The following is a 111,751-nucleotide window of genomic DNA, read 5'->3' on the forward strand; positions in this document are numbered from 1 at the left end:
CGGCCGCGCTCGGCACCGACGCCGCGCCGCCCGCCCGCCCCGGCACGGCGGGGCGCCGCGATCCGTTCACGCTCGGCGTCGCCTCCGGCGATCCGCAGCCGGGCGGAACGGTGCTGTGGACGCGGCTGGCCCCCGACCCGCTCGCCGAGGACGGGCGGGGCGGGATGCCGCGCCGCGACGTCGAGGTGGAGTGGCAGGTGGCCACCGACGAGCACTTCCGCGACGTGGTGAAGTCCGGCACGGCGACGGCCGGCCCCCGCTGGGCGCACTCGGTCCACGTCGAGGTGGAGGGCCTGCGGCCGCGGGCGGACTACTTCTACCGGTTCCGCAGCGGCCAGCACGTCAGCCCGGCGGGGCGGACCCGCACGGCGCCGGATCCGCGGGCGCGCGTGGACCGGTTCGCGTTCGCGTTCACCAGCTGCCAGAGCTACACCAACGGCCACTACACCGCGCAGGCGCACCTGGCCGAGGAGGACCTCGACCTGGTGGCGTTCCTCGGCGACTACATCTACGAAACGGGCGAGCCGGGAGAGATCGGCCGGCCGCACGTGCCGGCGGTGGAGGCGGAGTCGCTGGCCGAGTACCGGATCCGGCACGCCCAGTACAAGACCGACGAGCACCTGCAGGCAGCGCACGCCGCGCACCCCTGGGCAGCGGTGTTCGACGACCACGAACTGGACAACAACTGGGCGGACGGCAACCCCTATGAGGGCGAGGAGCCCGCCGAGGAGTTCCTGCGCCGGCGCACCAACGCGATGCAGGCGTACTACGAGCACATGCCGCTGCGCCGCTACCAGCGGCCGGTGGGGCCCGACCTTGCGCTCTACCGGCGGGTCTCCTTCGGCAACCTGGTCGACCTGCACCTACTGGACACGCGCCAGTACCGCAGCCCGCAGGTCAGCGACGAAGAGCGGGACGACCCGTCGCGCACCATCCTCGGCGCGGAGCAGAAGCGCTGGCTGCTGGACGGGCTGGCGTCCTCGCGGGCGCGCTGGAATGTCCTCGCCCAGCAGGTGTTCTTCTCCCAGCGCGACTTCACCGCGGGCGGCGCCGAGACGTTCAGCGACGACGCCTGGGACAACTACCTGGTGGAGCGGAACGAGGTGCGGGACCGGCTGGCCGCGGCGTCCAACCCGGTCGTGATCACCGGCGACGTGCACGCCAACTACGTCGTCGACGTCAAGGCCGACTTCACCGACCCGGAGTCGGACACGGTCGCCACCGAGCTGGTCGGGACGTCGTTCACCAGCGGCGGCGACGGCATGGAGCAGGCGCCGACGGATCCGGTGCAGCTGGCCGAGAACCCGCACATCGCGTTCATCAACCGGCGGCGGGGCTACGTCCGCAACGTGGTCACGCCGACCGAGTGGACCGCCGACTACCGCGTGCTCGACTATGTCAGCCGCCCGGGCTCGCCCATCCGCGACCGCGCCCGCTTCACTATCCGCGACGGCATCCCGGGCGCCCGCGAGGACACGCCCCCTGCGCCGTAGGACCGGCCGCTCCGCGGGGCGCATCCGCCCGCGGGGAGCGCCGCCGGGGACGGGGGCGGAGGTGTCTCGGCCCGACCCGCGGACCCGCCGGCGCCCGCACTCCCCGGCGCGCTCCCGCCCCCTGCCGGCCGGCGGCGCACCGGCCGGCCCCGATCCCCGTCCGCCCGGGCCGGAGAGCGGCGCGCCGCCGAGCGGTTCCGCCGGTACTGGGGGGCGCCGCGATCCGCGCGGCCGTCTCCCGCCAGAGCGCCTGCGGGAAGGGCAGGCCGGATCCGGACTCGGCTCCCCGCAGTCCGCACGGGTCGCGCGGGGCGGGTTCGAGGCCCCGCAAAGCCCTCCTGAGCTGGCCTTTCCGCCGCGGCGACCCGCTGCACGGAGCGTCCTGGGCGCTGGTACGTTCCGCTCAAGAGCGGGGCTGACAAGCGGGGGTGCGACATGCAGGTGATCATCATCGGCGGCGGGGTGGGCGGCCTGGCGGCGGCGCGCGGACTGCTGGCACGCGGCCACACCGTCGAGGTCTATGAGCGGAGCGCGGCCCTGCGCACCGGCGGGGCGGCGCTGGGCCTCTACGCAAACGGGCTCGCCGCACTCTCCGCCGTCGGCGTCTCGATCGCCGACCTGGGCCGGCGGATCGACATCCTGGAGATGGCCGACGGCGCAGGACGGTCGGCGATGCCGATCGACATGGCCGCGGTGACCGAGGTGCTCGGCCACGAGAACCGGACGGTGCCGCGCAGCGCCCTGCTGCGGCGGCTGGCCGAGGGCCTGCCGAGCGGAGTACTGCGTTTCGGCGCCGGCGCGGTGTCGGTTCAGGGCAGCTCCGGCAACGGCGCAGCACCGGTACGGGTGGAATTCGCCGACGGTTCGGCCGCCGAGGGCGACGCGGTGATCGGTGCCGACGGCATCGGTTCCGTCGTGCGGGACGCGCTGCCCGGGCTGCCGCCGGCCAAGCCGAGCGGCTGGGCGTCCTGGCAGGCGCTCACGCCGGTACCCGGAGCGTTCACCGAGGGCACGGTATGCCGGTTCGTGCAGGGGCGCGACGGCAACTGCGGCATCATGCCCGCCGGAGACGGCCTGCTGCAGTGGTGGTTCGACGCACCGTGGGATCCGGAGGGGCCGCTGCCCGCATCGCCGGCCGGGATGCTGCGCGCCCGCTACGCCCACTGGCAGGACCCGCAGGTCGCCGAACTTCTCGCGAACGCGCGCGACGAGGACCTGCACCCCTACCCGCACTACCGGCACGCTGTACCGCGGACGTGGGGCGAGGGCCCGGTCACGCTGCTGGGCGACGCGGCGCACGCCTTTCCACCGATGATGGCCCAAGGCGCCAACCAGGCGCTGGAGGACGCGGCAGCGCTGACCTGGTCGCTCGGGGGCCCCGACGGCCCCCGGGGCGGGACTGCGGCCGCCCTGCGCCGCTACGAGCGGGCCCGGCGCCCCCGGGCCGCGCGCGCCTCCCTCATCTCGGCGCGCCCCGTCAACGGGCCCGTGGTGCTCCCGCCGTCGCTGGCCGGCAGCATCACGCCCTGGGCCGGCCGCGCATTCGCGGCGTCCCTCGCCTCCGTCAGCACCGTCCTGGCGGTCGAGAAGCGCACCCGCGCCGCGGCGCGCTGACCCCCGGGGGGGGCGACCGCGGTGCCGCCGTGGCTTTCCTTGCCCGGGGCAACGAGAAGGCCCACCGGACGGCATCGCCGAGAACGGCCCCTGCGACACCGCGTCCACCAGCCTGCCCATGGTGGTACGGCTGGTGTCCGGAACGGGCGCCCGGACAGCGGGTGGCGGCCAGCGCGCGCCAGCTTCCGATTTGACGGAAGGATGCGGCGGCGCCTTGTTGTGTATGCCGGGATAGGAGCGCCCGAAGGCCCGGAGCGAGGCCCGACTCTCCACGCCCTCTTCCCAGCGCACGAGGGCCCTGTCTGCGGCACCGCCGATGACGGCCTGGCGGCGGCCCCGTCGGGTGTCGAGCCCAGCTAGCCGCCCCCTGGCGTGCGGACACTGGCCCGTCTCGCACGGTGGCGCGGGCGGCGAGCATTCGGGAGCGATGCCGCGTAGAAGTGCGGCTGCGGCACCGCGCCCTCACATCGGGCAAGGCACCGTGGCACCTCGTCCTCGCTGCCGGTTCTCTGCGGCGCGCACGGCGTGCCTCGGTCTGCGGCCGTCGCCTGAGGCGGAGTGTTCCGGCCGGCTGAGTCCTGGCGGCCTTTGCGTGTCCGTCCGGGGGGCGCTTGGCGGGGCGCGGTCCGGAAACGGCCGGGCTTCGAGAACACGTTCCACTCCCCCGTGCTAGGTTCCGGCCATGCGCGTGGACGAGTACCTGGAGTACGACGCCGTCGGCCTGGCCGAGCTGATCCGCAGCGGGGAGGTCGCGCCCGGTGCCGTGCTGGAGGCGGCGATCGCGCGGGCCGAGGAGGTCGATCCGGCGCTGAACACGATCGTGCGGCCGATGTACGGCGAGGCGCGCAAACGGGCGGCCGCTGCGCCGAGCGGGCCGTTGGCGGGCGTCCCGTTCCTGCTCAAAGACCTGTCCCAGGATTACGCCGGACTGCCGACGTCAGCCGGCTGCCGGGCGCTGCGGGACGTGCCGGCCCCGCGGCACGCCGAGGTGGTGCGCCGCTGGCTGGAGGCCGGCCTGGTGCCGTTCGGCAAGACCAACGTGCCCGAGTTCGGCGCCAAGGCGGTCACGGAGTCGCGCGAGTTCGGTCCGGCCCGCAACCCGTGGAACCGCGGCCATACGCCGGGCGGCTCCTCGGGCGGTTCGGCGGCCGCCGTGGCTGCCGGGATCGCGCCGGCCGCGGGCGGCAACGACGGCGGCGGGTCGATCCGGATCCCCGCGGCGTGCTGCGGGCTGTTCGGCCTCAAGCCGGGCCGCGGGCGGGTGCCGTTCGGGCCGACCTCGGGCGAGCCGATGCACGGCGCTTCGGTCAACGGAGCGCTGACGCGGACCGTGCGCGACAGCGCAGCGCTGCTCGACGCGGTCGCCGGACCCGAACCCACCTCGCCGTACCCGATCGCGCCGCCGGAGCGGCCCTACACCGAGGAAGTGGGGCGCCCGCCCGGACGGCTGCGGATCGGCTTCACCGACCGCTCGCCGCTGGGCACTCCGGTGCACCCGGAGGCGGTTGCGGCGGTGCGGTCGGCGGCGGCGCTGCTGGCCGAGCTCGGCCACGACGTCGCCGAAGACGAGCCGGCGATCGACGGCCGCGCGCTCACCGCCGACTTCGCGGCGCTGTGGTACGGCTCGATGGCCGGCCTGGTGGCCGGGGTCAAGGCCGACACCGGCTGCGGGGACGACGCCTTCGAGCCGGACACCCTGATGCTCGCGGCGATGGGCCGTGCGCAGTCGTCGGCCGACTACGTCCGCGGCAGTCAGCGGTGGAACGACCACATCCTGGCACTGGCGGACTTCCACTCCCGCTACGACCTGCTGCTGACGCCGTCCATCGCCGGACCGCCGGTGGCCGTCGGCAGGCTCGACCCGCCGCCGTGGCTGCGCAGCGCCGAGTCGGTCCTGGTCAAGCTGCACGCAGAACGGCTGGTCGCCGCGACCGGACTGGTGACGCGCGAGCTGATGACGAATCTGACGGCGACCCCGTTCACGCTGACGGCCAACCTCACCGGCACTCCGGCGATGTCGGTCCCGCTGCACTGGACCGCGGCCGGCCTGCCGCTCGGCGTCCAGTTCATCGCGCCGGCGGCCGGGGAGGGACTCCTCCTGCGCCTGGCCGCCCAGCTCGAAGAGGCCCGCCCCTGGGCGCACCGGCGCCCCGCCGACGTTCCGTTCCCCACCCCCGGACCCGCCGCCTGACCTGCCGTGGAAGCGCCCGCGCGCGTCCGGAGAAGGGCGGTCTCCTCCCCCCACGCGGAACGCCCTCGGGCCTGCGGCGCATCCGCTGAGCGGCGCCGCCCCAGGCCGCGGCGCAGACGTGCAGGATCGGGCCGGGCGCAGCCCTGGCCCTGAGCGGCCGCGGGCGGCAGGCCGGAGCGCGCCGGCACCGCGGCCGCGGAGCGCACCGCAGGCTGGCTCGCCGCCCGCCGGCGCCCCCTTCCATCGAGGGCGCGTTGCGCCAGGTGGGAGCGTGGGCAGCGGCGCCCGGCCCGGCTCGGGTGCGCCTCCCTCCGCCACGGAGCCCGCGCCCCTCCCGGAACGCCTCCGGCTCCCCGGGACCGCAGCGGCCAGGCAGCCCCGGCCGCCGGCGCACCCCGGCGGGCGGCGCGAACGGTCCCGGCCGCGCCGGTCAGCCTTGCGGCGGGTGGCGGAATTCGCCGACGGCGAAGGGGATGCCGCCGGGATCGCGGAGGACGCCGTGCTTCATCCAGCCCTCGTCGACGATCGGTTCGACGGTGGAGCCGCCGGCGACCTCGGCGCGCACCGCCACCGCGTCGGCGTCGGCCGCGGCGAAGCTCATCTCCCAGCGGGCCGGCCCCGCGCCCTGCTCGATCCAGGCGACGGCGTCTTCGAAGCGGGGCGGTACGCCGCCCGCCGCCTGGCGCGCCCGGATCTGCGGGTCGACGTGGCGCTCGAGGAAGTCGCCGTAGCCGGCCAGCAGCACCAGGCGCGTCGGCACGCCGCCGGGACCGGCCGGCTGCACCTCCCAGCCGAACACCGCCGCATAGAAGGCGGCGGCCGCATCGGTGTCGGGCGTGGTGAGCGAGCTGAAGCTCCAGGTGCCCGGCGCGTTCACCTCGTGCGCGCCGCCCATGCCCGCGGCCTGCCACAGCCCGAACACGGCGCCCTCCGGGTCGGCGCACAGGGCGGCCCGCGCAACGCCGGGCACGTCGGCGGGAGCGGCGAGGACGGTGCCCCCGTGCTCGCTGACCAGGTCCGCCGCCGCGTCGGCGCGGTCGACCCGGATATAGCTGGTCCAGCGGTCGGTGCCGTCGGACAGTCCGGGCAGGCCGATGCCGGCAACGTCACCGCCGCCGCTGGTCCGCCGGGCGATGCGCCCCGGAGCCCCGGCCGGACCGTCGGCCAGCTCCCAGCCGAACGCCTCGGCGTAGAACGCCCCGATCCCCTCGCCGGTCCGGTCCACCCAGCAGGGCACTCCAGCCGGATAGCGTGCCTGTTCGCGCATGGTCCTCCTCGGTCGCACGCCGGGCCGGCGCCCGGCGTGCGGCCATCATGGCTCCTCACCCGGACAGTGCGGGTCCGCATCGCCGCGCGCCGCCCGATGCCGGCGCCCGGTGCGCGTACGGAAGTCATCGGGCGCCGCTGCCGGCCGCCGCCGCGCGCCCCTCCGCGGCGGCCTGGGCGGCGAGCAGTGTGCCGGCGTGCGCAGCGGTCCACTCCGCCATTGCGCGCATGGGCCCGTCGAGCAGGGTCCGGCCGAGCGGCGTCACCGCGTACTCCACCCGCGGCGGCGACTCCCGGTACCGCCGGCGGCTGAGGAGGCCGTTGCCCTGCAGCCGGTGCAGCGCCTCGGTCAGCGGCTTGTCCTGCACACCGCCGACCGCGGCCTTGACCGCGCTGCGGCGCAGCGGCCCGCCGTCGAGGGCCGCGAGAACCAAGGGGTCCCAGACGTGTGCGAACAGGTCGAGGGCGGCGCGCAGGCGGCAGTCCACCACGCGGTCCTCGCAGTGCGGCGGACGCGGCACACCGCTCCGCCCTTCCGGCGCGGACCCGGCGCCCGACACAGCCATCGCCATAGCCCCATGCTGCCATGCCCGTTGCGCACCGCCCGGTGCGCAACGGGCCGTCTAGCGTCGCCGCGAACACCCCACAGCTAGGGAGTACGCATGAACGACACCACCACGCGGCCGGAGCCGTCCGACGGCGGGGACTCCGCGGCCGGCGGCGCATCCGGGCCGCTGCGGATCGGAATCCTCGGCACCGGCGCGCTCGCCCGAGGGCTGGGCAGCGCATGGATCCGCGCCGGCCACCGGATCGCTGTCGGCGGGCGGAGCCCGGAGCGGGCGCGGGTCCTCGCCACCGGTCTCGGACCGCAGGCCGAGGCGCTTCCCCCGCACGCCGCGGCATCGGGCCGCGACGCCGTCCTTCTCGCCGTGCCCTGGGACGGCGCCGAATCAATGCTCGGCCTGGCACGGGCTCACACGAGTCTGCGCGGCACACCGCTGATCGACCCGACCAACCCGGCCGACTACGGCAGCGGCGCCGTGCAGCTGCCGCCCGGCGAGTCGTCCGCGGAGCGGATCGCGGCCGCAGCGCCCGGGGCACACGTCATGAAGGCCTTCCAGTTCTTCCCGTCCGCGGTGTGGGAGGACGGCCCGCAGGTCAGGCCCGTGGTTGCCGCTGCAGGGGCCGGGGCGGCCCGGGCGATGGCCGAGCGGCTCATCCGCGACGCCGGCGGAACCCCCGCCGTCCTCGGCGGCCCCGCCCGCGCCCGCCAGCTGGAAGAGGCGGCCGGGTTCCTGATGGGCCTCGTCAGTGCGGGCCACGACCCCGCGGCTGCCTTCCCTGCGGTCAGCTGACTCCCCCTGAGAACATCAATACGGACCGCGCGGGCGCGCGTTCTGCCCGCAGTAGGCGGGTTCCCCGCGACCGGCCGGTCAGCTCCCGAGGAGAGCCGTTCCCAGCGGCGACCTCGGGTAGCGGACGGACCGGCCGGCGCGGTGGGCAGTGAGGAGGCCGGCGGCGCGCAGTGCGGTGAGGTCGGCGCGGGCACTGCGCGGATGGCCCTCCGCGACTCCGTCCACCCCGAGGAAGCCGAGCTGCCTCTCTCGCGCAGCGCGTGGACAGCGTTCTGCGCCGCAGCTGCTCGCGAAGCGCTCTGACGCAGCACCCCGGCAAAGGCTGCGAATGCGTCTCGCCCGATCAACCAGGGCGCGGACTTCTCGGGCGCCGTGGCCGAGGCCGTTCCGGCGCACTTTGCGGTCGCGGGAGCCGGGGTAGCCGGCGCCGCCGTCGTGCTGGCACTGGGCCGCCGCCGGTAGTCCAGCATCCGACGACAGCGCGCCGGCGCCGGGACTGAACCCGGCGCCGGCGCGTGGCGGTTCAACCGCTGTCGCCCGCTTAACGCGTGGCGACGAGCTCCTCGTCGGAGTCCGGCGTCTGCTCCGAGGCGGCCGGGGCCTCGGCGGCGGGGTCGGATTCGACGGAGCGGGCCGGGGTGACGATGCCCTGCTCGATCGCCATCTCGCGGATGACGCGGGGGGCGGTCCACAGGGTCGGCAGGAGGATCAGGCCGACCGGGACGGCGGCGACCACGATGAACGACTGCAGTGCGTCGACGCCGCCGTCGCCGACACCGAGCAGCGCCGCGCCGGCCAGGCCCATGCCGACGCACCAGAACAGCCGGACCCAGCCGGACGGCTCGCCGCCGTGCATGCTGGACGCGGAGATGGTGTAGGACATCGCGTCCATGGTGGAGGCGAAGAACACCAGCGACACGATCACCATGATCACGCCGAGCAGTGCGGTGAACGGCAGCGCCTGGATGATGGACATCGCCGCAGCCGGCAGGCCGTGCTCGGCGTAGGGGTCGGAGATGACCCCGGGCTGCTGGGTCTCCAGGTAGAGGCCGGTGCCGCCGAGCGCGCTGAACCAGAGGTTGGTGACCGCGGTCGGCAGCAGGGTGGCGCCGACGAAGATCTGGCGCACGGTCCGCCCGCGCGAAATGCGCGCGATGAAGATCGCCATCATCGGCGCGTATCCCAGGAACCAGCCGAAGAAGAACACCGTCCAGTAGCCGAGCCACTCGGCGTCGCCGCGGAAGAGCGTCATGGTGGCGAACTCGCGTGCGTACACCGCGGTCGCCTGCAGGTGGGCGTCGACGACGAAGGCGCCCGATCCGAGCGCCACGATCGCGGCGACCAGCACGACCGCGACCCACACGTTGATCCGGCTGAGCAGCTGGATTCCCCGCGAGATACCGCTGAGCAGGGAGATGGCGGCGACGACGGTGAGGCTGAGGATGATGACCGCCTGCACCCCGTAGCTGTCGGGCGTACCGAAGAGCGTGCTCGACATGTACGACACCTGCAGCCCGAGGAAGCCGAGCGGCCCCACGGTTCCGGCGACGGTGGCGGCGATGCACGCGATGTCGGTGACCGTGCCCAGCCAGTGCGTGCGGATGCGCTCGCCCATGACCGGATAGAGCAGGGTCCGCGGCCGCAGCGGCATGCCCTGCTGCACACCGCGCATCATGACGAGGGTGGCCAGCGAGCCGCCGATCGCCCACGCGGCGAGGCCCCAGTGTGTGAAGCTCTGCGCCAGCGCCGTCGCGACGCCGGCCATCGGGCCGTCGATCGAGTCGGCGTACTGCGGCGGCGCATCCGCGTAATGGGCGATCGGCTCAGCCGCGGCCCAGAACACGCCGCCGGCCGCGAGCAGGGTGGTCAGCACCATGGCGACCCAGCGGAAGACGCTGAACTCCGGCGTGTCCCTGCCGCCCATCCGGACCCTCCCGTAGCGGGAGAACGCCAGGACGGCGGCGACCACGACGGTCGCCAGCAGGAGGACTTGCCAGTAGGCGCCGAACCAGTCGGCGGAGAAGGCGAAGGCGGCGGATACGGCCGCACCGGTCGCACCCGGTGCGATGAGGGCTGCGGCGACGAAGGCGGCCAGCAGGCCGCCGCTGATGGTGATGACCCAGACGTCCGCCCGGCGGCCCGTGGGCAGGGGCGAAGACTGCTCGTCAGTGGGGATCGGAGGACACTCCTCGAAGTCCGTCCACGGCCGGAAATGGCACATCGGCTCGGTGGACGCCGCGGCAGATCGCGGGGATGATCAGAACAAGTCGCCCAGAATAGTCCTCCTTGCCCGGTGTACGCGTGTGGCGCGATTCACCCGCTGGCAATGTTCGCGCCCACGCGGGCTCCCTGGCGCGCCGTGCCGTATCCCACTCCGCTGCGGACGTTTGGGGCGAAACCGGTGCTCAGGCGTGGTATTCGGCGGCCCGGGGAGCGCCTCCGCACTGCCGCACCGGGCTCGTTCAGCGCGGCGGCGTCCGCGGACGCGCTTCTGCGAGGCGAGGCGGCCGGCTGCCGCGCGCCGCCGGTACTGCCGGCCGCGCGGATCCCGCCGGCGGAGAACCCGCGTCCGCACCTGCCACCGCCGGAGCCGGTCGCGCGGGGTGCCCCCGCCGGGCCCGCTGCCGGCGGGGGCAGCGCCGGCGGGGCCGGGGACCGGCAGCCGCATGCCGCTGGGCGGCGGCACCGTGCTGCCGCGCCGGCTCTCCGTCGGCCCGGGCGGCGCTCAGGCGAGCACCGCGGAGACGGACAGCGCCGCGAGCCCGGCCGCGGAGAGGACGGTGCGCACGGTGTTCCAGCGGACCCACCGGGCTTCGAAGGCCGCGCGGACGCGTGCCGGGTCGGCCGGGCGGGGACCCGCGGAGTCGAGTGCGTTGTTCAACGGGATGTTGGCACCTGCGGTGATGAGCACGACGGCCGCCGCGGCCGCGAACCCCGCCCACGCGGCGACCGCCCCGCCGCCGTCCGACAGGGCCGCGTGGACCAGGGCCAGGACCGGCGTACCGAGGAAGACCGCCAGGAACACCGGGTTGACGATGGCGGTGTTCATCCGGTGCATCGCCTCGGTGAACACGGCGTCGCCCGCCGCGGACAGTCCGGGCATGACGGCGATGCTGAAGGTGAAGAAGGCTCCGGCGAACAGTCCTGCAGCGGTGACCGCAGCGGCGGCGGCGATGGCCTCGATGGCGTCCATGGTGCTCTCTCACGTCTGCAGCCGCCGGCGGCGGCTCCCGGATTCCAGTCAACCGCGCCGCACCCCGTGCGCTCCATCTCCGAAACCCCGGCGGCCATACGCGCGCGTCTATGCTCCGTGCATGGACGATCTGGCGGGACTGCTCGACGGCCCGCGCGCCCGCGGCGCGTTCCTGCTGCGGACCCTGTTCGACCCGCCGTGGGGCATCCGGGTGGCGGACCGTGCTCCGCTCACCCTGATGGTGCTGGTGCGCGGCACCGCCTGGGTGTCCGGCACCGGCCGACCGGTGCAGATGCGGCCGGGCGACGCCGTGCTGGCGCGCGGACCGGCCCCCTATTCGGTCTCCGACTCCCCCGCGGTGCCGCCGCGCGTCCGCATCGGCCCCGGCCAGGAGTGCACGGCGCTGTCCGGCGCGCCGGTCGCCGACCGGATGGACCTCGGCGTGCGCACCTGGGGCGACGGGCCGGGCGCGGCCGACGAGATGGTCGTCGGCACCTACCTCGCCGACGGAGAGGTGAGCCGCCGCCTGCTGGACCTGCTGCCGCCACTGGCGCACGTCCCGGCCGGCGACTGGGACAGCGGGCTGCTGGACCTGCTGAGCCGCGAGGTCACCCGGCGCGAACCGGGCCAGGACGTGGTGCTGGACCGCATCCTCGACCTGATGCTCGTGTCCGCACTGCGCGGCCTGCTCTCCGCCGGAGCCGCGGCGGGCCCGTCCTGGTACCGGGCGCGCACCGACCCGCTCGTGGGGCAGGCGCTGCGCCTGCTGCACACCCGTCCGGAGCGGCCGTGGACGGTGGCGCTGCTGGCGTCGGAATGCGGCGCCTCCCGGGCGGCGCTCGCGGCGCGCTTCTCCGCGCTGGTGGGCCGGCCGCCGATCGCCTACCTCACCGACCTGCGGCTGGCGCTCGCCGCCGACCTGCTGCGCAGCACCGACGCCACGCTGGCCGCCATCGCCCGCCGGGTCGGCTACGCGTCTCCCTTCGCCTTCAGCGCGGCCTTCACCCGGGTGCACGGCGTCAGCCCGAGCGCCCACCGCGCGGGCCGCCCGGGCGCGTGAACGGCGCAGTGCGGCACCCGGCCGAACACCCGTCCGGCACCGGGCCTCGCCGCAGGGGCAGACCGTCTCCGCCGGCCCCACCGGCACAGCCGCTTCTGCGGCCACGCCGGGTACTGCGGACCCCGCCGGTGCGGCTCCTCAGGAGCCCCGGCGGCGGGTTCGCCCCGTGTCCCGGCCCCCTGGCCGACAGGGCAGGGCAACGTCTGCCCTGCCCGTCGCGCCGCCCCGGCCGCGTACCGCGCGGCCGCTGAAGCCGCCGTCCATCGCCGCCGGCCGACGCCCGCACGGGCACAGCACCGGTTCCGGGGCGGCGCCCTGGGCCGGCGCGAACCGCCCAGCGCTGCGCCGCGGGCCAGCACTCCGGCCGCCCGGGACAGCCCCCGAGGTCCGCCTCCGGCATCACCGGCGCGGCATGCTCGCAGCGCCCGCCGGCAGCGGCCCGGCCGAGTTCCCGGCTGCGCTCCCCGCCGGGGGGGGGGAGCCGCAGCCCCCCTGGACCCGGCGCCGGCAGGGGCTCCCCTCTCCGCCGCCGTACTGGACCGGGCCGCCGGTCCGCGGTTCCCGGATCGGCCGGCTTCGGTCCCCGTCCCCTGCTCCGCCGGGGCTTTCCGGCCGCTCGGCCGGCTTCACCGCCACGGCAGCCACCCGCCCGGCTGGGCCGGCGGCCGGTACCCGCCGGGCAGCGGGCCGGCGGCTTCCTCCCCGCCGCCGGGTCCGCCCCGATCGGGCCTTCCCCCGCGCAGCACTGCGGCCCCGGGCCGGGACGGTCGGCACGGGGCCGCAGCGTGCGCCCGGACGGGGCGCACGCGGGTGCGGTCAGAGGTCGCGCAGGACGGGCCCGGCCTCCTTCTCCAGGTCGGGCGCGAGCATCTCCGAGTAGGTGGCGGTGAGGTGGTGGGAGTCCCGGTAGACGAGGACATTGCCCACCACGGCCGGGCAGGTGTCGTCGGTGCAGATGCGGCCGTTGAGGTCGACCACCTCGGCGCCGTTGCCGGGCAGGTCGGCGGCGAGCTGCTGCGGGTCCTCGCCGTCCAGGGCATCGGCGCGCTCCTTGGCGCACTCCTGCGGATCCGCGGCGTTCATCTCGACGCATTCCGGCACCCGCGCCACCGACTGCGGCGTGTCGGCGATGGCGACGACGCGCGCGCCCGCCTCCTCGACGGCGGCCCACTGCTGGTCCATGCCGTCGGCGATGGCCTGCTTGCCCTCGTCGCCGTCGCCGAGCTCGGCGCTGGCCGCGGCGCTGCGGTTGCTGGTGAAGACCACGTCGGGCGCGTCGTCGCCGGTGAGCCGCTCGACGACGTCGGCGTTCCAGTCCTCGCACTCCGGATAGGCCGCTTCCTCGCCGGCGTTGCGGGTGACCGGCTCGGCGGTGAACGGGCAGGACGACTTGGTGTAGGTGGCCACCCGCCAGTTCTCCTCGGCGGCGACCTTGCGCACGGCCGGCACCCAGTGTGCGGCGTGCGAGTCGCCGACCACGGCGACGGTGACGTCGGCGTCGTCGGGCCCGTAGAAGCACGGGTCGGCCTCGCGGTCGCCGGGCATGGCCTGGCACTCGTCGTCGTAGACGCTGGGCAGGTCGTCCAGTGCGTCGATCGGCGAGGGGTAGACCGCGGCGCCGTCCGTGCCTTCGGGGGCTCCTGCGCCGGCCAGCGCCTCCGGGCCGACGTGCACCTGCGGGTCGAAGGCCACGTCGCGGTGGCGCTCGATCTTGGCCCAGCCGGCGGCGCTGACGCAGCCCACCAGCAGCGCGGCCGAGACCGCGAAGACCAGCGCCGAGCGGCCGGTCTTGAACAGGCCGTTGGTGCGCACCGGGTCTTCCACGAACACCTTGGTGGCCCAGGCCAGCAGGACCGAGCCGGCGGCGACGATCAGGCCGCCGGCGAGGCCGAGGCCGTCGGTGCCCAGCACGAAGGGCAGGAACACGATCAGCGGCCAGTGCCACAGGTAGATGGCGTAGGAGGTGTCGCCGATGAACCGGGCCGGCGCGACGCTGAGCAGCCGGTAGGTGGACCAGCGGCCCCGCGTCTCCCCGGCGGCGATCACCGCTGCGGCGCCCAGCACCGGCAGCGCGGCGGTGTAGCCGGGGAAGGCGACGGCGTCGTCGTAGGTGATGGCGGCCGCGGCGATGGCGAGCAGTCCGGCCCAGCCCAGCGGCCCGCGGACCTGCTCCGGCAGCGTCCGGTGGGCCAGCACCATGGCCAGCACCCCGCCGACCGCCAGCTCCCACATGCGGGTCTGCGGCAGGAAGTAGGCCGGCGCGGGGTCGGTGATGGTGAGCCACACCGAGCAGAGCAGCGAGGCGGCGATCACGGCCCCGCCCGCCGCCAGCAGCACCCGGGCGCGGCGCCAGCGGGCCGGCAGCGCGGTCCAGCCGACGAACAGCAGCGGCCACAGCAGGTAGAACTGCTCCTCCACGGCGAGCGACCAGAAGTGCTGCACCGGGCTCTCCGCGGCACCCGCGGCGAGGTAGTCGACCGAATCGGCGGCCAGCAGGAGGTTCTGCACGTAGGCCGCTGAGGCCACCAGCTGCTTGGCGGTGTCGAGGAGCTGGGCCGAGGGCAGCAGCACCATGGAGAGGGCGCCGGTGGCGGCCAGCACCACGGTGGCTGCGGGCAGGATCCTGCGGACACGGCGGATATAGAAGCCGGAGATGGATACGCGGCCGCTGGTGCGTGCCTCCCGCAGCAGCAGGGTCGTGATCAGGAACCCGGAGATCACGAAGAAGACGTCCACCCCGACGTAGCCGCCGGGGAGCAGGTCCTTGTCGATGTGGTACACGACGACCATGGCCACTGCCAGCGCACGCAGCCCCTGGACCTCGGGGAAGAAGCGGCGGGGCGGTGCTGGCCGGGAGGCCGTCGGTGCCGGCGCGGGACGGGATCGGGTCGCCACAGGTGTCCTTGCCTGAGTCTCGGGGCTCGGGTGCGCCGCATCGGGGACCGGGCGGGGCGCCGCCCGGCGGGGCGGTGGCCCGATGCGCCGTTCCTGAGAATTCTCTCAGGAACGGGGATTCTCTCAGGAAAACACGACCGTGGGTAGCCGAATCGTCGCGGCACAGCACACGTAGGACGAAAGTTCTCCGGGGGTCCGCCCAGAAGTCGCGCACGGGCAACACGCCGACAGGGGCCGGGACTGCCCGCCGGCCCCCGGACCCGGCGGCCCACCTGGGACTTTCCGCGCCGCGGGCCGCGCGGAACCGGGAACGCCCGCCACCGAAGCCATCGCACCAGTGAGATTCAGATCACTTTTTCGGCGCCGGCGCGGGGAAACGCCGGTCCCAGCCGCCACCGGCCCCCGCCCCGGCCTCTCGCCCCGCCGCCCTTCCGGAACGGGGGCCCGGGGTGTACCGGGAGCAGGGCTGCCGCGCAGGCCCGCGCTCCGCACGGCTCGGCGCGGCCCCGGAAGGCGGCGCCGCGCCCGGGCGGACGCCGCTGCAGTCGGCGGCGGCATCCTCGGCACTTCGGCGCTCTTCCCTCTGTCGCGCCGAGCCGCAGCGTCCCGCTGCTGGGGGCCCGCGCAGCGTCGACCGGGCTCCTCCGGTATGCCGGCCGCCGGAGTGCGCGCCCAGTCCTCCGACCGGCTCGACAGCGCCCCGGGCGCCCGCGGCCGGCGCGCCCACGCCGCGTTCGCCGAGCAGGCCGGCGCCGGCGCGGGCTTCGACCCGCTCGGCTCCCTCTTCCCGCTGTCCCGCCCGGACGACGCCGCCTTCGAGCGCGCGGTGGCACTTCAGAACACGGTGGGCGTGCGATCGCGCAGGCCGGCCCGGCCGTGTGCGCGGCCGGAGCGCGACCGCCCGCGATCGGCCGGATGGCCGGCGTGGAGCTGCCGGTCTCCCCCGTGCACCGCCCGATCGCCTTCACCCGGCCGCTGGACCCGCGCCCGCCGCGGCTACCGTCCACCCCCGGCTCCGCCTGCAGCGCCCACGGGCACAACAGCGACGGCCTGCTGTCCGGCATGCCCGTCGGCCGCGGACCGGCGGGGCTGTACGAGACCACTCCGGACTGCGCCGCGCTCAGCGGCGCCGACGGCGCACCCCCGCCGGCTTCTGCTAGGCGACCGGCTCCTCCGGACACGGCTTCCTGCAGGCGACGGCCGCGGGCGGGAGATCATCCGCGACCCGGCGCCGCTGAGCGCCGAGCGGTTCACCGCCGGCGCGGGGCGCCCCGAGGCCGCGTCGTCTGAGGCGGCGGCCCCGGCGCGGGGCGCCGCTCCCGGGGCCTCCTCCTCGCGGCTCAGTGCGCCCAGGACTCGCGCCGCCAGGCGGCGTCCCAGAACCACAGCTCATAGGTGGTAGCCGTGGTGAAGGCCTCGTGCATGCGGTCCACGGTGGCCGGGTCCGAGCGCTCGGCGATGCCGTCGACGATCCCGCGCAGCTCCCGCGTGGAGGCGGCGAACTCCTCGTCGGCGTAGGTGGCGATCCAGGTGCCGAAGGGGTGGCCGCCGAGGTCGCCGGCCTTCTGCAGCAGCCGGGCGCCGACGTCGGTGTAGACCCAGAAGCAGGGCAGGACCCCGGCGGCGAGTTCGCCGTAGCCCTGGGTGTGGGCCAGGCCGAGCAGGTAGGAGACGTAGGCGGTGCAGGTCGGCGACTGCCGCTCGCCGGCGGCGGGCCCCGCGCCGCCGCCGTCGCCGACGACGCCGGCGTGCAGTGTGCTCTCGACAGCGATGGCGTTGTGGGCGGCCTTGGCGAAGAACGCCAGCTCCTCGGCGCGGTCGGCGCGGGCCGCGGCCGAGGCCAGCGCACGCGCATAGCCGCGCAGGTAGAGGGCGTCCTGGGCCATGTAGTAGGTGAACCGGTCGGGGCTCAGCGTGCCGTCGGCGAGCCCGGTGACGAACGGCAGGGCGTCGATCGCGCCCCGGACGTCGGCGGTGGCCTCCCAGGCCCGTGCGCAGAAACCACTCATGGTGGCGTCCCTTCGCTAGTGCGAACTAGTGCAGGTTCCACGGGTGTCGTCTCAGCCCCAGCCCTGCCGGGGCACCCCGCGCCATGCGGCGACCCTACAAGCGCCCCTTTCGCGGCGGGTAGGGCGCCCCCGGCCCCGCGGTGCCCGGCCCCGTACACGCGAACGCCGCGCTCCGTGCCCTGGGGGCGTCCGGAGCGCGGCGGGCCGCGCGTCACTTACCGCTGTAGGCGCGCTGGTTGGCGGCGGCGTACGCCTGGTCGGTCCAGGATTCCAGCGCCACCTCCTCCTGGCGGTCGCGCACGCACTTGGCCAGCGTGAAGGTCGAGGTGATGACGAACAGGACGCCCATCGCGATGAACGCGCGCATCCAGTGGTCGATGGGCAGGAAGGCGATTCCGGCGAGGAGGCCGGCGCTGGAGACGCCGAAGGCGATCATCGCCTGGAGGTAGAAGGCGGCCGTGACCTTGGTGGTGAAGGGAGAAGAACTCATAACGCCATAGTGGGCGGCGGTGCAGCGCCGGGCATGAGTACCGCTACTCAGTGCGGCGGGTATGGCCGCTTTGCGCCGCCGGGGTACCGCCCGGCGGGGTGCCGGGAGCGGGTGCCACGCGGTCCGGCCGGAACGGCTCCAGGTCCAGCCCGGTGTCCTCGCCCAGCGCCAGCCGCGCCGCGACGGCGCCCTGGTGGGGGCCGAAGGTGAGGCCGTTGGCGCCCAGCCCGGTCGCGACCGTGACGCCGTCCAGCGTGCGGGGCGCCCCGAGCAGCTGGACGCCGTCGCGGCTGGCCGGGCGGAAGCCGATGCGGGTCGCGCTGAGCTCCGCGTCGGTGAGGGCGGGCGCGGTCTCGACGGCGTCGGCGAGGACCTGGAGGATGCCGCCGACGGTGGCCCGGTGGTCGAACCCGGCCCACGGCTCGCGGGTGGCGCTGAGTACCACCCGGTCGGGCGGCGCGCCGAGAAGGTAGCGGCCGGTGCCGCTGAACCGGACCACCGGCCACTCGCCGGTGCGCTCCCGCGGCAGCCGGGCGTGCACGATCTGGCCGCGCATCGGATAGACGGGCAGGTCGATCCCGAACGGGCGGAGGAGCGCAGCCGACCAGGCACCGGCGGCCACGATGACGGCGTCGGCGGGCAGCTCGGCGCCGCCTGCGCGCACGCCGGTGGCGCGGTGGCCGGAGGCGGTGATCTCGGCGTCGCCGGCCACCGTGCGCAGCCCGCGCTCTTCAGCGGCCGCGATCAGCGCATCGCGCACCTGGCGGCCGCTGATGCGGGCCATTCCGGGGACCGCCACCCCGGACAGCGACGGATCGAGCACCGGGATGTGTTCGGCGGGCTCGCCCTCCGCCAGCCGGCGGACCGCCCCGATCCCCTCGTAGCCGGGCTCCGCGCTCAGCGCGCGGAGCAGCTCCAGGTCACGGTCGGCTGCCGCCGGGTCGCCGGCCACCGCCATGCCGCCCACCGCGCGGTAGCCGGTGGGTTGGCCGTCGCTGTCGAGGTCGGCCATGAGCCGCGGGTAGTCCGCGGCGGCCTGCAGCGCGAATGCCGTATCCGCGGGAGAGGCTCCGGGCATCGGCCACGGGAAGACCACTCCCGCCCCCGCGTCGGTGGCCCGGCCGCGCCGGGCGGAGTCGACGAGCGTGGTCGGCACGCCTGCGCGGCACAGGTGGTAGGCGGCGCTGGCGCCGACGATGCCGCCGCCGATGACAATCACCTTCATGCAGCCAGCTTGCCAAACCCTGCCCGGCGCCGGGCCGCGGCATCGCCGAGCACAGGACCCGCAGCGGATTGCCCAGCGCTCCGCGGCGGGGCCGCCGGACGGCCCCGCCGCAGGTCAGGATTGAGGTAGGCCGGGAAGCGGCGGGAACGCGAAAGGCGCGGGCTCGGCTCCCTTCTCGACGAGCCACGCCTGCCCGCTCTCCGCCGTTCCGGCGAGCCGCTCGACGGCGGCAGCGATCTCGTCGGCCTCCATGATCGTGGCGCCCAGCCCCATCTCCTCCAGCATCGGCCGGATCCCGGCGATCATCGGGGTGTCGACGAAGCCCGGGCAGACGGCGTTGATGACCGGCGGCGCTTCGATGGTCAGCGCGAGCGAGCGGACGTAGCCCACGGCGGCGTGCTTGGTGGCGGTGTAGATCTCGCCCGAAGGCGTGGCGTAGAGGCCGGCGCCGCTGGCGGTCACGACGATCGAGGAGCCTGCGCGGCCGCGCAGGTGCGGCAGGGCCGCGTGCACGCCGTAGACGATGTGGTGCAGGTTGACGGCGACCGCGGTGCGGTACTCGTCCAGGTCGAAGGGGACGCCGGTGGCGGCGGCGAGGCCTTCGCTGGGCCCGCCGACCCCCGCATTGAGGTGGAGGACGTCGAGGCCGCCGTGGTCGGCAGCGGCCCGCTCGACCGCGGCGGCGACCTGATCGGCGTCGGTGACGTCGGTGCGCTGGAAGACCGCGCCGGTCTCGGCTGCCACGTCCGCGCCGCGCTCGGCGTCGGTATCGGCGATCAGCACCCGCGCCCCTGCCGCGGCCGCGCGGCGGACGGTGGCCGCTCCGATCCCGTTCGCGCCGCCGGTGACCAGGACGCTCTTTCCGGTGAAGGCACTCATCTCTGCTGCTCTCTTTCTGCTGCGGGTCTCGGTCGGTACTTCTCGGTGAATCCCGGGGCGGCCCGAGCAGGAGGAGGCCCCGGAGGGCGTCCGCCGGCGGACGCCCCGGGTCAGAAGACGCGCCGCGCCCCGGGGAGGGAGCGGAGCCCCGCGGCGGCGCCCCAGGACACGGGGAGCGCCAGAGCGGTCAGCACGGCGAATTTGGCCAGGGCTGCAGCATCCCACCCGGCGAGGGCGTAGCCCAGGGCCGAGAGGACCGGGGCGTGCAGGAAGTAGACGGCGAAGGCGTGGTCGGAGACCCACCGCGCCGCCGCGCCCTGAGTGGGCCAGTACTGCTGGAACAGCCGCAGCAGGACCAGCACGACACCGACGGAGAACGTGCTGTCGAAGGCGCCGACGGCTGCGGCGGCGAGCGCGCTCTCCTGGTAGGCCTCGCCCAGCGGAAGGAACGCGACCGCCGCGAACGCGATCAGGCCCAGCCCGGTCCACAGGCCGGCGCGGGGCACGCTGTGGAACCAGCCGCGCCGGTAGCCCACCGCGCCGGCCGCGAAGAACAGCACGTACTGCGGCAGGTAGGCCGGGGTGGGCAGGCCGACGACCGGCCAGTAGGAGCCCACCGGGACCAGCAACCGCCAGGAGATGGTGAGGACGATGAGCACGGCGGTGAAGCCGAGGACCCGGCCCGCGCCGGGGAACCGCCCGCCCTGCTCCGCCGCTGGCGCGGCCGGCGCAGCGGCCCGGCGCGGCCGCAGGCGGCGGATGAGCAGGTAGGCGAGGCTGAAGACCAAGAGGGTCTCCACGAACCACATCGGCCCGGGGTCCCACGTGACCAGGTAGTACAGCCAGTACGGCAGAGCGCTGAGCGGGCCGTCCAGCGCACCGGGGAGCTGCAGCAGCGGGCGGACGAGCAGCAGGAACAGCAGCAGGGGCACGCCCAGGCGCAGCAGGCGGCCGCGGAGGAAGGCCCGCCCGCCCTTGCGGTCGGCCGACCCGGGCACGAAGAACCCGGAGATCAGGAAGAAGAACCCCATGAAGAAGGTCTGGTTGAGCATCACCACGAGGTCGAGGATGCCGCCGGTGGGGTCCTGGGCCGGCTCGGTGTAGTACCAGAGCGGGATGTTGCCGTAGGTGAGCGCCGCGTGGTGCACGACGACCAGGACGGTCAGCAGGATCCGCAGGTTGTCGAAGGCGCCGAGCCGGCGCGGGCCCGCGGGCGCCTCCGCGGTCGGCGCCGCCTCCGCGGCGGCCGCGTCCGGCGTACCGGCGGGCGGGGGCCCTCCGGCGGGGCCGGCCTGCGCTCCGGGCGGGCGGGGGGTTGAAGGGCGCGTCATCGGATTGCCGCCTCCACAGGTTGTCCAAGTGGCTGAAAATCTGGCCGAGTGGCCAAATAATGGCACGCGCGGCGGACCGCGCCATCCGGAATGTCCACCTGCGGACATGGGGGATCCCCCTGGCCCGCCCCCGAGGCAGCGCCCGGAGCCTGCCGGGCGCGGCGCACGCACGCACTCCGCGGAGAGGGCGCCGCCCCGCTTCCTACCGGGCGCGGACGGCGTGGTCCATGAGGTCGGCGAGGTCGCGGGCGTGGGCGTCGAGGTCGTGGCCGGGGTGGGCGATCCAGTATCCGAACATCGTGTCGATCGATGCCTGGAGGCTCACCGCGGCGACCCTGCGGTCGAACGCCCGCATCTCGCCCCTCTCCTGCCCGTCGGCGAAGATCTGCTCGATCCCCTGGTAGATGGGCTCCAGGCCGTCGATGCCGAAGCGCAGGCTCCCGTCGGGGTTGCGGGCCCCGTGGAAGGCGCTGGTGACCGCCCGCAGCTCGGTCTCGTGGTCCCGCATGTAGGCGGCCAGCCCGGTGATGTAGCTCCGCAGGCCGGCCCGCGCGCCGGGCGCCTCCAGCAGCAGCGGCGCGACCGCTTCACCGGCCGCTCCGTAGACCCGCTGGACCATCTGGTCCATCAGCTCGTCCTTGCCGGCGAAGTGGTAGGAGATGACGCCCTTGCTGATCCCGGCCTGGCGGGCGATACGGGCGAGCGAGGCGTTGCCGTAGCCGACGTCGGCGATCGTGGCGATCGCCGCCCCGATGATCTGCTCCCGGCGGGCCTCTTCAATGAACGTGCGCCGCCGCTCACCGCCGCCGTCCCTCTCCTGCTCCGTCTGCATGCGCCGAATCTAATGCAGCGGGGTGCGCACCGGCGTCCGCGGGACCGGATCCGCCACCGCGTGCCGCGCGGCCCCGAGGCCGCGGTGGTGTGCGCCGACCGGCGCGGGCCGCTGCCTCAGCCCTGGTCCGCCGCCTGCCGGAGCACGTCGGAGAAGGAGCGGGGCGGCCGGCCGAGCACCGCCTGGACTCCGCCGGCGAGGTGGGCGTTGCGGCCGTCCAGCACCTCGGTGAAGAGCGCGGTCAGCCCCTCCGCTTCGGCGGCGGGCATCCCTGCGGCGAGCAGGCCGTCCCGGAATTCCCGCGGCGCCGCGGCCCGGTAGTCCACCGTCCGCCCCGTAGTCCGGGAGACGATGCCCACGGCCTCAGCGAAGGTCAGCAGGTGCGGCCCGGTGACCTCGTGGACCGCACCGGCGTGGTCGCCGCGCGGACCGGTCAGTGCCGCGACAGCGACGTCGGCGAGGTCGTCGGCGTCGATGAACGGCTCTGCGGCGCCGCCGGCGGGGAGTTCCAGAACCCCGGACCGGATCGGCTCGGCCAGGAGGCCCTCCGTGAAGTTCTGGGCGAAGAAGCTCGACCGCACCACCGCGCCGACGGGCGGCCCGGCCGCGAAGAAGGCCTCCTCTGCGCGGAGCGCGCCGGCCTCTCCCCGCCCGGACAGCAGGACGAGGCGCTCAACGCCTGCTTCGACGGCCCGGCGGGTGAAGGCCGCGACGGCCGCGTCCGCTCCTGGGAACGCGAGGTCGGGGGCGTAGGCGAGGTAGGCGGCACGGACTCCGTCGAGCACCGGCGGCCACGTGCGGGGGTCTCCCCACTCGAACGGCGGGGTACCGGCGCGGGAGCCGATCCGTACTCCGCGGCCGAGCGCGCTCAGCCGCGCAGCGACGCGGCGGCCGGTCGTCCCGGTTCCGCCGAGGACGAGTGCGGTCGCCTGCTGCGCAGTGCCGGGGTGGCCAGGGGCGATGTCTGCGTTCGATGTCATGGTGCCAACCCAACCGCCCCTGGGCCGCAGCGCCCATGGCCCAGACGCCGGGGAGCATACGCGGGGCTCCAGGCGCGACCCGGATCCACCGGCCGTTGGGCGCCCGCCGCCGTGCGCGCCGCCGCGGCTCCTGGCGGAACGGGCGGTCCGCTACCATCGGCGCATGGTGCGGACACCTCTCACCGAAGGGCAGCGGGACCGCGGCCGCGCGCTGGGGCAGGTCCTGCGGGCGGCGCGTGCGCCGCGCACGGCGGCCGACATCGCCGCCGAGGCCGGCGTCTCCATCGACACGCTCCGCAAGATCGAGCGCGGCGCCATCCCCAACCCGGCGTTCTTCACGGTCGCCGCGATCGCCGGCGCCGTCGGCCTCGACCTGGCCGACCTCGCCGCCCGCGTCGGCGGCGCCGCCTCCGGCGCCTCCCCGGAGAGCGCGTCGCGCGCCTCCTGACTCAGTAGAGCCGCTCGGCGTAGGCGGGCCCGTAGTACTCCTCGAGCTCGCTCAGCGGCACCTCGGGGGATTCCAGCTCTTTGGCGATCCGCGCCCGCGGCGGTGTGCGCATCTCCTCGGGGCCGGGCCACATGCCGGGCTGCCACAGCTGAGACCGCAGGAGCGCTTTGGCGCAGTGGTGGAAGACGGTGTCGATCTCCACCACCACCGCGAGCTTCGGCCGCTTCCCCTTGACCGCGAGGCCGTCGAAGTACGGCGCGTCGGAGACGATCCGCGCCCGCCCGTTTATGCGCAGCGTGTCGCCGCGGCCGGGAATCATGAAGAGCAGGCCGACGTGCGGGTTGCCGAGGATGTTGCGCAGCCCGTCCACCCGCCGGTTTCCGGGCCGGTCGGGCAGCACGATCGTCGTGTCGTCGATGACGTGCACGAGCTGCCCGGCGGGATCGCCCTTCGGCGACACGTCGCAGCTGCCGTCCGCCCCGGAGGTCGCCACCAGGCAGAACGGCGACTCCGCCAGCCACGCCCGGTCCACTTCGGCGAGCACCGCCCGCTCCTTCGCCACAGCCCGGCCCGCCGGCTCCCCCACCAGCTCGCGGAGCTCCGCCTCACCGGCCACCACCCGCTCGACGGGCTCCAACGGCTTCTCCACCGACGACGCATCCACAGCACTTCTCCAGGTCTGTCGTTGCCGCCCGCGGCGGGGGCCAAGGCGTGCACAGTGTAGGTCGGCGGCCGCCGGAGGGTCGAGAGCGTCCCTCGGACTACTCCCCGAGCCCCGCGCGGGCAATGAGGAGATCGACCGACTCCGCCACCGTGGACCCGGCGCCGATGATGTGCTCGCAGCCACCGGGAAGGATGTCGCGGGGCCGAAACCAGCCCCGCATCTCCTCAGCGCCGAACTCGGCCGCCTTGGCGCGGGTGGAGTGCCGGCTCAGTGTCTCCTCCCAGGGGATGTCGAGGTAAGCGAAGCAGGTGGTGCCGCGATGGTCGGCGGCGAGCACGGACAGCATCGGGCCATACAGGTCCGCTCTGAGGATCCCTTCGACCACGGTGTGCCGGCCGGCGTCGAGGGTGTACCGGGCGATGGCGTCGATCAGCCCGGGCGCGGCGCCTCCCCGGCGCTCCTTCTCCCCGAGAATCCCCCTGCGGACCGCATCGTGGCCGACGATGGCCAGGCCCCGCCCGTACCGCGCGCGCAGCCCGGCCGCAAGGGTGCTCTTGCCCGAGCCGGAATTGCCCCGCAGCACGATGAGGCGGGTCTCCGGCGTTCCGGTTGCGGGCATGGCGCCACGGTAGCGGGCGGCGCCGGTTCCCTCCGGGAACGGACGAGGGGGTGCGGGCGGCGTCGTCCGGATCCCCGGCGGGACGGGGCGGGCAACACTCCGGCGAGGGCCGTTCTCTGCCGGGTGGGGTGCGGCTAGCGTGCTGAGCATGGAGCGGAGCGAAGTGCTGGCGGCGCTGGACGGGGAGATCGGGGCCCTGGTCACGGGCCTGGGCGAACTGACCGAGGACGAGGCGGTGCGGCCGACGCGCTGCGCGCCGTGGGATGTGGCGGCGCTGACCGTGCACACCGGCGCGTCGATCGGGCATCTCGGGCCGATGCTGGACGGGGTGGCGCCGGTGCGGGCCGAGGTGTCGGCGCTGGGATACTACACGCCGGAGGTGCGCTTCGCCGAGCACGTCGACCGGGATCGGGTGGACAGCGCGCTGCGGGGCGCGGCGCAGCGCTCGGATCCGGGCGAGCCCGTGCGCATGCTCGAGGCGGCCTGGCTGGAGCTCCTCCCCCGGGCCGCGGAGGCGCCGCCGGGGCGGACCGTGCTCACGCGGCACCGCGACGCCATGCTGCTCGACGACTACCTGCTCACCCGCGTCGTCGAGGTCGTCCTGCACGGCCTGGACCTCGCCGACGCGCTGGACCGCGGTCCGTGGACGACCGGTGCCGCGCTGGCCGCGGTCGGAGCGCTCGTGTTCGGCGGGCCGTTCCCGGCAGGCGCTGAAGCGCCGCTGCCGCTGGAGGCGGTGCGCGCCGCCACCGGGCGCACGCTGCCCGGCGGCCCCGGTCCCGAAGCGCTCGCCGGCGCACGCGTGAACCGCATAGCTCTGAGCTGATCCCGCCGCGGCATGCGCGGATCGGTGTTTCCGCTCCGGGCGGGCCGAGACGGGGTACCGTCCGGACTGCCCCGGTCCGGCGCGCCGTGCCGCCGGGAGCGAACAGCACCGCGTCCGGAGTGAAGGAGACCCATGCACGACGCCGTCGCCGAGATCGTCGAGCACCACCGGTTCATCGAGGCGTGGCTGCAGGGATCCGCCGATCCGGGCGGACTGGAGGGCTTCCTGGAACGGCACACCCCCGACTTCACCCTGTGCGGCCCCGGCGGGGACACGGCCGACCGGGCCGGGCTCGCCGCCGGGTTCGGCGCCGGGCACGGGGCGGCACCGTCGGTGTCGGTGGAGGTGCGCGAGGCCCGGGTGGTCGCCGAGGACGCCGGTCTGGTGGTCGCGGTCTACGAGGAGCACCAGGCGTCTCCCGGCGCATCCACGGCCCGCCGCAGCACCGCGGTCTTCACTCGCGAAGCCAGTGCCCGCAACGGGCTGCGCTGGAAGCACCTGCACGAGAGCTGGATCGCCGCGGGCTGACGGCGACCAGCGCCGGCCCTCGACGTGCCGGTGCCCGGGGCCGCGCACGGCCCCGGGCACCGGGATCGGGACGGATCAGGTCTTGGGCGCCTGGTCGCTGGACTCCTTCTCCGGAACCTCCGTGGCGCGGTCCGCGCCCGGCGCATCCGCCGGGCTGCTGCGGCGCACCGCGCGCAGCGCGAACGGCAGCAGCAGGGCAAGGCCGATGAAGGCCCAGAGCACCACCGTGAGCGGGCTGGAGACCAGCACCGCCACGTCGCCCTGGGACAGCGCCAGGGCCCGGCGCAGCTGCTGCTCCAGCAGCGGGCCGAGGATCAGCCCGACGACGGCCGGCGCGACCGGGATCCCCGCGGTGCGCATGAGCAGCGCGAGGAGGCCGAGCGCGTACAGCACGATCAGGTCGGCCGCGGTGCCGCCGGAGGCGAAGGTGCCCAGGGTCGCGAAGACCATGACCGCCGCGTAGATGGCGTAGGCCGGGATGGTGAGCAGCCGGGCCCAGAGCCGCACCAGCGGCAGGTTGAGCACCAGCAGCATGGCGTTGCCGATGTAGAGGCTGGCGATCAGTGTCCACAGCAGCGGGCCGGACTCGCTGAACAGCTGCGGGCCGGGCTGCAGGCCGTAGGACTGGAACGCGGTGAGGATGACCGCCGCCGTCGCCGAGGTGGGCAGGCCGATCGTCAGCAGCGGCACCAGCACGCCTGCGGCCGCGGCGTTGTTGGCCGCCTCCGGGCCGGCGACCCCCTCGATCGCGCCCTTGCCGAACTGCTCGGGGTGCTTGGACAGCCGCTTCTCGGCGCTGTAGCTGAGGAAGGTCGGCACTTCGGCGCCGCCGGCCGGCAGGCTGCCGATCGGGAAGCCGATCCCGGCGCCGCGCAGCCACGCCGGCCAGGAGCGGCGCCAGTCGGACCGGGAGAGCACCGCGCGGCTGCGGACCGGCTCGATGGTCTCTCCGCCGGCGCCCCGCAGGACCCGGCTGAAGGTCTCACCGAGCGCGAAGAGCGCCACCACGACGATGACCACGTCGATGCCGTCGAGCAGCGAGGGCACGCCGAAGGCGAGCCGGGCCTCGCCGCTCTGCGGGTCGATGCCGACCAGGCCGATGCCGACGCCGATCAGCAGGCTGGCCAGTCCCTTCAGCAGGCTCGCGCCGAGCAGCGCGCTCACGGTGACGAAGGCCAGCGCCATCAGGGCGACGTACTCGGGCGGGCCGAAGCCCACGGCGAAGTCGGCGACGACGGGCGCCAGGAAGGTGAGCCCGATGGTGCCGACCGTGCCGGCGATGAAGCTGCCGATCGCGGCCGTGGCGAGCGCCGCGGCGGCGCGGCCGGCCCGCGCCATCCTGTTGCCCTCCAGCGCGGTCACCATGGAGGCGCTTTCACCGGGGGTGTTGAGGAGGATGGAGGTGGTGGAGCCGCCGTACATGCCGCCGTAGTAGATGCCGGCGAACATGATGAGCGCCGCGGCGGGGTCGAGGCGGAAGGTGAGCGGCAGCAGCAGGGCCACGGTGAGCGCCGGGCCGATGCCGGGCAGCACGCCGACGGCGGTGCCGATGGTGACGCCGATCAGCGCCCAGAGCAGGTTGGCCGGCGAAACGGCGTCGCCGAAGCCCTGCATCAGTGATGCGAGGTCGCCCATGTCAGAACCCCCAGGGCCCGCCGGGCAGGCTGAGCCCGATGGCGGTGTCGAAGAGCAGGTAGAGCAGGCCGGCCAGGGTCCAGCCGTAGGCGGCGGTGCGCACCGGGTGCGGCGCGCCCATCAGCAGCGCCGACGCGGTGAACAGCAGCGCGGCGGACAGCGTGAAGCCGGCGTGCGGCAGGGCCAGGGCGAAGGCGACGAGGGCGCCGACCAGCCCGGCCAGGCGCACCGGGCCGCCCGGCACCGCGGCCGGCGCGGGCCCGGCGGTCCGCAGCCGCAGCAGCGCGGTGCCGATCAGCCCGCCGCCGACCGCGATCATCAGCACGGCGACCAGGACCGGGAAGGACGCCGCGCCGAGCAGCCCGCCGCCGTTTCCGAGCCGGGCTGCGTCGGCGAGGGCGAGCACCGCGAACAGCACCATGAGCACGCCGATTCCGGCGGTGGCCTGCAGGCCGCGCCGGGTTTCGGCGACCTCCTCCTCCGTCGCGGGTGCGGCGGCCGCCGGCGGTGCGGACCCTCCGGCCTCCCCGAGGGGTGCAGCGCCGCCCGCTCTGCCGGCGCTTTCCGAGGCCGCATCGGCGGGAGCGGCTTCCGCTGCATCCGCTGCGCCGGCCCCGGCGGGGTCCGCGGGCGCGCCCTCGGCCGGAGGGGTGCGCCGGCCGCGCGCGTCGCCGGCACTCATGCCAGTCCGATCTGGGCGAGGACCTCGGCGGTGCGCTCCTGCTCCGCGGCGAGGAACTCCTCGTAGTCCTCGCCGGCGAGGAAGGCGTCGCCCCAGCCCCGCCGGGCGAGCGCGTCCTGCCAGCCCGGCGACTGCGCCATGGCCATGATCAGCTCCTCCAGCCGATGCTCTTCAGCGGCGGTAATCCCGGCCGGCGCGTGCACCGACCGCCAGTTGGCGAGTTCGACGTCGACGCCGTCCTCCATCAGGGTGGGCACGTCGGGCAGCGCCTCCAGGCGCTCGGTGCTCGACACCGCGATCGGGCGCACCCGGCCCGCCTCGATCTGCGGCAGGATCTCCGAGACGCCGGAGACGGCCGCGGTGGCGCGGCCGGAGAGCACGGTGGTGAGCGCCTCGCCGCCGCCGGAGTGGGCGATGTAGTTGATCTCGGCGGGGTCGGCGCCGACCTCGTCGGCGACCAGGCCGGCCAGGATCTGCTCGACGCCGCCGGCCGATCCGCCGGCGATCGAGACGGCGCCGACGTCGTCCTGGATGAGTTCGACCAGGCCGGCGGTGTCCTCGACCGGGGAGTCGGCGGGGACGACGATGATCTCGTAGTCGGTGGTGATGCGCGCCAGGGGCGTGGTGTCGTCGACCCTGACCTCCGATCCGCTGGTTTCCACGGCGCCGACCATGATCAGGCCGGTCACCATGAGCTCGGTGGGCTCGGCGGGCAGCCGCGCGTACTGGTTGAGGCCGATCGTGCCGCCGGCGCCGCCGACGTTGTACACCTCGACCCGCCCGACCTGGTCGCGCAGCGCGGACTGCATCTCGCGGGCGGTCTGGTCCCAGCCGCCGCCGGGCTCGGCCGGAGCGAGCAGCCGGAACTGCTCGCCCTCGGCGAAGCCGTGGCCGGTCTCGCGCTCGTCGCCGGTGACCGCCGCGGCCCCGAGGGCCGCGGTGACCGCGCCGGCGGCGATGAGCGGCCCGGCGCGCGGCGCTAACGCCCGCCAGGGCCCGCGGGGGGCGGACGGGCCAGTCGTGTCCTGCTGTGCCATCGGACGTCTCCACTTCCACCGCTGTGCCGGAGGAATCCCGAATGCTCCCGCAGGGAAGCCGTGCGGAAGCTTTGTGCTTTACTGTTCGCGTCTGTATACATTGAAATACCGATGTGTTCAATACCACAGGGAGATACGTTGATGGCCACCGAGCGCGATCGCACACCGTCCGCTTCCGGCCCCGCACCCTCCGCAGCGGCGGAATCGGTCGACGTAGTGGTGGTGGGCGGCGGCAACGCCGGCTTCTGCGCCGCGCACGCTGCCGCGGCCCGCGGTCGGCGGGTCCTGCTCATCGAGAAGGGCCGCGAGGCGGAGTCGGGCGGAAACAGCTTCTACACCGCGGGCGCCTTCCGCATCGCGCACGGCGGCCTGGCCGACCTCGCCGACCTGGTCGAGGCGGACGAGCGGCACGCCGAGACCGACCTGGCCGCCTACACCGGCGAGGACTTCCACGCCGACATGAAGCGGGTCACCGGCGGCCGCAACGACACCGTGCTCACCGCGGCGCTGGCCGACGACGGCGCGGCGGTGCTGCGCTGGCTGCGCGGCCTGGGCCTGCGCTTCCGGCTCATGTACGAGCGCCAGGCCTACCGCGACACCGGCGGCCGGCACGTCTTCTTCGGCGGCCTGGCCGTGGGCAGTACCGGCGGCGGCAAGGGCCTGATGGAGCAGCACGCCGCCGCGGCGCGCGCGGGCGGCGTGGCGGTCCGCTACGGCGTGGGCGCCACCGGCCTGGTCCTCGAGGACGGCCGGGTGGCCGGCGTGCGCTGGAGCGGCGCCGACGGCGGCTCCGGCGAGATCCGCGCCGAGTCGGTGGTGCTGGCGGCCGGCGGCTTCGAGGCGAACGCGCAGATGCGCCGCGAGCACCTGGGCGAGGGCTGGGAGCGCGCCTCGGTGCGCGGCACCCCGCTGAACACCGGCGACATGCTCCGCGCGGCGCTGGAGGCGGGTGCCGCGGCCGGCGGCGACTGGTCGACCTGCCACAGCGTCGCCTGGGACGTGGCCGGCCCGCCCGGCGGCGGCGACCGCGCCCGCACCAACACCCTGACCCGGCAGAGCTACCCGCTGGGAATCGTGGTCAACGCCGAGGGCCGCCGGTTCGTCGACGAGGGCGCCGACTTCCGCAACTACACCTACGCCAAGTACGGCGCCGAGATCTTGCGCCAGCCGGGCGGGCGCGCCTTCCAGGTGTTCGACACCGACCTGCGCCCGATGCTGCGCACCGAGGAGTACGACCCGGAGGGCACCAGTGTCGTCACCGCCCGCACCCTGGAAGGGCTGGCCCGGGAGATGGGGGTGCCCGAGGAGGCGTTCGCGGCCGAGGTCCGCGGATTCAACGCGGCGATCGACCGGTCGGTGCCGTTCCGCCCGTCGGTGAAGGACGGCCGCGCGGCCCCGGTGGAACCGCCGAAGAGCAACTGGGCGCACCCGATCGAGCGTGCGCCGTTCTACGCCTTCCCGGTCACCTGCGGCATCACGTTCACCTTCGGTGGGCTGCGCGCCGACGACCAGGGGCGCGCTCTGGACACCCGGGGCGAGCCCGTGCCGGGCCTGCTCGTCTGCGGTGAGATGCTGGGAGGACTCTTCAGCGGCAACTACCCGGGCGGTTCCGGGCTCACCTCGGGTGCCGTCTTCGGGCGGCGCGCGGGGACCCTGGCCTGAACAGGACCGCTCGGCAGCAGGGCTGGGCGGCGGCGCCCGCACGGACACGACGATCACGAGGGACGGCGGCAGGACGGTTGAACGCGACCAGCATCTACGAGCAGCTGCGGGCCGACATCCTCACCGGCGCCGTCCCCCTGGGCGCGGCATTGCGCGAGGTGGCCGTGGCCGAGCGGTTCGGCGTCTCGCGCACCCCGGTGCGCGAGGCGCTGCGCCGCCTCCAGCACGACCGCCTTCTGGAGAGCGGCGCGCGCGGGCTGCACGTGCGCACGCCAGGGCCCGAGGAGGTCATGCAGATCTACGAGGCCCGCATCCTGCTGGAGGCGGAGGCCGCACGCCAGGCGGCGCGCGCCCGCGGCCTGGCCGACCTGGCCCGCCTTGAGGGGCTGCTGGCCCGGGACCGGGCGCTGGAGGACCCGGACGACGCGACGCGCGCCTCCACCAACCTGGAGTTCCACGAGGCGGTCTGGCAGGCGGCGCACAACCCGGTCCACGCCGACCTGCTGCGCCGGCTGCCGATCCACCTGGTCTCGACGCCGCACTCCACGCTGTCGGTACAGGGCCGCTGGGCGGAGGCGCTCGAGGAACACGGACGCCTGGTCGCCGCCATCGCCGAGCACGACACCGACGCGGCGGCCGCCATCGCGCGCGACCACATGCGCACCGCCCGCGACATCCGCGTCCGCATCCTCCGCGACCAGGCATCCAGCCGGGCCCCGTAGCGCGGACCGAGCACGGGCCGAGCGCCCGCCGGCGCATCCGCCCGCGCCCCGAGGCGGCGGGCAGCCGGGCACGGGCCGGCAGCAGCGGCAGCACGCCTCCCGGTGGAGCGCTCCTCCGAGCGCACCGCACCGGCTGCGCTCGGGGGCAGCGGCCCCGGCTCCGCCCTGCACCGGCAAGACCCTGCCCCCGCCCGCGGAGCAGCGGAACGCGGCGCTGGCCGGCGCCGATCCCGACCGCACGCCCTTCAACTCCCGCGCGCGAGCACGTCCTGCCCGATGGCCGCCCCTGGGGCCGTCGCGCCCATCCGCGCCGGCGATCCGCACCGTGCACCGGGCTCCGCACTGGCGGCCCGCGCCGCCCGGGACGCTCTTCTGAACGCGCCTTTGCACCGTGCGCGGGGCAGGGATCCGGCCGGCGCCGGGAGGAGACACCCGAGACCGGCCCGCGGCCCGCGGCGCCGGCCCGGAGGCCGCCCGGACGTGCGCTCCGTATCCCCGCGGCGCAGGGCAGGTCCCTCGACCCCGGCCGGGCCGGGAGGGCCGCCGCTGCGGGCTCGCTGCCGGACCCGATGCGCTCCGGCCGGACCGCGGTCAGGCGGCGAGGTCCTTGGTGAGCTCGATGAACTCCAGGTCGTCGCGGCGGGGCAGGCCGAAGCGCTCGTCGCCGTAGGGGAAGGGCTCGGTCCGGCCGGTGCGGGCGTAGCCGCGCCGCTCGTACCAGGCGATGAGCTCGGCGCGCTGGCGGATGACGAGCATCCGCATCCGGCGCGCGCCCCAGGTGCCGGCGGCGTAGCGCTCGGCTTCGGCCAGTAGGATGCCGCCGAGTCCGCGGCCCTGCGCCGCGGGGCCGACTGAGAACATGCCGAAGTAGGCGTCCCCGCTGCCGTCCGCGCTGTCTGCGTCGCCCTTCACCTCGCAGCACGCGGTGATCCCGCCGCCGTCTCCGTCGACCGCCAGCACGGCGGTCCGCGGCTGGGCGAGCAGCTCCCGGACGCCTGCGGCGTCGATGCGCTGGCCGCCGAGGAGGTCGGCCTCAGTGGTCCAGCCCTGCTTGGAGCCCTCGCCCCGGTAGGCGGAGTTGATCAGCGCGACGAGGGCCGCGGCGTCGCCCTCGTGCGCCGTGCGCACTGCTGGCGGCGCGTGCCCGAGCCCCGCAGCGCCTCCGCTCTCCGGCCCGGGTGCTGCTGCAATCTGCGGTCCACCGTCCATCTGCGCCCTCTCTCTCCGTGCGCCGGAAAGGGTATCCGAGCCGCTCGGACACGTGTGGACGCGTCCTAGGCACCCGTTTCCGGTACCGCTCCCGGCACGCCGAGTTCCGCGTCCAGGAAGCCGCCCACGAGGTCGTTGACCTCCGCGGGCCGGTCGAGCGGGGAGAGGTGGCCGGCCGCGTCGATCCGGGCGAAGCGTCCGCGCGGGGCGAGGGCGGCGGCGCGGCGGACCGCGGCGCCGGAGACGGCGATGTCGTGCTCTCCGTGCAGCCACAGCGAGGGTACGGCCAGGCCGGGGAGGCGCGGCCCGAAGTCGAGGGCCATGGCGCGCGGCCCGTAGGAGTGGATCTGCCAGTCGTCGAGCGCGCGCTCGCCGGCGTCGAGGCGGCGCCGCGCCTCCTGCAAGGTCAGCTCCATGAAGCGCTCGAACCCCGGGGTGCGCGCCCCCGCGGTGAGGTGGAAGCGCATCGACCAGCGCAGGGCGGCCGGGTGGAACAGCCAGCGGTTCCACCGGCGCAGGTGGCGCTCCGACTGGAGGAACCGCCAGGTGGTGTGCTGCAGCGCGCGGCGGCTCTCGACCCCGCCCGGGGCCAGTGCAACCAGCGCGGCCACGCGCTCGGGGCTGCGCAGGGCATAGCCCACCGAGACGCCCCCGCCCATGGACAGCCCGACCAGGGCGACCCGCTCGATGCCGGCGTGCTTCAGGAGGTCGTCGACCATCCGCTCCATCGCCGGCTGGTCGAGGACGCCCTCCCACGGCCGGGATCCGCCGTGCCGGGGCATGTCGACGGCCAGCACGCGGCGCGTCCGCGCCAGGTGCCAGAAGAGCGAGTGCCAGATGAGCGGGGCGGTGTCGAGCATGGCGCCGTGCAGCAGCAGGACCGGCGGCCCGGTGCCTTCGGGTCCGGCCTGGTAGAGGCGGAGCGGGCCGCCGGAGGCGGGGACGGTGGTCGGCTCGGGAAAGGGGGTGGCGGCGGCCGTCATGGCGTCTCGCTTTCGTCGGTGCGGGCGTTCTGGCGCAGGTCCGGTTCCCGTCGCGGTGGATGCCGCCGCCGGCAGGCCGGCGGCGCTCCGCGATCTCGACTGCCGCCGTGCGGCCACCGCTCTCCGCGGGCGGATCCTCCTTAGTGACCATACTAATCATATTGGTCACTACGGCTTTCGGGTTCCGCCCGGCGCTCCGCACGCGAGCGCAGCAGTACTGCCGCAGCCACCGACGCGACCAGGAGGAACAGCACCGTGTTGTGGCCGTACTTGGCCACCGGCGCGACATCGCCGAGCGGTTCGGCGAGGAAGCCGATGACCGCGCGGGAGAGCAGGACGCCGCAGGCAGCCGCACCGGCGTGCAGCTCCGTCCAGCCGCCGGCCCTCCCCCACCAGGCCAGGGCGGCCCACGCAGCGGCGAGCACGGCGGCGCCGAACGCGGTCCCCGGCCAGGTCGCGGCCTGGAGGTCGAAGGCGAGTCCGGCCGCGGCCAGCACCGCGAGGACGGCCACCGGGCGCGGCGCCGGGCCGTTCCGGCGCGGAGCGCGGCGGCGGCCGGCGGTCGCGGCGAGGGCTGCCAGGGCGGCGACGGCGGCCAGTGCTCCGGTGATCTGCGCCGGCGCGGCGCGGGCGGTCTCGGCGGCGAGGGTGGAGGAGAGGATCGCCGCTGCGGCGGCGGTCCACAGCGGAAGGAGGACCAGCCACGCCCAGCCGGGGAGCCACGGCCGGCTGCGCAGCTCCCGCCGCGCCGCAGCTTCCACGGCCGCGATCGGCGCGCCGATGCTCCACACGGCGTGCCCCGCGACGAACACCAGTGCGGTGTGGCCGCTGAGCCCGAGCGCGGCGAGGGAGGTCGGCCTGACCATCGCCGGCCAGTAGTCGATATCGCGGTAGGCCGGGTTGAACAGCGACTGGTCGATGACGCCGGCCTGCAGGATGCCGAAGGCGAGGCCGAGTGCGAGGATGCCGGGCCAGCCCATCCCGAACCGGCGGGCCGCCTCCCGGATGAGCAGCGCCGGGACGCCGTAGAGCGGGACGAAGAACACCAGCGCCGCCAGCAGGGCGAGCGGCGCACCGGTGCTGTCGTCGTAGGCGCTGAGGAGCTCGGCGGAGACCGGTGCGAGGAGCAGCAGCCCGGCGGCCGGCAGGAGCGCGGCGCCGCGGGTTCCGGGGCGTGCCCGGGCAGGTGTGGAGTCCATAATCCGACGCTAGGAACGCGCAACCCGCCCGGACATCCGCCATCGGTCGCCGACGGTGCGCCCTCGGTCGCCCGCTCGGGTGAGCGGACCGGACTTTCGACGCGGGGCGGCCAGCGGAGGGGATGATGCCGCCCCGGTCACCCCGCCCGCCTGCCGACACGGGCGCCCCTTTCGGCGAAGGGCGGCGTAGCGGCACGGGCGCTTTGGCGGACGGCGTTTGCCGCGAGCGGTGTCGGAGGTGCACCCGCCGCACGGCCGACGAAGCAGTCAGGCAGGTTTCCCTGTGGAGGGGAGGAGAGCGCCGCGAGGAGCATGCCAGGGCGAGAAGCAGCAGGACAGCGGTCCGCCTACCGCGCCCCAGGGCGCGGCGCCGGGGCTCCGGGGTGCGCGGGGCGGCGGTGGAACCGCGAGTCCGGCCCGCCCCATTCCTGCCCGCTCGGCCGGACGCCCGCCCGGTCGGCCCCGACTGCGGCACGCCGGCGGAGGACGGGCACCAGCCGCTCAGGACGCAGAGACCGCCCGTCCCGCGCGCCAGACCGAGCGCACTCGCCGCAGGGCTGCCGGGTCGGCGAGCGGGTCGCCGTCGACGACGAGCAGGTCGGCGGCCCGGCCGGCCGCCAGCACGCCGGTGTCGGCGCGGCCCAGCACCTGCGCGGCGGTCACCGTGGCTGCCTGGAGCGCCGCACGCGCACCCAGTCCCGCCCGCGCGAGGGCCTCGACCTCGGCGACCAGGCCGGAGCCGAACCGCAGCCCCGGGACAGCAGCGTCGCTGCCGGCCACGATGGGCACGCCGGCGTCAGCGGCCTCGATGAGGCGCTGATGCATCTGCTCGCGCCACTGCCCGAGGCCGCCGCGGGCCGCGGCGGGCTTCGACCGCCTAAAGGGCACATGGTCGCTGACTTTTATCGATTGTCGTCAGAAGGGGTATTGACGGTCGGCCGAACTGGCCGTACTTTCGTGCCGTGGATCACACCGGCGGCGCCTACGGGCGGCGCCGGCCCCCCGCTCCGCACCCCCTGGGAGGATCCGGTGAACTCACCGGGCGACGTGCTCGACCTCATCAGCCGGGGCGACGCCGGCACACGGGCCGAGCTCGCCCGGCAGACCGGCATGGCCCGGTCGACCGTGGCCCAGCGCGTGGACACCCTCATTGCGCACGGCCTCGTCGAGGAGCGCGCGTCCGGCGCCTCGACCGGTGGCCGCCCGCCGCGGGTCCTGCGCCTCAACACCGACCGCAACTGCGTCGTCGGCGTCGACCTCGGCGCCACCCACTGCCGGGTCGCACTGCTGGACATCGGCGGCGCGCTGCTGGCCGACGTCGAGGACCCGGTGCAGATCACCGACGGGCCGGAGGCCGTGCTCGACCACGTCGAGGCGCGGATGCTCGGGCTGCTGGAACGCACCGGGCGCCCGGTGGAGCACCTCAGAGCGATCGGCATCGGGGTGCCCGGGCCGGTCGAATTCGCCACCGGCCGACCGGTGAACCCGCCGATCATGCCCGGCTGGCACGAGTACCCGGTCCCGCAGCGCTTCGCCGAGCGGTACGGCGTCGCGGTGCTCGTGGACAACGACGTCAACGCGCTGGCGCTGGGCGAGAGCCGGGACGGCCACGGCGCCCGGGACCTGCTGTTCGTCAAGGTCGGCACCGGCATCGGCTGCGGCATCATCGCGGGCGGCCGGCTGCACCGCGGTGCGCAGGGCTGCGCCGGCGACATCGGGCACATCCGGGTACCCGGCGCCGACGACGTGCCGTGCCGCTGCGGCAACACCGGCTGCCTGGAGGCGGTCGCGGGCGGTGCAGCGCTGGCCGCCCGGCTCACCGCCGCCGGCACCCCGGCCGCTGACGGCCGCGCCGTCGTCGCGCGGGTGGCCGACGGCGATCCCGCCGCCGTGCGGCTCGTGCGCGGCGCCGGCCGCGACATCGGCGACGTCCTCGCCGGCCTCGTCAACTTCTTCAACCCGGAGGCCATCGTCGTCGGCGGCGTACTCGCCACCGCGCACGAGCCGCTGCTCGCAGGCGTCCGGGAAGCCGTCTACCAGCGCTCACTTCCGCTGGCCACGCACCGCCTGGCGGTGCTGCCCAGCGCAGCGGGCGAGCAGGGCGGCGCCGTGGGCGCCGGCCGCCTCGCCATCGACCACGTCCTCGCCCCCGAGCAGATCGACCGCGCCCTGGCCGCGCGGGCACCGGCCGGCGCCCGCTGACCTGCGCCGGCAGCCCCGCCGCAGCAGCCTGCGGCGCCGAGTAGCACCGAGCCCCGAGTCCGTCCTCCCCCGATCCCCCGTCCTCGCGCTCCTACTCCGATCCCCCCGACCCCGCGGCGGCCCCTGCAGCCGCCGGCCCCCGCTGTCCCGTCCGGCCCGGCTCCCTCCCCGAGGCGCGCCCCGCCCCCCGCTCCGCCGTCCTTCTTCCGTCTTCCCAGGAGGCCCCCATGGGTCCGACCCCCCACTGGCGCAGCACCTTCGGCGCCCGTCCCCTCGCCGCTGCGGCGGCCGCCGGCCTCGTCTTCGCCGCGACCGCGTGCAGCACGCCCGAGTCGGGCGGCGGAGAGGGCGGCGCCGACGGCCCGTTCACGATCGGCGTGAGCAACGGCTTCATCGGCAGCGAGTGGCGCGAGCAGATGCTCTCCGTGCTGGAGGAGGCGTTCGGCGAGTACGAGGCCGAGGGCATCGTCGACGAGCTCGTCGTGGAGAGCGCCGACGTCGACGTCAACGGGCAGATCCAGCAGATCCGCAACCTCATCCGCTCCGACGTCGACGCGATCATCGTCAACCCCAACTCGCCCACCGCGCTGGACCAGGTGTTCGCCGAGGCCGCCGGCCAGGGCATCAAGATCGTCGCCATCGACCAGGCCGTGGAGTCCGAGGATGTCACCAACGTCGTGATCGACCAGGCCGAATGGGCTTCGATCTCGGCCGAGTGGCTCGCCGAGGAGGTCGGCGACGGCGGCGAGATCGTCGCCGTCAACGGCATCGACGGCCACCCAGCCAACGAAGACCGGTGGGGCGGCGCCTCCGCCGTCTTCGAGGAGGCCGGTGTCGACGTGGTCGCCTCCGACTTCGCCGAGTGGGACCAGAGCCAGGGCCAGACCGTCACCCGCGACCTGCTGGCCAGCAACCCCGGCGTGGACGGCGTGTTCGTGCAGGACGGCATGGCGCTCGGCGCGTTCCAGGCGCTGGAGGCCGAAGGGCTGGAGGACGAGGTCGCCATCACCGGCGAGGCGCGCGTCGGCTTCATGAAGAAGTGGGCCGAGATGCGCGAGGACGTTCCGGAGTACACCTCCATCGGCACGCCCAACCCGCCCTCGGTGTCGGTCTCGGCGCTGCACGTGGTGATCCGGATGCTGCAGGGCCAGGAGTTCGCCGGCGACGCTCTGGACGGCAACTCGCTGTTCCTGCCGATGCCGGAGACGGTCACCGACGACAACTTCGACGCCCAGTTCGACGAGGTCTCCGACGAGCCCGACGCCTACGCCGTGGACACCGCGCTCACCCCCGAGGAGGCCGACGGCTACTTCGGGTAGGGCGTGTTTGGTGAATGGCGTTCGTCGCGAGCGGTGTCGGCGGTGCACCCATCGCAAGGCCGACGAAGGAGTCAGGGCGGGTTTTCCTCCTCGATTGAGGAGAACGCAGCGAGGGGCGTGCCAGGGCGCCGCGCAGCAGGACAGGTGTCCACCAAATACGCCCTAGCCGCCGCAGAGCCGCCCCGGGCCGCTCCCGGCCCGGCGGTGCGGGCGCGCCCGGCCCTCGAGCGGGGAGGGCCGGGCGGCGCCCCGGGCGCGGAGCCCGCCACACAGAGCACACGGAGAACCGGAGAACACTGTGGAGACCGAAGGGCCGCCGCTGCTGCGGATGAGCGGACTGCACAAGCGCTACGGCGGGGTGACCGCGCTGGACGGCGCCGACTTCACCGCGCGCGCAGGCACCGTGCATGCGGTGCTCGGCCCGAACGGCTCGGGCAAGTCGACGCTGCTCAAAGTCCTGACCGGGGTGGTTGCACCGGACGCCGGAACCGTCGAGCTGGACGGTGCACCGCTGCGGCCGCGCGGTCCGCGCGACACCCTCGCGGCGGGGGTGGCGGCGGTCTACCAGGAGCTCTCCCTGATCGAAGAGTTCCCGGTGCTGGACAACCTGGTGCTGGGCGTCGAGCCGAGCCGGCTGGGGATGCGCAGCCGGAGGGCGGCCCGCGCCCGGGCGGTGCCGTGGCTGGAGCGGTTCGCACCGGCGTTCGGCGGGCGGGTGCCGACCGAGGAGCGCACCGCCGGCCTCGACCCGGGCGAGCGCCAGGTGGTGGAGATCTGCAAGGCGCTGGTGCGCGAGCCGCGCGTGCTGGTGCTGGACGAAGCGACCGCTTCGCTGCGGCGGCGCCAGGTCGAGGTGCTCTTCGACGTGGTCGGCGAGCTGCGCGAACGCGGCGTACTGGTCCTGTTCATCACGCACCGGCTGGCCGAGATCACGGCCGTGTGCGACCGGGCGGCGGTGATGCGCAACGGCGCCGCGGTGGCCGACGTCGACGTGGCGTCGGTGCCCGAGCGCGCTCTGGTCGACCTGATGTCGGGCCGCGGCGGCGCCGCGGCAGACGGAGCAGCGAAGGGCCCGGCCGCGGCCGCCGCGGAGCTCCCCGCCGCCGACGACCTCCTCCCCGGTGCCGAGGACGGCGCACCCGAACACGGGGCGGGCACCGGGGAGGGCCCTACCGGGCCGGCAGGGGCGGCCTCCCCCGCCGCCCCCGACTCCGCAGCGCGGCCCCTGCTGGAGGTGCACGACCTTGCCGGGGACCGGCTGCACGGGGTGTCCTTCGCGGTGCGCCCGGGTGAGGTGCTGGGGCTGGGCGGGCTGCAGGGCCAGGGCCAGTCGGAGCTGCTCGCCGCGCTGTTCGGCGCGGTGCGGCGCACCGGCGGCCGGGTTCTGCTGGACGGCCGGGAGGTGCATCCGCGCTCGCCGAAGCAGGCCGTGCGCTCCGGCATCGCCTACGTGCCGGGCAACCGGGGCGCGCAGGGGCTGGCCCTGGGCCGGCCGATCCTGGAGAACCTGGCGCTGCCGTCGGTGGGCCGCCGCGCCCGGTTCGGGCTGGCGCTGTCCCGGCGCCGGGAGGCCGCGCAAGCGCAGCGCACGGCGGAGCAGATCGGCACCCGCTACGGGTCGCTGGACGACCCGGTCGCCACCCTGTCCGGCGGCAACCAGCAGAAGGTCGTCGTGGGCAAGTGGTTCCCGACCGAGCCGCGGCTGGTGCTCATGGACGACCCGGCGAAGGGCATCGACCTGGGCGCGAAGGCGGAGATGTTCGACGTCGTCGCCGATCTGGCGGCGGGCGGCGCCGCGGTCGTGCTGGGCTCCAGCGACGACCGCGAACTGGTGGAGGTGTGCGACCGGGTGCTGGTCCTGTTCGAGGGCCGGGTGGTGGACGAGGTGTCGGGCGGCCGGCTGACCGAGGAGACCCTGATCGCCAGCGCCCTGCACGTCACCCGCGCCGACGCCGACGCGGCCGAGGCCCCGGGAGCCGCCGCCGGTCTGCCCGCGGCAGCCGCGGACTCCGCCCCCGCCGGCCCGGGCGGCGCGCCATGACCGCTGCCCCCGGTCTCCCGGCCCGGGCAGAGGCGCAGGCCGGCCGCGCCGCCGTCCTACCGCCCGACGAGCCGGCGCGCACCGGGCGCGCCGGCGATCAGGCCCCGCCCGGAGCCGTTCGGCGTCCGGGGCCCGCCGGCGCCGGGCAGGCGCGGCGCGGCACCGCAGGGTCGCGCAGCGCGCTGCGGTCCGGAGCGGGCGGAGAGCGGGCGGAACGGACCGAGACAGCGCGAGGACGGCGATGACGATTCCGACGACGGACACTCCGCCCGGCGGAGCGCGGGTGGTGGACGCAGGGCGGCGCCTGGTGGGCGCGCGGATGCCCGCTGTCGCAGTGGGCGTGCTGCTGGTCGCGGCGGTGGCAGCCTCGGCAGCGCTGCAGCCCGGCTTCTTCTCGCCCTACGGGCTCACCGCGAGCTTCGCGACCTTCCTGCCGCTGGCCACGATCGCCGCCGCGCAGACGGTGATCGTGCTCGGCGGCGGGATCGACCTGTCCATCGGCACGATCGTCACGCTGTCCTCGGCGGTGTCGGTGGTGCTCATGCAGGGCGACGACGCGCGGCTGCCGCTCGCGCTGGCCGCCGGCTTGGCGGCGGGGGCCGCCTGCGGCCTGCTGAACGGCCTGGTGGTGGCGGTACTGCGGCTGCAGCCGATCGTGGCCACCTTCGCCACCAGCTTCATCTTCGGCGGCGCTGCGCTGCTGGTGCTGCCGAAGCCGGGCGGGACCGCGTCGCCGATCCTCACCGAGACCTACCGGATGGTGGTCCTGGCGTTCGTCCCCGTCCCCGCGGTGCTGCTCGTGGTGCTGTGGCTGGCATGGCGGGTGCTGCGCCGGCACCGCCTGGGCCAGTACCTCTACGCGGTGGGCGGCAGCGCGGAGGCGGCCTACAGCTCGGCGGTCCCCGTGTCGGCGGTGCGCGTCGCCTCCTACACACTCGGCGGGCTCATCGCCGCGCTGGCGGGCGTCTGGCTGCTCGCCGACTCCGGCGCCGGCGACCCCACGCTCGGCACCGAACTGACGCTGGGCTCGATCGCGGCCCTGGTCATCGGCGGTACCCGGCTGCGCGGCGGCTACGGCGGAGTGGGCGGCGCGCTGCTCGGCGCGATCGTGCTCTCGCTCGTGCAGGGGCTGGTGTTCTTCGCCGGCGTGCCGACCACCGCCCGCGAGTTCGTCTACGGCTGCATCATCATCGCCGCCATCGCGCTGGCCGGGCTGCTCACCGCCCGCGGCGCCCGCAGCACCGGACCGGGAGGGACCCGATGAGCGCCACCCTGACTCCCCCGCCGGCGCCGCCGGCCGCCCCTCCGGCGCGGCCGCCGCTCGCGCGGCGCCTGCTGCGCGACCCGGTGGTGGTCTCCGCCGCGCTGGCGGTCGCGCTGTTCGCGGTGGCGGCGGTGGTCTCGCCGTCCTTCGCGAGCTGGGGCCAGGTCGTCACCCTGCTGACGGTCGCCTCGTTCCTCGGCGTGATCGCGATCGGGCAGACGCTCGTCATCATCGCCGGCGGCGAGGGCATCGACCTGTCGGTGGGCGCCACGGCGACGCTGTCGGCGATCGTCGCCTCCCGGTTCATGGACGGCTCCAACGAGGGCTTCGCGACCGCGGTCGCCGCGGCGCTGGCCGCCTGCTGCCTGGTGGGCGCGGTCAACGGCCTGGGCGTGCTGGTGTTCCGGGTGCCGCCGCTGGTGATGACGCTGGGCATGATCGCGGTGGTGACCGGCTTCATCCGGCTCTACACCGGCGGCCGGCCGGAGGGCTCGGCGGCACCGCTGCTCCGCTCGATGGTCACCGGCGACACGGTGGCGGGCGTCCCGGGCGTGCTGTGGCTGTGGCTGGCACTGTCGGTGCTGGTGGTCTGGCTGCTGCGGCGCACCCCGTTCGGGTGGCGGCTGTACGCGGTGGGCGGCAACCGGGAGACCGCCTACCTGTCGGGGGTGAACACGGCGGCGGTGAAGTTCTCCGCCTACGTGCTCTCGGCGTTCTTCGCGGGCGTGGGCGGGCTGCTGCTGCTCGGCTACTCCGCGAACGTCTACACGAGCCTGGGCACCGACTACATGCTGAACAGCGTCGCGGCGGCCGTGATCGGCGGCACGGCGCTGATCGGGGGCGTCGGCGGCTACCTCGGCACCGCGGTCGGCGCGATCCTGCTGACCGTCCTCGACTCGCTGCTGCGGATCCTGCAGATCGGCGGCGGCGAGTGGGGGGACGCGCCGCGCCAGATCATCTACGGCGCCGTGCTCATCGCTGTCCTGACCGCCTACGGCCGCCAGCGGCGGCTGCGCCAATGACCTCCGCGGCCGTGCGGGGACCCGCCGCGGCCGGCGTCCGGAGGAGTCCGACCACAGAGGGAGACAGCAACGTGACAGCACAGGCCACCGGCCGGCTCGGCGTCGGCATCGCGGGCAGCGGCTTCATCGCCGATTTCCACATCCGCTCGTTCCGCGGCGTGCGCGACGCCGACGTGGCCGCGGTCTGCGGCCGCACCGCCGCCACCGTGCAGGGCGCAGCGGACCTGGCCCGGAGCCTGGACGTCGGCGACCCCGCGGCCTACTCCGACCTGCGCGCGATGGTGCGCGACCCGCGGGTGGACGCGGTGTGGGTGACCACGCCCAACCACGTGCGGGTGGAGACGGTGCGCGCGATCTGCGAAGAGGTGCGGGCCGGCGCGCAGCTGGCCGGGATCGCTCTGGAGAAGCCGCTGGGGCGCACCGTGGCCGAGGCGAGCGAGGTGCTGCGGCTGGTGGAGGAGGCCGGGCTGCTGCACGGCTACCTGGAGAACCAGGTGTTCGCGCCCGGGGTGGTGCGCGCGCACGAGCTGGTGTGGGCGCGCGGCGCGTCGGCGGCCGGCAACCCCTACCTGGCGCGCTGCGCCGAGGAGCACTCCGGGCCGCACCGCGACTGGTTCTGGCAGGGCGCGCAGCAGGGCGGCGGCGTGCTCAGCGACATGATGTGCCACAGCGTGGAGGCGGGCCGGTTCCTGCTGACGCCGCCCGGCGCCGACGCCTCGGAGTGGCTGACGCCGGTGAGCGTGGACGCGACGATCGCGTCGCTGAAGTGGTCGCGGCCCTCCTACGCCGACGAGCTGGTGCGCCGCTACGGAGCGGGGGTCGACTACCGGGCGCGGCCCTCGGAGGACTACGCGCGCGCCACGGTGGTGTTCCGCAACGGCGACGGCGAAGAGGCCGTCTGCGAGGGCACGACGTCGTGGAGCTACGTCGGCGCGGGGCTGCGGCTGAGCTTCGAGCTCCTCGGCCCGGAGTACGCGATGGCGGTGAACAGCCTGGACACCGAGGCGTCGGTGTTCCTCAGCCGGGAGATCGCCGGGAAGCCGGGCGAGGACCTGGTGGAGAAGCAGAACGCCGAGGGCGGGCTGATGCCGGTGCTTGCGGACGAGGCCGGCGCCTACGGCTACACCGAGGAGAACCGGCACATGGCCCGCCGGTTCCTGGACGGACGGGCACCCGACGAGACGCTGCACGACGGCCTGGAGGTGTCCCGGATCCTCGCCGCGGCCTACATGTCGGCCGAACAGGGCCGCCGCATCGACCTGACCGACCCGGCCACCAGCGCCGCCCTCGCCGCCTTCACCCCCGCCGTCGCCCAGGGCACCTGGCAGCCCTGAGCCCCCGAACGCCGCGACCGCACCCTCCGCCGGGGGTGCGGTCGCGGCCCTTACTCCCGGGTCCCACCTGCGCAGAGGTCCGCGGAAAACCCGTTGCCCCGCTGCGGAGCCCCGCTGCTACGTTGGCGGCCGCACCGCTTCTGCACCGCGCGGTCCGCTGTCTCCGCTCCCCGGGGGTACCCATGCCGCGCTGGCTGCTCGCGCTCGCCTTCGGCGCGCTCGTCTTCTACACCGACGACTACGTGATCGCCGGCGTCATCCCGGAGATCGCCGCCGACCTGCACACCAGTGAGGCCGCCGCCGGCCAGCTGGTCACCGTCTTCTCCGCCACCGTCGCCCTCGCCGCTCCGGTCGCGGCCGTGCTGACCGCCCATCGCGACCGGCGGACCCTGCTCACCGCGGCGGCGCTGGTGTTCACCCTGGCCAACGCGGCGGCCGCAGCCGCACCCGGCTATGCCGCGCTGATGGGGCTGCGGGTCGTGGCGGCGCTCGCCGCCGCGGCGGCCACTCCGGCGCTCTTCGCCACCGCGGCCGGCCTCGCAGCGCCCGACCGGGTCGGCCGCGCGGTCGCCGCGGTCGCTTTCGGCGTGACGGGGGCGATCGCGTTCGGCGTCCCCGCCGGCACCTGGATCGGCGGAGCGCTGGGGTGGCGCGCGACCTTCGCGGTGATGGCGGTTGCGGGGGCGGCCGCCGCCGCCGGCTTCGCGGCGCTGCTGCCGCGCGGTGCCGGCCCGCAGGCGCTGCCGGTCCGCGCCCAGCTCGCGGTGCTCGCGCGCGCCCCGATCTCGCTGGGCCTGGCAGCGAACCTGGTGCTGATGCTGGGCTCGATGATGATGCTGACCTACCTGGCGCCGTTCGCTGCCGGGGCGTCAGGGGCCGATGTCGCGGCCCGCGGCGCGCTGTTCGCACTCTCCGGCCTGGCGGGCATGGCCGGCATCTGGGCCGGCGGAGCGGCCGCCGACCGCTGGGGCCCGGACCGGACCCTGCTGGCCGGCGTCGCCGCCATCGTGGTCGCGATGGCGGCGCTGGCCGTGCTCTGGGCGCTGCGGCCGGTGCCGGTGGCCGCGCTGGTGCCGGTCTCGGTGCTGTGGGGCGGTGCGGCGTTCTGGAACTCCCCGGCGGTGCAGGCGCGCCTGCACGTCCTGGCGGGGCCGGTCTCGGCCCAGGCGCTGGCGCTGAACACGTCCGGCACCTATCTGGGCGTGGCGGCCGGAGGCGCGGTGGGCGGCGCGGTCCTGGCCACGGCGGGCGCAGGGGTGCTGCCGATCGCCGCAGGAGCCGCGGGGCTGGGCGCCGCTGCGCTCTTCGCCGCAGCGGCCCGCACGGCCGGCCGCCGGCCGACGCCCGCCTGACCTGGCCGCGGCAGAGCCGCGGCGGGGCGGGGGCGGCCCTCAGGCGTGCGGCCCGACCTCGACCGTGCCGACCGCCAGGTCGGCGGTGGCAGCCTGCGCGGCGGCCAGGCGGGCCGTCTGCGCTTCGAGGCCGGCGCGGCGGGCGGCGCCGAGGGGGCGCAGCGGTTCGACGGTGACGGTGAGGCGGCGGCCGGACTTCCGCTGGTGCCACACGCCGGCCGCGACGCCGTCGACGAGCAGGACCGGGAAGTTGCCGGCCTGGCCGCGATTGAGCGCCCGCTCCGCCGCCGGCCCCGGGAACACCGCCGAGCGCGGGTGGCTGCCCACGGTGTAGGCGTCGAAGTACGGCAGCAGCCGGACCCCCTCGGGCGGCTCCCCGGGCGCGGTGTCGCCCGCGACGGCGAACGCCTCCTGCCCCTCCACGTCGACCGCCTCCAGTGCGCCGGAGTTCGCGGCGAACACCTGCGCGGCCCAGCCGGCCGGAGCCGACAGCCAGCGCGCGAACATCGCGGGCGTCGCCGGGCCGTAGGAGCGCAGGTAGTCGGCGAGCAGCCGGGCCAGGGCGGCGTCGCCGCCCATCGGAGCGAAGGACTCCGCGAACCGGCGCGGGCTGGTGTAGGTGACCTTGCGGCCGCGCGGCGCACCGAAGCACAGCGCGCCCTGGTGGGCCAGCAGGTGGGTGATCGACCTCCACCGCGGCCAGTAGCCCTGGAAGGCGGGCATGGTGCGTTCGGCGGCCCAGGGGCCGACGCGCTCCGCGATGGCCGCGGTGAGCTCGTCCGCGGTGAGCTCGGCGCCGGTGAGCGCATCCTCGACGGCGGCGCGGATCTGCGCGGCCTGCGCGGCGTCCACGTAGCTCCGGCCGGGCGAGGCCGATGCCGGCAGCGCCGACAGCGCCCCGGTCCACATCGGCAGGTCGGCGGCCGGCAGCAGGTGCACGGTTCCGCGCGGGCCGTAGGTCTTGATCAGTGTGCCGTCCCGCAGCGCTGCGGCCACCGCAGCGCGGGTGCCCTCGTGCAGGCGGAGCGCCACCGACACCTCCCCCGCCGACTGGACCTGCGCGTGCGCGCCGCACATCGCCCGCACCGCGTCCGCCGGCCCTTCGTGGAACGCGCGCCCCAGCCCGTGCCGCTCGATCCGCCGCCCGATCGCCTGCCGCCACGTCATCGACTCCACTCGGACTCCTCCGCCTCGTCCCGCTGTCCGCAGATCCTAGGCGCGGCCGCGGACATTGGCTGTCCGCAATTTCCCGTTCGCAGCGCCGGCGGCCGCTGCCTCTCGCGGGAGCGGGCCCTGCCCGCCCGGGAGGGCGGGCAGGGCGCGGTCAGCGGCGGTCCTGGAGGACCGGGCGGCCGTTGTAGCGGCCGCAGTCCGGGCAGGCGAGATGGGCCGGCTTGCGGGACCCGCAGCCCGGTTCGGGGCAGCGGACGAGCTCGGGCACCCGGATCGCCGACTGCCAGTGGGCGCGGTGCTTGCGCACCCGCGCCCGCGAGCGCCGGCGGAACATGGAACTGGACATGCTTCTCTCCTGTCGAGGTGGGCCGTACGTGCACCGGGCCCGCCCTGTTCCGCCCGGGCGGAACAGGGCGGGCGGAGCGGACCGCGGCGGGTCGCGCCCCACCTCGGGGCGGACGGAGAGGAGGACTGCTGCGGGCGGCCGGCAGGGGCTGGCGGGCCGCAGGGCGGGCGGGCGCCGGACGGGGCGCGCAACGGCGGACATGGGAGATACAGGAGGGGAGAGCGGGCACGGGCACGCAGAATCCGCCCCGCGCAGCGCACGGGGCCGGGGCGGGGCCGCTAATCCGCGACCGGGTGGTCGCTCTCGCTCATCACGCGGGCACGCTAACAGCCGGCTCGCAGGCCGCGGCAAGCGGTTTTCCGCCGCTCCCGGGCCGCCCCCGTGCGAGCGCACCCTCGCGGCGCAGCGCGGATATCCGGTTGCCGCCTTCCTTTCCGCTCCGGTAGGACGGGCAGATGCTGAAGGGCGAGAAGATCGGGCTGCGTGCCCGCCACGAAGAAGACATCCCGGTCCTGGTGGACGAGCTCTACGGCAGCATCACCGACACGGCGCGCGCTGAAGGGCGGCCGTGGCGGCCGATCGCGAACCCCTCCAGCGACCCGCGGCTCGCGGCCGACGGCGGCAGCGCGGACACCGTCAAGTTCTCGATCGTCGAGCTGGCCGGCGGCACCCTCGCCGGCGCCGCGACGCTGTGGGACATCGACACCTACCACCGGTCCGCCCACATCGGGCTCGGACTGCTGCCCGGTGCCCGCGGCAGGGGCTACAGCACCGACGCCGTCGCCGTCCTGTGCCACTACGCGTTCATCGTGCACGGCCTGCAGCGGGTCCAGATCGAGACGCTCACCGACAACGCGCCGATGCTGCGGGCCGCCGAGCGCAACGGCTTCGTGCGCGAGGGCGTGCGGCGCTCCTCGGCGTGGGTGATGGGCGGGTTCGCCGACGAGGCCGTGCTCGGCCTCCTCGCCGGCGAGTGGAGGCGGGCGCGCTCCGGCGCGCCGTCCTGAACAGCGCAGAACGGGCGCGCCGTCCAGCCGGGAAGGCCCCGGGCCGCACGGCTGCGGACCGCTCTGCCGCCTCCCGCCTCTTACCGCGGGGCGCGCGCGGCCGTACGCTCCGCTCATCGGAGAAACGGACGACGGATCCGAGGTAGTGAACGTGAGCGATGCGACGGAGCGGCAGGGGCCGCCGGCGGACACCGGCGGCACCCCCCTCAAACGGGTCATCGGGCCCAGGCTTCTGCTGCTGTTCGTGATCGGCGACATCCTGGGCACCACGGTCTACTCGCTGACCGGTGTGGTGGCCGGGAAGGTGGGCGGCGCCCTCTGGCTGCCGTTCATCGTGGCCTTCGTGGTGGCCTTCCTGACCGCCTTCAGCTACATGGAGCTGGTCGCCAAGTACCCGCGCGCGGCCGGCGCGGCGCTGTACGTGCAGAAGGCGTTCGGTATCCACTTCCTGACCTTCATGGTCGCCTTCGCCGTCATGTGCTCGGGCATCACGTCGGCGTCCTCGGCCGCGCAGGGCTTCAGCGGCGACTACCTGTCGGCGGTCTTCGGCCCCGACGTGCCCTCGCTCGCGGTGGCCATCGGTTTCCTGCTCCTGCTGGCCGGCATCAACCTGCGCGGCATCAGCGAGTCGGTGAAGGCCAACGTGGTGCTCACCCTGATCGAGGTGTCCGGCCTGGTCCTGGTGATCGTGGCCGGCACGTTCGCGATCTTCGGCGGCTCCGGCGACCCGGCCATCCAGCCCGACCCGGGCCGGCTGCTGGAGTTCAATCCGGAGACGACGCCGTTCCTCGCGGTGACCTCGGCGACCGCGCTGGCGTTCTTCGCCATGGTCGGCTTCGAGGACTCGGTGAACATGGCCGAGGAGACCAAGGCGCCGTCGCGCACCTTCCCCAGGATCGTGCTGCTGGGCCTGGCCGTCACCGCGCTCATCTACGTGGTGATCGCCGTGGTCACCTCGACCCTGGTGCCCACGGAGGAGCTGGCCGAGTCGGACGGGCCGCTGCTGCTGGTGGTGCAGGCGGCGCTGCCCTGGTTCCCGCCGGTGGCGTTCTCCGTCATCGCGATGTTCGCGCTGACCAACACCGCGCTGATCAACATGCTGATGGCGTCGCGGCTGCTGTACGGGATGGCCAACGAGCGGATCATCCCGCGCGCGTTCGGCAAGGTGCTGGAGCTGCGCCGGACCCCGTGGGTGTCGATCCTGTTCACCAGCGCCCTGGCGATCGTGCTGGTCAGCTCGGTGGACATCGCCAGCCTCGGCGGCACCACCTCCTTGCTGCTGCTCGTGGTGTTCGCGTTCGTGAACGTGGCCGTGCTGGTGCTGCGCAAGGACACCGTCGGGCACGAGCACTTCCGGGCCCCGACGTGGGCGCCGGTACTGGGAGCGATCACCTGCGCCTACTTCGCCAGTCCGCTGACCGGGCGCCCGCTGGCCGAGTACGCCATTGCGGGCACACTGCTCGGCATCGGCGTGGTGTTCTGGCTGGTCAACCACTTCGCCGCGAAGCGGGCCGCCGGTGGAGGCGCCGCCGAGGGGTGACGGCGCCGTCTGCGCTGCGCACGGAGCGCGGACGACCGGAATCCGGTCGGGCGGGGCGGGCGCCGCGGCGTCCGCCCCATTGCCGGGCAGGGCCGCGCCCCGCAGGCCGGCCCGCTACTCCCCGCTGAGTGCCGCAGCCAGCGCAGGCTCGACGGCGCCCCAGGAGGTGACGTCCAGGGGGTCGCCGACGGCGATCCGCCCGGGGGCGGTGACGGCGAACTTCGCCCCGAAGGCGACACCGCCCTCTGCGGCGCGGCGGTAGCCGGCCAGGGCCCGCAGCGGCTCCGGGCCGTCCTTCACGCCGCGCTCCTGGTCGACGGTCGTGACGGCGCAGCGGATGCAGAGCTTGGCGTAGCCCAGCTCCGCTGTGCCGGCGGCCGCGGTGCGCACCCGGTCTTCGGTGTGCGGTTCGGGCCATCCGTCGACGACGATGTTGGGGCGGAAGCGGTCCATCGGCAGCGCCGCGCCGCCGCTCTCGCCGATGCGGGCGTTCAGCAGGTCCAGCGATGACAGCGACGCCATCAGGAGAGCGGTGCTGTCGGCGAAGCCCGCGCTGCCCGGTGTTGCGCCGCCGGTGATGCGGTCGTGGCCGCGGGGCACCCGGACCAGGCGGCTGGGCGCGCCGAGCACATCGGAGAGCCACTCCGCGGCGGCGTCCCCCTGGTCGGCTCCGGTGTAGGGCGCGCCGTGCAGGACGACCGGGCGCAGCGGCCCGTCCTGGGCGGTGGGGACCGCGATGGAGCCGGCGCCCGGCGCGGCCAGTTCGAGTGCCGCTCCCCCGCCGGTGATCCGCGGCGCGATCCGCGCCATCGCCGGATCGCGCCGCTGGCTGCGGAACTCCCCGTCGGGGCCCCTGCGGCTGCCGGCGCCGCTGACGACCATGAACTCGCGGTCGTGCGCCAGGCCGCGCGGACCGGCCTCGGCCGACCCGACGCGCGTTCCCGCGCACCCCTTGACCGGGTAGACGACCAGCTCCGCGACTCGTGCCATGCAGGCGACGCTACCGCGGAACGGGGCGTCCGGGCTCCCCCGGGGGGCGCCGATCGTGCGCTGTGCCGCGCTTGCGGTGTCCCGCTCCGGCCGCGCCCTTGACGTGGCGGGTCTGCGCGGCACACACTGGAATTGGTCGTTCGACCAAGTCGATCGACCGGTACGACCGACCAAGCGACTCGGGCACCGGCGCGGTCCGCCGCGCAGGGGCAGCCGCGGCCTCCGCCGCGGGCCCGGGCGCACGGCCTTCCACCGAGAGGCGGATCCATGGCACCGTCGGCAGCGCACTCCGCAGAGCGGGGCGCCCACGTGCGCGCCCGGCTACTGGCGGCGGCGGCCGCACTCATCGGCGAGCGCGGCTGGGGCGCGGTCAGCACCCGCAGCGTCGCCGAGCGGGCCGGCGTCGCGCCCGGCCTCGTCCACTACCATTTCGCCTCCCTGCAGGCACTGCTGCGGACCGCAGCGCTGCAGACCATCGGCCAGGTGCTCGACGAGAGCCTGGCCGCGCTGCCCGGCAGCGGCGCCGGCGACGGCGTCGCCCTCCTGGCGGGTTCACTGGACGCCTACTCCGGCGACGATCCCACCTGCCACGTCTTCACCGAGACCTACTTGGCAGCCACCCGGGACCCGGAGCTGCGGGCGGCGGTCACCGGCGCACTGGAGCAGATGCGGGCCGGCGTCGCCGAGTGGCTCGCCGCCGCGGGCACCGCGGACCCCGAGCGGACCGCCGCGGTCATCGTCGCCTGCCTCGACGGCATGATGCTGCACCGCGCCTTCGATCCCGGCCTGACCTCGGCGGCGGTGGTTCCGGTCCTCCGCCGCGCGGTTGAGCCGGCCGCGGATCCGGGCACCCGGCAGACGGAAGGGGTACACCCGTGAAGGTTCTCATCGTCGGGGCCGGGATCGCCGGCCTCGCCCTCGCCGGCTGCCTGGGCCGCGCGGGCGTGCAGACCACCGTGGTCGAGCGCGCACCCGGGCCCCGGCCGCAGGGGTACATGATCGACTTCTTCGGCCCGGGCGCCGAGGCCGCGGAGACGCTCGGCATCCTGCCGCGCATCCGGGAGCTCGGCCACCGGTTCGAGGAGGCCGCCTTCGTCGACGGGCGCGGCCGGGCCCGCGCCTCGCTGGGGTTCGACTCCTATGCGGCGGCGTTCGGCGGCCGGCTCGTGTCGATCCTGCGTCCGGACCTGGAGCGCGCGCTGCGGGAGTGGCTTCCGCCCCAGGTGGAGCTCTGCTACGGCACCGCGCCCGTCGCGGTGGAGGACCGGGGCGACGGGGTACGGGTCGAGCTGTCCGACGGCTCAGCGGCCACCGCGGACGTCCTGGTCGGCGCGGACGGTATCCACTCGGCGGTGCGCTCGCTGGTGTTCGGGCCGGAGGAGGACTACCTGCACCGCCTGGGCTTCCACACGGCGGCCTACTTCTTCCGGGACCCGGAACTGCACGCGCAGGTGCGCGAGCGCTTCCTGCTCACCGACACCCTGGGCGCGCAGATCGGCCTGTACGGGCTGCCGGACGGGCGGGTCGCGGTCTTCGCCGTGCACCGCACCGCCGAGGCCGCTGTGCCCGCCGACCCCCGGGCGGCGCTCCGCGCCGCCTACGGGCACCTGGGCTGGGTGGTGCCGCAGGTGCTGGACCGGTGCCCGCCGGCCGGCGAGGTCTACTACGACGTGGTGGCGCAGACGTCGGCGGACCGGTGGAGCCGGGGCCGCACGGTGCTGCTCGGCGACTCCGGCCAGGCGGTGTCACTGCTGGCCGGGCAGGGCGCCTCGCTGGCGGTGGGCGGGGCCTTCGTGCTGGCCGGCGCGCTGGCGCGGTATCGCCCCGAGGAGGCCTTCGCGCACTTCGAGCGCGTGTGGCGGCCGCCGGTGGAGGAGCGGCAGCGCTCGGCCCGCCGCGGAGCGGAGTGGTTCCTGCCCGACTCGCGGACCCGGCTGGCGCTGCGCCGCGCGGCCGTGCGGCTGTCGGCGCTGCCCGGGGTGGACCGGTGGATCGCGACGTCGCTCTCGGGCAAGCCGACCCGTGCCGTGAGCGAGGCCGCAGCGGCCGCACCCCTCCTGGACCTCGGGCGCTGACCGGGCGGCGTCGGCCGCGGACCGCGCAGCGGCCGCGCCGATCCGCTCCCCGAACGCCGCCCGGCCCGTACTCCGGTCCGGTCCGCGGCCCCGCCGAGCTCTGTCAGGCCGGCTCGGCGACGGGCTCCGCGGATTCCGCGGCCGGGCCCTCGGCCCAGGCGCGCAGGGCGCGGAAGTGGGCGGGCAGCAGGCCGGTCTCCGGCGCAACGCCCAGCACGAGAGTGGGCGCGGCGTGGCGCGACGCGAGCCAGGAGCGGTCTCCGGCTCCGGTCTCGTCGTCGATCCAGGCGAACGGGCGGCGGCCGGCGTAGTCCGCCAGCGTGCGGGTCTTCCAGTGCAGGCCGGACGGGTCGCCGCGCAGCGGGCGCGGCCATTCCACGACCGGCAGCTCGGGCAGGCCGATGCGCGGCCCGATCCACTCGTTGGCTTCGTGCTCCCAGGTGGTGGCCCACACCGGCGTGAAGGGAAGGGCCCGGATCTGCTCACCGTGCTCGGCGTTGAGGACGACGGTCAGCGGCGCGGGGAGCGCGGCGCCCAGGGCCAGCGCCATCGAGTCGGGCAGCATGCGGTAGGCCCGGTAGGCGCTCGACCGGCCCTCCGGCGTCGACCGGAACGGGTTCAGGGGCCCGTCGACATCGATGAACAGCAGCGGACGCTCGTACACGCAGACCTCCCCGCAGGCCAGTGCAGCGCTCTGCTGCCGCGGGCTCCGGAGGATCCCCCGGAGCGGCCTGCTCTGCCCGTTCGGACGCCGCCGCGTCCCGGAGAGTTCACGGCCGGGCCCGCTGTGGCCGGTGCCGGACGCCCGCGGCGCCCGGCGCCGGGACACGGCGGCGCCGGGGCGCCCGCCGCGGCGTCAGCCCTGCGCGGCAGCTCCGGCGTAGGTGCCGAAGGTCCAGCTGCCGCCCTCGGGGTCGTGCACGGTCACGTTGCGTGAGCCGTAGTCGGTGTCGTAGGGAGCGGCGGCGATCTCCGCTCCAGCGGCCCGTGCCCGCTCGTGGACGGCGTCGGGGTCGGCGGTCACGATGTAGATGACAGCCGTCCCCGCGCTCTCGCCGGGATTCAGGCTGCCGAACATGACGCCGCCGCCCTCCGGCCACAGGTACTCGGCGTGCTCGACGCGGCCGTCCGCCCCTTCGGCGACGAAGGACTCGGTGAAGCCGAGCGCCTCGGAGAGGAAGCGGCGCCCCGCCTGGGCGTCGCGGAACCCGAAGCACGGCCACACGCCGGGCGCCGCGGTGTTCGTACTGGTCATCGTGTTCTCACTCATAGTCCCGATCATGCCGCGGCCCCTCGCCGGCGGCTTGTACAAACGGGAGCTCGGTGCGGACCCAGGCGGCCGGGGTGGCGCCGGCGAGCGCGTTCCACTCGCGGGTGAGGTGCGCCTGGTCGGCGAACCCGGCTTCCGCGGCGGCCGCGGCCGGCCCCGCCCCGCCGCGCAGCGCTGCGCCGCTGCGGTCGAAGCGGACGATCCGGGCGGCCTGCTTGGGGGTGACGCCGAGTGCGGCGCGGAAGCGCGCGCCCAGGTGGCGGCGGCTCCACCCGACGCGGCGCGCGGCCTCCTGCACCGGGAGCAGGCCGCCGGACTCCCGGGTCAGCTGCCAGGCGCGGCACACTTCCGGGTCGGCAGCCGCGGCGCTGCTCCTGCGCCGGGCGGCCAGCAGGGCGGTGTCGAGGAGACGGAAGACGTCGCGCCACGCGACGGCGGCGGCTGCGCGCTCGGTCAGCTCGCGCACGCGGGCGGGCGGGAGGAGGAGGGCCAGGTCGACCGTCGTGCCGGAGAGTTCGGCCGCTGGGGCGGCGAACAGGCCGCGCGCTGCCAGCGGGTCCACGCTGACGTGCACGCCCCGCTGCTGGCGCGTCTGGTCGATCAGGACCGGTTCCAGGTGCAGCCCGCCGACGGCGGCCTGCACGCCGTCCGCGCTCCCGCCCTCGACCGCGCCCTCCCGTATGCGCAGCGGCGTGTCCAGGGCGAGGATGAGGGTGAGGTACGGCGACGGCAGACCGGCGTGCACGGCCGGGGCCGCACCCGCGGTCGTGTAGCCGACGTAGGACGCGACGGCACTCCGCAGCGCGGGGTGCGGACGCCCGACCGCCCAGTCACCGTCCTCCACAGGTCCAGGTTATGCGCTGCTCCCCGGATCGGCCCGGTGGAGGAACCGCCGCACGCTGCCCGGCCGATGGGCACCGCGGCGGGACGCCGCGATCCGGCGTCAGGCGCGCCGGCGGCTGATGACGACGGGGACGGTGGCGTGGTGGAGCAGCGTCTGGCTGACCGAGCCGAGCAGGAGCCCGGCGAAGCCTCCGTGGCCGCGCGATCCCACGATGATCATGTCGGCGCCGCTGGAGGCCGCGATCAGGGCGTGCGCCGGCTGGTCCTCGACCACCTGCACGTCCACCTCCACCCCCGACGTCGCCTCGGTGCGCGCCTCCTCGACCATGGCCCGGGTGGCGTCAGCAGCCGCGCTGCTCGCTGCCTGGCGCTCGGCTGCGTAGCCCGCCATCTCGACCATCACCGGGTCGGGCGGCGGGATCACCTGCCAGGCGCGGACCACGGTCACCGAGGCGGACTTGCGCGCAGCCTCCGCCAGCGCGTAGCGCAGGGCCTCGGCGGAGTCGGGAGAGCCGTCGACGCCGACCACGGCCCGGTAGTGCGGCCGGTACTCGGGGCCGAACCCGTGCGGGACGACAGCGACGGGGCACTGGCCGTGCGCACTGACCCGCAGGCTCACCGACCCCAGGAACGCGGCGCGCACCCCGCCGAGGCCGCGGGAGCCGACCACGACGAGGTCGGCGGTGCGCGAGGCGCGGATCAGGGCCGGCGCCGGCTCGCGTGCCGAGACGCTGGTGCGCACCTCGAGGTCGGGGCAGGCCTGCGTGACGTGCTCGGTCTCGGCGCGCAGCAGGGTCGCCGCCCGGTCGGCCGCCTCCGGGGTCGGGGTGAGCCGGACCGGGGAGCCGAACGGCACCGAGATGAGCGGCATGCTGACCGCGACGAGCAGCGTCAGCGGCGATCCCCGGCGCTGGGCCGCGCGAGCGGCCCACGCGAGTGCGTGGCGGCCGCCCTCGGAGCCGTCGACGCCGACGACCACGCCGGCCGCCGCATCCTCACCGGTGGAGTGCACCGCCTCGCCCGCGGTGTCAAGGCTGTGGTCGTGGCTGTTCACCGCATCCGCCCCCGCTCGCGCGTCACTGGTCCGGCGGGGCGGGACGCGGCCCGCCCCTCGCCCGACGAGCCTACGACGGCGCCGGCGGGCGGCACCGGTTCCCGCCGCTGCGTCCGGGCAAAGCTTCCGGCCGGATCCTGCCAATCGGGGCGGAGCACCGGCGTCTCCGGTGCCGCACACCGCCGCCGGGACAGCGGGGCGGCCGCCCATGAAAGCGGGAAGAAAGAACCCTCTCCGATCCTGTGTGCATGACGGTCCGACCCGGCCCGCGGGCGCCGGCCAGGACGGGGCCTGCCCCGCACCGGGAGGACCGTCACCACAGCTTCGGCGCCGCTGAGGGCCGCCGGTGCCGCGGCCCCGCGCCGGTGCCCGGGCCAGCCGCGCGCCCGAGTGTCCCCAGGAGGGGCCGTCACTCTTCCGTCGGCTGGCCGGTCCAGACGCGGGCGGCGGTGCCGTCGGCGATGCGGTCGGCGTAGAAGCCGACTTTGTACTCGATGAGGGCGAGGGCGCCCTCCAGTTCGGCGATGCGGGCGCGTACGTCGTCGCGGTGGGCGCGCAGCAGCTCCAGGCGCTCGGCTTCGGTGCCTTCACCGGCGCGGACGAGCTCGGCGTAGCGGCGGATCCGCGGAAGGGGCATGCCGGAGGCGCGCAGGCTGGAGCAGACGGCGAACCACTCCAGGTCGGTGGCGCCGTACGCGCGCCGTCCGGCGGGGTCGCGGCGCACCGGCCACGGGAGCAGACCCTCCTTCTCGTAGAAGCGCAGCGTGTGCACGCTCAGACCGGTGCGTTCGGCGGCGCGGCCGATCCCCATGGCGGGTGCGTCGTCCATAGCGGAAGGCTAGGGGGCGCCCCGGAGGGCTCCGGACCGCGGGCCCCGGCCTTGACCTCGAGTCAGCTCGAGGTCCTAGGTTGCCGCGCATGAACACACACGAGAACGGCCGGGGCCCTGGCAGCGGCAGGGCCACCCTGGTCACAGGCGGATCTTCGGGCATCGGCGCGGCGCTGGCGCTGCGCCTGCTGAAGCAGGGCGGCCGCGTCGCCGTCACTGGACGCGGCGCCGCGCGGCTCGACGCCTTCGCCGACCGCGCCGGGCGCCCCGGGGAACTCCTGGTGCTGCCGGGCGACGCAGCCGAGGAGGCCGATGTGGCGGCGGCCGTTGCGGCGGTCCTCGATCGGTTCGGCCGCCTGGACGCCGCGGTGGCCAACGCGGGGTTCGCCACCCACGACGACGTCGTGTCGGGCGACCCGGCCGGCTGGGGTCCGATGGTGCTGGCCAACGTGCTCGGCCCGGCGCTGCTGGTGCGCGCCGCGCTGCCGGCGCTCCGGAAGTCGCGGGGGCGGCTGGTCCTGGTGGGCAGCGTCGCCGGACTCGTGCCGACGCCGGGCAACCTGTACGGGGCGACGAAATACGCGGTCACCGGCCTCGCTGAGAACACCCGCCGGGCGGTGGCCGGAGACGGCGTCGGCGTCACCCTCATTGCGCCGGGCCGCGTCGGCACCGCATTCTGGGACCCGGCCGGCGGCCCTCCGGCCGGATCCGGACTGACCGCTGGCCACGTGGCAGACGCGGCTGTGTGGGCGCTCGACCAGCCGCCGGGGGTGGACGTCAACACCATCACCCTGCGCCCGCTCGGCCAGGCCGCCTGAAACACAGCGGCCCGATGTCACTCCCCAGCCGGATACTGGAGGGGGCGGGGGCACCTCCTGGCCGCACGGAGAGGAGAGGGCTATGGCTTCGCGTCCCACCGGCCGCACGAAAGACGCCGGCTTCCAGATCGGGGTCTCCCGCACGCTGGCGGTCCCGCCCGAGCGCCTGTGGGAGTTCGTCACCGGCAGCCGCGGCCTGGAGCTCTGGCTCGGTGCGGCGCCGGAGGGGCCGCTGGTGCGCGGCGAGCCCTACCGCAGCGCCGGCGGAGCGTCCGGCGAAGTGCGGGGGCGGCGCGAAGGCGAGCGGCTGCGGGTCACCCGGCGCATCGACGGCGAGCAGGCGACAACGCTCCAGTTCTCCATCAGCACCACTCCTTCGGGCACCCGCCTCGCCCTGCACGAGGAGCGCCTCCCCGACGCCGCGGCCCGCGAGCGCCGCCGCACCCATTGGCAGTCCGTCATGGACTCGATTGCCGCTGCCGTGGAACACGACGCCTGACCCGCGGCCTGGACCGCGTTGGGGGAACGCTCCGGGCCGCAGAGTCCGACGAGGCCCCCGTGGAACTGGTCGGCGCGCCCGGAGATGGGCGCGTCCCCCACAGCCGGCGTTCCCGTTCATTCAAGACGCCCTGCGCCGATCGCGGAAATCTGGCCGGACGGCGGTCAGGATCCGCCGTCCACCGCGATGGAAGGGCAGAACGAATGACCGTCACCAGGATCATCGCCTACGCGTCGGGGAGCGAGCGCGAGCGGTCGCGCGCGTTCTACACCGCGGTGCTCGGGCTGCAGGCCGCAATGGAGGATCCGGTGCTGGCGCTGGCCTCTCCCGGCAATCCGACCGCGCAGGTCCTCATCGCGCCGCCCGGGATGGACACCCCGGAGCCGGCGTTCGGCGTCGACGTCGGAACACCGGAGGCGGTGGACGCCGCCCACGCGGCCGCCGTCCGGCAGGGGCTGCGCATCCTCCGCCCGGTCGCCGACGAGCCGTGGGGCGTCCGCCGCTTCTTCGTGGAGGACCCGGGCGGGACCACCGTCAATGTCCTGGCGCACCTGCCGGAACAGGGTGGGGATCGGTGACGCCGACTCCGGGGTTTGACTTCGCGTTAAGTCGAAGTTCTACGGTCGGCGCATGAGTACACCGCAGCGGTTGTCCCCGGAGGACGAGGCAGAGGTCCGCGCGCTCGTCGCGCGGCTGGAGGAGCACCAGAGCGACGTCGGGCCGCTCACGGCCGAGCACACACCCGGCACGGTGATCGTGAATGTCGCGGGCCGGCGCCTGCTCGGGCGCGACAGCTTCCGCTCGGCGATGGAGGCGGCGCTGTCCTCGCCGCTCAAGGACGTGCGCACGTCGCTGGAGGTGCTCGACGTGCGCGCGGCCGCGGCCGGCGTGGCCATCGTCAGCTGCACCAAGACCATCCACGACGAGCGGCCGGAAGCCCCGACCACCGTTCCGGAGGCGGGCGCGCTGACCTACGTCGTGGTCCGCTCCGGCGAAGGGTGGCAGGTGGCGCTGGCCCAGACCACGCCGACCGGCGCGTGACCCGGGTCCGCCCGCGGCCGCCCCGGCGGGCGCGGACGGGCCCCGTGCACGCCGGGGCGGCGTGGTCGAACGAGGACGCGGATGCGAGGCTGGCCCCATGGCCACTCCCCCGTTCGGACAGCCCGCGCCCGGCGCCCGCATCGGCGTGAGCGCGATCGTGCTGCGCCAGGGCCGCGTCCTCCTCGGCCGCAGGCGCGGCGCCCACGCCGCCGGAACCTGGGCCTTCCCCGGCGGCAAGGTCGATCCGGGCGAGGACCCCGCGGCGGCGGTGGCGCGCGAGCTCACCGAGGAGACCGGGCTGCGGGCCCGCACCGTGCGCCCGGTCGGATGGACCGACGACCGGTTCCCCGGTGAAGGCCTCCACTTCGCGACGCTGCACCACCTGGTCGACGCCTCCGGGGTTCCGGAGGAGCGCGAGCCCGACAAGGTCGAGCGGTGGGACTGGTTCGGCTGGGACGAGCTGCCGCATCCGCTCTTCTCCCCCATCACCGCGCTCCGCGCCACCGGCTGGCGGCCCGCGGACTGACCGGGAGCGTCCCGCCCGACCCCTGGTTTGCCGGAACGGCAAGCCGATTGGCGCTGTGCGGGGTGCGCGGCAACGATGGGGCCATGAACCACGACGCACGGCATTCGGCGGCGCCCGAGGGCGGAGCACCGCAGCCCGACGAAGACGAATTCTGGACCCAGGAGTTCTGGGACGGCCGCTACCGCGAGCGCGAGGCGCTGTGGAGCGGCGCGCCCAACCGGGTCCTCGTTGACGAAGCCGGGCCGCTGCCGCCCGGCCGCGCGCTCGACGTGGGCGCCGGCGAGGGCGGCGACGCCGTTTGGCTGGCCGCCCGCGGCTGGCAGGTCACCGCCGCCGATGTCTCCGCGGTCGGCCTGGAGCGCACGGCCGCCCAGGTCCGCGCGGCGGGCGAACTGCCCGGATCGGTCACCACCTGGCAGGTCGACCTGCTCGCAACCGCGCCCGAACCGCGCAGCTACGACCTGGTGTCGGCCTTCTTCTTCCACCTGCCGGCCCGCCACCGCGACCGCGTCTTCGCCGGCCTCGCCGAGGCGGTCGCCCCCGGCGGCACCCTCCTGATCGTGGGCCACCCTGAGTCGCACCTGCGCGCACACGCCGAAGCGGCCGGCGAGGAGGTCGACGCCTCCCGCCTGGACGGCCTGTTCACCGCCGACCAGGTCGCTGCCGGCCTCGACCCGGGCTCGTGGGAGATCGGCACCGCCGAGGAGCGCCGCCGCGACGCCGGCCCGGCCGCCTCCGACCTCCCCGGCCACGACCACGCCGATATCGTCGTCCGCGCCCGCCGCACCGCCTGATTCCGGCGCCCGGCAGCCCTCCCCTCTGCTCCAGGCGGCGCGGCGCTGCCTGGAGCGGCGGCACGGGCGGACGCGCCCTGGAACCGCCGGCGGTACCGCGCAGGCGTTCGGCCTCGCTCCGGTCCACGCGCGCGGCGTGCCCGGCCCGCGGGGAAGGGCGGCCCGCCTCCGCCGGGCTCACCCCGGGTGGGCCGCAGCGGAGCATTCGCGCTCGCGCCGGCAGCCTCCCTGCAGGAGAGGCCCGCTGCCCGCCGCGCTGCCCCGCTTCGCCCTCAGGGATCGATACCGGCGGCGCGGCGGACGTCGCCGGCGAGGGCGGCCAGGCGCAGGCTGTCGGACCACGGCATGAGGGGGCTCTCCGCGGCGCCGGCGCGCACCAGGTCCGACACTGCCTCGGCCTCGTACTCCATGCCGTTGGCGCGGTGCGGGAAGTCGAGGGAGCGGGCAGCGCTGCGGCCGCTGGTCAGGGTGTAGCCGCTGGCGCGGAACCATTCGGGGATCGCGATCGCGCCGTCGTCTCCCTCGATCCGCACGTGCGGGTCGAGGGTGCGGTCCAGGGCGGCGGTGAACTCGAGGCGGGCACCGCCGGCGGCGTCCTCGATGACGGCATGGATCTCGGCATCGACGCCGCTGGGGGCCAGCCGCGCTCGCGCCGTGCCGACGACCGGCTCAGTGAGCAGCCGGCAGGCCAGTGCGAGCGGGTAGACGCCCAGGTCGAGCAGTGCGCCGCCGCCCAGCTCCGGGGCGTAGCGGCGGTCGGCGGCGTCGAACGGCACAGCCCAGCCGATGTCGGCCTGCGCCGAGCGCAGGGCGCCGATCTCGCCGATGGCGATGCGGCCGAGGGCGTCCTGCACCGCGGGCAGGAACCGGGTCCACATCGCCTCCATCAGGAAGCAGCCGGAGTCGCGGGCCGCCGCCACGATGCGCTCGGTCTGGCCGGAGTCCACGGCGAGCGGCTTCTCGCACAGCACGCCCTTGCCCGCCTGCAGCAGCTCGACGGCGGCGGCTTCGTGGTCGGTGTGCGGCGTCGCGATGTAGACGACGTCGACGCCGGTGTCGGCGGCCAGCACCGACCGGCCCGCGTGCCGCCGCGGGATCGCCCAGCGGTCGGCGAACGCGTGCGCCGACTCGACGGTGCGTGAGCCGACCGCGACCGCACGTGCCCCGGGAACCACCGCCAGCGCCTCGAGGAAGCGCTCGGCGATCATGCCGGTGCCGAGAATCCCCCACCGGATCTCTCGCAATTGATCGGCCGCGTCTTTCTCTCCTGCATTGCCACCCATGAAACACGATGCTAAGCAATTTCCGAGCCGGAGAGAACAGCCGCGGGCGCCACAGTGATGTGCACCGCGCCACTCCTTCCCCCGAAATCACCGGCCCCGGAACCGTCTGCGCTCAGGGCGGTCCGGCACCGAGCGCCGATTTTCGCGGAGTTTCCCCGCGGCCGCAGCGGATTCCGCCGAACGGGTCCGGAATAGCCACCGGGAGCCGCACCGAAGACGGCGCCGAATTATGGCGGAGCGGCCGTCCGGTTCCGGCCCCGCATCTTTTGGAAATCCGGCCTTTCGGCCCTTGCGGGAATCCGTCGGGCCCCGCTGGATCCCGCCGTTGCGACGCGCAGCGCTGACCCGCGCCGAACCTCCCCGTGCGCGGCAGAGGGGCAGTATGCGGCGGCCCAGCCGGAAGCCGCCCCGCCGGCCGGCGTCCGGCCGCCGCCTATTCGGATCGCGGAGCCGCACCGCCGGCCCCTAGCCTGGAAGTCCGCTGCATCCCCGGAGGCTTCTGTGACCGACCGCGACCGCCTGCGCGCCGACTGCGCGCGCTGCTTCGGGCTGTGCTGCGTGATCCCGGCCTTCACCCGGTCGGCAGACTTCGCCGCGGACAAGCCGGCCGGCACCCCCTGCGGCAACCTGCAGCAGGACTTCGCCTGCGGCATCCACGACCGGCTGCGCGGCAGCGGGTACGCCGGCTGCACGGTCTACGACTGCTTCGGCGCGGGCCAGCGGCTGTCGCAGGAGACCTTCGGCGGCCGCGACTGGCGCACCGGCCCGGAGCACAAGGCGGCGATGTCCGCTGCCTTCCCCGTGCTGCGCGACCTGCACGAGCTCCTCTACTACCTCGCCGACGCCGCGGAGCTCGACGTTCCGCAACCGCTGCGCTCCGAACTGGAAGCGGTCTCCGCCGATCTCGACCGGATCGCCGGGGGTCCGCCCGAGTTGCTCGCGGCGTCCGACACGGCGGCGCACCGGGCCGCAGCCAACCCGCTGCTGGTGCGCGCCTCCGACCACGCCCGCCGAGGCGGACCGGCACCCGACCACCGCGGCGCCGACCTCGCGGGCGCCCGCCTGGCCCGCGCTGACCTGCGCCGGGCGAGCCTGCGCGGTGCGCTGCTCATCGGTGCCGACCTCCGCGGCGCCGACCTCCGCCGGGCCGATCTGACAGGGGCCGACCTCCGCGGGGCCGACGTCGCCGGCGCCGACCTGTCGACGTCGCTGTTCCTGCTGCAGTCGCAGCTCGACGCGGCCTCCGGAGACTCTGCGACGCTGCTCCCCGAGCGCTTGAGCCGCCCGGGCCACTGGCCCCAGCGCTCGCGCCGCACGCAGCAGGCGCGTCGGTCCCGCCGCCCCCGGCGGCACTGACTTCGCGCCGCGCAGCCGCAGCAGCCGCCGGCCTGCACCGCGCGAACGGCCCGGTTTCCTCCATCGGTACCGATGTGCGCACCGCTTCCACAGGACTGGTCCGCTGGCAGCGGCCGGCCCCCGGCGGCAGCCACCGCTCCGGCCGGCCGCGAAGAGTCCCGGCGCCCCGCCCCCTGCGCCGCTTCGGACCGCGGCCGCGGGGGTCCACGGCCCCTCAGCGGCCGCGGGCGGTGCCGGCCCAGTGGAGACGCTGCTCCCTGCGCGGTCTGCGCCGAAGCCGCGCCTCCCCGCGGGCGCGGTCCCCGCTGCGTGAGGCGCCCGCTCCGGAACAGCGGGATGCCGGCGGCGGGCTCGGGTGCCCGGGGCCGCCTTGCCGCTCCCGGGCCGGGCACGGCTCCCGCGGCGCCCCTCCGGCGTGCCGGGCACCCGGATCTGCCGCGCGGTGAGCAAGCTGCCCGTGCCCGCCGGCGGGCAGCCGCGGACGGGACCGCCGACCCGCGCGTGCACTGACCTGCCGCTGTGGTGCAGGATCGGCGGAGGGCCCAGTGCCGCGTCCGGCGCCGGCCCGCACCACCACCGACGCATGGCGCCCCGGCCGGTCCGGGGCGCAGAGGAGTACCGCATGGCCGAAGCGCGCAGAGCACCGCAGACCCACCAGGGACGCGTCGTCCGCACCGAGCGGATCACGCCGGGGATGCAGCGCATCGTCCTCGGCGGCCCCGGCCTTGCGGCGTTCTCCCCCGGCGCCTTCACCGACCTGTACGTGAAGCTCGTCTTCCCCGCTCCGGGGGCCGACTACCCCGAGCCGTTCGACCTCGGCCGGATCCGGGCTGAACTGCCGCGCGACCGCTGGCCGTCGCTGCGCAGCATCACCGTGCGCGCCTGGGACGCCGCGGCCCGGGAGCTCACGCTGGACTTCGTGGACCACGGCAGCAGCGGCCTCGCCGGCCCGTGGGCGGCCGCGGCACAGGAGGGTGACACCATCCGCTTCGCCGGTCCGGGCGGCGGCTACGCCCCGTCGGCCGACGCCGGGCTGCACCTGCTGGCCGGCGACGCGAGCGCCCTCCCGGCCATCGCCGCCTCCGTGGAGCAGCTCCCGCGAGGCGCCGTCTTCCACGCCCTGGTCGAGGTCGACGGCCCCGCGGAGGAGCAGGACGTCCGCTCCCCGGACGGGCAGCCGGTCACCTGGGTGCACCGGTCGGGGCCGGCCGGGGCGGCCCTGGCCGACGCGGTCCGCGCCCTGGACCTTCCCGCCGACGGCACCGGCGGCGCCGCGGCTGGCGGTATCCAGGCGTTCGTGCACGGCGAGGCCGGGTTCGTCCGCGGCCTCCGCCGCCACCTCCGCCTCGACCTCGGCATCCCCCGCGAGCGCCTGTCGGTCTCCGGCTACTGGCGCCTCGGCCACGACGACGAGTCCTGGCGCGCCGCCAAGCCCGCCTGGAACGCCGAGGTGGAAGCCGAGCAGGACGCCGCGGCGGCGAACTGAGGCGCGGCTCCGGGCAGGCGCCGCGACGGCGGAGCTGGGCGGGGGCCAGACATCACGGCAAGGGCCGCTGCGCCGGCAGCCCCTCCACTCTGTCCCGCCGCTGCAGAGTCGGCGGGCGGCCAGGGTTTCTGCTGTTCGCGGGGCTGGGGAGGGGCGGGGCGGCTCAGACCATGGGCTCCCGCTTCTCTGCTGCCGGATTTCCGGTGTTCAGTGCGTCAGGCAAGCGGAAAACCGGCAGCGACGGCAGAACTGGGCAGGGGCCTGGGCCGAGCGGCGGGCTGGTCACTGGTGAGCCGTAAGGCATCAAGAAAAGGGCGGCTTCGCCGACAGTCTTCCGCTCTGGGCCACGACTTCAGAACCGGTGTGCGAACAGTCGTGCGGCTGACCATGGGGCCAGAACGGCACGGGCCGCAGACTCCCGCTCTTCGGAAGCCGGCCGACCGGTGTTCAGTGCGTCGGACAAGCGCAAAAGCGGCAGCAACGACGAGGCCGGGAGGGCCTTGGGGCGGTGGCCGAGTGGTGGGCTGGTCGCGGGGCGGGGGCACATGCCAGGAAATCGGGCACTGCACCGGGGCCCCTGCAATCCCGCCCAAGCAAGCACCACCCTCCCCCTGCGGGGCCGTGCACGCAGAGCCCGCTTCCGCGCCCCGCGGACCTGCTCAGAACACGAGATCACGCAGCGTGGCGGTGTCCGATTCCCGCGCACCCACCTTTTCCGCGGCCCGATCGGCAAAAAGGCGCGAGTCGCGGCGTCGGATTGGCCGCTTTGGGCAGTTTGGGGCAGGAGTGACCTCGCAGCCCGCGGAAAAGGAACGCGCCGCACTCTTCCACGTGGGCCCCCACACCGGACACCCGCACCCCGTCGGTGACTGGCGCCCGAATTGGCCCGATATGTCGCCACGCAGAGGGAAACCAGCCCTGGATTTGGGTCGTGGAGGGACCACTCCTCCCGATTCCGCGCGGATTCGCCGCTGAAAAGGTGGGATTCGTGGCGGCGATGAGGTGTTACCAAGGGTTCGCGAACCACCCGCGCTGACCCGGCCCGCCGGCGGCCGACTCTCCAGCCTCTCTATTCACACCAGTCACACCCGCCCCACGCGCCCGGCCCGCGGCCCCGCCCTGTGGCAAACCCGCGCCCGGCCGCCGCCCCGAGCTTCCGGCCACCGCTGCCGCCGCTGCCGTCTTTGGCTTGTCCGACGCACTGACCAACCCGCCATCCGACCGCCTCCGCGCGCGAGCCCCCTGCCTCCTCCGTCCCTTCAGTCGCATCCACCCCACGACCAGCCGCCGCCCGGACGCCTCCCGGAGCCCTGCCCGGCCTCGCCGTCGCCGCCGCCTTTCCGCTTGTCCGACGCACTGAGCACCGGCCAGCCGGCTGCAGAGAAGCGGGAGCCTACGGTCTCAGCCGCCGCAGCCCCGCGCCCAGCAGCACCTGGTCACACACCGTCCCCGAAACGGCGGAACAGAGCACAAGGCGTCCGGCGAAGCCGCCCCTGCGCTTCCCGGAGGACGCAGGGACCGGCGAGCACACCTCGATGGGCCGGTGCGCAGGGGCCCGCGCCTACTCCCTCTGGCGGCGCTCTTCGAGGACCCGGTCGATGTCGATCGGGCCGATTGTGATCGGGGGCCCCGCCTGCGGGGAGCGGATCTCGGCGGCGATGACGGCGTTGACGTCGGCCAGGATCCGGCGGGCCTCGTCGTCGGTGCGGGCGGCCAGTGCGGCGGCCCGGGCGTCTTCGGCCTCCCTGCGCAGTGCGAGTGCCCGGGGCAGTGGGGCGACGCCCTCTTCCTGGGCCTTCTTGCGCACCCACCACAGGTCGTCGCGCGGCCGGTCGATGTCCGGGATGGGCTTCCCCCGGCCCGGCAGGTTGTCGAACTCCCCGCGGTCCTCGGCTTCCCGCACGAGGCGGTCCACCCAGGACTCGAAGCCCTCGCCAGCGGGCTTGCGCTCAGTCACGGCGTCTCCTTCGCGGCAGGACCCGGCGTCGGCGCTCCCGTCCATGCTAGACCGCAGCGCGGCGGACACTACAGCCCCAGTCCGCGGTAGCGGGCCGCGCGCGCCGCGGCGCGTTCTCCCGGGTCGGCTTCGACCAGCGGCACCAGTTCCCGGGAGAGGGCGGCGCCGAGGCGGATGCAGAACGCCTCCGGCTCGTCGGCCGCGTCGGGACGCTCCGGCACGACCCGGTCGGCGATGCCCGCTGCGGCCAGGTCGGCCGACCGGATGCCCTGCTGCGCCGCGACGTCGCCGGCCCGGTCCACCGTGCGGTGCAGGAGCACCGACGCCCCCTCCGGCGGCAGCGGCGACAGCCACGCATGCTGGGCGCACAGCACCCGGTCCGCGGGCGCCAGGGCCAGCGCGCCGCCGCCGGTCCCCTGCCCCAGCAGCACCGCTACCGTCGGCGCGGACAGGGTCGCCAGCTCGGTGAGGCAGCGCGCGATCTGCCCGGCCACCCCCTGCTCCTCAGCTTCCCTGCTCAACGCCGCACCGGGGGTGTCGATCACCGTCACCAGCGGCAGCCCCAGCCCGGCGGCCAGCCGCATCCCCCGCCGCGCCTCGCGCAGTGCCGCCGGCCCCATCGGCCGCTCCCGCGTCTGCCGTGCCCGGTCCTGCCCCAGCAGCACACACGCGGAGTCGCCGAAACGGGCCAGGGCGAGCAGGAGGCCGGGGTCGGATTCGCCTTCACCGGTGCCGTTGAGGGGCACGACATCACTGGCCGCGAACTTCAGCAGCTGCCGCACCCCCGGGCGATCCGACCGGCGGGAGCGCCGCACCGACTCCCAGGCCGCCACCTCACCTCCGCCTCCAGCGCCGGCGGGCTCCGCCTCCTCCGCGCCGGCGCCGTTCACCGGCACGGCACGCGGGCCCGCGGACCCGCCGGGGGCAGCTGTGCGGGCCGGCGCCGCCGGCGGTTCCGGCAGGGCCGGGGCACCCGCACCGGCCGGTGCGGCGCCGCGGGCGGCGAGGACGGACAGCGCGCGGTCGGCGGTCTCGGCGAGGGCGTCGAGGTCCAGAACGGCGTCGACAATGCCGTGCCGGTGCAGGTTCTCGGCGCGCTGCACGCCCTCCGGGAACGGCTGGCCGTACAGCGCCTCGTACACGCGGGGGCCGAGGAAGCCGATGAGTGCGCCGGGCTCGGCGACGGTCACGTGGCCGAGCGACCCCCACGAGGCGAGCACCCCGCCGGTCGTCGGGTGGCGCAGGAAGACCAGGTAGGGCAGGCCGGCGGCCTTGTGTGCGGCGACTGCGGTGGAGATCTTGACCATCGACAGGAACGCCACCGTTCCCTCCTGCATGCGGGTGCCGCCGGAAGCGGGCGCCGCCAGCAGCGGCAGGCGCTCCGCGGTCGCCCGCTCCACCGCGGCGGTGACCCGCTCGGCGGCCGCGACGCCGATGGAGCCGGCGAGGAAGCCGAACTCGCCGACGACCGCGGCGACCCGGCGGCCGCGGAGCCGCCCCTCGCCCGTGAGCACCGCCTCGTCGCAGCCGGTCGCCCGGCGCGCCGCACTGAGCGCCGCCGCGTACTCCGCGCCGATGCCGGCCGCGGGCGCGGCCGGCGGACCGTCCCAGGAGGTGAAAGACCCGGTGTCCAGGGTGCGCCGGAGAAGTTCGTGCGCCGAATACCCGGTACCCATAGACGCCCTCCGCAAGAAGAGGAAGAGTGGATAGGCCAATTACCGGCAGCCTCGCATGCGGCGGAGCGTTTGGGAAGACCGCTCTCCGGACGGCAGGGGTGCCGTTCTAGTCTGGTGCCGCCGTTTCCGTGCGGCGCCGCCGAGAGCGAAGGAGCGCGCCCGCGTGCCAGACCGTCTTCAACCGCGGCCGCCGGCCCGGCCGCGCCTGTACGAGCAGCTCGTCGAGCGCCTCGTCGAGCACATCCGCGAGGCAGGGCTGGAGCCGGGTGACCGGCTGCCGCCGGAGCGCGAACTGGCGGCGTCGCTGGCGGTGAGCCGCGCCTCGCTCAGCCAGGCGCTGGTGGCGCTGGAGGTGCAGGGCGTCCTCGACGTGCGGCACGGCGACGGCGCGATCATCCGGCGCACCGCGACCGAGGCGGGTGTGCTGGCGCTGCTGCGGGACCGCGCGAACCGGCACGCCGAGGTGGTCGAGGCCCGCCAGGCACTGGAGGTGAAGCTCGCCGAACTGGCCGCCGAGCGGCGCACCGACGCCGACCTCGCCGAAATCGACGCGGCCCTGGCACTGATGCGCACCGATGTCTATGCCGGCGGGCGCGGAATCGACGGCGACGCCCGCTTCCACGCGGCGATCACCGCTGCGGCGCGCTCCCGGCTGCTGGCCCGGATGATGGACGAGCTCGCCCCGATGATCCGCGGAACCCGGCTGGAGTCGCTCTCCCAGCCGGAGCGCCCGCCGGCGTCCCTGGCCGACCACACCCGCATCGCCGAGGCCGTCCGCCGCCGCGACTCCCGCGGCGCCGCGGAAGCCATGCGCGACCACCTCCTGCTGGTCTCCGAGATCGGCGCCCCCGACCAGCTCCCCGAGAACCCGCAGTGATCCGCGGATGCCGCCCCTGGGGCCGGCTTCCGCGGCGCGCCGGGATCGCACCCGCACGCGGGCGATCGGCCCGGGGGGAGAGAGCGAGCAGACTTCGGCCGGTGCTGCCCTCCATGCGGATGCGCTGCGCTCGGCTGTACCCGGACGCGAAGCACCGACGCGGGGCCGCTGGTCCGCCGCCCCGGCAGACCCGCCTTCACCGCGGACCGCAGCGCACCCCCGCCGCCGGTCCGGCTCGGGGGCAGGGACCGCGCGCTGCGCTCGGCCGGCCCCGCCCGCGGAACCGTCCGCGCAGGAACGCCGTTGAGCCGGCCGCGAGGCCGCTTTCCAGCGGTTCGGCTCAGCGGCCCCGCCCGCGGACACCGTCACGCGCTACCAGCCGCTCCTGCGCCGCGGGCGCCGGCCCGGCCCTGCGGCCTCCCGCGCCGGGAGCCGCTGAGAGCGGGACCCGGCCCTCAGCGGCTCCGGGCCGCTTCTGCACGGCCCCCGGGCCCACCCGGGGGCCTCGGCCGGCGGCAGAATGCCGGCAGGACGGCCGCGACGGCCAGATGAGGAGGCACTGTGACTGACCCCCGCACCAGCAGCGAGCCCCTGCACTACACCGATGCCGTGGAGCTTGCCCGGCGGATCAGGGGGCGGGAGGTGTCGGCCCGCGAAGTGCTCCAGGCCCATCTGGACCGGATCGCGGCGGTCGGCGGCGCGATCAACGCCGTCGTGACGCTGGATGCCGACGGGGCGCTGGAGCAGGCCGCAGCCGCCGACGAGGCGCTCGCGTCCGGCGCCGAGCCCGGGCCGCTGCACGGGCTTCCGGTGGCGGTGAAGGACACCCACGCCACCCGCGGGATGCGCACCACGCTGGGCTCGCCGATCTTCGCCGACTCCGTGCCCGGCGCCGACGACCTCGTCGTGGAGCGGATGCGTGCCGCGGGGGCGGTCGTCATCGGCAAGACGAACGTGCCCGAGTTCGCGGCCGGCTCGCACACCTTCAACACCGTGTTCGGCACCACCCGCAACCCCTACGCCCCGGACCGCTCGGCGGGCGGCAGCAGCGGCGGCGCCGCGGCCGCTCTCGCCGCCGGGATGCACCCGATCGCCGACGGCTCCGACATGGGCGGCTCCCTGCGCAACCCGGCGTCGTTCACCAACACCGTTGGACTGCGGCCCACCCCCGGACGCGTTCCCGACTGGCCCTCCGACCTGCCGTGGGAGACGCTGGCGACGGCCGGGCCGATGGGCCGCACCACCGCCGACGCCGCGCTGCTGCTGTCGGTGCTGGCCGGGCCCGACCCGCGCGCTCCCGCGGCGCTCGGCGAGGCGGGGGCGCTGTTCGCACCGCCGCTGCGGCCGCGGGCGGCCGGGCTGCGGGTCGCGGTCTCCCCCGCCTTCGGCGGTGCGCTGCCGATCGAGCCGGAGGTTGCGGCGGCCGTCGCCGCGGCCGGGCGCACGATGGAGGAGCTCGGCGCGCACGTGGCCGAGGAGCTGCCGGACTTCTCCGGGGCCGAAGAGGTGTTCCGGACGCTGCGCGCCTGGCACTTCCAGCACGCATTCGGCGAGCTGGCCGCCGCCCATCCGGGACGGGTGAAGCAGACCGTGGTGGACAACGCCGCCGAAGGCGCTCAGCTCAGCGGCGCCGACATCGCGCGCGCCAAAACCGGCCAGGCCGCGCTGTACCACCGGTTCCGGGAGTTCTTCACCCGCTACGACGTGCTGCTGCTCCCGGTCAGCCCGGTGCCGCCGTTCCCCGCCGAGCTCGAATACCCCGCGTCGGTGGCCGGCGTGCCGACCGGCGGCGACTACCTGTCCTGGATGGCGGCGGCCTACTGGGTCACGGTCACCGGCTGCCCCGCGGTGTCGGTCCCGGCCGGGTTCACCGCCGGCGGGCTGCCGGTGGGCGTGCAGATGGTGGGGCCGCACCGTGCCGACCGGGCGCTGCTGGAGGCCGCGGCGGCGTTCGAGGCCGCCACCGGCTACGGCCGGCGCCGCCCGCCCCTCAGCGCCGACACGGCGGCAGGCACCGCTTCCGGCGGCGCCCAGGGCACCGCCCGCTGACCGGCACCGCCCGCCGCCCGGCACGGAAATCCCTTGCACCTCAGGGCTTGGGCCGTGCAGGGCGGCGGGAGGGCAGTCCTAGAATGCGGAGGTCCGGTGCGCTGCGTCTCCGGCGGACCAGCCCCGGCGCCTCCCCGCTACTCCCCTATCCCCCGGCGCTTGCCCGAACGGACGGACCCCCGATGAGCGAGATCGACTCGACCCAGCCGCACTCCGCGCGCGTGTGGAACTACTGGCTCGGCGGCAAGGACAACTACGCGGTCGACCGGGAGGTCGGCGAGCAGCTCAAGTCGATCGTGCCGGAGGGCGTGGTGAGCGCCCGCGCCGACCGCGAGTTCCTGGCCCGGTCGGTGCGCCTCTGCGTCGAGGAGGGCGGGATCCGCCAGTTCCTCGACATCGGCACCGGCCTGCCCACCGCCGACAACACCCACGAGATTGCGCAGGCCGCCGAACCGTCCTGCCGCGTCGTCTACGTCGACAACGACCCGCTGGTGCTGGTGCATGCCCGCGCACTGCTGGTCGGCACGCCGGAGGGCGCCACCGACTACGTGCACGCCGACGTGCACGACCCGGAGGCCATCCTGGCGGCCGCCGCCGGGACGCTCGACCTGGACCAGCCGACCGCGGTGGTGCTCTCCAGCGTGCTGAACTACGTGATCGGCGACGACGACGCGCTGCGGATCGTGCAGGCGCTGATGGCGGCGGTCCCCTCCGGCAGCTACCTGGTCGTCGGCCACCCCACGTCCGACGTGGAGGCCGAGCGGATGGCGCAACTGCTGGAAGTGTGGAACTCCGCCAACCCGCACCCGATGCGGACCCGCTCGCGCGCCGAGCTGGAGCGGCTCTTCGCGGGGCTGGAGCTGCTGGAGCCCGGCGTGGCCAACGCGCCGGACTGGCGGCCGGACGAGGGCACCCTGTTCCGCGGCCGCCTCATCCCGCACCTGGTCGCGGTGGCCCGCAAGCCCTGACGCTGCGGCGTGCCCGCCGCCCCGCGGACACAGTGCGGCGCCCCCGGGCGGGCGCCGCACCTGCTTCCGGGGGGCGCCTATCCGCGCTCCGGTGCAGGCCCTGCTGCGGCGCTGCTGGTCCCGCCCTCCTCGGCCTCGGCCAAGAGGCCGCCGAGCAGCTCCGCACTGCTCTGGCCGAGCCGCTCGGCCGGTCCCGGCCGGTGCTCCGGCAGGCCCGGGTAGCGGATCGGCGCGCGCACGGTGCGCACGGAGCCCTCGGTGGGGTGCTCCTCTTCGGTGAACAGTCCGACCGCGTCGGCGTGCGCATCGCCGACCAGGTCCCCGGCCGCGGCGACGCGCGCGACCGGCACGTCGGCGGCCTCCATCAGGGCCATCCACTCGCCGGTGGTGCGCTCGGCGACCAGCTCGGCCGCCGCGGAGTAGAGCGCGTCGATATGGGCCGTGCGCGCGCCGAGATCGGTGAAGCGCGGGTCGGCGGCGAGGTCGGGGCGCCCCGCAGCGGCGAAGAAGGCGGCCCAGTGCGCGTCGGTGTAGGGCATGAGGGCGATGTGCCCGTCGCGGGTGGCATAGGGGCGCCGGTCGGGCGAGGTGGCCCGCGGATAGCCGACCGGGGCGAGGGGCGGTTCGAACGCGTGGCCGTAGAGGTGCTCGACCATGAGGAAGGACGCCATGGTCTCGTACATCGGGACTTCGACTTCGCAGCCCTGACCCGTGGTGCCGCGCCGCACCAGCGCACCGAGGATGCCGACCGCCGCCATCAGCCCGGTGGTCTTGTCGGCGACCACCGAGGGGACGTAGCGCGGCTCCCCGCCCGCGGCGTTGAGGTCGGCCAGGCCGGAGGCGGCTTGGACGAGGTCGTCGTAGGCGGGCCGGCCGGAGCGCGGTCCGCCGGCGCCGTAGCCGGTCGCCGCGCAGTAGACGATGCCGGGCGCCGCTTCGGCCACGGCGGCGTAGCCGAGGCCGAGCCGCTCGATGGCGGCGGGGCGGATGTTGTGCACGAACACGTCGGATTCGGCGGCGAGCCGGAGCAGCGCGTCCCGCTGCCCGGGCTCCTTGAGGTCGCACACCACGCTGCGCTTGCCGCGGTTGACGTTGAGGTGGACGCCGCCCATACCGGGCGAGCGCGCCGGGCCGAGCCGGCGGGTGGGGTCGCCGGCGGGCGGCTCGACCTTGATGACCTCGGCGCCGAGGTCGGCGAGCAGGCGGGTGCAGTAGGGGCCGAGCAGGACCGTGGTCAGGTCCAGGACCCGGATCCCGTCCAGGGGACCGCTCATCGGACATCTCCTCGCTGGGGCGCGGGCTGGTTCGGGGCGCGGCGCGGCCCCGGCGCGGGCGCATGGCTGACGCCCGGACCGGGGCGGCCCGCTGCTGCGCCGGTCGGCGCGGCAGCGGGCGGGCGGGTCATTCCGCTGTCATCGAGTTGGGCAGCCACAGCACGGCTTCGGGGAAGATCGAGAAGAGGACCACGACCACCAGGATCGACACCGCGAACGGCGCGGCACCCCAGAAGACCTCCTCGACGCGCTGCCGCGAAGCGCGGGCGACGACGAACACGTTGAGTCCCAGCGGCGGGCTGACCAGGCCGATCTCGGCGAGCAGCACGACCATCACGCCGAACCAGATCGGATCGAGGCCGAGTTCGCTGACGACCGGAAGCACCACCGGGACGGTGAGCGCGAGGATCGCCATCTGGTCCATGAAGAAGCCGAGGACGAGGTAGATCAGCCCGATCACGGCGAAGACCGCCATCGGCGGGATCGGCAGGCCGCCCACCCACGCGGCGATGGCGGGGGTGACCTGGGTGGCGGCGAGGAAGTAGCCGAACACGTGCGCGCCGAAGATGATCATCAGGATCATCACGGTGGAGTCGACGGCCTCGCGCGCGGATTCGTAGAGCGCCCGCAGCGTCGCGGTGCGCCGCGCCAGCATGATCGCCAGCGCGCCGATGCCGCCGAAGGCCGCCGCTTCGGTCGGGGTCGCCAGGCCGAAGTAGATCGTTCCGGTGACCAGCGCGAACAGCAGCAGGACCGGGGAGGCGGGCGCGAGCGTGCGCAGCTTCTCCGACCAGGGGCGGGCCTGGTCGCGGGGGGCGAGGTCGGGGCGGAGCCGGATCTGGATCTGCAGCGTGACGATGATGGCGAGGGTGACGGCGATGCCGGGCACCACGCCGGCCACCAGGATCTTGCCGACGCTCTCCTCGGCCAGCACCGCGTAGAAGACCAGGATGATGCTGGGCGGGATCATCGCCGCGAGGGTGCCGACCACGGCGGCGAGCCCGTTGGCGAGGCGCTTGTTGTAGCCGGCCGCGGTCATCTCGGCGGTGGAGGTGGTGGCCAGGGTCGCCGCGGCGGCGGTACTCGACCCGGAGATGGCGGCGAACAGCGCACCGGCGCCGGCGGTGGCGACGCCGAGCCCGCCGCGCACGCCGCCGGTCCAGGCGCGGGCGGTGGCGAACAGGTCGCCGGCCACGCCGCTCTTGAGCACGAACTGCGCCATCAGGATGAACAGCGGGATCGCGGAGAGGGTGTAGGCGGAGACGGCGGTGTGCGAGGAGACCGAGACGAGCCCGAGCAGCAGGTCGGTACCGCCGTGCAGGTAGAGGCCGACGACGCCGGCGATGCCGATCGCGAAGCCGACCGGCACGCGGATGAGCAGCAGGGCGAACAGCAGGATGACGATCGCGGTGACCAGCATCAGCCGCGCACCTCCGTCTCGGCGCCGGCGGCGGTGTCGCCGGAGCGGTGGGTCAGGGCCGTGGCGGCCAGGCGCAGCAGCAGCACGCCGCTGCCGAGGGGGACGAGCACGTAGGAGGTCCAGCTGGGCCAGGAGAGCGGGCCGCCGCCGGGCGGCGGGATCTCGTGGGTGGCGACGGCTTCGCGGACAGCGTCGGCGCCGGCGTAGAACACCAGGGCGAAGAAGGCGAAGACGAGGACCTGGCCGATGAGGTCGGCGGCAAGGCGCACGCGCGGGCTGAACCGCTCATACAGCACGTCGATGGCGACGTGGGCGCCGGTCCGGTAGGTGGCGGCCAGGCCGCAGTAGAACATGCCGACCATCAGGTAGTCCTGGATGAAGGCGACCGACCAGCCCAGCGGGCGGGCGAACGCGTAGCGCATCAGCACCTCGGCGCCCATCAGGACGAGCATCGCGGCCAGCGCGACGACGGCGAGCGCCATCAGCGCTTCTTCGAGGCGGGTGACCGCGCGCTCGGCGGCAACCAGCGGGCCGCCGCTCTTCTCATTCGCCGCCATCGGCCTGCTCCTCACGGACGCGCTCCAGCTCGGTCTCCATCGCGGCGAGGGCCTCCTCGCCGGGGCGCCCGATGCTCTCCATGTCGGCCGCCCACTGCTCGCGGGCCGGAGCGAGGACCTCCTGCCAGGCGTCCTTCTCCTCGTCGGTGAGCGGGTGGAACTCCATCCCGCCCTCCGCGAGGCGCTGCTGGGAGGCGGCGTTCTCCTCGTCGAGGGCCTCGCACAGGTGCAGGGTCGTCTCGTGCCCGGCCTGGACGAGCGCCTCCCGGGTCTCGGTGTCGAGGCGCTGCCAGGAGTCGTCGCCGATGGAGTAGGTGTTGATGAAGCTGCCGAGCTCGGCGCCGAGCGTGGAGTAGCCGGCGGCTTCGTCCAGCCGGTAGGGCTCGGCGCTGATCGGGGCGAGTGCGGTGCCGTCGACGGTGCCGCGGGAGATCGCCTCGTACATCTCGGGGGCGGGCATGGAGACGGGCGATCCGCCGAGCGCGCTGATGGTGGCGTCGATGGTGCCGCCGGAGGAGCGCAGCATCATGCCGGCGGCATCGGCGGGTACGGCGACCTCTTCGGTGCCGGTCATCACCTCGTAGGAGGGGATGACGCCGATGACCAGCGGGCGGACGCCCTGCTCGGAGAGCTCTTCGTCGTAGAGCACGCCGCCGGGCGCCATCAGCGGCTCGGCGGCCAGCGCGCCCTCGCAGGCGTCGCCGACCAGGCCGGGCAGGTCGGCGACGCCGGACAGCGGCAGCTTCGAGGTGACGTAGGCGGGGGCCACCGAGGCCATGTCGATCGCGCCGGATCCGGTGAGCTCGATCAGGTCGGCGGCGGTGCCGATCTGCTCCGAGGGCAGGTAGGAGAAGGTGACGCGGCCCCCGGTCAGCTCTTCGGCCCGCTCCATGAAGAACTCCGCGCCGTTCTCCGAGATGGGGTGGCCGACCGGATAGGAGTCGCCGAGCACGAGTCGGACGCCGTCCTCCGGCGGCTCGGGGGCTGCTGTGCAGCCGGTCGCCATCGTGAGCGCCGCGGCCAGACACGCCATCGGGGCGGCGACGGTGCCGCGCCGTGGCGGGTCGGTGCGTGCTTCGGCCATGTTCGCCTCCTGAAGCCGGACGCGTCACCGCGAACCAGCCCTTACACATCGTTCTTATATAAGAACGTGCTTCTTGTGACGACGTGGACATTAAGGCGAGATCCAGATCACTGTCAATGCTGTTCGCCCACTCATTCGCGAGCCCGCACACACGTCCGGCGAATCATTCTCATATGCGCACAACGGAGGGCACCCGACCGGCCACGGCCCCACCCTTCGCACACATCCGGCCGCGCAGCCGGTCCGCCCCGGCCGCTTCACGCAGGCCGCGCTTACCGCTACGCTGTTCCCAAATACGTCACATGTTCCTAAATAAGAACGAGCGCTGAGTGCGCCGGAAGGAGGTGGCGATGCGACCGCTGGACGGGGTGCGCGTTCTCGACCTGTCCCGGGTCCTGGCCGGCCCGTACTGCACCCAGTACCTCGGCGACCTGGGCGCCGACGTGGTCAAGGTGGAGCCGCCCGGCCAGGGCGACGAGACCCGCGGCTGGGGCCCGCCGTTCGTCGGCGGCGGGGAAGGCGGCGACGGCGGGGCGGAGTCCGTCTACTTCATGGCGGCCAACCGCAGCAAGCGCGGCATCACCCTGGACCTGAAGACCGCGGAGGGGCAGCGGATCGCCCGCGAGCTCGCCCTCCAGTCCGACGTGCTGGTGGAGAACTACCGCCCCGGAACGCTGGCGAAGTTCGGCCTCGACCACGCCGCGCTGAGCGCCGCCAACCCCCGGTTGATCTCGGTGTCGATCAGCGGATTCGGCCAGACCGGCCGCTACCGCGACAAGCCCGGCTACGACCTCATCGCCCAGGGCATGGGCGGCGTCATGGGCGCCACCGGCGAACCCGGCGGCGCACCGGCGAAGGTCGGCTTCCCCGTGGCCGACCTGAACGCCGGCACCTGGGCGATCATCGCCGTGCTCACCGCGCTGCAGGCGCGCGAGCGCACCGGAGTCGGCCAGGCGATGGACGTCTCGCTGATGGAGTCCCAGCTGGCCTGGCACGTGTACGGCACCGGGATGTACTTCCACACCGGCGCCTCGCCGCAGCGGCGCGGCTCCCAGCACGAGATGATCGCGCCCTACCAGGCTTACGCCACCGCTGACGGCCACATCAACGTCGCCGTGCCCAACCAGCGGTTCTGGACGGCGCTGTGCACGCTGCTCGGCGGCGGCCTGGACACCGACCCGCGCTTCGCCGCCAACGCCGACCGGGTGGCGCACCGCGCCGAGCTCAACGCGATCCTGGAGCCCCGGTTCGCCGCCCGCACCTCCGCGGAGTGGCTCGCCGACCTGGAGGCGGCCGGCATCCCGTGCGGCAACATCTCCACGCTCGAAGAGGTCTACTCCGACCCGTGGGTGGAGGAGCGCGAGCAGATCGTCCGGCTGCCGCACCCGGTGGCCGGCACCTACGTCGGCACGGCCTTCCCGGTGAAGGCGTCGCACACCCCGGCGCGCGCCGACACCGCGCCGCCCACCCTGGGCCAGCACACCGGCGAGGTGCTCGCCGAACTCGGATACGACCGCGATGCGGTGGAGCGGCTGCGCAGCGCGGGCGCCTTCGGCCGCGAGGAGGAATGACCCGGTGGACTTCGACCTGACCGAGGACCAGCGCGCCATCGCCGGCGCCGTCAAGGAGCTCAGCGCCGGCTTCGGCGGGGAGTACTGGCGCACCAAGGACGCCGAGCACGCCTTCCCGTGGGAGTTCTACAACGCCTTCGCCGAGTCGGGCTGGCTCGGCATCGCCATCCCCGAGGAGTACGGCGGCGGCGGGATGGGGGTGCAGGAGGCCGCGATCCTGCTGGAGGAGGTGGCGGCATCGGGAGCGGGCATGAACGGCTGCTCGCCGATGCACCTGACCATCTTCGGCATCAACACCATCGTCAAGCACGGCAGCGAGGCGCTGCGGCGCGCAGTGCTGCCCAGCGTGGTCGACGGCTCGCTGCACGTCTGCTTCGGCGTGACCGAGCCCGACGCCGGCACCGACACCACGCGCATCTCCACCACCGCGGTGCGCGACGGCGGCGACTACGTCATCAACGGCCGCAAAGTGTGGATCACCAAGGCGGGCGACGCCCAGAAGATCGTCCTGATCACCAGGACGACGCCGCGGGACGAGGTGGCCAAGCCGACCGACGGGATGACGCTGTTCCTGGCCGACATCGACCGCTCGGCGATGGACATCCGGCCCATCCCCAAGATGGGGCGGAACGCCGTCGCCTCCAACGAGGTGTTCATCGACGGGCTGCGGGTTCCGGCGTCGGCGCGCATCGGCGAGGAGGGCCAGGGCTTCCGCTACCTGCTGGACGGCCTCAATCCGGAGCGCATCCTGCTCGCACACGAGGCCCTCGGGCTCGGCCGGGCCGCGCTGGAGGCGGCCACCGCCTACGCCAAGGAGCGCACCGTGTTCGGCCGGCCGATCGGCAAGAACCAGGGGGTCTCGTTCCCGCTGGCCGAGTCGCTGGCCCGGCTGGACTCCGCACGGCTGATGGCGCGCAACGCGGCCTGGCTCTACGACCGGGGGCGCCGCTGCGGCCGGGAGGCCAACACCGCGAAGTGGCTGTGCGCCGAGGCGGGGTTCTTCGCGGCCGACGCGGCGGTGCAGACGCACGGCGGCATGGGCTATGCGACCGAGTACGACGTGGAGCGGTACTTCCGCGAGGCGCGCCTGATGCGGCTGGCCCCGGTCAGTCAGGAGATGACCCTCAACTACATCGCCCACAACGTCCTGGGCCTGCCCAAGTCCTACTAGGGCGTCCTCTCCCCTCCGCTCATCCGCTCCGCTGCGGCGGGCTCGGCCAAGGCCCGCCGCAGCGGACGGCGCGGGAAGCACCGTGCGGATCGGAGCGGAAAGGGCAGCAGCAGAGACGGGATACAGAGAGAAGCCCCGGCAGCGGCCCGATCGCGGGCAGCGCCGGGGCTGTGCTGCGCGTGCGCAGCGGCGCGTCGGCCGGGAACGCCGCGGGCCGCTGGGGCCGCCGGCGCGGCAACCCCAGCGGCGCGGGTCAGCCGCCGGCGCGGCGGAGGATGGCGCGGGCCTGGCCGAGGAGCGGGGCGTCGACCATCCGGCCCTCGTAGCGGAACACGCCCGAACCGGCCGCCGCGGCGGCCGCGGTGACGCCGCGGGCCCAGGCGATCTCGGAGTCGGCCGGCCGGAACGCCGCCCGGATCGGGTCGGCGTGGCTGGGGTGGATGCACATCTTCGCCGCGAACCCCGACTCGGCCGCCTCGGTGGCCTCCGCGGCGAGCCCGTCCAGGTCGGCGATCGCGAGGTAGACGGTGTCGATGGCGGCGGTGCGGTGCGCCGCGGCGGCCAGCAGCACCGCGGAGCGCGCGTGCCGGACCACGTCGTGCAGCGCGCCGTCGCGCGAGCGCCGGCTGCCGGTGCCGCCGATGTCGGCCATCAGGTCCTCGCCGCCCCAGGTGAGCGCCGCACATCCGGGCTCGGCCGCCAGCGCCGGTGCCGCGAGGACCCCGGCGGCCGTCTCGCACAGCGCGATGACCCGGGCGGGCGCGAGCGCGCGCACCGCCGCGGGGTCCTCGGCCTTGGGCAGCAGCACCCAGCGCACCCCCATGCGGGCGGCTGCTGCGGCGTCGTCTTCCCACCACGGGCTGCCGTAGGGGTTGATACGCAGCACGGTGCGGTCGGGGTCGAGGCCGGGCCAGGCTTCCTCGACCGTGCCGCGGGCGGCATCCTTGGCCTCGGGCGCGACGGCGTCTTCCAGGTCGAGGATGACGGCATCGGCGCGGCTGGCCGCCTTGGCGTAGCGGTCCGGCCGGTCGGCGGGGCAGAACAGCAGCGCCGGCCCGGGGGGCTGCACCGGGCCCTCGGCCGCGGCGCTCACGCCTCCCCCTCGGGAAGGCAGAGCATCAGTGCGCTGCGCTCGGCTCGGGCGACGAGCTCGCCGTGCTGGTTGCGGGCGCGGTGCTCGAAGCGGACCACGCCGTTGCCGGGCCGCGACTTCGACCGGCGCTTCTCCAGGACGCGGCTCTCGGCGTAGAGCGTGTCGCCGTGGAAGACGGGCCGGGGGAACTCCACGGCACCGAAGCCGAGGTTGGCCACGGTGGTGGCCTGGGTGAGCTGGCCGACGCTGAGCCCGACCAGCGTCGAGAGCGTGAACAGGCTGTTCACCAGGGGCTTGCCGAACTCCGTCTGGGCGCTGAAGTGCGCGTCCAGGTGGATACTGGCCGGGTTCATGGTGAGGGTGGTGAACAGGGTGTTGTCGGCCTCGGTGACGGTGCGCCCGGGCCGGTGCTCGTAGACCACCCCGGTGCGGAGCTCTTCGAAGTACAGGCCGCGCTGCGCGATGCGCTCTTCCGGGGCCTCCTGGTCGCGGTCTCCCACCGCAGCCTCCTCAGGGGGTGTGTTGCAGACGGTGCCGCGGTGCGGCCGGACCCGTGCATGCGGCCGGTCCGCGCACGGACACCTCCATGTTTTCATACGCGAACGAAAATTCCCATATACGCACGAATAAGAGTCGCTCAGGCCAGCCGGTGCGCGATGTCCTTCGCCGCGGTCAGCGTCTCCTCGCCGACCAGGCCCAGCTGGTCGGCCATCCGGTTGACCGGCCCGGCGCACGCCACGGCGGCGACCGGGCGCTCGCCCACCTGTACCACCGCGGCCGCCGCGGCCACGTCGGGCAGAGTCTCGCCGCGGTTGTAGGCCACCCCGGTGCGGCGGATCTCTGCCAGCTCACCGTCGATCTCGGCGCGCCGCCCGCCCTCGGCCAGCCCGGCCAGGTAACCGCCGCGCAGGCTCGGCGGCATGAAGGCCAGCAGGCATTTGCCCCCGCTGGTGGGATAGAGCGGCCGGCGCTGGCGGAGCGGCGCCGAATAGCGGATCAGCCGGTTGGACTCCACGCTGTCCAGGTAGACGGTGGAGTAGCCGACGCGCACGGCGAGCGTGACGGTCTCGTCGAAGCGGTCGCGCAGCCGCTCCAGCACCGGGCGGGCTGCGGCGGTCAGCGCCGAGCGGTTCGGCGAGAGCAGCATCGCGACGGCCGGGCCGAGCCGGTAGACGCCGTCCCGCTCCTCCAGGTAGCCGACAGCCGCGAGCCCCTGCACCAGGCCGTAGACCGAGGACTTCGGCGCGTCCAGCGCACCCACCAGGTCGCGCAGCCGGGCGCCGCCGTCGGCGGCCGCCACGGTCTCCAGGATCGTGGTGACGCGGGTGACGGTGCGGTGCTCCTTGGCCGAGGGCGGCTCGGGTTCTGCGTGCACGTGCGCACCTCTCGTCGTTGCGGGCGGCCCCGGACCGCCGGGTCGGACCCATTATGCCCACCGCTACACCTCTGCCGCGCTCTCCTCGGCGCGCCCGCGGCAGCGCACGCTCCGCCCTCCCCTGCCGGCGCGCATCCGGCGGAGCAGCACGGCCCAATCCCGTGCGCAACACGGTGCGCATTGCGAATTCCCCGACGCCGAACTGCGGATTCGCCGCAATTCCCGGATTATCCAGCAGGGCGCCGCCACCCGCCCGAATCGTGAAGTTCGTAGTTTTGTATCCTTTTCTTCGGATCCATCAGAGTGCCGGAGAACCGGACGCGGCGCGGCATGCGCTCCGCGAACGAGCAGAAAGGCCGAAAGGTGACCGAACAGCACGCGATGCTCAACCGCGTCTACGCGCTGAAGAGCCCCGGCGAGGCAGAGAAGCTCTACGACGACTGGGCGAAGGACTACGACGACGAATTCGGCCGCACCACCGGCTACCGCGCGCCCGAGCACGCGGTGCGCGCGCTGGCCGGCCTGCTGCCCGAGCGCGGCGCCGCCGTCCTCGACGCGGGCTGCGGGACGGGACTCGTCGGCGCGAAGCTGGCCCAGGAGGGCTTCACCGCGATCGACGGCAACGATCTGTCCGCAGCGATGCTGGAGCAGGCGGAGGCCAAGGGCGTCTACCGGTCGCTGGCCAAGGCCGACCTCACTGCCCGGCTGGACATCGCCGACGGCGCCTACGGCGCGGTCGTGTGCTGCGGCACCCTGACCGAGGGCCACGTCGGCCCGGCGGCGATGGACGAGCTGGTCCGGGTCGCGGCGCCCGGGGCGCCGGTCGTCATCACCATCCTGGAGCGCATCTGGGAGCGGGACGGGTACCGGGCGAAGGCCGAGGCCCTGGAGCAGGCCGGTACCGCCCGCCTGGAGAGCGTCTCCGCCGAGGAGCTCTACACCTCCGGCGACCCCACGCTGGTCAACGTCGTCGTGCTGCGCTCGGCCTGACCCTGCGCGCCCCCGCTCCCCGGCGGGGGCGCTGTCCGGGCGGACGTCCGCCCCCGGCCGGCTCCCCCGGCGTCCGGACTCCGGACGCAGCGGTGTCCGGCCTCGGCAGCCCCCGGTCGCCGCCGCGCCCGCCGCCGGCTCCGGCAGCTGGGCCCCGCCGGCTCAGCCGCGATAGGTGCGCTGCAGGTAGCCGGCGAAGGTGTCGGTGCCGTACGGCGGCCCCGGCACCAGGTTCTCGCCGCGCTTGAGTGCCGCGAAGGTGCGGCCGGGCAGCGAGACGAACCACGGCGGCCGGTGGACTCCGGCGGCCTCCTGCCAGAGCCCGGCCATCCGCGCCCCGGGCATCCGCTCCGGCCCGCCGATGTCGGGGGCGCGTCCGGCGGGGGCCGCACCGGCAAGGGCGGTGAGGCGCGCCGCGACGTCGCCGACGCCGATCGGCTGCGCGCTGACGCGCGGGACCAGCAGGACCGGCAGTCGGCGCTGGGTGGCGAAGAGCCGGTCGATCAGCGAGTGGAACTGGGTGGCGCGCTGGATGGTGTGCGCCAGTCCGGAGGCGCGCAGCAGCTCTTCGATCTCCAGGCGCTGGCGGTAGAACGGCAGCGGGATCGCGTCGATACCGACGATGCTGATCAGCACCACGTGGCCGACTCCCGCCTCGCGCGCCGCGGTGAACAGGTTGCGCGCGGCGTCCACGTCGGTGGCCGACTGGGCGGTGGCGCAGTGCACGACGGTCTCGGCGCCCGCCACGGCGGCGGCGAGGCCCTCGCCGGTGAGCAGGTCTGCCGTTACCAGCCCGGGCCCGGTGCGCCGGCTCATCGCCCGCACGTCGTGGCCTGCCGCGCGCAGCGCCGCAGCGGTGGGGGTACCGAGGTCGCCGGTCGCACCGGTCACAAGCGTCGCCATGCCCGGTCTGTTCCCCCGCTCGGCCCGGCCACTCCTGTCCGCTCCCGGCCGGCCGCGCCCCGCGGCACGCGGCGTCATCCGGCGAAGGCCGCACCGGCCCAGGCGGCCTGGGCTTCGAGAAGGTCGGCCAGCGCGCCGGAGAGCGGTTCCCCGGCGCGCAGCGCCCTGCTGGCGACGAGCGGAACCGGCCGACCCGTGGCCGCTTCCACCAGCGGCGGGATCCACAGGGCCAGGCCGCTGCCCTGCCGGTCGACGGCCCAGACGGCGACGCCCGGGCCGCCGGGCTGCCGCGGCACCGGACCCGGCGGCCCCGGCACCGCTGGCGCGGGCAGTGCCGGCTCGGCCGCACCGGAGCACCCGTGTGCCGCCCGCAGCGCAGGCGGCACGCGGGCGGCACAGGCCACCAGCTGGGCGTCGATCCGCAGCAGCCGGTGCAGCCTCCGGTAGTCGGCGCTGTAGGCGCCCGGATCGGGCAGCGGCCGCCCGCGGACCGCCGCGGCGGCGCCCGCGAGCAGCAGTCCCGGGTCGCCGCCCGCCTCTGCGCCGGGGCCGGCCCCGGCGCAGTAGGGCAGGAACCCGGCCAGCGGGTAGGGGGCTCCGGGCAGCGTGTTGTAGCCGGTGTAGAGGCGCGGTAGCCGGTCCGCCGGTGCATCGCCGGCCGCGGCGAGCACTCCGTGGGCGACCTGGCCGAGGGGGCCGTGGCCGTGGTCGGGAAGGCGGTTCACGGTCGTCAGGGTCTCTTCACGCGCCATGCCCGTCACTCTGGCAGCGCACCGCACCTGCGTTGGCGGATTCCGCAGATCAGCCCGGCACTTCCTGCCCATTCGACCGGGCCGCCCCGTTCTCGCCGGAAGCCGCCGCCCCCGCTGCTTCCGCCGCGGACACGCCTGCGGCGCGGGCTCCCGCGCCGCAGGCGTGCAGTGCAGCGGGGGGCTCCAGCTCCGCGAGGCGCGCGAACGCCTGCGCCGTCGGCGATCCTGGCTCGGCCACGTAGGCGATCACCCGCTGCCCCGTGCCGGGCACCGCGAGGATCTGGCAGTCGAACTCCATCGGCCCTGCGGAAGGGTGGTCGATGCGCTTGGTGAGGGGGCGGCGTTCGCGGACGACGTGCGATGACCAGAGCTCCGCGAAGCGCGCAGACGATGCGGACAATTCAGCGACCAGGGCGGCGATTCCCGGCTCCCCGGGGTGGAGCCCCTGGGCCGCGCGCAGGTCGGCGACCATGGCTTCGGCGAAGCCGCGGACGCCGGGGTCCTCCCAGGCCGGCGCGGTGTCGCTGCGGCCGAAGGTCCAGCGCAGCAGGTTGCGTTCGGCTCCGGGGGCGGACAGGTCGCCGGTGAAGTGGCGGGAGAGCCGGTTCCCGCCGACGATGTCCCCCCGCGCATCGACGATGTAGGCCGGAACGCCCGCGAGGGCCTCCAGGATCCGTTCGACTGCGGTGGGCGGGCTGCAGGGCAGCCGGCCCCCGCCAGCAGGGTGGTGGCCGCCCAAGCGGAGCAGGTGGTCGCGCTCGTCGGCAGTGAGCAGCAGGGCGCGCGCCAGCGCACCGAGCACCTGGCGCGAGGGGTTGGCCCCGCGCGCCTGCTCCAGGCGGACGTAGTGGTCGATCGAAACCCCGGCGAGCTCCGCCACCTCCTGGCGCCGCAGTCCGGGGGTGCGGCGGGGGCCGTAGCCGGGCAGGCCGACGTCTGCAGGCGCCAGGCGCGCGCGGCGCCCGCGCAGGAACTCCGCGATCCCCGACCGGTCGACCACTGCTGCCTCCCGCCCTCCGGCGCCCCCGGCGGGCGCCTCTCCGCGATTATGGCGCTCCGCGCCGCCGCGCGGGTGGTACAGCCGATACCCGTTTCGGCGCTGCCTTCTCCGGGCCGGCGGCCGCCGTGAGGGTGGGGGCATGGACTTCGAACAGAACGGCACGGTCGGCGCACCGCACGGCGAGCGGCCGGATCCGGCGGGCAGGATCGCTCTAGTGACCGGGGGAAACCGCGGAATCGGACTGGCGACGGCGCGTGCCTTGGCAGAACTGGGGATGCACGTCGTGGTGGGCGCCCGCGGCCGCGACCGAGGCCGCGCTGCAGCGCGGTCGCTCCCGGGGACGGCGACTGCGGTGCCGATCGACCTCACCGACGAGCAATCCGCCGCAGCCGCCGCGGAGGAGATCGGAAGCGAGTTCGGGCGGCTGGACGTGCTGGTGAACAACGCGGGGATTGCGGCGGCGGAGGGGTCGGGACCGCCGAGCGCCACCGCGGCGCAGGCGCTGCGCGACGTCTTCGAGACCAACGTCGTCGGCACCGTCGCGGTGACCGCAGCCATGCTGCCGCTGCTTCGGCGCTCCGACGCGGGCCGGATCGTCAACGTCTCCAGCGAGGTCGGATCGATCGCGCTGCGCGGGGACCGGCAGTCGCCGCTGGCAGCCCTGCCGCCGTCGCTGGCCTACCCCTGCTCCAAGGCGGCCCTGAACATGGCGACCGCCGCCTTCGCGGCCGAGCTGGAAGGCACGACCATCAAGGTGAACGCCGCCAACCCGGGCTACTGCGCGACCGACCTGAACGGGCACAGCGGGTACCGCACGGCCGAGCAGGGCGCGGAGGTGAGTGTTGCCCTGGCGACGCTTCCCGCGGACGGGCCGACCGGCGTCTTCTGGGGCCACGAAACGGCGTCGGGCCCCATGGGCGAGCCGACGCTGCTTCCATGGTGAATCCCCTGGTCCGCGGGCATCGACGTACCTGGCGCCTTCCACGCGGACGGCGCCGTCGCCTGACAGCCGCGCAATCAGCGAGGGGCCGGGCGGATCCTGCTGGGCTCGGCGAGGGCCGGGGCCTGGTTCCGACGCGGCGCAGGGAGTCTTCTCCGGACTCGACACGCGCCCGGGCCTGACGCGCAGGCCCGTATCCAGCGGCAATGCAGCCCGGTCCGGATCGGCCGTGCACTCCGCCGCGGAACGGGCATGGTGCGGGTGACCGTAAGGAGGAGTTCGCACGATGTCGACCGCAGGGATTTGGCTCGCGGCGATTGTCCTGGCGGTGGCGGCGGTCTTCGCCATCGCCTACCTGGTGCAGGCGACGAAGGGGCCGCGCCGGTTCTTCCGGGGCGGGAGCGCCGACCCGCGCGGCGGCGGCTCCCCCATCGCGGCACCGGGGTCGTCGAGTCCGCAGACGGTGGAGGAGCCGGTCGCCGACGACGATCCCCTCACCGCGGACCTGGGCGAGGAGGCGGCCGCCGTCATCGAGGGCGAGCGGCACGGCCCGTCGTCGGGACTGGACGCGGGGCTGGAGTCAGAGGCGCGCGGCGCCGTGGACGCGACCGCGGCCCCGGCAGCACCCGGCCCGCCCCCGCCGGAGCCCGCCGGTGCGCCCTCAGCACCCGGTTCCGACGCGGCTGCGGAGCCGCTGGCTGAGGCGGCCCGCGAACACCGGCACGCAGCGGATGAGCACCGCAAGGCGGCCGAGGCGCTGGAAGGCGGCCCGGTCTCCCCCGGGGAGGAGTCCGAGACCGGCCCCGTCTACCCCTTCGAGCGCCGCCCCGGCGACTCGCGGGGCCATCCCGGCTGAGCGGCGCGGTCTCCGGCGCGGTTCAGGCGCTCAGGCTCTGCACGATCTCACCGACGATGCGGTCGAGAAGCACCGGATCGGCGCCGGCGCCGGGGGCTCCCGCAGGGGCGCCGGGGGCGTGCTGGAGGTGCTTGGAGAGGGTGAAGACGACCAGGCCGTGCAGGGTGGACCAGGTGAGCAGGGTGAGGTCGTCCGGGTCTCCGGAGCGCAGGGCGCCGGCGGCCTGGCCGTCGGCGACGGCGCCGGCCGCGGCGGCGAACAGCTGCTCTGCCGCGGCGTGCAGCTCGGAGGTGCGCGGATCCTCGGAGTGCTTCTGCGCCAGTACCCAGTCGCCGAACATGAGCCGGTACTGCGCTGGATTGCGCTGCGCGAAGGCGATGTAGGCGCGGCACAGCGCGCGGACCGCCGCGTGCGCACCGCCGCCCTGGCCCCGCGCCGCAACGATGTCGGCGCGCAGTCCCGCGAAGCCGCGCACGGCCACCGCGCGCAGGAGGTCGTCCTTCCCGCTGAAGTGGCGGTAGGGCGCGGTGCGCGAGACACCGGTGCGGCGGCCGACCTCGCGCAGCGTCACCGCACCCGGCCCGCCCTCGCCGACGAGGTCCCAGGCGGCGCCGACCAGCCGCTCCCGCAGCGGCCGCGCGGCGGCGCTGCCGGGTGCGTGCTCTGCGGACATGCGACGACCGTAGCAGGCCGGTTGACAGCGTCAACACACCAGCGTACGTTGGCGGCTCGTTGACGCCGTCAACCTGCGATGAGGAGCCAGTTTTGGGCACCACGCACCCGCCCCCCGCGCTCAACGGCGCAACCGGACCCGACCCGTCCGCACTCGGCCCCGGTGCCACCGCCGCCGACCTGGTCCGCGGCGCCGGCCTCACCGGCACCAAGACCGCCTGCAACCAGGGCGTCTGCGGCGCCTGCACGGTGCTGGTCGAGGGCACTCCGGCGGCTTCCTGCCTGCTGCCCGCCGAGGCGGTCGCCGGCCGCGCGGTCACCACCGTGGAAGGGCTCGGCGGCGACCATCCGGTACAGCGCGCCTTCGCCGCCCACGACGCGCTGCAGTGCGGATACTGCACCCCGGGCTTCGTGGTCGAGGCCGCCGCCTTCACCGACCGGTGGCGCAGCGAACACGGCGACACCGCACCGGACCGGGAGGCGATCGCCGACGCGCTCGCCGGCCACCTCTGCCGGTGCGGCGCCTACGAGGGGATCTACGCCGCCGTCGCGGCCGCCTGCACCGGCGCCCACGACGCCGAGGGCGACGCGCCGGCGCCCCGCGCCGACGCCTGGGAGAAGATCACCGGCGCCGCCCGCTACACCACCGACCTCGCGCCGCCGGACTGCTGGGAGGCGGTCGTCGTGCGCTCACCGGTCGCGCACGCCCGGGTGCGCCGGGTCGACGCCGGCGGCGCCGTCCAGGTGGACCTGCTGCCGCGCGACCGCACCGTCCGCTATGTCGGCCAGCCCGTCGTCGCGATCGCGGCGCCCGACCGGGCGACCGCGCGCGCCGCGGCCGGCGCGGTAAGCGTCGACTACGAGGAGCGGCCCGCCGCGCTGGACCCGCGCACCGCCGCCGAGCCCGGGGCTCCGCAGGTCTACGCAACGGACGAGGAGCGCAAGGCCGCCCCGTCCAGCGCCGAGGGGCTCGCGCTGCCCGGCGGCTGGAACGGCAACGTGCGCGGCCCGACGACGCTGGGGTGGCGGCGCGGCACCGCGATCCGGCGGCTGGCCGGCGCGCACGCGGCAGGCGACGAACTGCTGTACGCGGCGGAGTTCACCACCGGCGTGCAGGCGCACACCGCGCTCGAGCCGCACGCCTGCCTCGCGCGCTGGGAGGGCGGAGACCTCTACATCGACGTCTCCACCCAGACCGTGCAGGAGGTCGCCGAGAAGGCGGCGCGCCGCTGGGACCTGCCGCTGGAGCGGGTGCACGTCGCGGCCCGCTACGTCGGCGGCGGATTCGGCGCCAAGGCGGGCCTGCAGACCGAGACCGTCGCCGCGGTCGAGTTGTCCCGGCTGGCCGGGGCGCCGGTCCGGCTGGTCTACGACCGCTCCGAGGAGATCGCCGTGGCGAGCCGGCCGGGCACCCGCACCCGGCTGGCGCTGCTGGCCGCGCCGGACGGCGGCCTTTCGGCGCTGTCGGTCGACACCTGGGGCGACGGCGGCGTCGCCACCGGGTCCGCGGTCGCCGCACACGCGATGCTGATCTACGGCCGTGCCCCGCGCCGGGTGCGCGACCACGACGTGGTGACCCACCGGCCGCCCGGCGCGGCCTTCCGGGCACCCGGCGGGCCGCCCCTGGCGTGGGCGCTGGAGCAGGGCGTCGACGAGATCGCACTGCGGCTCGGCGAAGACCCGCTCAACCTGCGCCGCCGGTGGGACGGCAACCCCAAGCGCGCGGCGCTGTACTCGGCAGTCGCGGCGGCGCCGCTGTGGCGGGACCGTCCGCGCGGGGCGCGCACCGGCCGGTTCCGGCGCGGCGTGGGCCTCGCTGCATCGAACTGGCCCTACCAGCTCGACCCGGACACCCGCGTCACACTCGCGGTCGAGGACGGCCGCGTCGTCGCCCGCACCGCCACCCAGGACATCGGCACCGGCGCGCGCACGGTCATCGCCGAGGCGGTCCGCGCTGAACTGGGGCTGGACGCCGGCCGGATCGAGGTCGACACCGGCGCCAGCGGCCCGGTGCACGGCCCGCCGTCGATCGGCAGCCGCACCACGGCCTCGGTCGCACCGGCCGCCCGCGATGCGGCACGCAAGCTCGGCGCGCTGCTGCGCGGCGCCGGCGCGTCCTCGCCGCCGTCCGACGTCGACCTGAAGCGCGCGGAGGGCCTGCGCGCCGAGGGGGTGCGCGAGCGCGACCGGCGCGGCTACCTGACGCCGGGCGGCGTCGCCGGGCTGGCGCTCGGCCGCGGGCTGGCCGGGGCGGTGCACGTGATGGAGGTCGAAGTCGACACGCTCCTGGGCACGGTGCACCCGCTCCGCTGCTGGGCCGGGGTCGCGGCCGGCCGGATGCACGCACCGGCGCCGGCCCGCAACCAGGTGCACGGCGGCGTGGTGCAGGGGGTCGGCTACGCCCTGTTCGAGCAGCGGCTGACCGACCCGGCGACCGGCACGGTGCTCACCGACTCCCTGGAGGACTACCGGATCCCCGGCATTGGCGACGTTCCGGAGACCGAGGTGCACTTCCACGAGGAGGGCTGGGAGCACGTGCCCGGAGGCGGTGTCGGCATCGGCGAGGTCACCGCGATCGGGGTGGCGGCCGCCATCGGCAACGCGGTGCGCGACGCCACCGGTTTCCGCCCCCTCGACCTCCCCCTCACCCCCGCCCGCCTGCTGGAGGGACTGCAGCAATGACGTCTGAATCCGCATCCCCGGTGCGCACCGCTGCCGAAGCAGCCGCCGTGCTGGCGGCCGGGACGACCGAGCCGCGCGCCGGCGGCACCGACACCACCGCGCGCGGAAACGCCGGCCTGGCCGCCGGGCCCTTCACCGACCTGCTGGGCCTGCCCGAGCTGGGCGGGGTGGAGTGGGCCGGCGGCGGTGCGCGGCTGGGCGCCGCGGTCCCGGTGGCCCGGCTGTCCGAGCCCGACCTGGCGGCCGCCTATCCGGCGCTGGCCGCCGCGGCCGGCGCACTGGCCACCCCGCAGGTGCGGGCGGTGGCCACGCTCGGCGGCAATCTGCTGCAGCGCAACCGGTGCTGGTACTTCCGCAACCCGGCGTTCAGCTGCCGCCAGGACGGCGGCAGCGGCTGCCCGGCGCGCACCGGCGACCACCGGCACGGCACCCTCGCCGACGGGGACTGCGTCGCCGTGCACCCGTCGACGCTGGCGATGGCGCTGCTGCTGTACGGCGCCGAGGCCGAGGTGGTCGGCTCCGGCGGCAGCAGCACCCGCCCGGTCGCCGAGCTCTACGACGCCGGCTCCGCGCACGACCACGCGCTGGGCCGCGGCGAGATCCTGTCGGCGGTGCTGCTGCCGGAGCCCGTCGACGGTGAGCGCGCCGCCTACAAGCGGGCCACCGGACGCTCCCGGGCGGAGTGGCCGCTGGTGGAGGCGGTGGCCCGTGCTCTGCCCGGCGAGGGCGGGCCGAAGGTCCGCGTCGCCGCCGGCGCCGTTGCCCGCACCCCGCTGCGGCTGCACGCCGTCGAAGACGCCCTGGCCGCGGGGGCGTCCGCGGCCGAGGCCGCCGCCCGCGCGGCCGACGCCGTGGACACGGCCCGCCCGCTCCCCGGCACCCGCTACAAGTCGCCCCTCCTGCAGACCGCGGTCCGCGACGTCCTGGAGCAGGTCCTGCTCTGACCGCTGCTGTGCCCTCCCGCGCCCGCCCGGGCGCGGGCGGGCACAGCGGTTCCGGCCGCCGCGCACCGCTCCCCGCAGTCGGGCGGAGCGCGCGGATCCTGCGCGGGGTCAGACTGTCGGGCGCACCAGCCCGGTCCGGTAGGCCATGATGACCGCGTGCACCCGGTCGCGCAGATCGAGCTTGGTGAAGATGCGCGACACATACGTCTTGACCGTTTCGGTCCGCAGCACCATCGCCTCCGCGATCTCCGCGTTGGACATCCCCTCGGCGAGCAGGCCCAGGACCTCCACCTCGCGGGGCGAGAGGGCGTCCAGCGCCGCCGCCGCATCCGGGTGCACGTCCCCGGGCAGCAGCCGCTCCGCGAAGCGCCCGATGAGCCGGTGCGTGACGGCCGGAGCGACCAGCGCCTCGCCGCGGGCGACCGTGCGCACGCCGGCCACCAGTTCCTCGGGCGTGGAGTCCTTGAGCAGGAACCCGCTCGCCCCGGCCCGCAGCGCGCGGTAGACGTAGTCGTCCAGGTTGAACGTGGTCACCACGAGGACGCGGGCGGATCCGGCCGACTCCGGCCCCGCCAGCCGGCGGGTGGCCTCGATCCCGTCGAGCACCGGCATCCGCACGTCCATGACCACCACGTCGGGGTGCAGCCGCGCGGCCGCCTCCACCGCCGCCCGGCCGTCGCCGGCCTCACCGACCACCTGCAGTCCGGGCTGCGCGGCGAAGACGGCGGCGAATCCGGTGCGCACCACGGCCTGGTCGTCGCAGACCAGGACCCGGACCGGCGCAGGCGGATCCGTCATCGGGCACCCCCCAGCGGCAGGCGGGCCCGCACCACGAAGCCGCCCCGGGGCAGAGTGCCCGCGGTGAACTCGCCGCCGAGCGCGCGGACGCGCTCGCCGAGCCCGGTCAGACCGCGCCCTCCGGAGGGCAGGTCCCGGGCCGGCGACGGGCCGGCGCCCTCGGTCGTCACCTGGATATCGATCCGGTCTCCCCCGTAGTCGATCAGGACGGCCGTGGCGCGGCCGCGGGCGTGCTTGACCGCGTTGGTCAGGGCCTCCTGCACCACGCGGTGGACCGCAAGGCCGACTCCGGGTTCCAGGGCGGGCCGTTCGCCCCGGACGGCCAGTTCGACCGGCTGGCCCGCCCGGCGCACCCGCTCGACCAGCTCGTGCACCCCGTCTGCGGACGAGTCGGCGGCCGGGCCCTGCGCGGCGGCGGAGGGTCCGCCGAAAGCGTCCGGAGCGCCGGGGGCCTCCGGCCCTTCGAGCACGCCGAGAAGGCGGCGCAGGTCCGCCATCGCCTGCCGGCCGGTGTCGCTGATCCCGGAGAGGTCCGACACCAGTTCGCCGTGGCGGGAGGCGGGCAGGTACCGGGCGGCGTCGGCCTGCACGACGATGGCGGTGACGTGGTGGCTGACCACGTCGTGCAGCTCCCGGGCGATCCGGTTGCGCTCGCGGGCCGCCGCCAGCTCGGCGCCGCGGCGGCGGCGCTCCGCCTCGCCGGCGCGCCATGCCCGGATCAGCGCCCCGGCCCCCGCGAAGGCGGACATGACGAGGGAGAAGGCGACGTAGTCGGCGAGGCGCTCGGACGATCCGCGCGCGGCCAGCGCGAAGGCGAGGACCAGGTAGCCGGCCGCCAGAGCCAGCGCCGAGGGGATCCGGTGGCGGTCCTGGTGGGCGCCTGCGCTGTAGAGGGCCACGACGATGCCGACGCTGGCGAACGTCGGCGGGTAGGCGAGCACCTGGACCGCCGCGAAGCACAGGGCCGCGGCGGCGAGGCAGGCGGCGGGGTGCGTGCGGCGCGCCACCAGGGGCAGGCACTGCCCCATCACCAGGGCGAAGCCTGCGGCGTCCAGGGGGCGCTGCGGAAGCTCGCCCACCATCACGCCGTTGTCCACCAGGCCGGGGGCGAACGCCGCGGCAGCGAGTGCAAGCGCGAGGGCGCCGTCGCGCACGGTGGCGCTGGTCCCCCGCCACGCGCCGACGAGCTGCCTCGTCCCGCTCGGGAGCGCTCTTGTTCCCAGTCCGAGCACGAGCTGACTCTAGCCCACCGGCGGGCCGCAGAAGCCGGGCCGGATGGGGGGTCCCGGCCCGCCGCCGCGCACCCGCGCCCGGACGGCGGGCGCCCCGCGGCTCAGCGCGGCAGGGGAACGCCGCCGCGCCGGTAGAGGCGGCCCCGGCGCCTGGCCAGGACGAGGAAGGCGACCGTGAGAGCGCTGCACAGCAGGATGGCCACCGGGCTCGCCTCCGGCCCGGAGGCGCCCCCGGACAGCACACCGGTGCCGGTCATCGCGCCCTCGATCAGGGTTCCCGTCCCGGTGTCGACGCCCCCGGCCCCGACGCCGTAGATGCCGGCCTGGGAGACGTTCCAGGCGAGGTGCAGGCCGATGGGCAGCCACAGGCTGCGCGTGGCCGCGTAGGCGGCGGCCAGCATAAACCCCGCTTCGAGCGTGATGGCCGCGGCGCCCCAGACCGTGATCTCCGGGTTGACCACGTGCACCATGCCGAAGACCAGGCCGGAGACCCCGATCGAGCCCCAGGTGCCGAGTTTCTCCTCCAGCAGTCGGAACAGGACGCCGCGGAAGGCCAGTTCCTCGACGACCGCCACGCAGGACATCAGTCCGAGCGTGATCAGCGCCCCGTCCAGGGACCCCCACCCGGTCACCCGGTACCCGCCGAGCGCCGCGATGAGCAGGACCGTGCCGGTGAACAGGGCGAGGCCCAGGAGCGCGCCCCGGCCCAGACCGGAGGCTGCCTCGGACAGGGCCAGCTCGGTCGCGCGGCGGCGCTCCAGCCACCGGACGGCGGCCGCATAGCACCCGAGGGCGGCGGCCGCGGTGCCCACGCCCACCACCAGCGCGGTCACCGGGCCGCCGGCCGCGGCGTTGGTGATCGGCGCGCTGACGACCATGACCGCCACGAAGACCGGGAACATGATCGCGAGCCGGGTCCAGGCGGACCGCGTCCGCCCTGCCGGGGCGCCGCTGTGCGGGGCGCTCTGGGCGGCCTGCCGACCGGTCGTCTGCTGCTGCTCGTGCGGATGGCCCATGGGTCGCTTCTCCTGCTGCTCGGGCGCGCTGCGCCGCGTGGTGGCTTCGCAGCCACGCTAGGGAGGCGGCAGGGGGCGGGGCTTCCCCCCGGAGTGGGCAGCCGGGCGCCCGGGCGTGTCCCCCGTGCGAGCCACACGCGCCTCGCATGCGCTCCGCCCGGCCCGGGCGCGGGCCGGGCGGAGCGTGCCGGTCAGCAGGGGGCCGAGGTTCAGCCGCGCAGGCGGGCCCGGTGGGCGAGGTCGCGGCAGACGGCGCCGAAATCGCGGCCGGCGGCGTCGGCCGCCATGGGGAACAGCGACGTCTCGGTCATTCCGGGGGCGACGTTGGCCTCAAGGAAGACCACCCTGCCGGAGGGCTCGACGATCATGTCGGTCCGGGAGAGGTCGCGCAGGCCCAGCGCCCGGTGGGCGGCGAGCGCGGTGTCCATCGCCGCGCGGGCCGCGTCCGCGCTGAGGCGGGCGGGCGCGAAGAACTCGGTGCGGCCGGCGGTGTAGCGGGCCGCGTAGTCGTAGACGCCGCCGTCGGGCACGATCTCCACCGGCGGCAGTGCCTCCGGGCCCGCGCCGGTGTCGAGCACGGAGACCGCGATCTCGGTGCCGCCGACGCACTGCTCGATCAGCGCGGTGTCCCCGTAGGCGAAGCAGGCGACGAGCGCGGCGGACAGCTCCTCGGCGGTACCGGCCGCGGCGGCGCCGAACGCGGAGCCGCCCCGCTCCGGCTTCACGAACAGCGGGAGCCCCAGCGCCCCGGCGATCTGGTCGACCAGAGCTCGGGCCCCCAGGTCGCGGAAGACGGCCTTGGGCAGCGCCACACCGCGCGGCACCGCCACCCCTTCGCGGGCGACGGCCTCCTTGGCGGCCGGCTTGGCGAATGCGAGCCGGCAGCCGGCCGGGCGGGCGCCCACGTAGGGCACGCCGCAGAGCTCGAGGACCTCGCGGACGACGCCGTCCTCGCCGGGGGCGCCGTGCAGGACCGGGAAGACCGCGTCGGGCGGGTCGTCGGTGAGCAGGTCGAGCAGGCCGGCGTCGACGTCGGCGGTCTGCACTTCGATGTCGAGGCGGCGCAGGGACTCGGCGACGCGCAGCCCGGAGCGGACACTGACCTCGTGTTCGGGGGAGAGGCCCCCGGCCAGGACGAGGACGCGGTGGACGTCGGCCACGGCAGGGCTCCGTTTCTCAGTGGGCGGAGGGCGGGTGGTTCGGCAGGGGGGGGGTGCGGGGGTCAGGGGTGGACTGCGTACCGGTCTCCCCCGGCGGTGCACAATCCCAGCGGTATCGGGCACCCGGAGCGTCCCGTGCGGGCGCGGCTGCCGCGCCGCTGCCCGATCCCGGTTCCGGCGGCGGTGGGCCGTGCGTTCGCGCCGGGCGGCCGCATGCAGCGCCGCCGGGCCGGCCCGGCGGCGCTGCATGCGGTCACGGCAGGTCGGGCCGCGGCGCGTCGGCGCCGGATCCCGGCCGGGCCGGCGGGGATCCGAACGCGTCCCGCAGCGCCGCCTCGTTCTCGATGACGCTGACCAGCCGCCGCACGCCCTCCCGGATCTGGCCCGGCGCGGGGTAGCAGAACGACAGCCGCATGTTGCGGTGGCCCTCCGCGGAGGCGAAGAAGCCGGTGCCCGGCACGTAGGCCACCCGCTCGCTGACAGCGCGCGGCAGCATCGCCTTGGCGTCGAGCCCTTCGGGCAGTGTGAGCCACACGAAGAACCCGCCGTCCGGCCGGGTCCAGGAGGTGCCCTCGGGCATCAGCGCGTCCAGGCTCGCGAGCATGGCGTCGCGCCGCTCGCGGTACATCTCGTTGAACTCCTTGATCTGCTCCCGCCACGGGTGCTCGGCCAGGTAGCGGCCGACCACCATCTGGTTGAACGACGAGTGCGAGAGCATGGCCGACTCGGCGGCCAGCACCAGCTTGGCGCGCACCGCGGGCGGTGCGAGCGCCCAGCCGATGCGGAAGCCCGGCGACAGCGTCTTGGAGAACGAGCCGAGGTAGATCACGTTGTCCGGCGAGTCCGCGCGCAGCGCCCGCTCGGCCTCGCCGTCGTAGCGGAGCAGGCCGTAGGGGTTGTCCTCCAGGACGAGCAGCCCGTAGCGGTCGCAGATCTCCAGGACGCGGGCGCGGCGCTCGGCGGGCAGCGTGACGCCGGCCGGGTTGTGGAAATTGGGCACCGTGTAGAGGAACTTCGCGGTGCGCCCGGCGGCGGCGAGCACCGCGAGCCGCTCCTCCAGGGCCTCGGGGATGATGCCGTCGTCGTCGAGGGCGACGTGCTGGATGTCGGCCTGGAAGGCGGCGAAGGTGTTGATGGCGGTGACGTAGGTGGGCGCCTCGGTCAGGACCACGTCGCCGGGGTCGATGAAGACCCGGGTCACCAGGTCGAGGGCCTGCTGGGAGCCGACGGTGACGATGACGTCCGCGGCGGAGGCGTCGATGCCCTCCAGCGCCATCACCTCGCAGATGCGCTCGCGCAGCACCGGGTCGCCCTGCGCGGAGCCGTACTGCAGGGCGGTGGCGCCCTGCTCCACGGTGACGCGGCGGACGATGTCGCCCATCGCCTCCAGCGGAAGCGCGGAGACGTTGGGCATACCGCCGGCGAGGGAGACCACCTCGGGCCGCGAAGCGACGGCGAACAGGGCGCGGACCTCGGATGCCACCATGCCCTGGGCCCGTGCGGCGTAGGAGCCGACATAGGGGTCGATGCGCGACCCCTGGGGGCCGTCCGCGTCGTTCTGGGGCTCCGCGGTCACGGTGCACCTCCGCTCGTGGGAAGGGGCGCGGCACGACCGCGGCCGCACCCCGTCGTATCGCGCCAGTCTATGGCCGCGGCGCCCCGTAGCAGCCCTGCGGCTCCGCGCCGGGGCGGGCGCGGCCCCTCCGGGAGCCGGCTGTGCCGGCGCCGCAACCCCCTGCGGCGCAGTGCGTGCGCGGCATCACTCCACCCGCCCGGAAAAACCCGGAAAATCAAGGTCTGACCAGGGTGTTCCGCGTGGGAGCATGGACCGCCGCGGGCCTTCCCGGAGCGCTCCGCGGGCCGCGCCCGGAGCGGGCGGACCGGCCCGCCGCCGCTCGGGCGGCAGCGCGGACACGCCTTCCCGGCGGGCGCCGGGCTACGGATACCAGGGGGTGGTGCAGGTGCGGATCGCCATTGCGCAGACCGACGCGCGTCTCGGAGACGTCGAAGCGAACCTCGGCGAGGCGCGGCGGCGAATCGCCGAGGCCGCCGCCGACGGCGCCGACCTCGTGGTCTTCCCCGAACTGAGCCTGCACGGCTACGCGCTGGGCAGCGTCGCCGAGGACACCTCGGTGGAGGCGGCGGACCCGCGGATCGCCGCCCTCTCTGCGGACGGACCGGACGTGCTGGTCGGCTTCTATGAGCGCGCGGGCCTGCGCCACCACAACACCGCGGCCTACCTCTCCGGCGGCGCGGCCGTGCACGTCCAGCGCAAGCTCTACCTCCCCAACTACCTGCTGTGGGAGGAGCGCAAGCACTTCTACCCCGGCCAGCGGCTCGCCGCATTCACCGCGCCGCACGGCCGGATGGCGTCGGTCATCTGCAACGACGCCTGGCAGCCGATGGTGCCGTGGCTGGCGGCCCAGGACGGCGCCGAGGTACTGCTGGTGACGGCGAACAGCGCAGCCGTCCGCGACGCCGGGACCGTCGACAACATCGCCTACTGGCGCGACCTCGTGCGCCACATCGCGCGCATGCAGCAGTGCTGGGTGGTGTTCGTGAACCGGGTCGGCACCGAGGAGGGCACGGCGTTCTGGGGCGGCTCGCACATCGCCGACCCGGCGGGCGCCGTGGTGGCCGAGGCGCCGCTGTGGGAGCCGGCGGTGGTGGCGGCCGACATCGACGTGGCCCGTGCGCGGCAGCGCCGCCGGTCGGTTCCGCTGCTCCAGGACCCGCGGTTCGACCTTCTCGCGCGCGAGATCAGCCGGCTGCACGCCGCCGAGACTGCCTGACTCCGGCAGCCGCGCAGGCACGGCGCTGGCAGCGGCGGACCGGCGGCCTGCGGGGGGAGGCAGCGCTGCCAGCAGCGGAGGAACTCGGCTCCGGGGCGGAGCAGCACGCGTGAGTGGCGGCGGTCCAGCGGCTCCCCCGACCGCGGACCGCCGCCGAGGAACGTCCCCCCGTGTGCACACTCCCGCAGCCCTCCGACAGGCTGCGGGCACGAGCGGACTCGATGGCTCGTCCGGCGCGACCGGCGCCGGGCGGCCCAGTCCACTCCCCCGGGCCGCAGCGCGCAACGGTTGCACGGGGTTGCAACTGCGGCCGGCTGCGGCCGCGGTGCCCGGTCGGGCCCGCAGCACCAGGCTCCGCGCTGGTCAGCGGACTTCTTCGCCCCGCGCCGCGCGCACGACCGGGGCCTGGGAGCCGGCCAGCATGGCGGGTCCCACACCGGTCGCGGCCACCGCCACCCGGTCGCTGAACCGGTAGGGCCGGCTCTCCAGGACCGGTCCGAGCTTGCGGCGCAGCCGGGAGATCTCCGCGCGGACGGTGACCGGGTGCGCCTCGGACCCGAACAGGTCGCGCGAGAGCTGCGCCGCGGTGCGCCCGGCGGGGCTGCGCACCAGGGCGAAGAGCAGCTCCGCGTGGCGCACCGACAGCCGGTGCGTCCAGGTGCCGCTGTGCCCGCTCAGCGTCAGTTCGGGAACGCCCCCCAGTTCCAGGCGGAGCTCGGCGGCCGGTGAGGGGCCGGCGCTGCCGGGCCGCAGCAGCCAGCCGCCCGGCAGCGGCTCCAGGGCGCACTCTCCCAGTTCGGGGATCCACACGCCGCCGGCCTCGATCCGGCGCGGCAGGGCGACCCGGCGCACCGGCTCGGAGCGCACTGCCGCCGCAGTCCAGCCGTGCTCGTCGACGACCAGGGCGCGCTCGCGCATCCCGGCGAGCAGCGGTGCGGCGACGGCCCGCAGCTGCTCGAGGTTGGCCTGGTGGCGTTCGCGCAGGTGCGCCTCTGCCAGCTGGCTGACCGCGTTGACCAGCGCGAGGGTGGAGGCGTGCGCCGTCTCGGCGGGTCCGGTGACGTCGATGGCGCCGAGCATGCGCCCGTCGCGCGGGTCGCGCACCGGCGCGCAGGCGCAGGTGAGCCGGTGCAGGCTGCGTATGTAGTGCTCGGCGGAGTAGACCTGGACCGGGCGGCCGACGACGAGGGCGGTGCCGATGGCGTTGGTGCCGATCCGCCGCTCGTCCCACACGGAGCCTTCGACGAGGCCGGCCGAGTCGGCGAGCCGGCGCATGTCGCCGCTGCCGTCGCGCCACAGGATCGCGCCGTGCGGGTCGGCCACGAGCATCACGTGGCCGGCGTTGTCGGCGGCGCCGAGCAGCGCGCCGCGGATCAGCGGCAGTACCTCGGTCAGCGGGGAGGCCTGGCGGCGCATCCGCACCTGCTCGTAGCGGAAGTCGGGCGAGGGGCGGCGGTCGTCGGGGTCGGGCCCGGACTGCCGCATCCGGTCCCAGGAGTCGGCGATCACCGGCCGTGGGCTGATCGGCGGCCGCGCTCCGCTCAGCGCGGCATCGTAGACCTGCTGGAGCAGGCGCGCGTGGCGCCGCGGGTCGGCTCCGGCCGGCAGGGCGATGTCGAGCGGCTGGGCGCTCACCGGCCCTCCTTCCCGTGATCGGCGGACGGTGGTCGAAGCCCACATCATCACCATCCGTGACCGCGCTGGCAACCCGGGCAGCGCAGCCGTGGGCGGCTTCCTGCCCGGGTGTCCGGTATCGCCGCTGGCTGCGGCCTTCCAGGCGAAGCGGACCCGCCTTTGACCGGAGCATGGGGCGATCTTGCGACGTGCACACTGTGGCGGAGCGCGAAAATCCGGATGCATTGGGTGATAGTTGCGGGGAGATCAGGCTGTATGAACCGGTCCCGAACGGAGGTTCCCGATGCGCGCACGATGCCCGGCGGCCGCAACCGCGCTCATCGCCGCTGCGGTGCTGGCCTTGACCGGGTGCGGAGAGGACCGGACGCTCGACACGGCGCGGGCCACCGTCGGCGAGCTGTCGTCCTCGCTGCTGCGCCCCAAGGCGGAGCAGGCGTTCGAGCGCAAGGGCCACCCGATCGCCGGCCGGCTGGAGTGCACGGCCGACCGCGACAACGAGAAGGCCGTCCAGGTGGACTGCGCCGGCGTCACCCGCGACGAGGAGCAGGCGGAGTTCACCGCGCAGATGGACTACTCCCAGCTGGCCGGGCGCGACGCCGGCGATGACGGCCTCGCCGGCCGCTTCATCGGGCGCGTCGCCGGCGAGGAGGTCTACGTCATGAACTGCTTCTCCTGCAAGCCCTCCCCGGCCGAGGCGAGTACGGAGGCCGAGGCGAAGGAGAAGCGGGAGAAGGAGAAGGCCGAGGAGTCGGGGCAGGGCGCCCAGGAGGGCCCCGGGTCCCCGGGCGCATAGCCCCAGCCGGTCCCCCGGCCGTTCGCCGCCCCGCGCAGCTGCGCGGGGCGGCGTTCGCGTGTCCGGCCCGCTTTCCGAGCCGGCGGCGGCGCGGCGGTTCGGCTTCGCCCTCGTGCAAGTTTCCGTTCCTACATACACTTGCCAACCCGGAAAGTAATTGCCATCCTGGATACACACTTACCCCCGGCAGTCAGGGAGACGCCCATGGACCGGAACGAAGCCGCCGAAGCGCTCGCCTCGGCGGAGGACGCGAACCGGCATACCGCCCGCAGCGGCAGCTGGTACGTGACCTACTGCGGTATGAACGCCGCCGTCTCGGCGGCCTGCACATTCGCCATCGGCATGGCCACCGCCCCCTGGGGGCCGGGCGCCGCGACCGCGGTGCTGCTCGCCGCAATGGGCGCCCTGACCGTCTACGGGATCCGGCGCCCGGTCACCCCGCACGGCTTCGCCCGCCTGCACGGAGGCTGCATGGCGGTGTGGGGGGCGCTGTACGCCACCGCTATCGTCACGGGGTTCACCGCGTTTCCGCAGAACGCCGCCTGGTGGGGGCCGGCAGCACTGGCCACCGCAATCCCGTTCGCCGCGGCGGGCGCACTGAGTGCGGCGCGGGCCCGGAGGGCCCTGTGACCCGGCACCCGCGCGCCCAGCTCGACCCGGTGATCCACGCGCCGGCCCGGTTCTCGGTCGCCGCCGCCCTCGCGGCAGCCGACGAGGTCGAGTTCCGGTTCGTGCGCGACTCCGTCGAGCTCTCCGACTCGGCGCTGTCCAAACACGTCTCCACGCTGGAGGAAGCGGGCTACGTGCGGGTCCGCAAGGGGGCGGTGGGGCGGCGGCCGCGCACCTACCTGAAGCTCACCGAGGCGGGGCGGGAGGCGTTCACCCGCCATGTCGGCGCCCTGCGCTCCATCGCCGAGGGCGCCGCCATCCCTCCCGCCGGGGCCTCCGGTGCGGACTGACCGCCCCGGGCGCCGCGGCGCCCGGGGTCAGCGGACGCCCAGGCGCTCCAGTGCGGCCGGGACCGAGCGGGCGCGGCGCGCGAAGTCGTACCAGGGGTCGGCGGCGGCGCGGTCGCCGAAGGTCCGGACCGTCCACGCCCGAGCCGTACCGAGGCCGTCCAGCTCGCCCCAGGCGATCGGGGTGGCCACCGGCGCATCCGGCAGGGCGCGCACGGCGTAGGGCGCCACAGCGAGCTGGGCGTAGCCGTTGCGCAGGTAGTCGATGAACAGCCGTCCGTGCCGGGCGTTCTTGCGCAGGGCGGTGGTGAGCTCGTCGGGGCGCCGTGCGGCCACGCGCTCGGCGACGGCGCGGGCGAAGTTCCGGGCGTCGCCCGTGTCGATCTCGCGCCGGATCGGGCAGACAACGTGCAGGCCGCGCGATCCGGTCGTCATCGGGTAGCCGATGAGGCCGAGCCGGTCGAGCTCGTCGCGGACGTCGTAGGCGGCCGCGCGCACGGCGGCGAAGTCGCCGCTGCCGGGCGGGTCGAGATCGAAGACGATGCGGTCGGGCGTGCGCGGCCGGTCGACCCGGCTGAGCCAGATGTGCAGCGGGAAGGCGTCCATATCGGCGAGCCAGGCCAGCGTGGAGGCGTCCTGGCAGACCAGCACGTCGGCGGTGCCGCCGTGCTCGCGGGGGACCTCGGCGGAGGCGACCCAGTCGGGGGTGCCCGGCTGGCGGTTCTTCACGAAGAACCCGTCCGAACCGATGCCGTGCGGCCAGCGCTGCACGGCGACGGGGCGGTCGCGCAGGTGCCGCAGCTGGGCCTGGGCCGTTGTGCGGTAGTGCTCGGCGAGCTCGCGCTTGGTCACCCCGCTCGCGCCGAACAGGACCTTGTCCGGGTGGTGCAGGTCGACCACGGTGCCGCCCAGGGCCGCCCGCCGGTGCGGTTCCATGCCCGGTGTGTACCCGCTCGTCCGCCCTTCCACCCGGCCGCCCGCTGCGTCTCCGGACGCCCGGCGCTACAGCGGGCGGCACCCCCGCGGCGGTGCAGCCCTCCCGCGGGCGCCGGCGGCAGATCAATACGCAGATCAGCGCGGAAGAATGGCGGCGTTGCACACTGCAGCACTTTCAGAAAAACCGAAAAGAAACCTTCTAGTCCCCTTGACCGTCTGTACACGCACCAATACCTTCGTGTCAGTCGGAGCAAATGCGAATACCGGGCCCGCCCTTTCACCCCCGACCGCCGGCCCCCCGGCGCCCGCCCTGACGTCTCACCCGGGCCCCCGCCCTGAGAGGCCGAACCTCCCAGGCCACCGGGCATCCGCTCCGTCCGGGGCACCTCGCGCTCCGCGCGGCCACGCACCGCCGGAGCACTGCGGCACCCCGCCCACCCCGCTCCCGCGCGCTGTCCGCACCGGCGCACGCCGCACCCTGCGGCGCCGCGCGCGGAAATGAACGAGAAGGGCCGATTGCTTATGTCTTCCCGTCCCCCCGTTTCCGCACGGCGGACCTCCGCCACGCGCAAGGCGCTCACCGTCGCCGCCGCAACGCCGCTGGTATTCGCACTTATGCCGGTGGCCGCGGCCAGCGCCCACGGATACGTGTCCGCGCCCCCGAGCCGGCAGGCCCAGTGCGCCGCCGGCACCGTGGAGTGCGGGCCCATCCAGTGGGAGCCGCAGAGCGTGGAAGGCCCCAAGGGCCTGACCAGCTGCAGCGGCGGCAACGAGGCGTTCTCCGAGCTCGACGACGACTCCAAGGGCTGGGCGGTCACCCCGGTCGGCAGCTCGGCGGACTTCACCTGGACCATCACCGCCCGCCACTCCACCAGCACCTGGGAGTACTACGCGGACGGCGAGAAGGTGGCCGAGTTCGACGACGGCGGCGCCCAGCCGGGCAGCACCGTCGAGCACAACGTCGACCTGAGCGGCCAGAGCGGCGACACCAAGGTGCTCGCGGTCTGGAACATCGCGGACACCGCAAACGCCTTCTACGCCTGCGTGGACGTCAACGTCGGCGGGTAGGCACCGCCCTGGCGCGGCCCCCACCGCACACGCCGGGGGCCGCGCCAGACCAGCATCCGGCGGCACAGCACGCATCCGGTACCGCCCGGAAACCGCATCTTGCCCCATCCGGAACGCCGTCCGTGCCGGCGCCCCGGACCGCGCCGGGCCAGGCCGCTCGGCAGCCGGAGCGCCGAGCAGGCCCCGCGCTCCGCGCCCTCGGCCGCATCGGCGCTGAACCTGCCACTGCACCCCTGAGCGGGAAGTCCCGTACGGCGCCCCGCCCCGATCCCCCGGGGCGGGGCGCCGCCGTGCTCCGGATGCGCGCTGCGCCCGCGGCAGGTCCGGCGCCGGCGACGCGCGAGGGTGTCTGCCTCTGATCCGGTCGGGGCGGCGCGGACGCGTACGCTCGGTCCAGGGGTGTGCCCGGTGGGGCCCGCGGGACCGGTGCGCAGAGCGCCGGCGCCGCGCGCCGCGCGAGCCGGCCGGCCACTCTCCCGCCCCGTCCGCGGGGAATACGCGACCGAGCTGCACGGGGCGCGCAGTGCGCGTCGTGCGACCGACCGGAAGAGGCCGATGTGAAGACGTCGATCGACACCGTGCCCGGGTGGCTGTCTGAGGGCGAGCTGGACTGGGCGCGCGAGCGCCTGCCCATCCTCTACGTGAACGCCGTCCCCGTGCGGGTGGACGACGCGGGCGCGGTGACCAGCGTCGGCCTGCTGCTGCAGGCGCTGCCGGACCAGACGTTCAGCCGCGCCGTCGTCTCCGGGCGGGTGCTCTACCACGAGCGCATCCGCGACGCGCTGCTGCGCCACCTGGAGAAGGACCTGGGCCCGATGGCGCTGCCGAGCATCCCCGCGTCGCCGCAGCCGTTCACCGTCGCCGAGTACTTCCCCACGCCCGGGGTGACGCCGTACCACGACCCGCGCCAGCACGCCGTCGCACTCGCCTACGTGGTGCCGGTCACCGGCGACTGCCGGCCGCGCCAGGACGCCCTCGACCTCGTCTGGTTCACCCCGGAGGAAGCGGCGGGACCCGACGTCCAGCAGGAGATGAGTGCCGGGCAGGGGGTGCTGGTGCGCCAGGCGCTGGCCTATGCCGGACGCCTCACCTGACGGAGCGTCCCGCCGGGCCCCGCGCTGCTGCGCCCGCGCAGCAGCGCCGCCGTCTCCGGGCTCCCCGCACCGCCGGATCGGGCGCCGCGCGGGGCCCGCACGCGCAGTCAGAGCAGAGGTTGGTGCGCCAGTCACCCTGGCTTGACCGGCCCGCGGGTAGACCCCCTCCCGATGCGCAGCGAGCACCGTCCGCGTCCGCGCGGCCGGTGCCCCCAGGTGCGCGCAGACTCCATGCCGAGGGGGAAGCGTTCGATGACAGAGCGATACGGATCGCCCGACGGAGGCGAACCGACCACCACGACCACCGCCGGCGCCGCAGTGGGCAGCGACCAGAACTCGCTGTCCGTCGGCCGCAACGGGCCGATCGTCCTGCACGACGCCTATCTCATCGAGAAGATGGCGCAGTTCAACCGGGAGCGGGTGCCCGAGCGGGTGGTGCACGCCAAGGGCGCGGGCGCCTACGGCGAGTTCACCGTGACCGGCGACGTCAGCGGCTACACCCGGGCCGACGTGTTCCAACCGGGCCGCACCACCCCGATGCTCGCCCGCTTCTCGACCGTCGCCGGCGAGCAGGGCTCGCCGGACACCTGGCGGGACCCGCGCGGCTTCGCGCTGAAGTTCTACACCCGCGACGGCAACTACGACATGGTCGGCAACAACACGCCGGTCTTCTTCATGCGCGATCCGATGAAGTTCCAGGACTTCATCCGGTCGCAGAAGCGGGACCCGCGGACCGGGCTGCGCGACCACACCATGCAGTGGGACTACTGGTCGCTCTCCCCGGAGTCGGCGCACCAGGTCACCTGGCTGATGGGCGACCGCGGCCTGCCGAAGACCTACCGGAACATGGACGGCTTCAGCTCGCACACCTACCAGTGGGAGAACGGGGCCGGGCGGCGCGTGTGGGTGAAGTACCACTTCCTCACCGACCAGGGCAACGACTTCCTCACCCAGGCGGAGGCCGACCGGCTCGCCGGCGCCGATGCCGACTACCACCGGTCCGACCTGTACGCGGCGATCGACCGCGGCGAGTACCCGTCGTGGACGCTGAAGGTGCAGATCATGCCGGAGGAGGACGCCGCCGGCTACCGGTTCAACCCGTTCGACCTGACCAAGGTGTGGCCGCACGGCGACTACCCGCTGATCGAGGTCGGCCGGATGACGCTGAACCGGGTCCCCAGCGACTTCTTCATCCACGTGGAGCAGGCCGCGTTCGAGCCGTCGAACCTGGTGCCGGGCATCGGCCCCTCCCCGGACAAGATGCTCCTGGGCCGGCTGTTCTCCTATCCGGACACGCACCGCTACCGGATCGGCGTCAACTACAACGAGCTGCCGCCCAACCGGCCGCAGGCGCCGGTGCGCTCCTACTCCAAGGACGGCCACATGCGCCACTTCGTCCCGGAGACGGGCGCGGTGTACCACCCCAACTCGTTCGGCGGCCCCGACGCCGGGGAGCAGGCGGGCACCGATCCGGTGGGCTGGCGGGTCGAGGCGGCCGACCTGGTGCGCGAGGAGTACGCGCGGCACCGCGACGACGACGACTTCGTCCAGCCGCGCGCGCTGATCCGCGACGTCATGGACGACGCGGCCCGCGCCCGCCTCGTCAGCAACGCTTCGGAGCACATCTCCACGGTGACCGACGAGGGCGTGGTCGAGCGCTCGCTGGCCTACTGGCGCGCCATCGACCCCGGAATCGGCGACCGCATCGCGGCAGCCCTGCGCTGACCCGCACGCCGGCGCCCCGGCCCCGGTGCGGGTCCGGGTGCGCCGGTGTGGCGGTGCGCCGGGTGCCGCCGGTCGGGTCCGACACGCCGGAAAACCGGCCGGGGAGTGCTTTCGGTGCTTCCAGCGAAGATGTTCCCGAATCAGGTCCGCGCAGGCAGCGGCAGCGTCTAGGGTGGCGGCCATGCGGCTCGGACTCGGCACTCGGCAGGCGGCTGCGGCGGCGTACCGCGCGCGGCTGCCCCGCTGCCCGTCCCGCCGCACGCGCGGTCCGGCCCGGCCGGAAGCCGGCGCCGCTGCCGGGGCGCGCGGCGGCCGGCCGGGAAGCCCCGGCGCAGCTCTTCCGACGCCCGCCGGAGCCTCCGGGTGAGCGCCCGCCCTCCGGTATCCGACCGGCGGGCCCGCTCGGCAGGCGCCGCCGCGCGCCTGATCGCCGGGCACGGCTGCGCCGCCGCGACCTGGGAGTCCGTCGGCGCATCCGCCGGGGTGGACGCCGCTGAGGTGCGCGGCCTGTTCGGCGGCCGCTCCGCCCTCATCGACGCCGCGGTCCGCCGCGCCGGCGGCCCGGACGGCCGCACCGACGCGGCGTGGATCGACGCCGCACTGCACTGCGCCTCAGGTGCCGAACAGCTGCGGCTCCAGGCCGAAGGCACCGGCCGCATGCTGCACGGCGCAGCCCGCGTCCTGGAGGGCGTGCGCCTCTCGGCGGCCGACGATCCCGACGCCGCTCACGTGTGGCGCTGCGATCTGGGGCGGCGCCGCTCCGTCGCGCGCCTGCTCGCCGTCGCCCTGTCCGCCAAGGCCCCTCTGCGCCCGGGGCTGACCGCCGACCGCGCCGCCGACGTCTCGCTCACCGTCCTCGGCCCCGAGGTCTACGCGCTCCTCACCGACGACCGCGGCTGGTCCCACCATGCCTGGACCGCCTGGTCCCGCGGCGCCCTGACCCGCCTGTTGTGCCCGGCGGCGCGGAGCTGACCGCTGGAGCTCGGCGGCCAGCGCCGTGCCCGAGCCGCGGGCAGCCTGCCGAAGCACCGGAAGCCGTTCTCCGGGCCCCACCCGCGCACCGCCGGGAGGCGGCCGGTCCGGCGCCCCCAGCCGCGGCCCGGACCTGCTGAGCACCGCCTGAGCGCCGCCCGTCCGCAGGCGGACCGTCCCGGCCCCTCCCCCGGACGGGGCCGCCGCAGAGCAGACGGGGAGGCGGTGCCGGGCGCAGGGATGCCGCCGGACGCGGCTGCCCCGCTGCTGCGGCCCGGGGCGCGCGAACGCGGCAGCGTGCCGCGCACGTCGACCACCGCGGGGCTGCGGCCACCCTGATCACTGCGGCACTCGACGGGTGCAGACCGCTGCGCCGCCGCAGGCACTGCTCAGCCGGCGCCGCGCACACGGCCCCGGACACGCCGCGGGCCGGCCGCCGGACCGGCGGTCGCCGCAGCGTCCGGAACGGCACCCCGCAGAGCCGGACACGGAGTTCCCGGCGCCGGCGCTGCGGGGCGGGCGAGGGCAGGGGACCTGCGGTGCGCTCCGCGGCCGGCCTACTCTTCGAGGTCGATCTTGCGCTGGAGGAACTCCTCGCGGGAGATCTCTCCGCGGGCGTAGCGGTGGCGGAGTTCGTCCAGGACGGTGTCCCGGTGGGCCGGCGGCGGGGCGGCCTGCTGCGGGGGGAGCTGCAGGCGGGTGCGCGCCGCGGTGATCAGGACGCCGACGAGCAGCCCGATGAGCAGGGCCAGGCCCCCCACCAGTACCGGACTCATGGCCTCCGCTCCTCCCGCTTGCCCGCTCACCCCACGATAGCCCGGACGCCTGTGCGCCGGCCGCGCCGCGGGCGCGGTCTCACCGCGGGCGCGGGACGGCGTCGATCGCGAGCGCGGCGGAGATGTAGGCGGCCACGGCGTGCGCGGTGGTGATTCCGCGCAGGTGCTCGGCGCGCGCGGCGTAGCCGGGGAGGCCGGTGTGGCGGCCCGCAGCCACGGCGCCCGCGGCGAGCAGGCCGGCGAAGGGGAAGCGGTCGAGGAAGCTGTGGCCCGAGTCGTCGAACGGCACCAGGGCGGCGCCGGGGATGCGCTCCGCCGCGGCCGCTCCCGCCGGGCGGACGGCGCGCAGGTCGCGGGCTCCGGACAGCACGGCGGTCGGCCACGCGAACGACTTCTGGGCGGCTTCGATGTCGAACGCCGGACCCGCATAGGAGGGGCGGCCTTCGGCGAGGGCGTCGAAGGTGCGCGCGGTGTCCAGCGGGCGCCCGTCGGGCTCGATGCCGTGCAGGTCGCGGAACCAGATGTCGGCGACCAGGTCGAACTCCATCACGCAGGGCACGGTCTCGGTGGTTTCCTTGCCGGCCAGGCGCTGCACCCGCTGCCAGGCGTTCCAGCGGCCCCGGGCGGCCGCGGCGAGGAGGCGCTCCACCCCGCGCGCGCCGGTGAACTCGTAGACGACCGGCAGCACGGTCGCTGCCTCGGCCCGGTCGACGGCCCCGTCGGCGGTGAGCTCCCGGAGGAGGGCGGCGCACTGCTCGGTGGCGGGGTCGCCGCCGTCCCACAGCAGCCGGCGGACGTGGGCGCGGGCCAGCTCGAAGGAGTCGCTGGAGGTGATGGCGCTGTCGAGGACCAGTCCGGCCACCCGGTCGGGGTGGCGGTGGGCAAACAGCTGGCCCAGGTAGCCGCCGTAGGAGGAGCCCCACACGACGGCGCGGTCGATGCCGGCTGCGTCGAGGACGGCCGCCAGATCATCGGCCGCGGCGGTGGACGTGACCGCCTCGGGCGGCAGGCCGGCGCCGCCGTCCCGGAGGCGGGAGAGGCCGACTCCGCGGTGCTCGGCCATGACGGTGTCGAATCCGCGGGCGCCCGCCTGCTTGCGCACCCGGTGATAGGGCGCGACCGAGGCGAGGCCCGGCCCGCCGGGGATGATGAGCAGCGGTGTGCCGCCGTCGGGGCCTTCCCGGACCCACCGGAGGTCGAACTCCTCATCCGTATCCTCGTGCAGCGGGCGGCGCACCGTGTGCACCGAGGGCAGGCGGAGCAGGCGCTCGATCAGCTGATCGCGGTTGGGCGGCATGGCCGCATCCTCGCGCAGCGCTCCGGCCACCGGCAACAGAACAGCAGGATCACCCGCCACTCCACCACCGCTCACCGGCCCCAAGGCACGCCCGGCCGGTTGCGGCCAGCCGCCGGGGAACCGGGCAGCGCGGCGGCCCGCTGGGCCCTGCGCGCCGGCCCGCCGCTGGGCCGCTCCGACCGCGGTGCGTATCGCGACGACGCCCGCGGGACGTGCCGGGCGCCCGCGGCTGAGGGCCGATGGCGCGGGGCCGCGGGCCGGGCGCGTGCCGTCCCGGCCCGGCGAAGCGGGCGCAGCGGCGGATCCCGCGCCGCATCGGTGCTGCAGGGAGCGGCTGGCCGGCGGCCGCACGCGCCCAGGAGCGCGGGCTCAGCTGCTCCGCGGCGGGCCGCGGACGATGGAACACGGGCGCCGTGCGGCCAGCACGGGGGTTCCTGAGGTGCCGCCGCCAGCGCGGTTACCGCCCGTGTTCGCCCGTGTCCGCGCCGCGAGCACCCGTTGCGCACGGACCGCACCCATCGCGCCCCTTCCGGGCCTCGCTCCGGGGCGGCCGCAAAAAGATGCGCCCGGTGCGCCGCAGGCCGGGCGCCAGGTGGGCAGGAGCGCGCTGCGTCCTCGGCCGCAGCGGCCGCACGGCGCCGGCCGCCGGACAGCCCGGCTCCGCCGGATCACGGCCGGTTCGGGCCGCGGCCCCGGCAGCCCTGCGCGGCCAGGCGGGTGCCGGCAGCGAGGATCGCGCGAGCACGCAGCGGTGTGCCGGGAGGCTGCGCCGGGCTCGGCGGCGCGATCGCGCGCCGGTCCTCAGGAGTCGCGGCGGCGCGGGCGGTCGGGGCGGGTGCGGTCCTGGTCGGGGTAGGGCAGCAGGGCCATCTCGCGGGCGTTCTTGATCGCGGAGGCGAGCAGGCGCTGCTGGCGGGCGGAGACGCCGGTGACGCGGCGGCTGCGGATCTTGCCGCGGTCGGAGATGAACTTCCGCAGCAGGTCGGTGTCCTTGTAGTCGATGTACTCGACGCCCTTGAGGGGGTTCGCCTTGGGGCGGGTGCGCACGGGACGGCGCTGTCGGGGCATGGGCTCCTCCGTAAGCGGTAGGGGTCGGGTCCGGGCCGGGCGGGGCGGGGTGCCGGGGGCGCGGGCCCTCGGCGCGACGGCACCATGGTGGCGGCCGGCCCGGCCGCGGAACAGGAGCGACACGCTGCCACGCCCGCCCCGCTGGCGGTCCAGGGCCGTTGACAGACCGGTACCGACGGCTGATTCTCCGTGGAGAGGGAGGTGACGCTGATGGCTGGATGCTCCTGCGGGCACGGCTCTTCGTGCTCCTGCGCGGCCGGATGCTCCTGCGGCTGCAACGGCTGAACAACACCGACCGAACCCCGCCCCTTCCCCTGAGGGAGGGGCGCCTTCGGTTCCCGCGCCCCGCTTGCGGGGACTGCCCCGCCGCCGGCGCCCGGGCTGCGGCGCAGCCCAACCGCGGCAGCAAGGCCGCTGCCCCGGCGCGGGACGAGTGGGGATGGACACCGACCAGCGGCGCGCCCGCACACCGGGAGCAGCGGCCTTAAGCCGCACTCCACCGTGGGCCACGGCGCACGCCGGGTCAAGGCCCGGTCGCGCAGGGGCGCGGCCGCAATTGCATCGGACGCCGCGCCGAAACCGTGTTTCCGCGCCTTTCGCACCGCCCGTACCGGTCGGGCGTTTTCACACCGCGCACCGCACTGCGCACCCCTTGTAGCCGAATGGCGCCCTGCGTAGACTCTCCGCGCGCTCGGCCCCCGCCGGCCGCGCGGCCGCTCCGAGCGCAGCGCAGCAGGGGCCTCCGGGTCCCCGCTCACCCTGTCCCCCGCTCACAAGGAGATGCGCATGCTGCACCAGCCCCCCTCGCGCCGCCTGCTCCGCGCTGCGCCCGCCGCACTCGCCGCCTCGGCCGCTCTGGTCGCCGGCGCGGCCGCACCCGCAGCGGCCGGCGATACCGCGCCCGTCCAGCAGGCCGTGCTCACCTACGACGCGTCCGGCGCCGCCGAGTTCACCGATGCGGTCGACGCCGGCGCTGCCGAGTGGAACGCGGCGGTGGACTCGGTCGAGCTCGTCCCCGCCGAAGACGGCGCGACCGCGGAGATCACCGTCACCGCGACCGACGGCTGGCCGATGGCGACGCTCGGCCCGGTGCGGCCCGGCGGGTCGGCCTGGGTGGAGATGGGGCGCCAG

General features: G+C 75.4%; 102 protein-coding genes and 1 riboswitch (1 of these 103 cut by a window edge). Of the genes, 49 read left to right on the forward strand and 53 right to left on the reverse strand.

Translation table 11 applies throughout. The features are described 5' to 3' along the window. The 3 genes from ACYVGT_RS13620 to ACYVGT_RS13630 form a co-directional block, all read left to right on the forward strand. Window positions 1-1,493 (forward strand): alkaline phosphatase D family protein (locus tag ACYVGT_RS13620; protein ID WP_460857929.1); only part of this gene is annotated, 1,493 nt, incomplete at its 5' end. A gap of 435 nt (window positions 1,494-1,928) precedes the next feature. Next, complete coding sequence (locus tag ACYVGT_RS13625; protein ID WP_460857931.1) at window positions 1,929-3,107, forward strand: FAD-dependent monooxygenase; 1,179 nt, start codon at window positions 1,929-1,931, stop codon at window positions 3,105-3,107. Window positions 3,108-3,789: 682 nt separating this feature from the next. Beyond that, window positions 3,790-5,298: an amidase gene (locus ACYVGT_RS13630; protein WP_460857933.1), complete on the forward strand. Its 1,509-nt coding sequence runs from the start codon at window positions 3,790-3,792 to the stop codon at window positions 5,296-5,298. Between the two features lie 430 nt (window positions 5,299-5,728). On the opposite strand, the gene ACYVGT_RS13635 is transcribed toward ACYVGT_RS13630, so the two are convergent. Then, on the reverse strand, window positions 5,729-6,565 hold the full coding sequence (locus ACYVGT_RS13635; RefSeq protein ID WP_460857935.1) for a VOC family protein: 837 nt from the start codon (window positions 6,563-6,565) through the stop codon (window positions 5,729-5,731). 124 nt (window positions 6,566-6,689) lie between these two features. Continuing rightward, on the reverse strand, window positions 6,690-7,136 hold the full coding sequence (locus ACYVGT_RS13640) for a winged helix-turn-helix transcriptional regulator (protein WP_460857937.1): 447 nt from the start codon (window positions 7,134-7,136) through the stop codon (window positions 6,690-6,692). A 90-nt stretch (window positions 7,137-7,226) separates the two neighbouring features. Here ACYVGT_RS13640 and ACYVGT_RS13645 point away from each other — a divergent pair, with 90 nt between their 5' ends. Both ACYVGT_RS13645 and ACYVGT_RS13650 read left to right on the forward strand, forming a co-directional pair. Then, entirely contained in the window at window positions 7,227-7,919 is a 693-nt protein-coding gene (locus ACYVGT_RS13645) for an NADPH-dependent F420 reductase (RefSeq protein WP_460857939.1), read from the forward strand. Window positions 7,920-8,120: 201 nt separating this feature from the next. Then, complete coding sequence (locus ACYVGT_RS13650; RefSeq protein ID WP_460858139.1) at window positions 8,121-8,222, forward strand: DUF397 domain-containing protein; 102 nt, start codon at window positions 8,121-8,123, stop codon at window positions 8,220-8,222. Window positions 8,223-8,460: 238 nt separating this feature from the next. On the opposite strand, the gene ACYVGT_RS13655 is transcribed toward ACYVGT_RS13650, so the two are convergent. Beyond that, complete coding sequence (locus ACYVGT_RS13655; RefSeq protein ID WP_460857940.1) at window positions 8,461-10,140, reverse strand: BCCT family transporter; 1,680 nt, start codon at window positions 10,138-10,140, stop codon at window positions 8,461-8,463. A gap of 504 nt (window positions 10,141-10,644) precedes the next feature. Next, window positions 10,645-11,112, reverse strand: coding sequence for an anthrone oxygenase family protein (locus ACYVGT_RS13660; protein ID WP_460857942.1), 468 nt, complete (start codon window positions 11,110-11,112; stop codon window positions 10,645-10,647). Between the two features lie 121 nt (window positions 11,113-11,233). On the opposite strand from ACYVGT_RS13660, the gene ACYVGT_RS13665 reads away from it, so the two are divergent. Next, on the forward strand, window positions 11,234-12,172 hold the full coding sequence (locus ACYVGT_RS13665; protein WP_460857944.1) for an AraC family transcriptional regulator: 939 nt from the start codon (window positions 11,234-11,236) through the stop codon (window positions 12,170-12,172). 816 nt (window positions 12,173-12,988) lie between these two features. Here the strand turns inward: ACYVGT_RS13665 and ACYVGT_RS13670 are convergent. The 8 genes from ACYVGT_RS13670 to ACYVGT_RS13705 form a co-directional block, all read right to left on the reverse strand. Beyond that, on the reverse strand, window positions 12,989-15,067 hold the full coding sequence (locus ACYVGT_RS13670) for an acyltransferase family protein (RefSeq protein ID WP_460857946.1): 2,079 nt from the start codon (window positions 15,065-15,067) through the stop codon (window positions 12,989-12,991). 1,340 nt (window positions 15,068-16,407) lie between these two features. Further along, window positions 16,408-17,076, reverse strand: a complete 669-nt coding sequence (locus ACYVGT_RS13675; protein WP_460857948.1) for a TenA family protein — start codon at window positions 17,074-17,076, stop codon at window positions 16,408-16,410. After that, window positions 17,067-17,165, reverse strand: a riboswitch (TPP riboswitch). (Overlaps the previous gene by 10 nt.) Window positions 17,166-17,287: 122 nt before the next feature. Further along, a complete protein-coding gene (locus tag ACYVGT_RS13680) occupies window positions 17,288-17,566 on the reverse strand; it encodes a YiaA/YiaB family inner membrane protein (RefSeq protein ID WP_460857949.1) in 279 nt (92 codons plus the stop codon). A 43-nt stretch (window positions 17,567-17,609) separates the two neighbouring features. Further along, window positions 17,610-18,791, reverse strand: a complete 1,182-nt coding sequence (locus ACYVGT_RS13685; RefSeq protein ID WP_460857951.1) for an NAD(P)/FAD-dependent oxidoreductase — start codon at window positions 18,789-18,791, stop codon at window positions 17,610-17,612. 114 nt (window positions 18,792-18,905) lie between these two features. After that, window positions 18,906-19,670, reverse strand: a complete 765-nt coding sequence (locus ACYVGT_RS13690) for an SDR family NAD(P)-dependent oxidoreductase (RefSeq protein WP_460857953.1) — start codon at window positions 19,668-19,670, stop codon at window positions 18,906-18,908. A 110-nt stretch (window positions 19,671-19,780) separates the two neighbouring features. After that, window positions 19,781-21,001, reverse strand: coding sequence for an acyltransferase family protein (locus tag ACYVGT_RS13695; protein WP_460857955.1), 1,221 nt, complete (start codon window positions 20,999-21,001; stop codon window positions 19,781-19,783). Between the two features lie 202 nt (window positions 21,002-21,203). Beyond that, window positions 21,204-21,833 (reverse strand): TetR/AcrR family transcriptional regulator, encoded by a 630-nt coding sequence (locus tag ACYVGT_RS13700; protein WP_460857957.1) that lies wholly within the window; start codon window positions 21,831-21,833, stop codon window positions 21,204-21,206. A gap of 116 nt (window positions 21,834-21,949) precedes the next feature. Continuing rightward, window positions 21,950-22,813 (reverse strand): Rossmann-fold NAD(P)-binding domain-containing protein, encoded by an 864-nt coding sequence (locus tag ACYVGT_RS13705; RefSeq protein WP_460857959.1) that lies wholly within the window; start codon window positions 22,811-22,813, stop codon window positions 21,950-21,952. Window positions 22,814-22,976: 163 nt separating this feature from the next. Between ACYVGT_RS13705 and ACYVGT_RS13710 the strand changes: the two genes are divergently transcribed. Further along, complete coding sequence (locus tag ACYVGT_RS13710) at window positions 22,977-23,261, forward strand: helix-turn-helix domain-containing protein (protein ID WP_460857961.1); 285 nt, start codon at window positions 22,977-22,979, stop codon at window positions 23,259-23,261. 1 nt (window position 23,262) lies between these two features. On the opposite strand, the gene ACYVGT_RS13715 is transcribed toward ACYVGT_RS13710, so the two are convergent. Beyond that, entirely contained in the window at window positions 23,263-23,898 is a 636-nt protein-coding gene (locus ACYVGT_RS13715; protein ID WP_460858141.1) for a pyridoxamine 5'-phosphate oxidase family protein, read from the reverse strand. 124 nt (window positions 23,899-24,022) lie between these two features. Further along, entirely contained in the window at window positions 24,023-24,544 is a 522-nt protein-coding gene (locus ACYVGT_RS13720; RefSeq protein WP_460857964.1) for an AAA family ATPase, read from the reverse strand. Window positions 24,545-24,692: 148 nt separating this feature from the next. Between ACYVGT_RS13720 and ACYVGT_RS13725 the strand changes: the two genes are divergently transcribed. Continuing rightward, entirely contained in the window at window positions 24,693-25,370 is a 678-nt protein-coding gene (locus ACYVGT_RS13725; protein ID WP_460857966.1) for a maleylpyruvate isomerase N-terminal domain-containing protein, read from the forward strand. Between the two features lie 132 nt (window positions 25,371-25,502). Next, window positions 25,503-25,898 (forward strand): DUF4440 domain-containing protein, encoded by a 396-nt coding sequence (locus tag ACYVGT_RS13730; protein ID WP_460857968.1) that lies wholly within the window; start codon window positions 25,503-25,505, stop codon window positions 25,896-25,898. Window positions 25,899-25,973: 75 nt separating this feature from the next. Here the strand turns inward: ACYVGT_RS13730 and ACYVGT_RS13735 are convergent, their stop codons facing one another. From ACYVGT_RS13735 to ACYVGT_RS13745, 3 genes are read right to left on the reverse strand one after another with little or no spacing between them, the layout of a single operon-like run. Continuing rightward, the gene (locus ACYVGT_RS13735) at window positions 25,974-27,533 is read right to left on the reverse strand and encodes a tripartite tricarboxylate transporter permease (protein ID WP_460857971.1); all 1,560 of its coding nucleotides are present in this window, start codon (window positions 27,531-27,533) and stop codon (window positions 25,974-25,976) included. Window position 27,534: 1 nt separating this feature from the next. Next, the gene (locus ACYVGT_RS13740) at window positions 27,535-28,215 is read right to left on the reverse strand and encodes a tripartite tricarboxylate transporter TctB family protein (protein WP_460857973.1); all 681 of its coding nucleotides are present in this window, start codon (window positions 28,213-28,215) and stop codon (window positions 27,535-27,537) included. After that, window positions 28,212-29,252 (reverse strand): Bug family tripartite tricarboxylate transporter substrate binding protein, encoded by a 1,041-nt coding sequence (locus ACYVGT_RS13745; protein WP_460857976.1) that lies wholly within the window; start codon window positions 29,250-29,252, stop codon window positions 28,212-28,214. The genes ACYVGT_RS13740 and ACYVGT_RS13745 overlap by 4 nt, the downstream gene beginning before the upstream one ends. Window positions 29,253-29,393: 141 nt before the next feature. On the opposite strand from ACYVGT_RS13745, the gene tcuA reads away from it, so the two are divergent. Both tcuA and ACYVGT_RS13755 read left to right on the forward strand, forming a co-directional pair. Next, window positions 29,394-30,914 (forward strand): FAD-dependent tricarballylate dehydrogenase TcuA, encoded by a 1,521-nt coding sequence (gene tcuA, locus ACYVGT_RS13750; RefSeq protein ID WP_460857978.1) that lies wholly within the window; start codon window positions 29,394-29,396, stop codon window positions 30,912-30,914. A gap of 77 nt (window positions 30,915-30,991) precedes the next feature. Then, window positions 30,992-31,636, forward strand: coding sequence for a GntR family transcriptional regulator (locus ACYVGT_RS13755; protein WP_460857979.1), 645 nt, complete (start codon window positions 30,992-30,994; stop codon window positions 31,634-31,636). Between the two features lie 591 nt (window positions 31,637-32,227). On the opposite strand, the gene ACYVGT_RS13760 is transcribed toward ACYVGT_RS13755, so the two are convergent. The 4 genes from ACYVGT_RS13760 to ACYVGT_RS13775 all read right to left on the reverse strand — a co-directional run bounded on the left by ACYVGT_RS13760 (window position 32,228) and on the right by ACYVGT_RS13775 (window position 35,915). Next, complete coding sequence (locus ACYVGT_RS13760; RefSeq protein WP_460857981.1) at window positions 32,228-32,845, reverse strand: GNAT family N-acetyltransferase; 618 nt, start codon at window positions 32,843-32,845, stop codon at window positions 32,228-32,230. A gap of 65 nt (window positions 32,846-32,910) precedes the next feature. Next, window positions 32,911-33,828, reverse strand: a complete 918-nt coding sequence (locus ACYVGT_RS13765; protein WP_460857983.1) for an alpha/beta fold hydrolase — start codon at window positions 33,826-33,828, stop codon at window positions 32,911-32,913. Between the two features lie 152 nt (window positions 33,829-33,980). After that, a complete protein-coding gene (locus tag ACYVGT_RS13770; protein ID WP_460857985.1) occupies window positions 33,981-35,027 on the reverse strand; it encodes a hypothetical protein in 1,047 nt (348 codons plus the stop codon). Window positions 35,028-35,528: 501 nt separating this feature from the next. Then, the gene (locus ACYVGT_RS13775; protein ID WP_460857988.1) at window positions 35,529-35,915 is read right to left on the reverse strand and encodes an amidohydrolase family protein; all 387 of its coding nucleotides are present in this window, start codon (window positions 35,913-35,915) and stop codon (window positions 35,529-35,531) included. A gap of 141 nt (window positions 35,916-36,056) precedes the next feature. Here ACYVGT_RS13775 and ACYVGT_RS13780 point away from each other — a divergent pair, with 141 nt between their 5' ends. The 7 genes from ACYVGT_RS13780 (at window position 36,057) to ACYVGT_RS13810 (ending at window position 45,561) form a co-directional block, all read left to right on the forward strand. Beyond that, window positions 36,057-37,229, forward strand: coding sequence for an ROK family transcriptional regulator (locus ACYVGT_RS13780; RefSeq protein ID WP_460857991.1), 1,173 nt, complete (start codon window positions 36,057-36,059; stop codon window positions 37,227-37,229). Window positions 37,230-37,456: 227 nt separating this feature from the next. Continuing rightward, window positions 37,457-38,548: a substrate-binding domain-containing protein gene (locus ACYVGT_RS13785; protein ID WP_460857993.1), complete on the forward strand. Its 1,092-nt coding sequence runs from the start codon at window positions 37,457-37,459 to the stop codon at window positions 38,546-38,548. 298 nt (window positions 38,549-38,846) lie between these two features. Further along, complete coding sequence (locus tag ACYVGT_RS13790) at window positions 38,847-40,589, forward strand: sugar ABC transporter ATP-binding protein (protein ID WP_460857995.1); 1,743 nt, start codon at window positions 38,847-38,849, stop codon at window positions 40,587-40,589. Window positions 40,590-40,830: 241 nt separating this feature from the next. Continuing rightward, complete coding sequence (locus tag ACYVGT_RS13795) at window positions 40,831-41,853, forward strand: ABC transporter permease (protein WP_460857998.1); 1,023 nt, start codon at window positions 40,831-40,833, stop codon at window positions 41,851-41,853. After that, on the forward strand, window positions 41,850-42,875 hold the full coding sequence (locus ACYVGT_RS13800; RefSeq protein ID WP_460858000.1) for an ABC transporter permease: 1,026 nt from the start codon (window positions 41,850-41,852) through the stop codon (window positions 42,873-42,875). Before ACYVGT_RS13795 ends, ACYVGT_RS13800 begins: the two co-directional genes overlap by 4 nt. Before the next feature lie 71 nt (window positions 42,876-42,946). After that, on the forward strand, window positions 42,947-44,209 hold the full coding sequence (locus ACYVGT_RS13805) for a Gfo/Idh/MocA family protein (protein ID WP_460858003.1): 1,263 nt from the start codon (window positions 42,947-42,949) through the stop codon (window positions 44,207-44,209). 182 nt (window positions 44,210-44,391) lie between these two features. After that, window positions 44,392-45,561 (forward strand): MFS transporter, encoded by a 1,170-nt coding sequence (locus tag ACYVGT_RS13810; protein ID WP_460858005.1) that lies wholly within the window; start codon window positions 44,392-44,394, stop codon window positions 45,559-45,561. Window positions 45,562-45,600: 39 nt separating this feature from the next. On the opposite strand, the gene ACYVGT_RS13815 is transcribed toward ACYVGT_RS13810, so the two are convergent. Both ACYVGT_RS13815 and rpmF read right to left on the reverse strand, forming a co-directional pair. Continuing rightward, window positions 45,601-46,728 carry a winged helix DNA-binding domain-containing protein gene (locus ACYVGT_RS13815; RefSeq protein ID WP_460858144.1) on the reverse strand — a complete coding sequence of 376 codons (1,128 nt, stop codon included), beginning with the start codon at window positions 46,726-46,728 and terminating at the stop codon, window positions 45,601-45,603. 157 nt (window positions 46,729-46,885) lie between these two features. Continuing rightward, on the reverse strand, window positions 46,886-47,080 hold the full coding sequence (rpmF, locus tag ACYVGT_RS13820) for a 50S ribosomal protein L32 (RefSeq protein ID WP_460858007.1): 195 nt from the start codon (window positions 47,078-47,080) through the stop codon (window positions 46,886-46,888). Window positions 47,081-47,535: 455 nt separating this feature from the next. On the opposite strand from rpmF, the gene ACYVGT_RS13825 reads away from it, so the two are divergent. Together ACYVGT_RS13825 and ACYVGT_RS13830 are read left to right on the forward strand one after the other, a co-directional pair. Next, on the forward strand, window positions 47,536-48,087 hold the full coding sequence (locus ACYVGT_RS13825) for a GNAT family N-acetyltransferase (RefSeq protein ID WP_460858009.1): 552 nt from the start codon (window positions 47,536-47,538) through the stop codon (window positions 48,085-48,087). A gap of 151 nt (window positions 48,088-48,238) precedes the next feature. Continuing rightward, the gene (locus ACYVGT_RS13830; protein WP_460858011.1) at window positions 48,239-49,627 is read left to right on the forward strand and encodes an APC family permease; all 1,389 of its coding nucleotides are present in this window, start codon (window positions 48,239-48,241) and stop codon (window positions 49,625-49,627) included. Window positions 49,628-49,741: 114 nt separating this feature from the next. Here ACYVGT_RS13830 and ACYVGT_RS13835 read toward each other — a convergent pair whose 3' ends face one another. Further along, window positions 49,742-50,617, reverse strand: a complete 876-nt coding sequence (locus ACYVGT_RS13835; RefSeq protein ID WP_460858013.1) for an MOSC domain-containing protein — start codon at window positions 50,615-50,617, stop codon at window positions 49,742-49,744. A gap of 267 nt (window positions 50,618-50,884) precedes the next feature. Between ACYVGT_RS13835 and ACYVGT_RS13840 the strand changes: the two genes are divergently transcribed. Both ACYVGT_RS13840 and ACYVGT_RS13845 read left to right on the forward strand, forming a co-directional pair. After that, complete coding sequence (locus ACYVGT_RS13840; protein WP_460858015.1) at window positions 50,885-51,496, forward strand: TetR/AcrR family transcriptional regulator; 612 nt, start codon at window positions 50,885-50,887, stop codon at window positions 51,494-51,496. After that, window positions 51,493-52,692 carry an FAD-dependent monooxygenase gene (locus tag ACYVGT_RS13845; RefSeq protein WP_460858018.1) on the forward strand — a complete coding sequence of 400 codons (1,200 nt, stop codon included), beginning with the start codon at window positions 51,493-51,495 and terminating at the stop codon, window positions 52,690-52,692. Before ACYVGT_RS13840 ends, ACYVGT_RS13845 begins: the two co-directional genes overlap by 4 nt. Before the next feature lie 103 nt (window positions 52,693-52,795). On the opposite strand, the gene ACYVGT_RS13850 is transcribed toward ACYVGT_RS13845, so the two are convergent. From ACYVGT_RS13850 to ACYVGT_RS13870, 5 genes are all read right to left on the reverse strand, one after another. Beyond that, a complete protein-coding gene (locus tag ACYVGT_RS13850) occupies window positions 52,796-53,356 on the reverse strand; it encodes a hypothetical protein (RefSeq protein WP_460858020.1) in 561 nt (186 codons plus the stop codon). A 192-nt stretch (window positions 53,357-53,548) separates the two neighbouring features. After that, window positions 53,549-53,962 carry a VOC family protein gene (locus ACYVGT_RS13855; protein ID WP_460858023.1) on the reverse strand — a complete coding sequence of 138 codons (414 nt, stop codon included), beginning with the start codon at window positions 53,960-53,962 and terminating at the stop codon, window positions 53,549-53,551. Beyond that, window positions 53,955-54,806 (reverse strand): helix-turn-helix domain-containing protein, encoded by an 852-nt coding sequence (locus ACYVGT_RS13860; RefSeq protein ID WP_460858025.1) that lies wholly within the window; start codon window positions 54,804-54,806, stop codon window positions 53,955-53,957. The genes ACYVGT_RS13855 and ACYVGT_RS13860 overlap by 8 nt, the downstream gene beginning before the upstream one ends. A 99-nt stretch (window positions 54,807-54,905) precedes the next feature. Further along, a complete protein-coding gene (locus tag ACYVGT_RS13865) occupies window positions 54,906-55,859 on the reverse strand; it encodes a universal stress protein (RefSeq protein ID WP_460858027.1) in 954 nt (317 codons plus the stop codon). A 409-nt stretch (window positions 55,860-56,268) separates the two neighbouring features. Beyond that, entirely contained in the window at window positions 56,269-56,688 is a 420-nt protein-coding gene (locus tag ACYVGT_RS13870) for a MerR family transcriptional regulator (protein WP_460858029.1), read from the reverse strand. A gap of 89 nt (window positions 56,689-56,777) precedes the next feature. Here ACYVGT_RS13870 and ACYVGT_RS13875 point away from each other — a divergent pair, with 89 nt between their 5' ends. The 6 genes from ACYVGT_RS13875 to ACYVGT_RS13900 all read left to right on the forward strand — a co-directional run bounded on the left by ACYVGT_RS13875 (window position 56,778) and on the right by ACYVGT_RS13900 (window position 60,366). Next, the gene (locus tag ACYVGT_RS13875) at window positions 56,778-57,506 is read left to right on the forward strand and encodes an SDR family oxidoreductase (RefSeq protein WP_460858033.1); all 729 of its coding nucleotides are present in this window, start codon (window positions 56,778-56,780) and stop codon (window positions 57,504-57,506) included. An 82-nt stretch (window positions 57,507-57,588) separates the two neighbouring features. Next, entirely contained in the window at window positions 57,589-58,005 is a 417-nt protein-coding gene (locus ACYVGT_RS13880; protein WP_460858035.1) for an SRPBCC domain-containing protein, read from the forward strand. Window positions 58,006-58,208: 203 nt separating this feature from the next. Beyond that, window positions 58,209-58,583 (forward strand): VOC family protein, encoded by a 375-nt coding sequence (locus tag ACYVGT_RS13885; RefSeq protein WP_460858037.1) that lies wholly within the window; start codon window positions 58,209-58,211, stop codon window positions 58,581-58,583. Window positions 58,584-58,635: 52 nt separating this feature from the next. Beyond that, window positions 58,636-59,046, forward strand: coding sequence for an SgcJ/EcaC family oxidoreductase (locus tag ACYVGT_RS13890; RefSeq protein WP_460858039.1), 411 nt, complete (start codon window positions 58,636-58,638; stop codon window positions 59,044-59,046). A gap of 97 nt (window positions 59,047-59,143) precedes the next feature. Next, window positions 59,144-59,572, forward strand: a complete 429-nt coding sequence (locus tag ACYVGT_RS13895) for a nucleotide triphosphate diphosphatase NUDT15 (RefSeq protein WP_460858040.1) — start codon at window positions 59,144-59,146, stop codon at window positions 59,570-59,572. Window positions 59,573-59,655: 83 nt separating this feature from the next. Then, window positions 59,656-60,366 (forward strand): SAM-dependent methyltransferase, encoded by a 711-nt coding sequence (locus ACYVGT_RS13900; RefSeq protein WP_460858042.1) that lies wholly within the window; start codon window positions 59,656-59,658, stop codon window positions 60,364-60,366. Between the two features lie 272 nt (window positions 60,367-60,638). Here the strand turns inward: ACYVGT_RS13900 and ACYVGT_RS13905 are convergent, their stop codons facing one another. Further along, entirely contained in the window at window positions 60,639-61,649 is a 1,011-nt protein-coding gene (locus ACYVGT_RS13905) for a Gfo/Idh/MocA family protein (RefSeq protein ID WP_460858044.1), read from the reverse strand. 501 nt (window positions 61,650-62,150) lie between these two features. On the opposite strand from ACYVGT_RS13905, the gene ACYVGT_RS13910 reads away from it, so the two are divergent. Together ACYVGT_RS13910 and ACYVGT_RS13915 are read left to right on the forward strand one after the other, a co-directional pair. Then, window positions 62,151-63,005: a pentapeptide repeat-containing protein gene (locus ACYVGT_RS13910; RefSeq protein ID WP_460858046.1), complete on the forward strand. Its 855-nt coding sequence runs from the start codon at window positions 62,151-62,153 to the stop codon at window positions 63,003-63,005. 622 nt (window positions 63,006-63,627) lie between these two features. Next, complete coding sequence (locus ACYVGT_RS13915) at window positions 63,628-64,491, forward strand: siderophore-interacting protein (RefSeq protein ID WP_460858048.1); 864 nt, start codon at window positions 63,628-63,630, stop codon at window positions 64,489-64,491. Window positions 64,492-66,052: 1,561 nt separating this feature from the next. On the opposite strand, the gene ACYVGT_RS13920 is transcribed toward ACYVGT_RS13915, so the two are convergent. Both ACYVGT_RS13920 and ACYVGT_RS13925 read right to left on the reverse strand, forming a co-directional pair. Then, window positions 66,053-66,448 (reverse strand): DnaJ family domain-containing protein, encoded by a 396-nt coding sequence (locus ACYVGT_RS13920; RefSeq protein ID WP_460858050.1) that lies wholly within the window; start codon window positions 66,446-66,448, stop codon window positions 66,053-66,055. Between the two features lie 68 nt (window positions 66,449-66,516). Then, window positions 66,517-68,124, reverse strand: coding sequence for a carboxyl transferase domain-containing protein (locus ACYVGT_RS13925; protein ID WP_460858053.1), 1,608 nt, complete (start codon window positions 68,122-68,124; stop codon window positions 66,517-66,519). Window positions 68,125-68,287: 163 nt separating this feature from the next. On the opposite strand from ACYVGT_RS13925, the gene ACYVGT_RS13930 reads away from it, so the two are divergent. From ACYVGT_RS13930 to ACYVGT_RS13940, 3 genes are all read left to right on the forward strand, one after another. Further along, window positions 68,288-69,001 carry a FadR/GntR family transcriptional regulator gene (locus tag ACYVGT_RS13930; RefSeq protein WP_460858056.1) on the forward strand — a complete coding sequence of 238 codons (714 nt, stop codon included), beginning with the start codon at window positions 68,288-68,290 and terminating at the stop codon, window positions 68,999-69,001. 561 nt (window positions 69,002-69,562) lie between these two features. Beyond that, window positions 69,563-71,050, forward strand: a complete 1,488-nt coding sequence (locus ACYVGT_RS13935; protein WP_460858058.1) for an amidase — start codon at window positions 69,563-69,565, stop codon at window positions 71,048-71,050. Window positions 71,051-71,232: 182 nt separating this feature from the next. Beyond that, window positions 71,233-72,018 carry an SAM-dependent methyltransferase gene (locus ACYVGT_RS13940; RefSeq protein ID WP_460858061.1) on the forward strand — a complete coding sequence of 262 codons (786 nt, stop codon included), beginning with the start codon at window positions 71,233-71,235 and terminating at the stop codon, window positions 72,016-72,018. A 77-nt stretch (window positions 72,019-72,095) separates the two neighbouring features. On the opposite strand, the gene ACYVGT_RS13945 is transcribed toward ACYVGT_RS13940, so the two are convergent. From ACYVGT_RS13945 to ACYVGT_RS13960, 4 genes are all read right to left on the reverse strand, one after another. Continuing rightward, complete coding sequence (locus ACYVGT_RS13945) at window positions 72,096-73,292, reverse strand: CaiB/BaiF CoA transferase family protein (protein ID WP_460858063.1); 1,197 nt, start codon at window positions 73,290-73,292, stop codon at window positions 72,096-72,098. Between the two features lie 127 nt (window positions 73,293-73,419). Continuing rightward, complete coding sequence (locus tag ACYVGT_RS13950; RefSeq protein ID WP_460858066.1) at window positions 73,420-74,712, reverse strand: TRAP transporter large permease; 1,293 nt, start codon at window positions 74,710-74,712, stop codon at window positions 73,420-73,422. After that, window positions 74,712-75,269 carry a TRAP transporter small permease gene (locus ACYVGT_RS13955; protein ID WP_460858068.1) on the reverse strand — a complete coding sequence of 186 codons (558 nt, stop codon included), beginning with the start codon at window positions 75,267-75,269 and terminating at the stop codon, window positions 74,712-74,714. The genes ACYVGT_RS13950 and ACYVGT_RS13955 overlap by 1 nt, the downstream gene beginning before the upstream one ends. Beyond that, on the reverse strand, window positions 75,256-76,353 hold the full coding sequence (locus tag ACYVGT_RS13960) for a TRAP transporter substrate-binding protein (RefSeq protein WP_460858070.1): 1,098 nt from the start codon (window positions 76,351-76,353) through the stop codon (window positions 75,256-75,258). Before ACYVGT_RS13960 ends, ACYVGT_RS13955 begins: the two co-directional genes overlap by 14 nt. A 350-nt stretch (window positions 76,354-76,703) precedes the next feature. Here ACYVGT_RS13960 and ACYVGT_RS13965 point away from each other — a divergent pair, with 350 nt between their 5' ends. Both ACYVGT_RS13965 and ACYVGT_RS13970 read left to right on the forward strand, forming a co-directional pair. Next, complete coding sequence (locus tag ACYVGT_RS13965) at window positions 76,704-77,924, forward strand: CaiB/BaiF CoA transferase family protein (protein ID WP_460858073.1); 1,221 nt, start codon at window positions 76,704-76,706, stop codon at window positions 77,922-77,924. 4 nt (window positions 77,925-77,928) lie between these two features. Next, window positions 77,929-79,095, forward strand: a complete 1,167-nt coding sequence (locus ACYVGT_RS13970) for an acyl-CoA dehydrogenase family protein (protein WP_460858074.1) — start codon at window positions 77,929-77,931, stop codon at window positions 79,093-79,095. Between the two features lie 253 nt (window positions 79,096-79,348). On the opposite strand, the gene ACYVGT_RS13975 is transcribed toward ACYVGT_RS13970, so the two are convergent. The 3 genes from ACYVGT_RS13975 to ACYVGT_RS13985 form a co-directional block, all read right to left on the reverse strand. Then, on the reverse strand, window positions 79,349-80,188 hold the full coding sequence (locus tag ACYVGT_RS13975) for an HpcH/HpaI aldolase/citrate lyase family protein (protein ID WP_460858076.1): 840 nt from the start codon (window positions 80,186-80,188) through the stop codon (window positions 79,349-79,351). Further along, window positions 80,185-80,688: a MaoC family dehydratase gene (locus ACYVGT_RS13980; protein WP_460858077.1), complete on the reverse strand. Its 504-nt coding sequence runs from the start codon at window positions 80,686-80,688 to the stop codon at window positions 80,185-80,187. Before ACYVGT_RS13980 ends, ACYVGT_RS13975 begins: the two co-directional genes overlap by 4 nt. 137 nt (window positions 80,689-80,825) lie before the next feature. Next, window positions 80,826-81,563, reverse strand: a complete 738-nt coding sequence (locus ACYVGT_RS13985; protein ID WP_460858079.1) for an IclR family transcriptional regulator — start codon at window positions 81,561-81,563, stop codon at window positions 80,826-80,828. Window positions 81,564-81,926: 363 nt separating this feature from the next. Between ACYVGT_RS13985 and ACYVGT_RS13990 the strand changes: the two genes are divergently transcribed. Beyond that, the gene (locus ACYVGT_RS13990) at window positions 81,927-82,553 is read left to right on the forward strand and encodes a class I SAM-dependent DNA methyltransferase (protein ID WP_460858081.1); all 627 of its coding nucleotides are present in this window, start codon (window positions 81,927-81,929) and stop codon (window positions 82,551-82,553) included. 162 nt (window positions 82,554-82,715) lie between these two features. On the opposite strand, the gene ACYVGT_RS13995 is transcribed toward ACYVGT_RS13990, so the two are convergent. The 3 genes from ACYVGT_RS13995 to ACYVGT_RS14005 all read right to left on the reverse strand — a co-directional run bounded on the left by ACYVGT_RS13995 (window position 82,716) and on the right by ACYVGT_RS14005 (window position 85,208). After that, window positions 82,716-83,456, reverse strand: coding sequence for an SDR family oxidoreductase (locus tag ACYVGT_RS13995; RefSeq protein ID WP_460858083.1), 741 nt, complete (start codon window positions 83,454-83,456; stop codon window positions 82,716-82,718). A gap of 74 nt (window positions 83,457-83,530) precedes the next feature. Beyond that, window positions 83,531-84,208, reverse strand: a complete 678-nt coding sequence (locus ACYVGT_RS14000) for a hypothetical protein (protein WP_460858085.1) — start codon at window positions 84,206-84,208, stop codon at window positions 83,531-83,533. Window positions 84,209-84,257: 49 nt separating this feature from the next. Continuing rightward, window positions 84,258-85,208: a helix-turn-helix transcriptional regulator gene (locus tag ACYVGT_RS14005; protein WP_460858087.1), complete on the reverse strand. Its 951-nt coding sequence runs from the start codon at window positions 85,206-85,208 to the stop codon at window positions 84,258-84,260. A gap of 139 nt (window positions 85,209-85,347) precedes the next feature. Between ACYVGT_RS14005 and ACYVGT_RS14010 the strand changes: the two genes are divergently transcribed. Beyond that, complete coding sequence (locus ACYVGT_RS14010) at window positions 85,348-86,151, forward strand: SDR family oxidoreductase (RefSeq protein WP_460858089.1); 804 nt, start codon at window positions 85,348-85,350, stop codon at window positions 86,149-86,151. 283 nt (window positions 86,152-86,434) lie between these two features. Then, window positions 86,435-87,004: a hypothetical protein gene (locus ACYVGT_RS14015; RefSeq protein ID WP_460858090.1), complete on the forward strand. Its 570-nt coding sequence runs from the start codon at window positions 86,435-86,437 to the stop codon at window positions 87,002-87,004. A gap of 22 nt (window positions 87,005-87,026) precedes the next feature. On the opposite strand, the gene ACYVGT_RS14020 is transcribed toward ACYVGT_RS14015, so the two are convergent. Beyond that, complete coding sequence (locus tag ACYVGT_RS14020) at window positions 87,027-87,677, reverse strand: TetR/AcrR family transcriptional regulator (protein ID WP_460858092.1); 651 nt, start codon at window positions 87,675-87,677, stop codon at window positions 87,027-87,029. A gap of 92 nt (window positions 87,678-87,769) precedes the next feature. Here ACYVGT_RS14020 and ACYVGT_RS14025 point away from each other — a divergent pair, with 92 nt between their 5' ends. Further along, window positions 87,770-90,358, forward strand: a complete 2,589-nt coding sequence (locus ACYVGT_RS14025; RefSeq protein ID WP_460858094.1) for a molybdopterin-dependent oxidoreductase — start codon at window positions 87,770-87,772, stop codon at window positions 90,356-90,358. Then, window positions 90,355-91,302, forward strand: coding sequence for an FAD binding domain-containing protein (locus tag ACYVGT_RS14030; RefSeq protein ID WP_460858095.1), 948 nt, complete (start codon window positions 90,355-90,357; stop codon window positions 91,300-91,302). The genes ACYVGT_RS14025 and ACYVGT_RS14030 overlap by 4 nt, the downstream gene beginning before the upstream one ends. 108 nt (window positions 91,303-91,410) lie before the next feature. Here the strand turns inward: ACYVGT_RS14030 and ACYVGT_RS14035 are convergent, their stop codons facing one another. From ACYVGT_RS14035 to ACYVGT_RS14055, 5 genes are all read right to left on the reverse strand, one after another. After that, window positions 91,411-92,100, reverse strand: coding sequence for a response regulator transcription factor (locus ACYVGT_RS14035; RefSeq protein WP_460858097.1), 690 nt, complete (start codon window positions 92,098-92,100; stop codon window positions 91,411-91,413). Continuing rightward, window positions 92,097-93,332: a sensor histidine kinase gene (locus tag ACYVGT_RS14040; RefSeq protein ID WP_460858098.1), complete on the reverse strand. Its 1,236-nt coding sequence runs from the start codon at window positions 93,330-93,332 to the stop codon at window positions 92,097-92,099. The genes ACYVGT_RS14035 and ACYVGT_RS14040 overlap by 4 nt, the downstream gene beginning before the upstream one ends. Window positions 93,333-93,433: 101 nt before the next feature. Further along, window positions 93,434-94,348, reverse strand: coding sequence for a lysostaphin resistance A-like protein (locus tag ACYVGT_RS14045; protein WP_460858100.1), 915 nt, complete (start codon window positions 94,346-94,348; stop codon window positions 93,434-93,436). A 209-nt stretch (window positions 94,349-94,557) separates the two neighbouring features. Beyond that, window positions 94,558-95,508 (reverse strand): D-alanine--D-alanine ligase family protein, encoded by a 951-nt coding sequence (locus tag ACYVGT_RS14050; protein WP_460858102.1) that lies wholly within the window; start codon window positions 95,506-95,508, stop codon window positions 94,558-94,560. A 253-nt stretch (window positions 95,509-95,761) separates the two neighbouring features. Beyond that, window positions 95,762-96,994, reverse strand: a complete 1,233-nt coding sequence (locus tag ACYVGT_RS14055; protein ID WP_460858147.1) for an aminotransferase-like domain-containing protein — start codon at window positions 96,992-96,994, stop codon at window positions 95,762-95,764. A gap of 475 nt (window positions 96,995-97,469) precedes the next feature. Here ACYVGT_RS14055 and ACYVGT_RS14060 point away from each other — a divergent pair, with 475 nt between their 5' ends. Beyond that, window positions 97,470-98,300 carry a nitrilase-related carbon-nitrogen hydrolase gene (locus ACYVGT_RS14060; protein WP_460858104.1) on the forward strand — a complete coding sequence of 277 codons (831 nt, stop codon included), beginning with the start codon at window positions 97,470-97,472 and terminating at the stop codon, window positions 98,298-98,300. A gap of 363 nt (window positions 98,301-98,663) precedes the next feature. Here ACYVGT_RS14060 and ACYVGT_RS14065 read toward each other — a convergent pair whose 3' ends face one another. Continuing rightward, entirely contained in the window at window positions 98,664-99,935 is a 1,272-nt protein-coding gene (locus ACYVGT_RS14065) for a helix-turn-helix domain-containing protein (protein WP_460858106.1), read from the reverse strand. A 283-nt stretch (window positions 99,936-100,218) separates the two neighbouring features. On the opposite strand from ACYVGT_RS14065, the gene ACYVGT_RS14070 reads away from it, so the two are divergent. The 3 genes from ACYVGT_RS14070 (at window position 100,219) to ACYVGT_RS14080 (ending at window position 101,687) form a co-directional block, all read left to right on the forward strand. Further along, window positions 100,219-100,728 carry a hypothetical protein gene (locus ACYVGT_RS14070; RefSeq protein WP_460858108.1) on the forward strand — a complete coding sequence of 170 codons (510 nt, stop codon included), beginning with the start codon at window positions 100,219-100,221 and terminating at the stop codon, window positions 100,726-100,728. A 204-nt stretch (window positions 100,729-100,932) separates the two neighbouring features. After that, window positions 100,933-101,358 (forward strand): hypothetical protein, encoded by a 426-nt coding sequence (locus tag ACYVGT_RS14075; protein WP_460858110.1) that lies wholly within the window; start codon window positions 100,933-100,935, stop codon window positions 101,356-101,358. Next, window positions 101,355-101,687 (forward strand): winged helix-turn-helix domain-containing protein, encoded by a 333-nt coding sequence (locus ACYVGT_RS14080; protein ID WP_460858112.1) that lies wholly within the window; start codon window positions 101,355-101,357, stop codon window positions 101,685-101,687. The genes ACYVGT_RS14075 and ACYVGT_RS14080 overlap by 4 nt, the downstream gene beginning before the upstream one ends. Window positions 101,688-101,714: 27 nt before the next feature. On the opposite strand, the gene ligD is transcribed toward ACYVGT_RS14080, so the two are convergent. Further along, window positions 101,715-102,620, reverse strand: a complete 906-nt coding sequence (gene ligD, locus ACYVGT_RS14085) for a non-homologous end-joining DNA ligase (RefSeq protein ID WP_460858114.1) — start codon at window positions 102,618-102,620, stop codon at window positions 101,715-101,717. A 522-nt stretch (window positions 102,621-103,142) separates the two neighbouring features. On the opposite strand from ligD, the gene ACYVGT_RS14090 reads away from it, so the two are divergent. The 4 genes from ACYVGT_RS14090 (at window position 103,143) to ACYVGT_RS14105 (ending at window position 107,479) form a co-directional block, all read left to right on the forward strand. Further along, window positions 103,143-103,688, forward strand: coding sequence for a lytic polysaccharide monooxygenase auxiliary activity family 9 protein (locus ACYVGT_RS14090; protein ID WP_460858115.1), 546 nt, complete (start codon window positions 103,143-103,145; stop codon window positions 103,686-103,688). Window positions 103,689-104,245: 557 nt separating this feature from the next. Next, window positions 104,246-104,782, forward strand: a complete 537-nt coding sequence (locus tag ACYVGT_RS14095) for an NUDIX hydrolase family protein (RefSeq protein ID WP_460858117.1) — start codon at window positions 104,246-104,248, stop codon at window positions 104,780-104,782. Between the two features lie 252 nt (window positions 104,783-105,034). Beyond that, window positions 105,035-106,507 (forward strand): catalase, encoded by a 1,473-nt coding sequence (locus ACYVGT_RS14100; protein ID WP_460858119.1) that lies wholly within the window; start codon window positions 105,035-105,037, stop codon window positions 106,505-106,507. A 363-nt stretch (window positions 106,508-106,870) separates the two neighbouring features. Continuing rightward, window positions 106,871-107,479 (forward strand): TetR family transcriptional regulator, encoded by a 609-nt coding sequence (locus ACYVGT_RS14105; RefSeq protein WP_460858122.1) that lies wholly within the window; start codon window positions 106,871-106,873, stop codon window positions 107,477-107,479. A gap of 557 nt (window positions 107,480-108,036) precedes the next feature. Here the strand turns inward: ACYVGT_RS14105 and ACYVGT_RS14110 are convergent. The 3 genes from ACYVGT_RS14110 to rpsR form a co-directional block, all read right to left on the reverse strand. Beyond that, entirely contained in the window at window positions 108,037-108,255 is a 219-nt protein-coding gene (locus tag ACYVGT_RS14110; RefSeq protein WP_460858125.1) for an SHOCT domain-containing protein, read from the reverse strand. Window positions 108,256-108,334: 79 nt separating this feature from the next. Next, the gene (locus tag ACYVGT_RS14115; protein WP_460858127.1) at window positions 108,335-109,552 is read right to left on the reverse strand and encodes an alpha/beta fold hydrolase; all 1,218 of its coding nucleotides are present in this window, start codon (window positions 109,550-109,552) and stop codon (window positions 108,335-108,337) included. An 801-nt stretch (window positions 109,553-110,353) separates the two neighbouring features. After that, window positions 110,354-110,620 carry a 30S ribosomal protein S18 gene (gene rpsR, locus ACYVGT_RS14120; protein ID WP_460858129.1) on the reverse strand — a complete coding sequence of 89 codons (267 nt, stop codon included), beginning with the start codon at window positions 110,618-110,620 and terminating at the stop codon, window positions 110,354-110,356. Window positions 110,621-111,406: 786 nt separating this feature from the next. Here rpsR and ACYVGT_RS14125 point away from each other — a divergent pair. Continuing rightward, window positions 111,407-111,751: the 5' portion of a snapalysin family zinc-dependent metalloprotease gene (locus tag ACYVGT_RS14125; protein WP_460858132.1), read on the forward strand. Its footprint extends 240 nt past the window's final position; only the first 345 of its 585 coding nucleotides appear in the window; the start codon lies at window positions 111,407-111,409; its stop codon lies beyond the right edge, outside the window.

The sequence above is a fragment of the Nocardiopsis coralliicola genome, from assembly GCF_054779695.1.

Excerpts from the sequence above, each read along its gene's own strand:
- ACYVGT_RS13625 (WP_460857931.1), top strand. The coding sequence starts at position 1,929 with ATGCAGGTGATCATCATCGGCGGCGGGGTGGGCGGCCTGGCGGCGGCG.
- ACYVGT_RS13630 (WP_460857933.1), top strand. The coding sequence starts at position 3,790 with ATGCGCGTGGACGAGTACCTGGAGTACGACGCCGTCGGCCTGGCCGAG.
- ACYVGT_RS13635 (WP_460857935.1), bottom strand. The coding sequence starts at position 6,565 with ATGCGCGAACAGGCACGCTATCCGGCTGGAGTGCCCTGCTGGGTGGAC.
- ACYVGT_RS13640 (WP_460857937.1), bottom strand. The coding sequence starts at position 7,136 with ATGGCGATGGCTGTGTCGGGCGCCGGGTCCGCGCCGGAAGGGCGGAGC.
- ACYVGT_RS13645 (WP_460857939.1), top strand. The coding sequence starts at position 7,227 with ATGAACGACACCACCACGCGGCCGGAGCCGTCCGACGGCGGGGACTCC.
- ACYVGT_RS13650 (WP_460858139.1), top strand. The coding sequence starts at position 8,121 with ATGGCCCTCCGCGACTCCGTCCACCCCGAGGAAGCCGAGCTGCCTCTC.
- ACYVGT_RS13655 (WP_460857940.1), bottom strand. The coding sequence starts at position 10,140 with ATGTGCCATTTCCGGCCGTGGACGGACTTCGAGGAGTGTCCTCCGATC.
- ACYVGT_RS13660 (WP_460857942.1), bottom strand. The coding sequence starts at position 11,112 with ATGGACGCCATCGAGGCCATCGCCGCCGCCGCTGCGGTCACCGCTGCA.
- ACYVGT_RS13665 (WP_460857944.1), top strand. The coding sequence starts at position 11,234 with ATGGACGATCTGGCGGGACTGCTCGACGGCCCGCGCGCCCGCGGCGCG.
- ACYVGT_RS13675 (WP_460857948.1), bottom strand. The coding sequence starts at position 17,076 with ATGAGTGGTTTCTGCGCACGGGCCTGGGAGGCCACCGCCGACGTCCGG.
- ACYVGT_RS13680 (WP_460857949.1), bottom strand. The coding sequence starts at position 17,566 with ATGAGTTCTTCTCCCTTCACCACCAAGGTCACGGCCGCCTTCTACCTC.
- ACYVGT_RS13685 (WP_460857951.1), bottom strand. The coding sequence starts at position 18,791 with ATGAAGGTGATTGTCATCGGCGGCGGCATCGTCGGCGCCAGCGCCGCC.
- ACYVGT_RS13690 (WP_460857953.1), bottom strand. The coding sequence starts at position 19,670 with ATGAGTGCCTTCACCGGAAAGAGCGTCCTGGTCACCGGCGGCGCGAAC.
- ACYVGT_RS13695 (WP_460857955.1), bottom strand. The coding sequence starts at position 21,001 with ATGACGCGCCCTTCAACCCCCCGCCCGCCCGGAGCGCAGGCCGGCCCC.
- ACYVGT_RS13700 (WP_460857957.1), bottom strand. The coding sequence starts at position 21,833 with ATGCAGACGGAGCAGGAGAGGGACGGCGGCGGTGAGCGGCGGCGCACG.
- ACYVGT_RS13705 (WP_460857959.1), bottom strand. The coding sequence starts at position 22,813 with ATGACATCGAACGCAGACATCGCCCCTGGCCACCCCGGCACTGCGCAG.
- ACYVGT_RS13710 (WP_460857961.1), top strand. The coding sequence starts at position 22,977 with ATGGTGCGGACACCTCTCACCGAAGGGCAGCGGGACCGCGGCCGCGCG.
- ACYVGT_RS13720 (WP_460857964.1), bottom strand. The coding sequence starts at position 24,544 with ATGCCCGCAACCGGAACGCCGGAGACCCGCCTCATCGTGCTGCGGGGC.
- ACYVGT_RS13725 (WP_460857966.1), top strand. The coding sequence starts at position 24,693 with ATGGAGCGGAGCGAAGTGCTGGCGGCGCTGGACGGGGAGATCGGGGCC.
- ACYVGT_RS13730 (WP_460857968.1), top strand. The coding sequence starts at position 25,503 with ATGCACGACGCCGTCGCCGAGATCGTCGAGCACCACCGGTTCATCGAG.
- ACYVGT_RS13735 (WP_460857971.1), bottom strand. The coding sequence starts at position 27,533 with ATGGGCGACCTCGCATCACTGATGCAGGGCTTCGGCGACGCCGTTTCG.
- ACYVGT_RS13740 (WP_460857973.1), bottom strand. The coding sequence starts at position 28,215 with ATGAGTGCCGGCGACGCGCGCGGCCGGCGCACCCCTCCGGCCGAGGGC.
- ACYVGT_RS13745 (WP_460857976.1), bottom strand. The coding sequence starts at position 29,252 with ATGGCACAGCAGGACACGACTGGCCCGTCCGCCCCCCGCGGGCCCTGG.
- tcuA (WP_460857978.1), top strand. The coding sequence starts at position 29,394 with ATGGCCACCGAGCGCGATCGCACACCGTCCGCTTCCGGCCCCGCACCC.
- ACYVGT_RS13760 (WP_460857981.1), bottom strand. The coding sequence starts at position 32,845 with ATGGACGGTGGACCGCAGATTGCAGCAGCACCCGGGCCGGAGAGCGGA.
- ACYVGT_RS13765 (WP_460857983.1), bottom strand. The coding sequence starts at position 33,828 with ATGACGGCCGCCGCCACCCCCTTTCCCGAGCCGACCACCGTCCCCGCC.
- ACYVGT_RS13770 (WP_460857985.1), bottom strand. The coding sequence starts at position 35,027 with ATGGACTCCACACCTGCCCGGGCACGCCCCGGAACCCGCGGCGCCGCG.
- ACYVGT_RS13785 (WP_460857993.1), top strand. The coding sequence starts at position 37,457 with ATGGGTCCGACCCCCCACTGGCGCAGCACCTTCGGCGCCCGTCCCCTC.
- ACYVGT_RS13795 (WP_460857998.1), top strand. The coding sequence starts at position 40,831 with ATGACGATTCCGACGACGGACACTCCGCCCGGCGGAGCGCGGGTGGTG.
- ACYVGT_RS13800 (WP_460858000.1), top strand. The coding sequence starts at position 41,850 with ATGAGCGCCACCCTGACTCCCCCGCCGGCGCCGCCGGCCGCCCCTCCG.
- ACYVGT_RS13810 (WP_460858005.1), top strand. The coding sequence starts at position 44,392 with ATGCCGCGCTGGCTGCTCGCGCTCGCCTTCGGCGCGCTCGTCTTCTAC.
- ACYVGT_RS13815 (WP_460858144.1), bottom strand. The coding sequence starts at position 46,728 with ATGACGTGGCGGCAGGCGATCGGGCGGCGGATCGAGCGGCACGGGCTG.
- rpmF (WP_460858007.1), bottom strand. The coding sequence starts at position 47,080 with ATGTCCAGTTCCATGTTCCGCCGGCGCTCGCGGGCGCGGGTGCGCAAG.
- ACYVGT_RS13825 (WP_460858009.1), top strand. The coding sequence starts at position 47,536 with ATGCTGAAGGGCGAGAAGATCGGGCTGCGTGCCCGCCACGAAGAAGAC.
- ACYVGT_RS13835 (WP_460858013.1), bottom strand. The coding sequence starts at position 50,617 with ATGGCACGAGTCGCGGAGCTGGTCGTCTACCCGGTCAAGGGGTGCGCG.
- ACYVGT_RS13840 (WP_460858015.1), top strand. The coding sequence starts at position 50,885 with ATGGCACCGTCGGCAGCGCACTCCGCAGAGCGGGGCGCCCACGTGCGC.
- ACYVGT_RS13855 (WP_460858023.1), bottom strand. The coding sequence starts at position 53,962 with ATGAGTGAGAACACGATGACCAGTACGAACACCGCGGCGCCCGGCGTG.
- ACYVGT_RS13870 (WP_460858029.1), bottom strand. The coding sequence starts at position 56,688 with ATGGACGACGCACCCGCCATGGGGATCGGCCGCGCCGCCGAACGCACC.
- ACYVGT_RS13875 (WP_460858033.1), top strand. The coding sequence starts at position 56,778 with ATGAACACACACGAGAACGGCCGGGGCCCTGGCAGCGGCAGGGCCACC.
- ACYVGT_RS13880 (WP_460858035.1), top strand. The coding sequence starts at position 57,589 with ATGGCTTCGCGTCCCACCGGCCGCACGAAAGACGCCGGCTTCCAGATC.
- ACYVGT_RS13885 (WP_460858037.1), top strand. The coding sequence starts at position 58,209 with ATGACCGTCACCAGGATCATCGCCTACGCGTCGGGGAGCGAGCGCGAG.
- ACYVGT_RS13890 (WP_460858039.1), top strand. The coding sequence starts at position 58,636 with ATGAGTACACCGCAGCGGTTGTCCCCGGAGGACGAGGCAGAGGTCCGC.
- ACYVGT_RS13895 (WP_460858040.1), top strand. The coding sequence starts at position 59,144 with ATGGCCACTCCCCCGTTCGGACAGCCCGCGCCCGGCGCCCGCATCGGC.
- ACYVGT_RS13900 (WP_460858042.1), top strand. The coding sequence starts at position 59,656 with ATGAACCACGACGCACGGCATTCGGCGGCGCCCGAGGGCGGAGCACCG.
- ACYVGT_RS13905 (WP_460858044.1), bottom strand. The coding sequence starts at position 61,649 with ATGGGTGGCAATGCAGGAGAGAAAGACGCGGCCGATCAATTGCGAGAG.
- ACYVGT_RS13915 (WP_460858048.1), top strand. The coding sequence starts at position 63,628 with ATGGCCGAAGCGCGCAGAGCACCGCAGACCCACCAGGGACGCGTCGTC.
- ACYVGT_RS13925 (WP_460858053.1), bottom strand. The coding sequence starts at position 68,124 with ATGGGTACCGGGTATTCGGCGCACGAACTTCTCCGGCGCACCCTGGAC.
- ACYVGT_RS13940 (WP_460858061.1), top strand. The coding sequence starts at position 71,233 with ATGAGCGAGATCGACTCGACCCAGCCGCACTCCGCGCGCGTGTGGAAC.
- ACYVGT_RS13945 (WP_460858063.1), bottom strand. The coding sequence starts at position 73,292 with ATGAGCGGTCCCCTGGACGGGATCCGGGTCCTGGACCTGACCACGGTC.
- ACYVGT_RS13950 (WP_460858066.1), bottom strand. The coding sequence starts at position 74,712 with ATGCTGGTCACCGCGATCGTCATCCTGCTGTTCGCCCTGCTGCTCATC.
- ACYVGT_RS13955 (WP_460858068.1), bottom strand. The coding sequence starts at position 75,269 with ATGGCGGCGAATGAGAAGAGCGGCGGCCCGCTGGTTGCCGCCGAGCGC.
- ACYVGT_RS13960 (WP_460858070.1), bottom strand. The coding sequence starts at position 76,353 with ATGGCCGAAGCACGCACCGACCCGCCACGGCGCGGCACCGTCGCCGCC.
- ACYVGT_RS13965 (WP_460858073.1), top strand. The coding sequence starts at position 76,704 with ATGCGACCGCTGGACGGGGTGCGCGTTCTCGACCTGTCCCGGGTCCTG.
- ACYVGT_RS13995 (WP_460858083.1), bottom strand. The coding sequence starts at position 83,456 with ATGGCGACGCTTGTGACCGGTGCGACCGGCGACCTCGGTACCCCCACC.
- ACYVGT_RS14000 (WP_460858085.1), bottom strand. The coding sequence starts at position 84,208 with ATGGCGCGTGAAGAGACCCTGACGACCGTGAACCGCCTTCCCGACCAC.
- ACYVGT_RS14010 (WP_460858089.1), top strand. The coding sequence starts at position 85,348 with ATGGACTTCGAACAGAACGGCACGGTCGGCGCACCGCACGGCGAGCGG.
- ACYVGT_RS14015 (WP_460858090.1), top strand. The coding sequence starts at position 86,435 with ATGTCGACCGCAGGGATTTGGCTCGCGGCGATTGTCCTGGCGGTGGCG.
- ACYVGT_RS14020 (WP_460858092.1), bottom strand. The coding sequence starts at position 87,677 with ATGTCCGCAGAGCACGCACCCGGCAGCGCCGCCGCGCGGCCGCTGCGG.
- ACYVGT_RS14030 (WP_460858095.1), top strand. The coding sequence starts at position 90,355 with ATGACGTCTGAATCCGCATCCCCGGTGCGCACCGCTGCCGAAGCAGCC.
- ACYVGT_RS14035 (WP_460858097.1), bottom strand. The coding sequence starts at position 92,100 with ATGACGGATCCGCCTGCGCCGGTCCGGGTCCTGGTCTGCGACGACCAG.
- ACYVGT_RS14045 (WP_460858100.1), bottom strand. The coding sequence starts at position 94,348 with ATGGGCCATCCGCACGAGCAGCAGCAGACGACCGGTCGGCAGGCCGCC.
- ACYVGT_RS14055 (WP_460858147.1), bottom strand. The coding sequence starts at position 96,994 with ATGGTGGCATCCGAGGTCCGCGCCCTGTTCGCCGTCGCTTCGCGGCCC.
- ACYVGT_RS14070 (WP_460858108.1), top strand. The coding sequence starts at position 100,219 with ATGCGCGCACGATGCCCGGCGGCCGCAACCGCGCTCATCGCCGCTGCG.
- ACYVGT_RS14075 (WP_460858110.1), top strand. The coding sequence starts at position 100,933 with ATGGACCGGAACGAAGCCGCCGAAGCGCTCGCCTCGGCGGAGGACGCG.
- ligD (WP_460858114.1), bottom strand. The coding sequence starts at position 102,620 with ATGGAACCGCACCGGCGGGCGGCCCTGGGCGGCACCGTGGTCGACCTG.
- ACYVGT_RS14090 (WP_460858115.1), top strand. The coding sequence starts at position 103,143 with ATGTCTTCCCGTCCCCCCGTTTCCGCACGGCGGACCTCCGCCACGCGC.
- ACYVGT_RS14100 (WP_460858119.1), top strand. The coding sequence starts at position 105,035 with ATGACAGAGCGATACGGATCGCCCGACGGAGGCGAACCGACCACCACG.
- ACYVGT_RS14110 (WP_460858125.1), bottom strand. The coding sequence starts at position 108,255 with ATGAGTCCGGTACTGGTGGGGGGCCTGGCCCTGCTCATCGGGCTGCTC.
- ACYVGT_RS14115 (WP_460858127.1), bottom strand. The coding sequence starts at position 109,552 with ATGCCGCCCAACCGCGATCAGCTGATCGAGCGCCTGCTCCGCCTGCCC.
- rpsR (WP_460858129.1), bottom strand. The coding sequence starts at position 110,620 with ATGCCCCGACAGCGCCGTCCCGTGCGCACCCGCCCCAAGGCGAACCCC.